Source organism: Sphingopyxis sp. GC21, assembly GCF_025727575.1.
GTDB lineage: Bacteria > Pseudomonadota > Alphaproteobacteria > Sphingomonadales > Sphingomonadaceae > Sphingopyxis > Sphingopyxis terrae_A.
Window position 1 is genome coordinate 1,420,576 of sequence record NZ_CP095845.1, and the last position, 115,109, is coordinate 1,535,684.

Annotated in this window: 107 protein-coding genes, 1 tRNA gene and 2 pseudogenes (2 of these 110 only partly in view); 60 read left to right on the forward strand and 50 right to left on the reverse strand. The window is 62.3% G+C overall.

The window, feature by feature from the left end; genetic code table 11:
* The 4 genes in view from leuB to uvrC are tightly spaced (at most 50 nt apart) and all read right to left on the reverse strand, a layout consistent with a single transcriptional unit that may run on beyond the window.
* On the reverse strand, positions 1–894 hold the 5' portion of the coding sequence (gene leuB / locus MU856_RS06775) for a 3-isopropylmalate dehydrogenase (protein WP_062902471.1). Its footprint begins 153 nt before the window's first position; 894 of the gene's 1,047 nt are visible here — the first part of the coding sequence; the start codon lies at positions 892–894; its stop codon lies beyond the left edge, outside the window.
* Positions 895–944: 50 nt separating this feature from the next.
* Positions 945–1,682 (reverse strand): DNA repair protein RecO, encoded by a 738-nt coding sequence (gene recO / locus MU856_RS06780; protein WP_058811392.1) that lies wholly within the window; start codon positions 1,680–1,682, stop codon positions 945–947.
* On the reverse strand, positions 1,670–2,062 hold the full coding sequence (locus MU856_RS06785) for a PaaI family thioesterase (protein ID WP_263588646.1): 393 nt from the start codon (positions 2,060–2,062) through the stop codon (positions 1,670–1,672). The genes recO and MU856_RS06785 overlap by 13 nt, the downstream gene beginning before the upstream one ends.
* A 10-nt stretch (positions 2,063–2,072) precedes the next feature.
* Positions 2,073–4,007 (reverse strand): excinuclease ABC subunit UvrC, encoded by a 1,935-nt coding sequence (gene uvrC, locus MU856_RS06790; RefSeq protein WP_062903207.1) that lies wholly within the window; start codon positions 4,005–4,007, stop codon positions 2,073–2,075.
* A 136-nt stretch (positions 4,008–4,143) separates the two neighbouring features.
* Here uvrC and MU856_RS06795 point away from each other — a divergent pair, with 136 nt between their 5' ends.
* A complete protein-coding gene (locus MU856_RS06795) occupies positions 4,144–4,503 on the forward strand; it encodes an SDR family NAD(P)-dependent oxidoreductase (RefSeq protein WP_412072825.1) in 360 nt (119 codons plus the stop codon).
* 75 nt (positions 4,504–4,578) lie between these two features.
* Positions 4,579–5,016 (forward strand): surface-adhesin E family protein, encoded by a 438-nt coding sequence (locus MU856_RS06800; protein ID WP_062902472.1) that lies wholly within the window; start codon positions 4,579–4,581, stop codon positions 5,014–5,016.
* A 63-nt stretch (positions 5,017–5,079) separates the two neighbouring features.
* On the opposite strand, the gene MU856_RS06805 is transcribed toward MU856_RS06800, so the two are convergent.
* The 8 genes from MU856_RS06805 to MU856_RS06840 form a co-directional block, all read right to left on the reverse strand.
* The gene (locus tag MU856_RS06805; protein ID WP_217373453.1) at positions 5,080–5,631 is read right to left on the reverse strand and encodes a F0F1 ATP synthase subunit B; all 552 of its coding nucleotides are present in this window, start codon (positions 5,629–5,631) and stop codon (positions 5,080–5,082) included.
* Positions 5,624–6,124: an ATPase gene (locus tag MU856_RS06810; protein WP_263588648.1), complete on the reverse strand. Its 501-nt coding sequence runs from the start codon at positions 6,122–6,124 to the stop codon at positions 5,624–5,626. The genes MU856_RS06805 and MU856_RS06810 overlap by 8 nt, the downstream gene beginning before the upstream one ends.
* A gap of 87 nt (positions 6,125–6,211) precedes the next feature.
* Entirely contained in the window at positions 6,212–6,439 is a 228-nt protein-coding gene (locus MU856_RS06815) for a F0F1 ATP synthase subunit C (RefSeq protein ID WP_003044110.1), read from the reverse strand.
* Between the two features lie 40 nt (positions 6,440–6,479).
* Positions 6,480–7,265: a F0F1 ATP synthase subunit A gene (locus MU856_RS06820; RefSeq protein ID WP_263588649.1), complete on the reverse strand. Its 786-nt coding sequence runs from the start codon at positions 7,263–7,265 to the stop codon at positions 6,480–6,482.
* Positions 7,266–7,333: 68 nt separating this feature from the next.
* Positions 7,334–7,654, reverse strand: a complete 321-nt coding sequence (locus MU856_RS06825; protein WP_062902474.1) for an AtpZ/AtpI family protein — start codon at positions 7,652–7,654, stop codon at positions 7,334–7,336.
* A 204-nt stretch (positions 7,655–7,858) separates the two neighbouring features.
* Complete coding sequence (locus tag MU856_RS06830; protein WP_062902475.1) at positions 7,859–8,254, reverse strand: YdbL family protein; 396 nt, start codon at positions 8,252–8,254, stop codon at positions 7,859–7,861.
* A 15-nt stretch (positions 8,255–8,269) separates the two neighbouring features.
* On the reverse strand, positions 8,270–8,431 hold the full coding sequence (locus MU856_RS06835; RefSeq protein ID WP_371830003.1) for a YnbE family lipoprotein: 162 nt from the start codon (positions 8,429–8,431) through the stop codon (positions 8,270–8,272).
* 53 nt (positions 8,432–8,484) lie between these two features.
* A complete protein-coding gene (locus MU856_RS06840; RefSeq protein WP_263588651.1) occupies positions 8,485–11,637 on the reverse strand; it encodes a YdbH domain-containing protein in 3,153 nt (1,050 codons plus the stop codon).
* Between the two features lie 200 nt (positions 11,638–11,837).
* Here MU856_RS06840 and radC point away from each other — a divergent pair, with 200 nt between their 5' ends.
* Positions 11,838–12,530, forward strand: a complete 693-nt coding sequence (gene radC / locus MU856_RS06845) for a RadC family protein (RefSeq protein ID WP_062902477.1) — start codon at positions 11,838–11,840, stop codon at positions 12,528–12,530.
* A gap of 229 nt (positions 12,531–12,759) precedes the next feature.
* Positions 12,760–13,188: a nucleoside diphosphate kinase regulator gene (gene rnk, locus MU856_RS06850; RefSeq protein ID WP_217373457.1), complete on the forward strand. Its 429-nt coding sequence runs from the start codon at positions 12,760–12,762 to the stop codon at positions 13,186–13,188.
* 69 nt (positions 13,189–13,257) lie between these two features.
* Here rnk and MU856_RS06855 read toward each other — a convergent pair whose 3' ends face one another.
* The gene (locus MU856_RS06855) at positions 13,258–13,767 is read right to left on the reverse strand and encodes a calcium-binding protein (protein WP_217373458.1); all 510 of its coding nucleotides are present in this window, start codon (positions 13,765–13,767) and stop codon (positions 13,258–13,260) included.
* 215 nt (positions 13,768–13,982) lie between these two features.
* On the opposite strand from MU856_RS06855, the gene purB reads away from it, so the two are divergent.
* The 8 genes from purB (at position 13,983) to MU856_RS06895 (ending at position 21,477) form a co-directional block, all read left to right on the forward strand.
* A complete protein-coding gene (gene purB, locus MU856_RS06860) occupies positions 13,983–15,296 on the forward strand; it encodes an adenylosuccinate lyase (protein WP_062903210.1) in 1,314 nt (437 codons plus the stop codon).
* 86 nt (positions 15,297–15,382) lie between these two features.
* Complete coding sequence (locus tag MU856_RS06865) at positions 15,383–15,730, forward strand: lipopolysaccharide assembly protein LapA domain-containing protein (RefSeq protein ID WP_058811860.1); 348 nt, start codon at positions 15,383–15,385, stop codon at positions 15,728–15,730.
* Positions 15,727–16,401 (forward strand): orotidine-5'-phosphate decarboxylase, encoded by a 675-nt coding sequence (gene pyrF / locus MU856_RS06870; protein WP_263588652.1) that lies wholly within the window; start codon positions 15,727–15,729, stop codon positions 16,399–16,401. The genes MU856_RS06865 and pyrF overlap by 4 nt, the downstream gene beginning before the upstream one ends.
* 139 nt (positions 16,402–16,540) lie before the next feature.
* On the forward strand, positions 16,541–17,173 hold the full coding sequence (locus MU856_RS06875; protein WP_062902479.1) for a phosphoribosylanthranilate isomerase: 633 nt from the start codon (positions 16,541–16,543) through the stop codon (positions 17,171–17,173).
* Positions 17,174–17,272: 99 nt separating this feature from the next.
* Positions 17,273–18,493: a tryptophan synthase subunit beta gene (gene trpB, locus MU856_RS06880; protein WP_062903211.1), complete on the forward strand. Its 1,221-nt coding sequence runs from the start codon at positions 17,273–17,275 to the stop codon at positions 18,491–18,493.
* Complete coding sequence (gene trpA / locus MU856_RS06885; RefSeq protein WP_186401915.1) at positions 18,490–19,281, forward strand: tryptophan synthase subunit alpha; 792 nt, start codon at positions 18,490–18,492, stop codon at positions 19,279–19,281. Before trpB ends, trpA begins: the two co-directional genes overlap by 4 nt.
* Positions 19,278–20,129, forward strand: a complete 852-nt coding sequence (accD, locus tag MU856_RS06890; RefSeq protein WP_003044151.1) for an acetyl-CoA carboxylase, carboxyltransferase subunit beta — start codon at positions 19,278–19,280, stop codon at positions 20,127–20,129. Before trpA ends, accD begins: the two co-directional genes overlap by 4 nt.
* Positions 20,130–20,160: 31 nt before the next feature.
* Positions 20,161–21,477: a bifunctional folylpolyglutamate synthase/dihydrofolate synthase gene (locus MU856_RS06895; RefSeq protein WP_186401916.1), complete on the forward strand. Its 1,317-nt coding sequence runs from the start codon at positions 20,161–20,163 to the stop codon at positions 21,475–21,477.
* Here the strand turns inward: MU856_RS06895 and MU856_RS06900 are convergent.
* The 3 genes from MU856_RS06900 to MU856_RS06910 form a co-directional block, all read right to left on the reverse strand.
* The gene (locus tag MU856_RS06900; RefSeq protein WP_263588653.1) at positions 21,474–22,871 is read right to left on the reverse strand and encodes an MFS transporter; all 1,398 of its coding nucleotides are present in this window, start codon (positions 22,869–22,871) and stop codon (positions 21,474–21,476) included. The genes MU856_RS06895 and MU856_RS06900 overlap by 4 nt on opposite strands.
* Before the next feature lie 80 nt (positions 22,872–22,951).
* Entirely contained in the window at positions 22,952–23,689 is a 738-nt protein-coding gene (locus MU856_RS06905; RefSeq protein WP_186401917.1) for a DUF1223 domain-containing protein, read from the reverse strand.
* Between the two features lie 58 nt (positions 23,690–23,747).
* Positions 23,748–24,185 carry a response regulator gene (locus MU856_RS06910; protein ID WP_003044165.1) on the reverse strand — a complete coding sequence of 146 codons (438 nt, stop codon included), beginning with the start codon at positions 24,183–24,185 and terminating at the stop codon, positions 23,748–23,750.
* A 157-nt stretch (positions 24,186–24,342) separates the two neighbouring features.
* Here MU856_RS06910 and MU856_RS06915 point away from each other — a divergent pair, with 157 nt between their 5' ends.
* Together MU856_RS06915 and rsmD are read left to right on the forward strand one after the other, a co-directional pair.
* Positions 24,343–25,197 carry a pseudouridine synthase gene (locus MU856_RS06915; protein ID WP_040590028.1) on the forward strand — a complete coding sequence of 285 codons (855 nt, stop codon included), beginning with the start codon at positions 24,343–24,345 and terminating at the stop codon, positions 25,195–25,197.
* Positions 25,197–25,739, forward strand: coding sequence for a 16S rRNA (guanine(966)-N(2))-methyltransferase RsmD (gene rsmD, locus MU856_RS06920; protein WP_186401918.1), 543 nt, complete (start codon positions 25,197–25,199; stop codon positions 25,737–25,739). The genes MU856_RS06915 and rsmD overlap by 1 nt, the downstream gene beginning before the upstream one ends.
* Here rsmD and MU856_RS06925 read toward each other — a convergent pair.
* Both MU856_RS06925 and MU856_RS06930 read right to left on the reverse strand, forming a co-directional pair.
* On the reverse strand, positions 25,736–26,899 hold the full coding sequence (locus MU856_RS06925) for an aspartyl protease family protein (protein WP_263588654.1): 1,164 nt from the start codon (positions 26,897–26,899) through the stop codon (positions 25,736–25,738). The two genes, rsmD and MU856_RS06925, sit on opposite strands and share 4 nt — an antisense overlap.
* A 74-nt stretch (positions 26,900–26,973) precedes the next feature.
* On the reverse strand, positions 26,974–28,242 hold the full coding sequence (locus MU856_RS06930; RefSeq protein ID WP_062903212.1) for an MFS transporter: 1,269 nt from the start codon (positions 28,240–28,242) through the stop codon (positions 26,974–26,976).
* Between the two features lie 205 nt (positions 28,243–28,447).
* On the opposite strand from MU856_RS06930, the gene MU856_RS06935 reads away from it, so the two are divergent.
* Positions 28,448–29,251, forward strand: a complete 804-nt coding sequence (locus tag MU856_RS06935) for an enoyl-CoA hydratase-related protein (RefSeq protein WP_003044180.1) — start codon at positions 28,448–28,450, stop codon at positions 29,249–29,251.
* A gap of 89 nt (positions 29,252–29,340) precedes the next feature.
* Here MU856_RS06935 and MU856_RS06940 read toward each other — a convergent pair whose 3' ends face one another.
* From MU856_RS06940 to MU856_RS06950, 3 genes are all read right to left on the reverse strand, one after another.
* The gene (locus MU856_RS06940; RefSeq protein WP_186401920.1) at positions 29,341–29,943 is read right to left on the reverse strand and encodes an HD domain-containing protein; all 603 of its coding nucleotides are present in this window, start codon (positions 29,941–29,943) and stop codon (positions 29,341–29,343) included.
* Between the two features lie 71 nt (positions 29,944–30,014).
* Entirely contained in the window at positions 30,015–30,728 is a 714-nt protein-coding gene (locus MU856_RS06945) for a hypothetical protein (RefSeq protein ID WP_186401921.1), read from the reverse strand.
* Positions 30,712–31,275 (reverse strand): hypothetical protein, encoded by a 564-nt coding sequence (locus MU856_RS06950; protein ID WP_263588655.1) that lies wholly within the window; start codon positions 31,273–31,275, stop codon positions 30,712–30,714. The genes MU856_RS06945 and MU856_RS06950 overlap by 17 nt, the downstream gene beginning before the upstream one ends.
* Positions 31,276–31,437: 162 nt before the next feature.
* Between MU856_RS06950 and MU856_RS06955 the strand changes: the two genes are divergently transcribed.
* A complete protein-coding gene (locus MU856_RS06955; protein ID WP_058811379.1) occupies positions 31,438–31,884 on the forward strand; it encodes an RrF2 family transcriptional regulator in 447 nt (148 codons plus the stop codon).
* A 74-nt stretch (positions 31,885–31,958) separates the two neighbouring features.
* On the opposite strand, the gene MU856_RS06960 is transcribed toward MU856_RS06955, so the two are convergent.
* Positions 31,959–32,034 (reverse strand) — tRNA-Ala (locus tag MU856_RS06960).
* Between the two features lie 121 nt (positions 32,035–32,155).
* Positions 32,156–32,476, reverse strand: coding sequence for a TIGR02300 family protein (locus MU856_RS06965; RefSeq protein WP_003044196.1), 321 nt, complete (start codon positions 32,474–32,476; stop codon positions 32,156–32,158).
* 124 nt (positions 32,477–32,600) lie between these two features.
* Here MU856_RS06965 and aroA point away from each other — a divergent pair, with 124 nt between their 5' ends.
* From aroA to MU856_RS06995, 6 genes are all read left to right on the forward strand, one after another.
* A complete protein-coding gene (gene aroA / locus MU856_RS06970) occupies positions 32,601–33,929 on the forward strand; it encodes a 3-phosphoshikimate 1-carboxyvinyltransferase (protein ID WP_186401922.1) in 1,329 nt (442 codons plus the stop codon).
* A complete protein-coding gene (locus tag MU856_RS06975) occupies positions 33,926–34,582 on the forward strand; it encodes a hypothetical protein (protein WP_263588656.1) in 657 nt (218 codons plus the stop codon). Before aroA ends, MU856_RS06975 begins: the two co-directional genes overlap by 4 nt.
* A complete protein-coding gene (locus tag MU856_RS06980) occupies positions 34,579–34,854 on the forward strand; it encodes a CBU_0592 family membrane protein (RefSeq protein ID WP_231737183.1) in 276 nt (91 codons plus the stop codon). Before MU856_RS06975 ends, MU856_RS06980 begins: the two co-directional genes overlap by 4 nt.
* Entirely contained in the window at positions 34,851–35,480 is a 630-nt protein-coding gene (locus tag MU856_RS06985; RefSeq protein ID WP_186401923.1) for a (d)CMP kinase, read from the forward strand. Before MU856_RS06980 ends, MU856_RS06985 begins: the two co-directional genes overlap by 4 nt.
* A gap of 293 nt (positions 35,481–35,773) precedes the next feature.
* Complete coding sequence (rpsA, locus tag MU856_RS06990) at positions 35,774–37,486, forward strand: 30S ribosomal protein S1 (protein WP_003044206.1); 1,713 nt, start codon at positions 35,774–35,776, stop codon at positions 37,484–37,486.
* Between the two features lie 199 nt (positions 37,487–37,685).
* The gene (locus tag MU856_RS06995; protein ID WP_003044209.1) at positions 37,686–37,964 is read left to right on the forward strand and encodes an integration host factor subunit beta; all 279 of its coding nucleotides are present in this window, start codon (positions 37,686–37,688) and stop codon (positions 37,962–37,964) included.
* Between the two features lie 87 nt (positions 37,965–38,051).
* On the opposite strand, the gene MU856_RS07000 is transcribed toward MU856_RS06995, so the two are convergent.
* The 3 genes from MU856_RS07000 to MU856_RS07010 are packed head-to-tail and all read right to left on the reverse strand — an operon-like array spanning position 38,052 to position 40,473.
* A complete protein-coding gene (locus MU856_RS07000) occupies positions 38,052–38,717 on the reverse strand; it encodes a hypothetical protein (protein WP_186401924.1) in 666 nt (221 codons plus the stop codon).
* A 44-nt stretch (positions 38,718–38,761) separates the two neighbouring features.
* Positions 38,762–39,529 carry an ABC transporter permease gene (locus MU856_RS07005; protein ID WP_003044212.1) on the reverse strand — a complete coding sequence of 256 codons (768 nt, stop codon included), beginning with the start codon at positions 39,527–39,529 and terminating at the stop codon, positions 38,762–38,764.
* On the reverse strand, positions 39,526–40,473 hold the full coding sequence (locus tag MU856_RS07010) for an ABC transporter ATP-binding protein (RefSeq protein WP_062902493.1): 948 nt from the start codon (positions 40,471–40,473) through the stop codon (positions 39,526–39,528). The genes MU856_RS07005 and MU856_RS07010 overlap by 4 nt, the downstream gene beginning before the upstream one ends.
* A gap of 226 nt (positions 40,474–40,699) precedes the next feature.
* Between MU856_RS07010 and MU856_RS07015 the strand changes: the two genes are divergently transcribed.
* The 3 genes from MU856_RS07015 to MU856_RS07025 all read left to right on the forward strand — a co-directional run bounded on the left by MU856_RS07015 (position 40,700) and on the right by MU856_RS07025 (position 43,463).
* Complete coding sequence (locus MU856_RS07015; protein WP_263588657.1) at positions 40,700–41,878, forward strand: tyrosine-type recombinase/integrase; 1,179 nt, start codon at positions 40,700–40,702, stop codon at positions 41,876–41,878.
* A 394-nt stretch (positions 41,879–42,272) separates the two neighbouring features.
* The gene (locus tag MU856_RS07020) at positions 42,273–42,596 is read left to right on the forward strand and encodes a hypothetical protein (protein WP_263588658.1); all 324 of its coding nucleotides are present in this window, start codon (positions 42,273–42,275) and stop codon (positions 42,594–42,596) included.
* A gap of 111 nt (positions 42,597–42,707) precedes the next feature.
* Positions 42,708–43,463: a hypothetical protein gene (locus MU856_RS07025; protein WP_263588659.1), complete on the forward strand. Its 756-nt coding sequence runs from the start codon at positions 42,708–42,710 to the stop codon at positions 43,461–43,463.
* Here the strand turns inward: MU856_RS07025 and MU856_RS07030 are convergent.
* Complete coding sequence (locus MU856_RS07030) at positions 43,460–43,597, reverse strand: hypothetical protein (protein ID WP_263588660.1); 138 nt, start codon at positions 43,595–43,597, stop codon at positions 43,460–43,462. The genes MU856_RS07025 and MU856_RS07030 overlap by 4 nt on opposite strands.
* 429 nt (positions 43,598–44,026) lie before the next feature.
* Between MU856_RS07030 and MU856_RS07035 the strand changes: the two genes are divergently transcribed.
* Complete coding sequence (locus MU856_RS07035) at positions 44,027–44,734, forward strand: hypothetical protein (RefSeq protein ID WP_263588661.1); 708 nt, start codon at positions 44,027–44,029, stop codon at positions 44,732–44,734.
* 315 nt (positions 44,735–45,049) lie between these two features.
* On the opposite strand, the gene MU856_RS07040 is transcribed toward MU856_RS07035, so the two are convergent.
* Positions 45,050–45,232, reverse strand: a complete 183-nt coding sequence (locus MU856_RS07040; protein WP_263588662.1) for a hypothetical protein — start codon at positions 45,230–45,232, stop codon at positions 45,050–45,052.
* A 235-nt stretch (positions 45,233–45,467) separates the two neighbouring features.
* On the opposite strand from MU856_RS07040, the gene MU856_RS07045 reads away from it, so the two are divergent.
* The 5 genes from MU856_RS07045 (at position 45,468) to MU856_RS07065 (ending at position 52,324) form a co-directional block, all read left to right on the forward strand.
* Positions 45,468–46,043, forward strand: a complete 576-nt coding sequence (locus MU856_RS07045; RefSeq protein ID WP_263588663.1) for a tyrosine-type recombinase/integrase — start codon at positions 45,468–45,470, stop codon at positions 46,041–46,043.
* Between the two features lie 118 nt (positions 46,044–46,161).
* Positions 46,162–46,656, forward strand: coding sequence for a hypothetical protein (locus MU856_RS07050; protein ID WP_263588664.1), 495 nt, complete (start codon positions 46,162–46,164; stop codon positions 46,654–46,656).
* Between the two features lie 319 nt (positions 46,657–46,975).
* Positions 46,976–51,556: a beta strand repeat-containing protein gene (locus tag MU856_RS07055; RefSeq protein ID WP_263588665.1), complete on the forward strand. Its 4,581-nt coding sequence runs from the start codon at positions 46,976–46,978 to the stop codon at positions 51,554–51,556.
* A 274-nt stretch (positions 51,557–51,830) separates the two neighbouring features.
* Positions 51,831–52,040, forward strand: coding sequence for a hypothetical protein (locus MU856_RS07060; RefSeq protein WP_263588666.1), 210 nt, complete (start codon positions 51,831–51,833; stop codon positions 52,038–52,040).
* The gene (locus MU856_RS07065; protein WP_263588667.1) at positions 52,037–52,324 is read left to right on the forward strand and encodes a hypothetical protein; all 288 of its coding nucleotides are present in this window, start codon (positions 52,037–52,039) and stop codon (positions 52,322–52,324) included. Before MU856_RS07060 ends, MU856_RS07065 begins: the two co-directional genes overlap by 4 nt.
* Positions 52,325–52,343: 19 nt before the next feature.
* Here MU856_RS07065 and MU856_RS07070 read toward each other — a convergent pair whose 3' ends face one another.
* From MU856_RS07070 to MU856_RS07115, 10 genes are all read right to left on the reverse strand, one after another.
* A complete protein-coding gene (locus MU856_RS07070) occupies positions 52,344–52,835 on the reverse strand; it encodes a hypothetical protein (RefSeq protein ID WP_263588668.1) in 492 nt (163 codons plus the stop codon).
* Complete coding sequence (mobQ, locus tag MU856_RS07075; protein WP_263588669.1) at positions 52,836–53,804, reverse strand: MobQ family relaxase; 969 nt, start codon at positions 53,802–53,804, stop codon at positions 52,836–52,838.
* Positions 53,805–54,097: 293 nt separating this feature from the next.
* Entirely contained in the window at positions 54,098–54,643 is a 546-nt protein-coding gene (locus tag MU856_RS07080; RefSeq protein ID WP_263588670.1) for a hypothetical protein, read from the reverse strand.
* A complete protein-coding gene (locus MU856_RS07085) occupies positions 54,640–56,208 on the reverse strand; it encodes a type IV secretory system conjugative DNA transfer family protein (RefSeq protein ID WP_263588671.1) in 1,569 nt (522 codons plus the stop codon). Before MU856_RS07085 ends, MU856_RS07080 begins: the two co-directional genes overlap by 4 nt.
* A 189-nt stretch (positions 56,209–56,397) precedes the next feature.
* Positions 56,398–56,694 (reverse strand): hypothetical protein, encoded by a 297-nt coding sequence (locus MU856_RS07090; RefSeq protein ID WP_263588672.1) that lies wholly within the window; start codon positions 56,692–56,694, stop codon positions 56,398–56,400.
* On the reverse strand, positions 56,673–56,888 hold the full coding sequence (locus MU856_RS07095; protein ID WP_263588673.1) for a hypothetical protein: 216 nt from the start codon (positions 56,886–56,888) through the stop codon (positions 56,673–56,675). The genes MU856_RS07090 and MU856_RS07095 overlap by 22 nt, the downstream gene beginning before the upstream one ends.
* Positions 56,889–56,978: 90 nt before the next feature.
* Complete coding sequence (locus MU856_RS07100; protein ID WP_263588674.1) at positions 56,979–57,149, reverse strand: hypothetical protein; 171 nt, start codon at positions 57,147–57,149, stop codon at positions 56,979–56,981.
* Positions 57,150–57,238: 89 nt separating this feature from the next.
* On the reverse strand, positions 57,239–57,361 hold the full coding sequence (locus MU856_RS07105; RefSeq protein WP_263588675.1) for a hypothetical protein: 123 nt from the start codon (positions 57,359–57,361) through the stop codon (positions 57,239–57,241).
* A 159-nt stretch (positions 57,362–57,520) separates the two neighbouring features.
* Positions 57,521–58,855: a hypothetical protein gene (locus MU856_RS07110; protein WP_263588676.1), complete on the reverse strand. Its 1,335-nt coding sequence runs from the start codon at positions 58,853–58,855 to the stop codon at positions 57,521–57,523.
* On the reverse strand, positions 58,830–59,060 hold the full coding sequence (locus MU856_RS07115; RefSeq protein WP_263588677.1) for a hypothetical protein: 231 nt from the start codon (positions 59,058–59,060) through the stop codon (positions 58,830–58,832). The genes MU856_RS07110 and MU856_RS07115 overlap by 26 nt, the downstream gene beginning before the upstream one ends.
* Before the next feature lie 106 nt (positions 59,061–59,166).
* On the opposite strand from MU856_RS07115, the gene MU856_RS07120 reads away from it, so the two are divergent.
* The 13 genes from MU856_RS07120 to MU856_RS07180 all read left to right on the forward strand — a co-directional run bounded on the left by MU856_RS07120 (position 59,167) and on the right by MU856_RS07180 (position 74,576).
* On the forward strand, positions 59,167–60,018 hold the full coding sequence (locus tag MU856_RS07120; RefSeq protein WP_263588678.1) for a hypothetical protein: 852 nt from the start codon (positions 59,167–59,169) through the stop codon (positions 60,016–60,018).
* Between the two features lie 52 nt (positions 60,019–60,070).
* Complete coding sequence (locus tag MU856_RS07125) at positions 60,071–60,610, forward strand: hypothetical protein (RefSeq protein ID WP_263588679.1); 540 nt, start codon at positions 60,071–60,073, stop codon at positions 60,608–60,610.
* Positions 60,611–60,750: 140 nt separating this feature from the next.
* Positions 60,751–62,571 (forward strand): ATP-dependent nuclease, encoded by a 1,821-nt coding sequence (locus MU856_RS07130; protein ID WP_263588680.1) that lies wholly within the window; start codon positions 60,751–60,753, stop codon positions 62,569–62,571.
* The gene (locus MU856_RS07135) at positions 62,564–64,081 is read left to right on the forward strand and encodes an ATP-binding domain-containing protein (protein ID WP_263588681.1); all 1,518 of its coding nucleotides are present in this window, start codon (positions 62,564–62,566) and stop codon (positions 64,079–64,081) included. The genes MU856_RS07130 and MU856_RS07135 overlap by 8 nt, the downstream gene beginning before the upstream one ends.
* The gene (locus tag MU856_RS07140; protein WP_263588682.1) at positions 64,078–65,271 is read left to right on the forward strand and encodes a restriction endonuclease; all 1,194 of its coding nucleotides are present in this window, start codon (positions 64,078–64,080) and stop codon (positions 65,269–65,271) included. The genes MU856_RS07135 and MU856_RS07140 overlap by 4 nt, the downstream gene beginning before the upstream one ends.
* A 417-nt stretch (positions 65,272–65,688) precedes the next feature.
* Positions 65,689–67,203, forward strand: coding sequence for an IS21 family transposase (gene istA, locus MU856_RS07145; protein WP_263588683.1), 1,515 nt, complete (start codon positions 65,689–65,691; stop codon positions 67,201–67,203).
* The gene (istB, locus tag MU856_RS07150) at positions 67,190–67,918 is read left to right on the forward strand and encodes an IS21-like element helper ATPase IstB (protein WP_068878313.1); all 729 of its coding nucleotides are present in this window, start codon (positions 67,190–67,192) and stop codon (positions 67,916–67,918) included. Before istA ends, istB begins: the two co-directional genes overlap by 14 nt.
* Positions 67,919–68,119: 201 nt before the next feature.
* Entirely contained in the window at positions 68,120–68,611 is a 492-nt protein-coding gene (locus MU856_RS07155; RefSeq protein ID WP_263588684.1) for an antirestriction protein ArdA, read from the forward strand.
* A 92-nt stretch (positions 68,612–68,703) separates the two neighbouring features.
* Complete coding sequence (locus tag MU856_RS07160; RefSeq protein ID WP_263588685.1) at positions 68,704–69,666, forward strand: toll/interleukin-1 receptor domain-containing protein; 963 nt, start codon at positions 68,704–68,706, stop codon at positions 69,664–69,666.
* A gap of 9 nt (positions 69,667–69,675) precedes the next feature.
* The gene (locus MU856_RS07165; protein ID WP_263588686.1) at positions 69,676–70,161 is read left to right on the forward strand and encodes a hypothetical protein; all 486 of its coding nucleotides are present in this window, start codon (positions 69,676–69,678) and stop codon (positions 70,159–70,161) included.
* Between the two features lie 267 nt (positions 70,162–70,428).
* Positions 70,429–71,937, forward strand: coding sequence for an ABC transporter substrate-binding protein (locus MU856_RS07170; protein WP_062902494.1), 1,509 nt, complete (start codon positions 70,429–70,431; stop codon positions 71,935–71,937).
* 41 nt (positions 71,938–71,978) lie between these two features.
* Positions 71,979–72,401, forward strand: coding sequence for a DUF4112 domain-containing protein (locus MU856_RS07175; RefSeq protein ID WP_003044221.1), 423 nt, complete (start codon positions 71,979–71,981; stop codon positions 72,399–72,401).
* A gap of 66 nt (positions 72,402–72,467) precedes the next feature.
* Complete coding sequence (locus tag MU856_RS07180) at positions 72,468–74,576, forward strand: prolyl oligopeptidase family serine peptidase (RefSeq protein ID WP_263588687.1); 2,109 nt, start codon at positions 72,468–72,470, stop codon at positions 74,574–74,576.
* Positions 74,577–74,584: 8 nt separating this feature from the next.
* On the opposite strand, the gene MU856_RS07185 is transcribed toward MU856_RS07180, so the two are convergent.
* The gene (locus MU856_RS07185) at positions 74,585–75,352 is read right to left on the reverse strand and encodes a hypothetical protein (RefSeq protein WP_062903216.1); all 768 of its coding nucleotides are present in this window, start codon (positions 75,350–75,352) and stop codon (positions 74,585–74,587) included.
* A gap of 91 nt (positions 75,353–75,443) precedes the next feature.
* Here MU856_RS07185 and MU856_RS07190 point away from each other — a divergent pair, with 91 nt between their 5' ends.
* On the forward strand, positions 75,444–75,986 hold the full coding sequence (locus MU856_RS07190) for a helix-turn-helix transcriptional regulator (RefSeq protein ID WP_186401926.1): 543 nt from the start codon (positions 75,444–75,446) through the stop codon (positions 75,984–75,986).
* Positions 75,987–76,263: 277 nt separating this feature from the next.
* On the opposite strand, the pseudogene MU856_RS07195 reads toward MU856_RS07190, so the two are convergent.
* Positions 76,264–77,073 (reverse strand): annotated as a pseudogene (locus MU856_RS07195) (IS3 family transposase); the annotation flags it as partial.
* A gap of 75 nt (positions 77,074–77,148) precedes the next feature.
* On the opposite strand from MU856_RS07195, the gene MU856_RS07200 reads away from it, so the two are divergent.
* The gene (locus MU856_RS07200; RefSeq protein WP_263588688.1) at positions 77,149–78,255 is read left to right on the forward strand and encodes a 2OG-Fe(II) oxygenase; all 1,107 of its coding nucleotides are present in this window, start codon (positions 77,149–77,151) and stop codon (positions 78,253–78,255) included.
* Positions 78,256–78,270: 15 nt separating this feature from the next.
* On the opposite strand, the gene MU856_RS07205 is transcribed toward MU856_RS07200, so the two are convergent.
* From MU856_RS07205 to MU856_RS07225, 5 genes are all read right to left on the reverse strand, one after another.
* Positions 78,271–78,687 carry a helix-turn-helix domain-containing protein gene (locus tag MU856_RS07205; protein ID WP_186401929.1) on the reverse strand — a complete coding sequence of 139 codons (417 nt, stop codon included), beginning with the start codon at positions 78,685–78,687 and terminating at the stop codon, positions 78,271–78,273.
* Positions 78,688–78,945: 258 nt separating this feature from the next.
* A complete protein-coding gene (locus tag MU856_RS07210; protein ID WP_263588689.1) occupies positions 78,946–81,156 on the reverse strand; it encodes an outer membrane protein assembly factor in 2,211 nt (736 codons plus the stop codon).
* A 103-nt stretch (positions 81,157–81,259) separates the two neighbouring features.
* Complete coding sequence (locus MU856_RS07215; protein WP_263588690.1) at positions 81,260–82,525, reverse strand: HlyD family type I secretion periplasmic adaptor subunit; 1,266 nt, start codon at positions 82,523–82,525, stop codon at positions 81,260–81,262.
* Positions 82,526–82,620: 95 nt separating this feature from the next.
* Positions 82,621–84,417, reverse strand: coding sequence for a type I secretion system permease/ATPase (locus MU856_RS07220; RefSeq protein WP_217373470.1), 1,797 nt, complete (start codon positions 84,415–84,417; stop codon positions 82,621–82,623).
* Between the two features lie 2 nt (positions 84,418–84,419).
* Positions 84,420–85,622: a helix-turn-helix transcriptional regulator gene (locus MU856_RS07225; RefSeq protein WP_263588691.1), complete on the reverse strand. Its 1,203-nt coding sequence runs from the start codon at positions 85,620–85,622 to the stop codon at positions 84,420–84,422.
* 377 nt (positions 85,623–85,999) lie between these two features.
* On the opposite strand from MU856_RS07225, the gene MU856_RS07230 reads away from it, so the two are divergent.
* The 8 genes from MU856_RS07230 to MU856_RS07265 all read left to right on the forward strand — a co-directional run bounded on the left by MU856_RS07230 (position 86,000) and on the right by MU856_RS07265 (position 106,178).
* A complete protein-coding gene (locus MU856_RS07230) occupies positions 86,000–87,571 on the forward strand; it encodes a TolC family protein (protein ID WP_263588692.1) in 1,572 nt (523 codons plus the stop codon).
* A gap of 282 nt (positions 87,572–87,853) precedes the next feature.
* Positions 87,854–90,043, forward strand: coding sequence for a calcium-binding protein (locus MU856_RS07235; protein ID WP_263588693.1), 2,190 nt, complete (start codon positions 87,854–87,856; stop codon positions 90,041–90,043).
* 414 nt (positions 90,044–90,457) lie between these two features.
* Positions 90,458–91,492 (forward strand): M23 family metallopeptidase, encoded by a 1,035-nt coding sequence (locus MU856_RS07240; RefSeq protein ID WP_263588694.1) that lies wholly within the window; start codon positions 90,458–90,460, stop codon positions 91,490–91,492.
* Between the two features lie 460 nt (positions 91,493–91,952).
* A complete protein-coding gene (locus MU856_RS07245; protein WP_263588695.1) occupies positions 91,953–100,166 on the forward strand; it encodes a DUF5801 repeats-in-toxin domain-containing protein in 8,214 nt (2,737 codons plus the stop codon).
* 93 nt (positions 100,167–100,259) lie between these two features.
* Entirely contained in the window at positions 100,260–101,663 is a 1,404-nt protein-coding gene (locus MU856_RS07250) for a TolC family outer membrane protein (RefSeq protein WP_238929676.1), read from the forward strand.
* 53 nt (positions 101,664–101,716) lie between these two features.
* Positions 101,717–103,846 (forward strand): type I secretion system permease/ATPase, encoded by a 2,130-nt coding sequence (locus MU856_RS07255; RefSeq protein WP_062903219.1) that lies wholly within the window; start codon positions 101,717–101,719, stop codon positions 103,844–103,846.
* Entirely contained in the window at positions 103,843–104,904 is a 1,062-nt protein-coding gene (locus MU856_RS07260; RefSeq protein ID WP_263588696.1) for a cell wall hydrolase, read from the forward strand. The genes MU856_RS07255 and MU856_RS07260 overlap by 4 nt, the downstream gene beginning before the upstream one ends.
* Positions 104,901–106,178: an HlyD family type I secretion periplasmic adaptor subunit gene (locus MU856_RS07265; RefSeq protein WP_062902508.1), complete on the forward strand. Its 1,278-nt coding sequence runs from the start codon at positions 104,901–104,903 to the stop codon at positions 106,176–106,178. Before MU856_RS07260 ends, MU856_RS07265 begins: the two co-directional genes overlap by 4 nt.
* A 102-nt stretch (positions 106,179–106,280) precedes the next feature.
* Here the strand turns inward: MU856_RS07265 and MU856_RS07270 are convergent, their stop codons facing one another.
* The 3 genes and pseudogenes from MU856_RS07270 to MU856_RS07280 form a co-directional block, all read right to left on the reverse strand.
* Positions 106,281–107,021, reverse strand: a complete 741-nt coding sequence (locus tag MU856_RS07270; protein WP_062902509.1) for a response regulator transcription factor — start codon at positions 107,019–107,021, stop codon at positions 106,281–106,283.
* A gap of 520 nt (positions 107,022–107,541) precedes the next feature.
* Positions 107,542–108,645 carry a transglutaminase-like cysteine peptidase gene (locus tag MU856_RS07275; protein WP_263588697.1) on the reverse strand — a complete coding sequence of 368 codons (1,104 nt, stop codon included), beginning with the start codon at positions 108,643–108,645 and terminating at the stop codon, positions 107,542–107,544.
* Positions 108,646–108,893: 248 nt separating this feature from the next.
* Positions 108,894–109,133, reverse strand: a pseudogene (locus MU856_RS07280) (SDR family oxidoreductase); the annotation flags it as partial.
* 29 nt (positions 109,134–109,162) lie between these two features.
* On the opposite strand from MU856_RS07280, the gene MU856_RS07285 reads away from it, so the two are divergent.
* The 3 genes from MU856_RS07285 (at position 109,163) to MU856_RS07295 (ending at position 111,239) form a co-directional block, all read left to right on the forward strand.
* Positions 109,163–109,402 carry a GNAT family N-acetyltransferase gene (locus tag MU856_RS07285; protein ID WP_263588698.1) on the forward strand — a complete coding sequence of 80 codons (240 nt, stop codon included), beginning with the start codon at positions 109,163–109,165 and terminating at the stop codon, positions 109,400–109,402.
* A 166-nt stretch (positions 109,403–109,568) separates the two neighbouring features.
* The gene (gene asd, locus MU856_RS07290; protein WP_263588699.1) at positions 109,569–110,432 is read left to right on the forward strand and encodes an archaetidylserine decarboxylase; all 864 of its coding nucleotides are present in this window, start codon (positions 109,569–109,571) and stop codon (positions 110,430–110,432) included.
* A gap of 195 nt (positions 110,433–110,627) precedes the next feature.
* The gene (locus MU856_RS07295) at positions 110,628–111,239 is read left to right on the forward strand and encodes a flavodoxin family protein (protein ID WP_263588700.1); all 612 of its coding nucleotides are present in this window, start codon (positions 110,628–110,630) and stop codon (positions 111,237–111,239) included.
* Positions 111,240–111,346: 107 nt separating this feature from the next.
* On the opposite strand, the gene MU856_RS07300 is transcribed toward MU856_RS07295, so the two are convergent.
* A complete protein-coding gene (locus tag MU856_RS07300) occupies positions 111,347–111,835 on the reverse strand; it encodes a GFA family protein (RefSeq protein WP_217373477.1) in 489 nt (162 codons plus the stop codon).
* A 196-nt stretch (positions 111,836–112,031) separates the two neighbouring features.
* On the opposite strand from MU856_RS07300, the gene MU856_RS07305 reads away from it, so the two are divergent.
* Positions 112,032–112,826, forward strand: a complete 795-nt coding sequence (locus MU856_RS07305; RefSeq protein ID WP_217373478.1) for a class I mannose-6-phosphate isomerase — start codon at positions 112,032–112,034, stop codon at positions 112,824–112,826.
* Positions 112,827–112,859: 33 nt separating this feature from the next.
* Here MU856_RS07305 and MU856_RS07310 read toward each other — a convergent pair whose 3' ends face one another.
* Positions 112,860–113,741, reverse strand: a complete 882-nt coding sequence (locus tag MU856_RS07310) for an ROK family protein (protein ID WP_263588701.1) — start codon at positions 113,739–113,741, stop codon at positions 112,860–112,862.
* A 739-nt stretch (positions 113,742–114,480) separates the two neighbouring features.
* Between MU856_RS07310 and MU856_RS07315 the strand changes: the two genes are divergently transcribed.
* Entirely contained in the window at positions 114,481–114,996 is a 516-nt protein-coding gene (locus MU856_RS07315) for a DUF421 domain-containing protein (RefSeq protein ID WP_263588702.1), read from the forward strand.
* A protein-coding gene (locus MU856_RS07320; protein ID WP_263588703.1) for a DUF202 domain-containing protein crosses the window boundary here: on the forward strand, positions 114,993–115,109 show its 5' portion. 261 nt of this gene lie beyond the right edge of the window; the window shows 117 of its 378 coding nt (coding positions 1–117); the start codon lies at positions 114,993–114,995; its stop codon lies beyond the right edge, outside the window. Before MU856_RS07315 ends, MU856_RS07320 begins: the two co-directional genes overlap by 4 nt.

Below are 115,109 nucleotides of genomic sequence, written 5' to 3' on the forward strand. Positions count from 1 at the left end.
CAGCATCGCAAGCGACAGGATCATCGCGAGCGGGTTGGCTATCCCTTTACCCGCAATATCGGGGGCGCTGCCGTGAATGGGCTCGTACAGTCCCTGGCGGCCTTCGCTCAGCGAGGCCGATGCGAGAAGACCGATCGAGCCGACGCACATCGATGCCTGATCGGACAAAATGTCGCCGAACAGATTGCCCGTGACGACCACGTCGAACTGCCCCGGATTGCGCACCAACTGCATCGCGGCATTGTCGACATACATATGACTGAGCTCGACGTCGGGATAGTCGGCCGCAACCTCGATCACGACGTCCCGCCAGAGCTGCGAGGTTTCAAGGACGTTCGCCTTGTCGACCGAGCACAGCCGCTTCCGGCGCCCTTGCGCGGCGCGGAACGCGACATGCGCGATACGCCGCACTTCGCTCTCGCTATATGCCATGATGTCATAGCCTTCGCGCTCCCCGGTCGCGGTCGTGCGCATGCCCTTTTCGCCGAAATAGACGTCGCCGTTGAGTTCGCGCACGATCAGCAGGTCAATCGCCGAGGCGACTTCGGGCCGTAGCGCAGAGCTGTCTTCCAGTCCCGCGAACAGCTTGGCCGGACGAAGATTGGCGAACAGGCCGAGTTCCGACCGGAGGCCGAGAATAGCCTGCTCGGGCCGCAAATGACGCTCGACAGCATCGAAGCGCGGATCGCCGACCGCACCGAACAGGATCGCATCGGCCGCCTTGGCCTTTGCGAGCGTCTCGGGCGGCAGCGGGTGGCCGCTGGCGGCATAGGCCGCACCGCCGACAAGCGCGCGGTCGATCGTGATGGGCAACGCCAGCGCGGCGAGAGTCTTTTCGGCCTCGACCATGATCTCCGGTCCGATACCGTCGCCAGCCAGCAGCAGGATTTGCACGTGCGTCGCCCTTTCCTATCTTCGCGAGCCGCTTAGACAGCGGCGGCCCCTCACGCAACCGCCCTGCCCAGCCTGCCGAGCAATCTTTCCCTCACCGCCAGCAAGTCGCGGTTTCGGCCATCGAGAATGTCGCGGTCGAGGAAATGGCCGGTGATGGCAAGTCCGGCGATGACGTCGGCAATCGACGGATCGGCATCGCGGCCGCGCAAAAAAGGCGGCAGTGGCATCAGCCGCGCTTCATATCCAGCCGCGGCGGCGCGGCCGACCGCCCCGCCTGACTTGGGGCTGACAAAGGCCAGATCGTCGGCGGTGCCGGTCGCCACGCATTCGTCGAGGCTGAGCCCGAAACCGAGCTCGGCAAGCAACAGCAACTCATAGCGCGCGAGCGCCGCTGCCCATAGCCGCGCCGCCGGCGCCACCGCAATCGCCTCCAGAAGCGCCGACAGCGCGGCGTAGAGCGACGGGTAGGGCTGGCTTTCGGGAAGCGCCGCCGCGGTCAGGCTGGTCGCCCAGTCGATCGCGGCGGCCGCCAGCGGTTCGGCGAGCAGTGGCGCGCGGCTGGCGATCATTTCAACCGTTGCGCCGCCAAGCTGATCCTCGGTCCGCGCCCGCAGGTCGAGCGCGACGAGGTTTCCCGGCATAAGTATCGGGCGCAGGCGCCGCGATCGCCCCCCGCGCACATAGCCGGCGACAAGGCCGGCGCGTTCGGTGAGGGCGCGCAGGATCGCGCCATGTTCGCCATGCGCCCGAACCGCGCAGACGATGGCATCGGCGGTCAGGCCGGCCAAAGCACCATCTGCGTCTGGGTGACGAGCGCGACCTCTTCGCCCCCTTCGGTGCGGATACGCGTCTGCCAGACCGACAGGCGCTTCCCGATCTTGACCGGCGTCGCTTCGCCGACGAGCACCGACCCGACCGGGCCGGCGCCAAGGAAATTGGTCTTGCTTTCGATCGTCGTCGTGCCGCTTGCGCCGTCGGGCAAGGTCAGGAAGGCGCCGACCGCGCCCAGACAGTCGGCAAACGCCATGATGGCGCCGCCGTGGACGATATTGCCCGCGGTGCAGATGTCGGGCCGCACGGGCAACCACCCGGTAACGCGCTCTTTCATCCCTTCCTGTATCGTCACGCCCAGCGTTCCGGCGAGCGGCATGGCGGCTGCGAAATCCACGTTCTTCTCCTCAGCTTCCCGGATTGTAGAAATCATAAACGGCCTGCGCGACCGCCGCGCTGACGCCCGGCGCCTTTTTCAGATCGTCGAGGCTGGCGCTGCGGATCGCGCGCGCGGTGCCGAAATGCATCAACAGCGCCTTCTTGCGAGCCGGTCCGATGCCCGGAACCTCGTCAAGCGGCGAGCTGCCCATCGCCTTCGCGCGCTTCTGCCGATGCGCGCCAATGGCGAAGCGATGTGCCTCGTCGCGCAATCGCTGAATGTAGAAAAGCACGGCATTGTTCGGGGGCAGCGTGAATTCGCGGCCGTCGGGCAAATAGAATGTCTCGCGCCCGGCGTTGCGATCCGGTCCCTTGGCGACGCCCACATAAGGAAGATCGTCGATACCGAGTTCCGCGAGCACGGCGCCCGCTGCGGACACCTGCCCTTTGCCGCCGTCGATCAGCACCAGATCGGGCCATTCGCCCTTGTTGCGTTCGGGATCCTCCTCGAGGGCGCGCGCGAAGCGGCGCTGGAATACTTCGCGCATCATCGCGAAATCGTCGCCCGGCTGCGTTTCCGGGCGCTTGATGTTGAACTTGCGATAGGCGCCCTTGATCCAGCCTTCCGGCCCCGCGACGACCATCGCGCCGAGCGCGTTGGTGCCCTGAATATGGCTGTTGTCGTAGATTTCGATCCGCTGCGGCGGTTCGTCGAGATCGAACAGATCGGCAAGTTCACGCCCCAGTTTCGCCTGACTGCTGCTTTCGGCAAGGCGGCGGTCGAGTTCTTCGCCGGCGTTACGCACCGCCTGTTCGAGCAGTCGCTTGCGATTGCCGCGCTGCGGGACGCTGATCTCGACCTTGCGGCCCGCCGTTTCGCCGAGCGCTTCGGCAAGGACCGCGGCGTCCTCGGGCTCGCGATCGACGAGGATCAGCTTGGGGGGCGGCACGCCCTCGTAAAATTGCATGAGGAAGCTCGCCATCACCTCAGGTTCGGGCACCCCCGCGACATGCGCGGGAAAGAAGCTGCGATGCCCCCAATTCTGCCCGCCGCGAATGAAGAAACCCGCAATGCAGAGCTGCCCGCCCTTTGCGGCCAGCGCAAAGACATCGGCATCGCCCAGCCCGTCGGCATGCACCGACTGGCTACCCTGGATGAAGGTGAGCGCCTTCAACCGGTCGCGGAGCACCGCGGCGAGCTCGAAATCCATGGCTTCGGCCGCGCGCGTCATCGCATCGCCCAGTCGCTTCTGCACCGCGGTCGAGCGGCCTTCCAGAAAATCCTGCGCATCGCCGACGAGTTCGGCATAATCGGCCTTGTCGATACGATCGACACACGGCGCCGAACAGCGCCGGATCTGATAGAGCAGGCACGGCCGCGAACGATTGGCGAAGAAGCTGTCGGTGCAACTGCGCAACAGAAAGGTCTTCTGGAGCGCGTTGAGGGTGCGGTTCACCGACCCCGCGCTGGCGAACGGGCCGTAATAGCGTCCCTTGGCACGGCGGGCGCCGCGATGCTTTTGTACCCGCGGGAAGTCATGATCCATGCGGAGCAGGATGAAGGGGAAGCTTTTGTCGTCGCGCAGCAGGACATTGTAGGGTGGACGATAGCGTTTTATGAGCTGTGCCTCGAGCAGCAGCGCCTCGGCCTCGCTTGTGGTCGTCACGATCTCCATAGCGCGCGTCTGCGCGACCATGCGCTGCAACCGCTGCGGCAGCCGCGCGACCTGGGTGTAGTTGGTGACGCGGTTCTTCAGCGCGCGGGCCTTGCCGACGTACAGAACGTCGCCGCGCGCATCGAGCATCCGATAGACACCGGGGCGCACCGGCAGCTTGCGCACGACGCCGCGAATGACCTGGGCACCGCGCTCCAGATCGGGCTTGTCGGCCCCCTCACCCTCGCCGCGGACGACATAGGTGGCCTTCTCTTCGTTGAATCGTTCGGGAGCGTTGGGACGGACCATCATTTCCATGTAGGCGATGGCCGCACGGCCCGCCATAGTGTGGCAGGTAAAAGCATGGAGGGGGCGATGGAATTACACGGCAAACTGGCGCTGGTGACGGGCGGAAGCGACGGAATCGGGCGCGAAATCGCGCTGCCTGCGCGCCCAGCCCGCCGCCGCGATCGTCAATGTGACCTCGGGGCTCGCGATCGCACCGCGCGCCGGCGGTTCGATCTATTGCGCCACCAAGGCCGGGCTGCGCGCCTATACGCAGGCGATCCGCCACCTGCTGCGCGACAGCAATGTGGCGGTGATCGAGGCGCTGCCGCCGGTGGTGGAAACCAATATGACCGCGGGTCGCGCCGGGAAGAAGATGAGCGCGCACGATTGCGCCGCCGAAATCGTGCGCGGCATCCGCACCGGCAAGCGCGAGGTGAATGCGGGGGCGGTGAAGCTGTTGCAACTCGTCAACAGCGTCTCACCCGCCCTCGCCCGCCGGATCATGATCAAATATTGAGGCCGCCAATTTCGGCTTTGCGCGCCTGAACGGCTGTGGCAGGCCGTGCACGGGGCGCACCATCAGGGGGATATTATGCGCATGATTTTTGTGGCGGCCACGCTGTTGCCGCTCGCCACGCCGGCTGCCGCCGCCGAATGGTATCTGGTCGGCGGCAATGATTCGACCCGCACCTATGTCGACCTTGCGAGCTTGCGCGCGCTGAGCGGCAAGATCGTCGGCGACGTGCTGAGCGTCTATGCCAAACCGCTCAACGGCGGACCGATCGTGGGTGCAAAAATTCGCGAGGAGCTCGATTGCGGTGGCAATTCCTTCCGCACGCTCGAATATAGCTATTACCGCGCCGACGGCAGCTTCATCGAGAGCGAACCGTCCGAGACGATCACCGAACACAAGACGCCCGCCGCCAACAGCATCAACGAGGCGATCATGGATTTCGCCTGTTACCGCAAAGGCGGGACCGCTGTCAGCGATCCGTTCAGCGATGCGGCCGACAATTTCGACGAGTATTGACACGAAAAAGCGGGCGTCTCGCTTAGACGATACGCCCGCTTTTCATGGCCCGATCGGGAAAGATCAGCTCTTGGCGACGGCCGCGATCGCCTGATCGATCAGCGCCTTGTCGGCGCCCGCGTCATGCTTGGCCGCGATCAGCGCTGCGGCCGCATCGGTCGCCGCCTTGGCCGCCGCGGCACGAACCTCGGCAACCGCGTTGGCTTCGGCCGCCGCGATGCGGTCTTCGGCCATCTGCTTGCGGCGAGCGATCAGCGCGGTCGCATCGCCCTTCGCCTTGGCGACGAGCGCTTCGGCCTCGGATTCGGCACGGGCGCGGAGCTCGTCGGCTTCTTTCGCCGCATCGGCAAGCTTGGCCTCATATTCGGCCTTGAGCGATTCGGCATCGAGGCGAAGCTGTTCGGCTTCGCCGAGCTGCTTCGAAATCTCTGCGATCTTCTTGTCGAGCGACGCGCCGATCATCGCCGGCACCTTCTTCCAGACAAGAATGCCGAGGAAGGCGAGCATCGCGATCGACACCCACACGGTAGCGTTAAGCCCGAAAGCCGTCGGATCGGCATGCGCCTCTCCGGCAGCGCCGGCAGCTTCGGACAGGATCACCAGGAAATCAGCCATGCAGCACCGCCTTCACCGCAGCCTTTGCGTCGGTTGCGGCAACTTTCACGCCCGACAGCTTGGCCACTAGGTCGGTCGCCGCTTCGGCAGCGACCGATTCGATTTCCGCCATTGCCGAGGTACGCGCAGCGCCCACATCGGCTTCGGCCGCTGCCAGCTTATCCGAAAGCTCGGCATCGACCTTTGCCAGACGCTTTTCGGCGTCGCGAGCGGCCTTGTCCTTGGCGTCCGAAACCGCCTTCTGCGCCGCAGCGCGGCTCGCCTCGCTCTGCTGGCGATAGCTCTCCTCGAGGCCGTCGGCGGCCGCGTGTGCGGCCTTGGCCGCCGCCAGATCGTCGGCGACCTTGCGATCGCGCGCGTCAACCGTCGCCTCGATCTTGGGCAGCATGCCGCGGCCGATGACGATGTAGATGCCGGCAAAAACGACCAGCAGCCAGAAAAGCTGCGAGGCGAGATACCAGTTATCAGCGGTTAGCTGGGCTATCTGGGGCATGAAAGGCGAACCTTAAACTTATGAAAAACCTGCAAATCGGTGCAGCCGGTCCCCATCCGAGAACCGGCCACGCCGGATCGTCCGAAATCAGACGACGAAGAGCAGGATCATCGCGACGACGAACGCGAGCAGGCCGAGAAGTTCGGCAGCCGCGAAGCCGATGAACAGGCGACCCTGCTGGCCATCGGCGGCCGCGGGGTTGCGCAGCGCGCTTTCGAGGAAGCTGCCGAAGACGTTACCCACGCCGATGGCGGCCATGCCGGCACCGATAGCGGCGAGACCAGCACCGATCAGCTTTGCTGCTTCTGCGTCCATTGTAATACTCCTTGGGTGTAAGCGTTTGGTATAAACGGGATTAGTGAAGGTTGACCGCGTCGTTGATGTAAAGCGAGGTCAACAGGGCGAAAACATAAGCCTGGATGCCGGCGACGAGCAGTTCGAGCGCGCTGATGCCGATCATCAGGATGAAGCTGAGGACCGAGACGATCGAGCCGAGCCAGACGGTTTCGGCGTTGAAGCCGTTGATGACGAAACCCGACAGCACCTTAAGCAGAACGTGACCCGCCGTCATTGCGACGAAGAGACGCAGGCCGAGGCTGAAAGGGCGGACCATGAAGGACACGAACTCGATGGGCGCGATGATCGGAATCATCGGCAGCGGCGTGCCGTGCGGCACAAAGAGCGAGAAGAAGTGCAGGCCATGGCGCCAGAAACCGACGACGAGCACGATCGCAAAGCTGACCAGCGCAAGAACCCCGGTGATCGCGATATGGCTGGTCACGGTGAAGGGATGGATGCCGAAAACACCAAGCGGCAACATGCCGAGCAGGTTGCAGAACAGGATGAACATGAACAGCGAGAAGACATAGGGCGTGAACTTGCGCCCTTCGCTACCGATATTCTGCGTCATCATGCTGGAGATGAAACCCGCGAAGCCCTCGACGGCGGCTTGCCAACGGCCGGGAACGAGCTGACGGCGCATACCGCCCCACATGAAGATGCCGAGCGTGATGGCCGCGACAACCATCCACAGCGCGCTGTTGGTGAACAGGATTTCGTGCCCGCCCAGATGGAAACCGCCGCCGAGCGGGGTCACCTCGAACTGGTGCATCGGGTCGATCTTGCCGGATTCCGCCGCCACTCTTCACTCCACGCGCATTGCGGGGCGGCTCATCGGGCCGTCCCGCCAGAAATTCCCTTTGATCCGCGCTACTTGCGTGGACCCGAAGCGATGCGAATGATGTTCCGGAACGCCACGACGATCCCCATGAACAACATTCCCAACAACCCCCAGGGCGACGTGCCCGCGATGCGGTCGATCAGCCAGCCGAACAAGGCGCCACCGATCAATCCACCCAGCAGTTCCGCCAGCACCCGGTTCCCGAGCCGGTAATTGGCATCGGATTCGGGACTGGCGGCGCCTGCGGTCCGTTTCGCTTCTGCGGCTTCGGCCCGGTCCAATCGCTCTTCGAGCGAGACCAGGCGCGAATCCTCCGAAGTTTGATCCGGATCGCTGCCCTTCCCCGTCATCTTCCGCCATCCTCCTGAAACAGAACCGAAAAGAATCGGTGCCGCCCGCGAAAAAGGCCCGGAAAAAGCCGGGGGACCCCTAAGGCGCGGCCCGTTTAGGAACGCCGCCCGATTAAGTCAATGCCCGTGCGCGGGCGCACAAAAATGCCGCCGCGTTTAGGGGCGCGGCGGCATAATGAGGCACGAAGGCCTGCTGCTAATTCGTCAGTTGGCGGCGCAACGCGGATCGCGCACCGGCGGGCTGCTGTCGCGCGTCAGCCATTTGCCGTCGGGCGTGCGGTATTTCTCGCCCGGCGCGGTCTTCAGGATCAGATTGCAACCCGTCACAAAGGCGAACTGTTCGATCGTGCTGCCCGCCGGCGCGTTGCGCGTATAGGCGTCCTTGCGCTTGATATTGATGTCGCTGACCAGCTTGCGCACTGCATCGGTCGGCGTGGTCACAAAGCCGAGGTAGCCGTCGGGCTGTTCGCCGATCAGGCCCGCAGCACGCGCATTTTCATAGGCGGGGTCGCGCTGTGCCAGCGCCGGCGTGACCAGCGCGGCGACCGCTCCGGCGGCGGCCAGCGCGGCGATTGCGGGTTTGAACATCTGCTTCATCATCTTGTTTCGTCCCTGTCAGAAGATAGAGCCATTTTGTTCGATCAGCTTTTTCGCGTCGCCGTCGATCCTGTACACCACTTCCTGCTGGATGCGGATATTCAGGTTGATCTCGATCGGCTTGTCGGGCGCTGACACCTGAACGCAGCCGCCGAGGCCCATCGTTCCGATCGTCAGCAACAGACACCGATCGCCTATGGCCGCTCTCCTCATCTTTCCTATCTTCCTTACCGTCATTGCACGGGCTCGCTTGCTGGAGGCTGAACGGGCGCCGCCTTCGCCGCTGCGGCGGCTTCGGCATCGCGCTGGGCTTGCAAGAGCTGCGACAAATTCTGCTCCACCAGGACCGATGGATCGTAAAAGCTCTTTGCAGAGAATATCAGGCCGCGGAAAGGCCCTTCGACACGAATGTTGAAGATCAGCGGGATTTTGGCGACCTGATCGACCAGGAAATTGCGCTTTGCGCCGATACCCTGCCCGATCCCGCCGAAGCGGATTTCGGTCACCATTTCGCCGTCGAGGTTGCCGTTGAGGACAATCGTCAGATCGTCATATTTCAGCGATCGCAGCGCCCCGAACGCAAAATTGGCCATCGTGCCGAGGTTGTGATTGGAAAGTTCGCCAACATAGGCGAGCGTGCCGCCGCCGTCGCGCGCGTCGATCCGTCCGTTGACCACGCGCCCGCCGAGCCCGTCGAACTCGACCGGCAGCGTCCCGTCGAACTTGCCCGTCGCGTTGATATTCTCGAACCCGAACTGCTGAAGGAAAACCGCGGCATCGACGCCGACGACATCGAACATCAGGCGGCGCGGCTGGGTGGCGCTGAAATCGAGCGTAGCGGGGTGCAGCAGAAGCTCGCCGCCAGCGAACGGCCAGCGCCCACCCTCGATCCGCACCCGATTGCCGCCGAGGAGCTGATAGTCGATCTTGCCGTCCACGACAGGAATGCCCGGATTGACTTCCTTCAGCGCGACGGTCTGCCCCGGCGCCGAATGGAGCCCCAGCAGATCGTCGAACGTCAGCGTCGACGTCAGTCCGGTCACCGGGCCGAAAGCCGCGGCGAGGTCGGTATTGGCGGTCGCAAAGGTGCCCCCGCTCGTGACGCCCTCGGCATTCCACTCGATCCGCCCGTCGCCGACGACCGAACCCTGGACATTGGCCACGACGCCTTGCGCAAGCGTCGTGAGCTGTTCGGGCTGGAAATTATCGTCAAAGCGCAATTCCTTGACGATCAGATCGGCGGCGCCGCTGCTGTCGGCAAAGCGATGGCGGATCACCGTATCGAGAATCTTCTTGCCGCTTTCACGTTCGTCGAAACCCGCCCTTGCGTCGATCACGCCGTCGGCGAAACGGAGATGCGCGTCGCGGCTGATCAGCGGCGCAAAGCGCTTGTCCGCCGCCGCATCGGTCAGCACCAGCCCGCCGTCGAGCGTCAGCGCGCCGTCGGCCCAGCGCCAGTTGCCGGCAATCTCGCTCATGCCGAGCGGGACGGCACCGATCTTGCCCTGCGCATCGGCAAGCGTTCCGGCCATCCCCTGTCCGCCCGCCGCGCCCGAAAGGCGTCCGGCGGCGAAATGCGTCATGCTGTCCCCGGCCCCGATCCGGACATCGGCGTTGGCAAGCGACCAGCGCCACCGCGCCAGATCGACCTCGCCGGGACCGCTGTCAAAAGCAAAGGGTGACGCCCCGCTGGTGCCGCGCAGCTTGAGGCCCGGAAGCCGGACGGCACCGCGCACCCCCGCGGATCCCACGCTGAACAGCGGCGCACCGGGGGTGCTGCACAGGTCGATACCGTTATTGACAAGGCGCAGCCCCGACACGTCGATCTTGTTCGCGGTGACACGGTGGCAGCCGCCGTTGAACGCCATCCCGCCGGTCGCGGCGATGGCACCGGCAATCGGCACGCGCAGCCTCTCTACGCGCCCGCCCGCAAGCGGCCCCGACAGGGTGGCGCTAGTCGAAAAGCGCATCGCGGCGCCCGGCGCGCTCGAAAAACGCACCGGATCGAGCGCCAGACGCGCGCCGCCCGCGTGATAGGCGTCGATTTGCGCCAGCCCGGTCATGTGGCCGTCGGCACGGCGGTCGAGTTCCATCGCGCCGACCGGAAGGCCACCGCCGCCGAAGGTCCAGCGCCCCGTTGCGATGACCTCGGGCCGCGGCGCGGCGAAGAGATAGCCGATGCGGCTGTCGGCGCTGCTCGCGAAGCGTGCGCCGCTGCGGCTCGACAGGCTGGGCGCGGCAAGCTCGAAACGGAGCGCCTCGCCCTGCCCGGTCAGCGCGATCGCCGCTTCGCCGCTTGCACCCGCGAGCGCTGCGGCGAAGGCGGTCGCCGCGCGGTCGCCGATCGGGCCGAGCGGGGTACCGCCCAGCGCCGCGGCGCTGTCCGCGACCGACCGGCGCAGACGCGCGCTCGCGCTTGCATCGGCGAAGCGCAGCCGGCCGTCGAAATTGGGGGTGACGTTGCCGACCGCGCCCTTGCCCTCCAGATGCACGCCGCTCGCCGCAAAATCCGGCCCGGCCAGCTTGGCAACATCCGCCACCAAGGTCAGCCCGGTGCGATCGGCGGTGCCGGTGAAGCGGCCCTTCACGCCGACCCGCTCGGCGGCGAGCGCGGGCATCGTCAGGCGCTGGACCAGCGCGTCGGCGGTGCCGTCCCATTGCTGCAGATTTTCGGCAAGCGAGACGTCCAGCGCGATCTGCGGCGCGGCGACCGCGACCGGCTGCGCGCCGCCGCAAGTCACGGCCGCGCCGCGCAACGGCCCAGTCAGCCGCGGGCGCACATCGCGCACCGCGAGTTTGCCGTAGAAAGTGATTCCCGTGCCGCGGCAATCGGCAGCGGCGATATGCGGGGCCACGAGCGCGAGGGTTCCCGCAAAATCGCGGCGCAAATTGCCGCCGCCGTTCAGCGCCGCGCCGACATTGCCCCACGGCGTTTCGAGCCGCGCCCGCGCGTCGCTCAGCCGGACCGCCATGTCGGGCAATGCGAACGGACTCTTGTCGGTTGGGTCGCGAAATTTGTCGAGCGCGCCGAGCGACAATTGCCCATCGACGAAGCGGCCGTAGAGCCGCAGGCCGTCGGCGCGCACCGATGCGACATAGGGCCCGGACAAGCCGAGCCCGACCGACACCTCAAGCACCCGCGCGGTCAGGTCGGGATGCGCCGGATTACCGATAACGACATTGCTGAGCCGCTGGGTCGACAGGCCGATGCGTTCGATCGTGTAGCGTGCCGGCACGCCCTTCTTCGCAAGCTGGTCCTGAATGAAACGGTCGGCGATCGGGGCGCGGGCAACCCAAAGTCCGAGCGCCAGCGCACCGAGCGCGCCCCCGACGATCCACGGCGCCTTGCGCCGTCGCCGCGCGCGGACTGTCTCTGCCTCGCTCACCCGCGGCCGAACCCATCGACCGCCTGTGACGTCACGCCGTCATCATATGCCCGGCCAAAGCTCACTGCGCCTACCATTGCTGTCCCATGCCCATCGGCAACGCAGGGCAAGGCCATTCGATGCAGGAAAAAGCGCCGCGACATAGGCGCTTGTGTCTATGAGCGTTGAGTGGTGCCCACAAGGCGGTTATTGCCTTGACGATGGCCGACGCGCCCGCCCCCCTTCCCGATCATGCGGGCCACCGGTCGCGGCTTCGCGCGCGCCTGCTCGGCGGCGATGCCGACGGTATGGCCGATTACGAACTGGTCGAATATCTCCTCGCGCTTGCGATCCCGCGGCGCGATACTAAGCCGCTCGCCAAGACATTGCTGCGCGAATTCGGTTCGTTCGCACAGCTCGTCAGCGCCGATCCCGAATCGCTGCGCCGAATCGACGGCATGGGCGACGGCACGATCGCCGCGCTCAAGATCGTCCAGCAGGCCAGCCTCCGGATGCTGAAAGGCGAGTTCCGCGAAAAGCCCCTATTGTCGAGTTGGGATGCGCTGCTCGACTGGCTGCGCGCCGACATGGGACCGATCGAGGTCGAGCGGGTGCGGGTGCTGTACCTCAACTCGCGCAACATGCTGATCCGCGACGAGGTCGCGAGCGAGGGGTCGATCGACCAATCGGCGATCTATGTGCGCGAAGTCGTCAAGCGCGCACTCGAACTCGGCGCCGCGGCGATCATCATCGTCCACAATCACCCCAGCGGAAATCCCGAACCGAGCCGCCAGGATATCGCGATCACGCGCGACCTGGCCGATGCCGCAGGGCGGCTGGGTATCGCGCTGCACGATCATATCATCATCGGCGGCAGCGGCCACCGCAGCCTCCGCGCGCTCGGGCTGCTCTGAATCAGGAGGCCGGAAAAGCCGGGCTTTACTTGCCCGGCCTCAGGCGACATCATCGCGTCATGCAGATTCGGCAGCGCCATCTTCGCTTCCGCCTTCACGCGGGTCAGCTTCTCGCGGGCTTCTAGCCCCGGGCTGTGGCGTGCCATGCCCCGGACCGGGGCAAGATTTCCGAACCATCCCGACAGGAGCGCGGCCGCGCCCTGCCCTTTCCATGCGGAAAGCCAATAGAATGACAGTAGCCAAGACCACCTCGACCAAGGCGAGCAAACGCCCGCCCATTCACATGATCGATTCGGAGGCCGATGCGCTTACCGATCTTGCCCTCGGCATCGAAAAGCGCATGCCGCAGGTCAGCGTACTGCTGATGCGCGAGATCGGCCGTGCGACCGTTCACAAAGAACGCCACGTCCCGCGCGACGTCGTGACGATGAACAGCGAGGTCGATTTCGTCGACGAAGCGAGCGGCGCGGTGCGCAGCGTCCGGCTGGTCTATCCGTCGGATGCCGACATCGCGTCGGGACGAATTTCGATCCTGACGCCCATTGGCGCCGGATTGATCGGGATGCGCGCCGGCAGCGCGATCCTGTGGCCCGATCGCGACGGCCACGAACGGGCGTTGACGATCCGGGCGGTCATGCAGCCGCCGCGCGCGGCTTGACGGCCATGGCGATGCAGCCGCCGGATCGCTCCGACGGCTGCATCGCCCCAAGCGGGGAGGACTGCGAAATCAGGCGCCGCGCGAAAGGAACGCGACCAGTTCTTCCTTGGTAACGCTGCCCGACTTGTCGGCGTCGGCCGCGCCATAAGCCTGATCGATCCAGCTCTTCACATCGGCCGATTCGGGATCAACGGCGGGGTCCTGCGCGGTGCGCAGCTTCTTCATCCATGCGCCGAATTCAGCGGCGCTAAGGTCGCCCGACTTGTCGCCATCATAGGTCGGAAATTCGGTTTCGACGATTTGGGCGATCTGCGCGGGGGTCGCGGCCGCGCTGCTCGACGGCGCAGGGCTGGCGGGCGCGGTCTGCGCAGGCGCCTCGCCGGCCGGGGCCATCGTATCGGTGGCCGGCTCGATGGGGGCGGGAGCTGTCGTGTCGGTCGGTGCCGGCGCACTATCGGGCATCGGCGCAGCCTCGGGCTGCTCGGTCGGCGGCGTGGTCCCCGGCGACGGCGGTGCTTCCTGGGCCAGCGCGGGGAAACTGATCGCGGCGGCGCCGATCAAAAGAACTTGCTTCAACATTATCTATCTCCTGTATCGACGGCGGACCCGCATCTGTTTGCGATCCGCCGCCTTTTCTGAAGGGGCATGGGGGCAACCGTCCGCGTTCGCTGGAAGTTGCGGCGCGCGGGTGATTGGCGAAGCGGTCGACCCCTGCTAGGGGGCGCCCCATCGTGATTCCGCCGCGGTTTTGCGACAAGGCGCCGAACAGCGGCGCACAAAAGGAAGGTATATCAATGGTTCCGCGCTACGCCCGCCCGGACATGACCGCCATCTGGTCGCCGGAAAATCGCTTTCGCATCTGGTTCGAGATCGAGGCGCATGCGACCGACGCGCTCGCGGAACTGGGGACGGTTCCCCAATCCGCCGCGAAGGCGCTGTGGGACTGGTGGGCGACGAACCCCGTCATCGACGTCGACGCGATCGACGCCATCGAGGCGGTCACCAAGCATGACGTCATCGCCTTCCTGACCTGGGTCGCCGAAAATGTCGGCGAAGAAGCGCGCTTCATGCATCAGGGCATGACGTCGAGCGACGTGCTCGACACCTGCCTCGCGGTGCAACTCGCGCAGGCCGCCGACATCTTGCTCGCAGACCTCGACGCGCTGCTCGAGGCGATCAAGCGACGCGCATACGAACATAAGCTGACCCCGACGATCGGGCGCAGCCACGGCATCCATGCCGAGCCGGTCACCTTCGGCCTCAAGATGGCCGAAGCCTATGCCGAGTTCGCGCGCTGCAAGGCGCGGCTGGTCGCAGCGCGCGCGGAAATTGCGACCTGCGCGATTTCGGGCGCGGTTGGCACCTTTGCCAATATCGACCCGCGCGTCGAAGCGCATGTCGCGGCGAAGCTGGGCCTCGCGATCGAACCCGTGTCGACGCAGGTCATTCCGCGCGACCGCCATGCCATGTTCTTCGCAACGCTCGGCGTGATCGCCTCGTCGATCGAACGCCTGTCGGTCGAGGTCCGCCACCTTCAGCGCACAGAGGTGCTCGAAGCGGAGGAATATTTTTCGCCGGGGCAGAAGGGCTCGTCGGCCATGCCGCACAAGCGCAACCCGGTGCTCACCGAAAATCTGACCGGGCTCGCGCGCATGGTGCGCAGCGCCGCCATCCCGGCGATGGAAAATGTCGCACTGTGGCACGAGCGCGATATCAGCCATTCGTCGGTCGAACGCTTCATCGGTCCCGACGCGACGATCACGCTCGACTTCGCGCTCGCGCGACTGACCGGCGTGGTCGACAAGCTGCTCGTCTATCCCGAGCGCATGCAGAAGAATCTCGATCGCATGGGCGGCCTCGTCCATTCGCAGCGCGTCCTGCTCGCGCTGACCCAGGCAGGGGCGAGCCGCGAGGACAGCTATGCGCTCGTCCAGCGCAATGCGATGAAGGTTTGGGAAAGCGACGGCCAGCTTTCGTTGCTCGAACTGCTGAAGGCCGACGCTGACGTGACTGCGCGTCTGTCGGCCGAGCAACTGACCGCGCTGTTCGACCTCGACTATCATATGAAGCATGTCGATACGATCTTTGCGCGGGTGTTCGGCGGCTGAACGCGCCGGGCCTCGCCCAGAGACTCGCATCATGCGCCAAAGTCGCTTAGGGTTCGATGCAGAGGCCGGTAAAGGAGCGCAATAACGTGGGAATCGTGCGAACCGTCATCTGGGTGTTGCTGACCATCATCCTCGTCGTCTTTTCGATGGCCAACTGGAATCCTGTCACCGTGACCATATGGCCGGGACAGGTGCTCGACACCAAATTGCCGGTGCTGATCTTTGCCGCCTTCCTGATCGGCAGCCTGCCGCTGTGGATCGCGCTGCGTACCTCGCGCTGGTCGCTGAAGCGCCGTATCGAAACGAGCGAACGGCAACTTGCCGATTTGCGCGCCATGGCCAACCGCCCGGCCGAGACGCCGCTCACCCCCGAACCGGCGCCGCAGTCGAAGCCCGTCAACGACATCCCACCCTCGCCGCTGGATCCGCAATGAGTTCGCCTGTCTATCTTGCCATCGACACCCCCCACCTCGATGCCGCGCTGACGCTGGCGCAGCGGGTGCGCCACCATGTCGGCGGGTTGAAGCTCGGCCTCGAATTCTTCTGCGCCAACGGCCATCACGGGGTGCACGAAATGGCGAAGCTCGGCCTGCCGATCTTCCTCGACCTCAAGCTGCACGACATCCCGAACACCGTTGCCAAGGCGATCCAGGCGCTGCGTCCGCTCGAACCCGCGATCCTGACCGTCCACGCCGCGGGCGGCCGCGCGATGATGGAAGAGGCCAAGGCAGTCGCGGGAAGCGCGACCAAGGTGGTCGGCGTTACCGTGCTCACCAGCCTCGACTCGCCCGATCTCGATGATATCGGCGTCGGCGGCACCCCGCACGACCAGGTCGTCCGCCTTGCCGCGCTGGCCCGCGAATCGGGTCTCGACGGCATCGTCTGCTCGGGCCAGGAAGTGAAGGCCGCGCGCAAGGCATGGCCCGGCGGCTTCTTCGTCGTACCGGGGGTGCGCCCTGCTGACGGCCGTGCCGGCGATCAGAAGCGTATCGTTACCCCGGCGCAGGCGATGGCTGACGGCGCCTCGATCCTCGTCGTCGGCCGACCGATCAGCCAGTCGCAGGACCCCGACCTCGCGGCGCGCGCGATCGAAGCGACGCTGTAAACACACTTTCATTCAACCATCGTAATTGCGAGGAGCCGAAGGCGACGAAGCAATCTCCAGCTATCGGGATTGTGTTACGCCGATGGCTGGAGATTGCTTCACTTCGCTCGCAATGACCTAAATGATCGAACCCTGATATATGCCCCCACTTGTCAAAATCTGCGGCCTCTCTACGCCCGAAACGGTTGACGCCGCTATCCGGCTCGGCGCGACGCACATCGGCCTCGTTCACTATGAACCGAGTCCGCGCCACGTCGATCTGAAGACCGCTGCCGCGCTTCGCCAGCGCGCCGGGGGGAAAGTGAAGGTTGCGCTTCTTCTCGTGAATGCCTCGCGACAGGTGACCGGCGAGGCGCTCAGCGCGGTGCGCCCCGACATCGTCCAGTTTCATGGCAATGAAACACCCCAATGGCTCGCCGCGGTCAAACGGCTCGTTCCCGCCGAAGTCTGGAAGGCGGTCGGCCTGAAGGATGCCGGAACGCTGGAACGCGTCCGGCAGTTTGAAGGTGCGGCCGACCGCATCTTGTTCGATGCGCCGGCAGCGGCGTTGCCCGGCGGCACCGGCGCCCGCTTCGACTGGTCGCTGCTCAAGGGCCATCGCCACTCGATCGATTGGGGCGTCGCAGGCGGACTGACCCCGGCCAATGTCGCACAGGCGATCGCCGAAACCGGCGCGCCGCTCGTCGATGTGTCGTCGGGGGTCGAAAGCGCACCGGGCGTCAAGGATATGGACAAGATCGCCGCTTTCCTTAAAGCGGTCGGCAGATGCTGACACCGCAGTTCCTCATGATGCGCATCGGAAAACGATGGCGCTGACCGCTTGAGACCCGATCTTCAAGTGCGCGCCCACCCGTAACCGATGGAAATGACCATGACCGAAGCACCGACCCTGCCCAACAGCCTCCGCACCCAGCCCGACGCGCGCGGCCATTTCGGCGCCTTCGGCGGCCGCTATGTCGCCGAAACGCTGATGCCGCTCATCCTCGACCTCGAACGCCATTATCGCGCTGCGCAGGCCGACCCTGCCTTCAAGGCCGAGTTCGACTATCTGCTCAAAAATTATGTCGGCCGCCCGAGCCCGCTGTGGTTTGCCGAGCGGCTGACGAACGATCTGGGTGGCGCGAAGATCTATTTGAAGCGCGAGGATCTGAACCACACCGGCGCGCACAAGATCAACAATTGCATCGGTCAGATCCTGCTCGCCAAGCAGATGGGCAAGACCAAGATCATCGCCGAAACCGGCGCCGGCCAGCACGGCGTCGCGACCGCGACCGTGGCAGCGCTCTTTGGCCTGCCCTGCACCATTTTCATGGGCGCGGTCGACGTCGCGCGGCAGCAGCCGAACGTCTTCCGCATGAAGCTGCTCGGCGCCGAAGTCGTCGCGGTCGAAAGCGGCGCGAAGACGCTGAAAGATGCGATGAACGAGGCGCTCCGCCACTGGGTCGCGAACGTCGAGGACACCTTCTACATCATCGGCACCGTCGCGGGGCCGCATCCCTATCCCGAACTGGTGCGTGATTTCCAGTCGGTGATCGGCGAGGAAGCGAAGGCGCAAATTCTCGAAGCCGAAGGGCGCCTGCCCGACATGCTGATCGCCCCCGTCGGCGGCGGGTCGAACGCCATCGGGCTGTTCCATCCCTTCCTCGATGACACAGACGTCGAGATCGTCGGCGTCGAAGCCGCGGGCGAAGGATTGGGCGGCAAGCACGCCGCCAGCCTCGCCGGCGGCAAACCCGGCATCCTCCACGGCAACAAGACCTATCTGCTGCAGGATGAGGACGGCCAGATCACCGAGGCGCACAGCATCTCGGCGGGGCTCGACTATCCGGGCATCGGCCCCGAGCATAGTTGGCTGCATGACATCGGCCGCGCGCGTTACGAACCGGTCACCGACGAAGAGGCGCTCGCAAGTTTCCAGAAACTGACCAAGCTCGAAGGCATCATCCCCGCGCTCGAAAGCGCGCACGCGATCGCCGCTGCCGAACGCATCGCGCCGACGCTGGGCAAGGACAAGATCATCATCGTCAATTGCTCGGGTCGCGGCGACAAGGACATCTTCACCGTGGCGGAAGCATTGGGGGTAAAGCTGTGACCCGCTTCGCCGCCGCCTTCGCCAAGCCGCGCCCTGCGCTCGTCGCCTTCATCACCGGCGGCGATGGCGACACCGCCGCGAACCTTGACGCGCTCGTCGCGGGGGGTGCCGATGTGATCGAACTGGGCATGCCCTTCACCGATCCGATGGCCGACGGCCCCGCGATCCAGGCCGCAAACCTGCGAAGCCTCGCCAAGGGGACGACCACCGCCGACCTGTTCGGTATCGCCGCCGCCTTCCGCCAGCGCCATCCCGACACGCCGCTCGTGCTGATGGGCTATGCCAATCCGATGACGATCCGTGGCGCCGACTGGTTCGCCGCAGAGTGCGCGAAAGCAGGGGTCGACGGCGTCATCTGCGTCGATATTCCCTCGGAGGAAGATCCGGAACTCGGCCCCGCGCTCCGCGCTGCCGGGGTCGACCTGATCCGCCTCGCAACGCCGACGACCGACGCGGCGCGCCTGCCAGACGTGCTGAACGGCGCGGGCGGCTTTCTCTATTATGTTTCGGTTGCCGGGATCACCGGGATGCAGCAGGCCGCTCAGGCGAGCATCGAGGATGCGGTTGCGCGCCTGAAAGCCGCGACCGACCTGCCGGTCGCGGTCGGATTCGGCGTTCGCACCCCCGCGCAGGCGGCCGACATCGCCAAGGTTGCCGACGGCGTCGTCGTCGGATCGGCCTTCATCGACATCATTGCCGAGCATGGCGACGCCGCGGCGGCGCATGTCGAGGCCTTCACCCGTTCGCTCGCCGATGCTATCCACAGCGCAAAGGAGATCGCCGCATGAGCTGGCTCGACCGCGTTCGCAACGCCCTGCCCTTCACCGCCAAGCGCGACACCGCCGACAACCTCTGGCACAAATGCCGCCAGTGTCAGCAGATGGTGTTCGTCAAGGAGTGGGAAGACAATCTGAACGTCTGCCCGCGCTGCGACCATCACGACCGCATCGGCGCCAAAGAGCGCTTCGCGCAGCTTTTCGACGGCGGCCTGCACGAGTTGATCGCCGCCCCCGCGGCACCCGAAGATCCGCTGAAGTTCCGCGACACCAAGAAATATGTCGACCGCATCAAGGCCGCACGCGCGCAGACCGGCGACCGCGACGCTTACCAGAACGCCTTCGGCCGCATTTCGGGCCAGGGCGCCGTGATCGGGGTGCAGGATTTCGCCTTCATGGGCGGATCGATGGGCGTCGCGGTCGGCGAAGCCTTCGTCGCCGGGGTCGAGGCCGCGATCAAGCGCGGCGTCCCCTACATCGCGATCACCGCCGCGGGCGGCGCGCGGATGCAGGAAGGCACGCTGTCGCTGATGCAGATGCCGCGCGCTACGGTTGCGCTCCAGCGGCTGCGCCGCGCGGGCCTGCCTTATGTGGTGCTGCTCACCGACCCGACGACGGGCGGCGTGACCGCGAGCTATGCGATGCTGGGCGATGTGCAGATCAGCGAGCCCAATGCGCTGATCGGCTTTGCGGGCCAGCGCGTGATCGAAAATACGATCCGCGAAAAGCTGCCCGAAGGATTCCAGCGCGCCGAATATCTGCTCGATCACGGGATGATCGACATGGTGGTGCATCGCAAGGAGCTGCCCGCGACGCTCGGCCGCCTGATCGGCTATCTCGCGCCCGAAAAGGCGGCTTGATCCCTCCTCCTGACGGACGGAGGGAGAATCCATGCCCGACCACGCGCACAGTTCCGATCCCGCCGTTCAGGCGCAGCTCGACCGCCTCGCGGCGCTGTCGCCGGGTCGCGACATATTGGGGCTGGAACGCATCGGCGAACTGTGCGCGCGCCTCGGCGATCCCCAAGACCGGCTGCCGCGGACCTTCCATGTCGCAGGGACCAACGGCAAGGGATCGACCTGCGCCTATCTGCGCGCAATACTGGAGGCGCAGGGGCGCAGGGTCCACGCTTATACCAGCCCGCACCTCGTCCGGTTTAACGAGCGCATCCGACTGGCGGGCACCCTGATCGATGATGCGGCGCTCGCGGCCTTGCTTGGCGAAGCCCTCGACGTCGCGGAAGGGCTGCACGCAAGCTTTTTCGAGGTGACGACGGCGGCGGCTTTCCTTGCCTTTTCGCGCATCCCCGCCGACGATTGCATCATCGAGGTCGGGCTGGGCGGACGACTCGATGCGACCAATATCATCCCGGCGCCGGCGGTGTGCGGCATCGCCTCGCTCGGCATCGACCATGAGGCCTTTCTGCTCGCGCCCGAAGACGGCACCCCGACGCGCCCTGCCGAACGGATCGCGTGGGAAAAGGCCGGCATAATCAAGCGCGGCGCCGCGCTGGCGACGCTCGCCTATCCGCCGCCGCTGGCGCGGGTAATCGCGGACCGGGCCGAGGCGGCGGGCGTGGTCCCGTTCGTCGAGGGCGAAACCTGGTCGGTCGAAGCCGTCGGCGACGCCTTTCGCTGGCGGTCGATGGACGGGGAACTCCCCGCCTTGCTGCGCCCGCGCATGGCGGGCGGGCATCAGATGCGCAACGCGGGCCTTGCGATTGCGATGCTCCATCTCGCGCCGGGACCGAAACCCGATGCGGGCGCGATCGAGCGCGGCATCGCCGCGGCTTACTGGCCGGCGCGGTTGCAACGACTGGAGAGCGGACCGCTCGCAAAGCTGCTCCCGCCCGCCACGACGGTGTGGCTCGACGGCGCCCACAATGCCGATGCAGGGCATCAACTCGCGCAGCATTTTGCGGGCGATGCGCGCCGCATCCATCTGGTCACCGGGATGCTCGCCAACAAGCATCCCTCGGCGTTGATCGATCCCCTCGCCGGCAAGCTCGCCTCGATCACCGTCGTGCCGGTGCCCGGGCACGAGCATCATGGCGCCTCAGCCTTCGGGCCGGAAGCGCTCGCGGCCGATACCGTCGAGGCTGCGCTGGCCGGATTGGCCGTAGACCCTGTGACCGAGATCGTCCTGATCGCCGGCTCGCTTTACCTTGCGGGCGAGGTGCTGCGCGCGAACGGCGAATTGCCCGATTAGGCCGACGCCTCGCGCGCATGCCGGGTACCCGCCGTGCCGACCGATTGGTCAACGAGCCCGCTGCGCATCATCAGCCAGAATAGGACAATACCCGGCAGGGCCGCGGCGACGGTGAACAGATAGAAGTTCACATTGCCCATATTGTCCATCATCGCGCCCGCCGTGGTGCCGGTCAGGAAACGACCGACAATGCTCGCTGCGGAGGAGATCAGCGCATAATGCGCCGCAGTGAAGCGCAAGTCGCAGAGTGCCGAGAAATAGGCGACGACAACGACGCCGCCGATGCCGCTCGCAATATTTTCGAACCCGATCGCGCCGGCGAGGCCCCAATTGCTGTGGCCCGCCGCCGCGAGCAGCGCGAAGCTGAAATTGCTCACCGCCATCAGGATCAGGCTGAGCAGTACCGACTTTTTCATGCCCATCCGCGCGTAGAGAATCCCGCCCATGAAAATGCCGATCAGATAAGCCCAGAAGCCGATACCGACGTCGTAGATCGCAATCTCGTCATTGCTGAAGCCAAGATCGTTGAGCAGCAGGCGCAGCGTCAGATTCGCGAGCGTATCGCCGATCTTGTGGAGCAGGATGAACAGCAGCACCAGCCAGGCGCCATGGCGACTGAAAAACTCGCGGAAGGGACCGATGATACCCGCGACAAGTCCTGGTTTGCCTTCGCGCGAGAGTGCCGCGCGGTGCCGCTCGGGCTCGCCGACCCAAAAGCCCGCAATGACCGCCGGCAATGCAAAAAGCGCACATGCCAGATAGGCCGCCTCCCATCCTTGCCGCGCGGCAAGATAGAGCGCGAGCGCACCGGCGCCCGCCGATCCGATCCGCCAGCCATATTGCGACATGCCCGATCCGACACCGAGTTGTTCGGGCTTCAATATCTCGATCCGGTAGGCGTCGATCACAATGTCGAACGTCGCGCCCGCTGCACCCACGAGAACCGCACCGACCGCCATTTCGAACAGCGCGGCGAATTCGCCTTCATGGCCAAGCCCGAACCGCTGCATGAGGTGCCCCACGGGGGACTGGCCGACCTGCTGCGGATCGACCAGCGCGAGATTGCCGACCGCCAGCATGACGAGCATGGCCGTCAGGATCAGCCAACTGATCCGTTGGCCGACCACCCCGGCCCCCGGAAGGCGGATCGTATCGACGATCCAGGCCCACAGCGGTTTGAAATTATAGACGAGAAAGGCGAGCGAAAAGGCGGTGATCGATGATTTTTCGAAACCGTCCTGCGACAGTCGCGTCGTCAAGGTGGCACCGATCATCGCATAGGGAAATCCCGACGAAATGCCGAGCAGCAGCGCCGCCAGCGGCGCGCGTTCCAGATAGGGCCGGATGCTGTCCCACCAGCTTTGCGGTGGCGGCGGCGCCATATCTGCCTGCATAGATCCTCCCTGTCGCGCTCGGCTGACCGGCGACGCATCGAACCGTTCGGCCTAAAGCAACAGGACCAAATTGGAAGCATCTATTTGGCGGGGCGCCCGATCCAGCGGACGGCGTGCACGCGCCCGCCGGCGCGGTCCTGCAACAGCACCGCCCAGCGGTCGGCGCCGCGCTGGCCCGCGATCGCTGCGGGTATTGCAGCCGCGCAGGCGCCGCTTGCGGGGCAAGGAACCGCCGCCTCGGCCAGCACCACATTGGTATAGCCCAGCGTCCGGTTGCCATTCTCGCCGCGGGCGACGTCGACCGAGGCGCGGTGCGCGATCGCCACGAAGCGCAATTCGGCACCCGCTGCGGACCGCGAAGCGACCACACGGCCGCCGTCGAGGCGAAGCGCCGCGTCGCTTGGCGCGGCGCCGAGCATCCGGCGCAGCGCCCGCTCGTCCGATCCGACGGCGGCCGCGCTCCCCTGCACGACGGTTTCGGGGGTATAAACGCCCGCCCCCGGCAGCCCGCGCCGCGCATAGCGGTCCTGAAGCGCATCGTTCGCGGCGCGCGCGAGCGTATCCTTCCATCCCAGCCGGTCCCAATAGGTAACGGGGCGGCTGACCGCGACCACGGAGCCTTCGGCATCCAGTCTTTCGAGCAACCGGTCGGCGGGCGGACAGGAGGAACAACCCTGGCTGGTGAACAACTCGACCAGCACGGGCGCCGCGGGCGGCGTCGAAGCCGCGATGGCGGCGGACGGTCGATCGGATGGCCCGAACAGGAGCGCGGCGGCCGCCCCCAAAGCCAAGCTGAACAGCGGAAGCAATATCTTCAACGGGATCCTCCTCGCGCATCGGCACTCAACCGCCGGTTCGGTGGAGGCAGCGGGCCGGTTACGCGGCCTCGGGACGCCAATAGGTTTGCATCCCGCTCACCTTGCGCGGCATCTTGTGCTTGCACACCATCGTCTCGACGGCGCGAACCGCGTGGAGAAGCGCCGCCGCCCCGTGCGGCTTGGTCAGGCAGGCGAGCGCGATGTCGCCCGCATCTTCGGGACATTGCCCCGTTACCAGCAGTACGGCAACGCCGCGGTCGCGCGCGAGCCGCGCAACCTCGCGTCCCGTCATGTGCCCCGCGAGCTTGAGGTCGAGGATCAGCGCATCGATCGTCTTGTCTGCCAGCATCGCGACAGCCGCTTCGCCCGAATCGACCGTCGCAACGACGTCATAGCCACCATGCTTCAGGGTCCGCTCATTGTCGAAAGCGACCAGCGGATCATCCTCGACGATCAGCAGCCGTTTGAAGCAGGACGGGCGGGACGCGAAGAGCATTTTACCTACCTTCCGTCCGCCGCATGACTCTGCGTGCGCGTCCTCGCAAGATTGCTTTTGCTTGCCATCGACGAAGCGACACTTTTCCGGCTATGAGCGTGGCCATATTACAACATCCCTTTTCCCGAATAACGATATGAAAGCCGCATCCGTTCCGATGACGACACGCCGCCCACCCCGTTCGCCGTCCCGCCCGCCCGCTTCCCCGCAGGGCGACGCTCCGCGTGGCCGCCGCAGCGCGCGCGCTGCACAACCGCCGCGTAAGGCTCCGCCGAAGGAAGAGGAGCGCGAGGACGGGCCGCAGCGCATCACCAAGCTCCTGGCGCGCGCTGGCGTCGGGTCACGGCGCGATGTCGAACGAATGATCGAGGAAGGCCGCATTGCACTGAACGGCGCGGTGATCGTGCAACCGGCGCCGCTGCTCTCATCGCTCGAGGGCTTGACCGTCGACGGCAATCCGGTCGCAAAGCCCGTATCGACGCGCCTCTATCGCTTCTACAAGCCGGTCGGCTGCCTGACCGCGGCGCGCGACCCCAAGGGACGCAAGACGATTTATGACGTGCTGCCCAAGGGGCTGCCGCGGCTGATGCCCGTCGGGCGGCTCGACTATAATACCGAGGGCTTGCTGTTGCTGACCAATGACGGCGAATTCAAGCGCCAGCTCGAACTGCCCGCCAGCGGGGTCGAGCGCACCTATCGCGCCCGCGCGTTTGGCGACATCAGCCAAGCGCAGCTCGAGGAACTGGTCGAGGGGGTCGAGATCGACGGGGTCCGCTATGGCAAGATCGACGCCAATCTCGAACGGCGGACGGGGCGCAACCAGTGGATCGAGCTGACGCTGACCGAGGGCAAGAATCGCGAGGTTCGCCGCGTGCTCGAACATCTGGGGCTGCAGGTGAGCCGCCTGATCCGGACGCGATATGGCGCTTTCGAGCTCGACGGCCTCGATGTCGGCGCGGTCGAGGTCGTACCACGCGATGCCTTGTTCCAGTTCCGGCGGCGGATGAGCTGATGCGCGTCATTTCCGGCAAATGGCGCGGTCGCAAGTTGATCGCGCCCAAGAATGATGCCACTCGCCCGACCGCCGACCGCACGCGCGAGACACTCTTCTCCATGCTTGCAAGCCGGCTCGGTAGTTTCGAGGGCTTGTATGTCGCCGACCTGTTCGCGGGGTCGGGCGCGCTGGGGATCGAGGCCTTGTCGCGCGGCGCCGTGCAGTGCCTGTTCGGTGAGCAGGATCGCGAGGCGATCGACGCCCTGCGCAAGAATCTGGCGGCGCTCGGTGCGGCCGGACGCGCCGAGGTGCGGGCCGGTTCGGTCCTCGCACTTGGGCCAGCGCCACGCAGTTTCGATCTGCTGCTGCTCGATGCGCCCTATGCAACCGGCGCGGGCAGTGTCGCACTCGACAAGCTGGCGCGGCTCGGCTGGGTCGATACCGATAGCTGGATCTCGATCGAAACAGGCGAGAAAGAAAGCGTCGACGTCGCGGGCTTCGCGATCGAAGCGGAGCGAAAGGTCGGAAAAGCTAAGCTGACGCTGCTCCGTGCCGACTAAAGATAGGGCTTCAGATTGAACTGCGCGTGACCGCGCTTCCCGTCGCGTTCATAATCGAACGCGACTTGATCCCCGGGCTTGCCGCCCAGCCGGCGCAACATCGCGTTCCATTCGACCCCCACAAGCGTATCGCCCGGTTGCAGCCCGGCGTCCTTGGCCGGGCTGCCGTTGCCAACATCCTCGATCACGATACGCGTACCTTTGCGGTCAAGCCACAGCCCCGACATCGGATAGCGCTCGGTTCCTGCAAAATCGAGTCCGTTGGGCGCCATCCATAGCTGTTTGCGCTTGGGATCCGTCGACAGGTGGAAATGGCGGATCATGTCCAACCCGACCAACCCCTCGACATTATCGAAATTGCCGTTCCGCGGGCCGGGCTCAGCAAGTGTGACCAGCGCGCGCGGAAAGGCGAATTTGTGAAGAAGGACCTTGTCCGCCCGGAACATACGGGTCCGCAGACTTCCTTTGCCGAAGCCGCTTGCACGCACGGGAACATAGGGTCGTTCGCTATCCCACCAACCGATGTCGCGCGCCGCCTTGCCATCGAACAGGATGTTGCGGGGTGCGCCTGTGTCGATCAGGAAGCGCCCGGAAAAATCGCCGATCTGCACGGGCGTGGTCAAACCGTAGCTCGCCCGGCGGGGCATATAGCTTTCGGGTATCAGATACATGCCAGGCCGCTCGCTACGGCCATCGGGATAGATGCGCCACTGGTTCGCCACGAAATCAAGATCGCTGTCCATATCGGTAAACAGCGGCGCGCCGATCAATCCCCGGGTGCTCGAGTCGACGACTGACTTGGTGCCGTGAAATTCCATATAGGGGATGCGAAAGGTGCCGCCGATCACCACATCCTCGACGCGCAGGACCGACGTCCGCTCTACTCCGCCCAGGCCGCCGATAATGCTCGCGCCGCGTTCGCGCAGCTTGACGGAGTTCGCCCAGCTATCCGAAATCAGGCTTTCGGTGGTACCGGTGTCGAGAATGAACGGTTCGGGAGGCAAGCCTTCCACCGACACATCAAGCCAGACGCGATTGCCCTTCAGCCTGATCGGTGCGGCGAAGACCATTGGCGCCAAAGCGGCCGCGGAACCCGGCAGCATGAGGCTGGCGATGACCGGCCATGAGGCGATGAAAGAACGGCGTGCGATCAAGGACATGGGCAGATCTCGCGGTGGTGGGAGACTATCCGTTTGTTAGAGATTCAATGATGACGCCGCAATGACATTGCGCCTCACGCGTCACCGCGTTCAATTTTTGTCACCAAGGCCAGGCCGCAAAAGCTGACCAGTCCGGCGAGCGCCAGATAGAGGCCGACGACCTCGGTTCCGCGCCAGTCACCGAGCGCCTGCGCCGCGATCGGCGCGGCTGCGCCGCCCAATATGCCGCCGACATTGAAGGCGACCGACGCGCCGGTGTAGCGGACGCGCACGGGGAACAGGCCGGTCAGCCAGCTCCCGAGCGGGCCGTAGACGAGGCCCATGACGAACAGCGATGTGGCGAGACCTGCGAAGATCGTCAGCCAGCTCCCCGAGGCCAGCGCCGGACCGAACAGCAAGCCGACGAGCATCGTCGCGCCGCAGCCCCAGCGCAGCACGCGCTGCGCACTCGACGCATCGCTGGCATAGCCCGCAAAGATAATGCCGCCCGCCATGAACAATATCGCACCGAGCTGGATGAGCAGAAACTCCTCCTTCGGATAGCCGAGCGTGGTGGTGCCGTGCGCAAGGGCGAAGCTGGTCGCGAGATAGAAGATCGCGAAACAGGCGACGACCGCGAAGGTGCCGGCAAGCGTCGCGACGAAGTGGCCGCGCAGCAACTCGCCGATCGGCACGCCGACAGGCGCGTCGCGCTCCAACGCCTCCGAAAAGGCCGGCGTCTCACCGATCTTGAGCCGCACCCACAGGCCAAGGCCGACGAGCACGGCGGAAACAAGAAAGGGGATACGCCAGCCCCACGCCGCAAAATCGGCATCGCTCAGCCAAAGGCCGAGGAGCAGGAACAGTCCGTTGGCGGCGATGAACCCGACCGGCGCGCCAAGCTGCGGGAACATGCCGAAGCGCGACTGCCATCCCGGCGGCGCATTTTCGACCGCGAGCAGCGCCGCACCGCCCCATTCCCCGCCCAGCCCGAAGCCCTGCCCGAACCGCAAGATGCACAGCAGCAACGGTGCGACCCAGCCGACCATCGCATAGGTCGGCAGAAAGGCGATAAGCAGCGTCGAGGCCCCCATCAGCATCAGCGAGGCAACGAGCGTCGACTTCCGCCCGATCCGGTCGCCGAAATGGCCGAACACGACGGCGCCGACCGGCCGCGCGAAAAAAGCGAGCCCGAAGCTCATGAAGCTGAGCATCAGCTGCGCCGACGGCGATTCCGAAGGAAAGAAAAGCGGCCCGAAGACCAGCGCAGCCGCGGTGCCGTAGATATAAAAATCATAAAATTCGACTGCGGTGCCGACCAGACTTGCGGTCAAAATTCGGCGATGTCTGCGATATGGCTCCAGATTCACAGTCGCCCTCCCCCCCGGTCAAATCACCCCAGTTATCATCTGTTCCGGTGTGCGATTGCCGACGCGATGTCAAACCGGCGCGGGGCATCGGGGCCCGAGCGCACTGTCGCTACCGTGCAACGCCCCTTGCACTCATCCTCCGAATCGGTCACACCTTTACGTGAACGTAAAGGTAAAGACCGCGAGAGGATTCTTCCCCATGACCGACATACCGACCTTCGACACGATCAAGCTCGCGTGCAGCGACAATGTCGCGAAGATCACGCTCAACCGTCCCGAACGGCTCAATTCGATGCCGCCCGCGATGGCCGACGATATCCGCGCCGCGCTCGACTGGATGGGCGTCCTTGGCGCGCGTGCGCTGCTGATTACCGGTGAGGGTCGCGGTTTCTGTTCGGGCGCGGATCTGGCGGGCGATCGCAGCGCAACCGCTGTCGGCGGCGGCGCGAACAGTCGCAAGGCGCTGCGCAACCATTATAACCCGATGCTGCTCGCGCTCGCCAATCTCGACATTCCGGTCGTGACCGCGGTCAACGGCCCCGCCGCAGGGGTCGGATGCAGCTTTGCGCTGTCGGGCGATTTCGCGATTGCTGGCAAAAGCGCCTATTTCCTCCAGGCTTTCGTCAATATCGGCCTCGTCCCCGACGGGGGATCGTCGTGGCTGCTGCCACGGCTCGTCGGCCTGCCGCGCGCGACGCAGATGATGATGCTCGGCGAGAAAATCTCGGCCGAACAGGCCGCCGATTGGGGACTGATTTACAAGGCGGTCGAGGATGACGCGCTGATGGCTGAAGCCGAAGCGCTCGCAAAGCGGCTGGCCAGCGGACCGACGGTTGCGCTCGGCACGATGCGCAAGGTGCTGCGCGGCGGGTTGACGCAAAGCTATGCCGACACGCTCGACGCCGAGGCGATGGGCCAGTATCTGGCCGGCAACAGCGCCGATGCCGCCGAGGGCATCGCGGCCTTCCTTCAGAAGCGCAAGACCGAGTTCAAGGGCAAGTGAACTACTAGTGCTCCCCGGCGAAAGCCGGGGTCCTTTTGCGCGCCTTCTGACCCCGGCTTTCGCCGGGTATTACCCATGAACGCTGGGGCTTACTCCGCCGCTTCTTCGACCATAATCTTCTTGTAGATGCTCGTGCGCGGATAGGAGCAGAGACGCATCACCATCGGCTCGAAGAATTCCAGCGGCTCGCTTTCATAGTCGGGGTCGAACGCTGGCGCGTCATATTTTTCGCAGAATTCGGCGCACGCCGCGTAATAGGGATGGTCCTTGAACTGGTCGCGCATGTCGCGGTCGAGCCCGAGATAGTGGAAGAAATAATGGCCCTGGAAGATGCCGTGGTGCTGGACGATCCAAAGATTTTCTTCCGACAGGAAGGGCTTGAGGATCGCCGCCGCGACATCGGGATGGTTGAATGCGCCCAGCGTGTCGCCGATGTCGTGGAGCAGCGCCATCACCACATATTCCTCGTCGCGCCCATCGCGATGCGCGCGCGTCGCGGTCTGCAAGCAATGCTCGAGCCGATCAACGGGAAAGCCGCCATAATCGCCGCCAAGCAGTTTCAGATGATCGAGGATGCGCTTGCCGTTCTGCGGCGCGAATTCCTTCTGCTCGCGCGCGATGATATCCCAATCTTCCTGTGTGCCGTCGATCATCGAACGGAAGGACGCGTGATCGTGCGTCATGTCGGTCATGGCTGGCTCTCCCATATATCGGCGGCCAGTCTATGCGTTTCGTTGCGATATGCAACGCTGTTCAGCCGTCGCTATTCTACCGCGTAGGTCACGCCATATTTCAGCGCTTCGTCGAGCGTCAGGCAGCGGCGCGTCGATTTGTCCGGGCCGCTGCCCTTCACCGCCTTCTGCCGATACATGATGTCGGTCAGCAATTTGCGCGACACGCCCATCTTGATCAGGAAATCATTGTCCTCGCTCGCCAGCAGCGCGCTGTCCTGTTCGACGTCGCCGATCAGCTCGGTCGTCGCATCGGTGCCCATCGCCACGCTTTCGTCGATCAGCGAGCGGTCGCCGGTGCTGGTGAACATATGGACGATGAACTCGCCGCCCGGCTCGATCAGCCGCGGCGCGCCGCCCATGAAGACGAAATTGCAGGCGCTGAAACAGGCCCAGCCGCTCGGTATGCGCGTCGCAAGGCCGGGGTTCGACCGGATGATGCGCCCCGCGGCGTTGCCGGCGCGCGCATCGCCGCCGGGCGAACGCAGCCATATCTCGGATACGTCCGGATTGGCCTTCAGCGCGGCGCTCAGCCGGTCGGGCAGTCCCGAATCAACGCGGCCTTCGGCGAGCATCACCTTCATCGCGCCGCGCTTTTCGACCGTCAGCTTCATCGTCGGATTGGCCGACCAATTGGGGTTGAGCGGACAGGTCGGATTGATCGGGTCCATCTCGGTCGCCGCGGTCAGGCTGACGACCGCAAGCGCCGTGAGGGCGAGCTTCGGCAATTCAGGCCGCAAGAACATAGCGCGTATCACCCGGCCCCTTGCACATGCGTTTCGACACACGGGTTTCCTCGCCATCGACGATCACGAAGTCGTTGACGGTCATGCACTTCCTGCCGCCGTCCTCTGTGTTGATCGAAGCCACGGTCGACGACCCGCTGACATTGTCGCGCGTTTCGCTGGTCCAGTTCGACGTCGTGCCGACCGCTTCGCCGCGTGTCACCTCTTCGGTGGCCTTGGCGGCCTGCACCTGTTCGGCGGGGTCGAGGCGGCAAGCGATGGCGTCGGTCAGCGTTCCGCTGACCTCGGCGATCGGGACATAGGAATAGACGCCCGCCTTGCTGGCCGCGTCGCCCACCGCATCGCGGATCACACCGCCCAATATGCCGCGGCCGACGCTGCTGCCCTTCTTGCCCTTGGGACAACCGCCGTTGTCGCTTTCGCTCGACGTCGGGGCGGGGGGCGGCGTCGTGACCTTGCGCAGCAGCCCGCCGAACTGTGCCTGCGCGGGCGCCACCGCCAGCAGGGTGACGGCGGCCCAGGCGGGGACCAACATGATTCGCTTCATATGCGGCTCCAAAAAACCCGTGCCAAAACCTGTGATCGCGACCCCGCTTATCGCCGCGAAACTACGCCGCGCTGTGATTTCAATCAATGGGGCTGGCGCTGAGGCGATAATTGTCATGTCGGGAGGTTGAAATTATCGGCAAAGTGGATCAGACAGCGCGCCATGCTCTCGCAGAAGACCCGCTACACGATACGTGCCTTTCAGCATCTTGCCGATCATTGGGGCAAGGGTCAGGTCCAACTCGCGGACATTGCCGAGGCGCAGAATATCCCGCCCAAATTCCTGACCGTCATCCTGTCGGAAATGGCGCGCGAAGGGTTGCTCATCTCGCAGCGCGGACGCGATGGCGGCTATCAGCTTGCGCTGCCGCCGGTCGACATCAGCTATGGCGATCTTGTCCGGCTGACGCGCGGGTCGCTCGCGCTGGTCCCGTGTGCCAGCCGCAATGCCCACGAAACCTGCAAGAATTGCCTGCCCGAAGCCGAATGCCGGATGCGCACGCTGATGCTGAAGGTGCGCGACGATACCGCCGCGATCCTCGACCGGATCAGCCTGGCCGACCCGATCGGCTTCGAACCCTTGTTCGAAAAGGAAGAAATGGCGCTCTGACGCGCCACGCCAACCGGCACGGCAAAGAAAAAGGCCCGAACGCCGGTGCGTCGGACCTCTTGTTTTCGAGGAAATGGTGGAGCCTAGCGGGATCGAACCGCTGACCTCTACAATGCCATTGTAGCGCTCTCCCAGCTGAGCTAAGGCCCCGTGCCATTTCGTCTGGCCGCCCTGGGTGGTGCGACCGGGACGCCGCCTTTAGCAGCGCCTGCGTTCGATGCAAGGGGCCAAATGCATCTCCGCGATGCTTTTTTGGCCCCTCGCCGAAAAATCAGCTTTCGTCGTCTTCGTCGTCGCCGGTGGCGACGCCCAGATCGTCATCGCCGCCCAGATCGACATCGTTATCCGGCGAATCGCTGTCTTCATCGACATCGACGTCCAGATCCAGATCCTCGTCGATGGCCTCTTCCTTGACCTTGGTCGGCTTCTCGACTTCCTCGAAGGGCATCGGCTGCTTCGATTTCAGCACCGATTCCGGAATCCAGGAATAGCCGCAATTGATGCAGCTGACCGGATCATCCTTGGTCAAATCGTAGAATCGGGTGGCACATTTCGGGCAGCTACGCTTCGTGCCCCATTCAGCCTTTACCATATAAGCCTCGTAACCTTTTGGAAATCGGTTGATATTTCGGAAAAAGATGGGCGCCGGGCCGGCGATCCGTCAAATCGGCGTGCGCCTTGCCAGATTGTCGGGCCGCTGTCAAAAGCCGCACGCCATGACTGACCAGAATGCCCGCCCCCGCAGCTTCGCCGCGTCCGCTCCGCTTAAAGGTAGGATCGCGATTCCCGGCGACAAGAGCATTTCGCATCGCGCCCTGATGTTGTCGGCGCTCGCGGTCGGCACCAGCCACGTGAGCGGGCTGCTTGAGGGGCATGATGTCCTCGCCACCGCCGCGGCCATGCGCGCGATGGGCGCGAATATCGACCGCACCGGCGACGGCGAATGGGTCATTGAAGGCGTCGGTGTCGGTGGCCTGCTCCAGCCGCGCGAAGCGCTCGACATGGGCAACAGCGGCACCTCGACGCGCCTGCTGATGGGCCTTGTTTCCAGCCATCCGATCACGACCACTTTCGTCGGCGATGCCAGCCTGTCGGGACGCCCGATGGGGCGCGTCATCGATCCGTTGTCGCAGATGGGCGCTGACATCTCGGCCTCGCCGGGTGGCCGCCTTCCCTTGATGGTGCGCGGCCTCGCGCCCGCGGTGCCGATCGAATATCGGCTTCCGGTCGCCTCGGCGCAGGTCAAGTCGGCGATCCTGCTCGCCGGCCTCAATACGCCGGGAATCACCACCGTGATCGAACCCGTGCCGACGCGCGACCATAGCGAACGGATGCTCAAGGGCTTCGGCGCCACGCTGGACGTCGAAGTAGAATCCGACGGCACCCGCTGGATTTCGGTGATGGGCGAAGCCGAATTGCGGCCGCAAACGATCGTCGTTCCGGGCGACCCCTCGTCGGCCGCTTTCTTCATCGTTGCGGCGCTGCTCGTCCCCGGATCGGACGTCACTATTGCCAATGTCGGCCTCAACCCGACCCGCGCCGGCCTGGTCGAGGTATTGAAGGCGATGGGCGGGGATATCGAACTGCTCGATGCGCGCGAAGTCGGCGGCGAGCCCGTCGCCGACCTGCGCGTCCGCCACAGCCTGCTCCGCGGCATCGCGGTCGATCCGGCAGTCGCGCCGAGCATGATCGACGAATATCCGATTCTCTTCGTCGCCGCCGCGCTTGCCGAGGGGACGACCGTGACGACCGGCCTCGACGAGCTGCGCGTCAAGGAAAGCGACCGGCTGTCGGTCATGGCCGCGGGCCTCGCGGCGATCGGCGTGCGGGTCGAGGAGAGCGAGGACGGCCTCGTCATCCACGGCACCGGCGGCGACCCGCTGCCCGGCGGCGCGACCATCGCCGGCCACCTCGACCACCGCATCTGCATGAGCTTCGCCATCGCGGGCCTCGTCAGCAAGGCCCCCGTGACGATCGACGATATGGCACCGGTCGCAACGAGCTTTCCCAATTTCGAGGCGTTGCTGGAGGGCCTGCAGCGATGAACCGTCGTCCCATCCTGTCCATCGCGGCCCCGATCGCGCTCCTCGGCCTAAGTGCCGGCGCGGCCGGCGCGCAACAGGGCGCCACCCTTCCGACAACCGCCGACACGGCGGGCGCCTTTGCCGATACAGCGCGCGCGCCGGACCCGACGGCATCGGTCACCAGCGCGACGTGCGACGGCGACGTCGAATATTGTCCGAGCGGTGCGCAGCTTCGGGTCGACCGGAGCTTTTCCGATTATCCGATCGATAGCCGTGCGGCAGACGCCGGCAGCGGACTTCGGCCGATCGACGACGAGCCCTGCATCCCCGACGAGGGCTGCGAACGGCGCGACGCCGCCGGTGTGCGTCATTTTCTGTACGGAGACGGCGCCGACGACCTCCGTGTCATGATCAAGACGGTGGAGGCAAGCGAGTTCGAAGGGCGACCGATCGGCGCGCTCGATATCGGGGCGGCGCGCGACCAGTCCGAGGTGAGGGCCCGGGTTCGCCGCTTTCTGCCCGATGTGGCGGTCGACTGCGACCCGTCGCTCGTGTCGGGAAACGTCGGCCCCGTCGAATGCGGCGCGACGCTCAACCCCGGCTGGGTCGAAATCGGCTTCGACCACGATGGCCGGCTGCTCCGCGTGCGATTTGACGGCTATCAATTCGTATGAGCGCCTATATCTCCTCCTTTGCCGCGAACGCGATCGGCATCATCGGCAGCATCCTGTTCATCGCTGCGTTCGCCTATGCAAACATGGCCAAGACGCTGGATCAGTTGCTGTTCAATGCGGTGAACCTTGTCGGCGCGATTTTGCTGCTGATCTCGCTGTCGGTTCATTTCAACTTGGCGGCGTTTCTGCTCGAAGCGGCTTGGGCGCTGATCGCTTCCTGGGGCTTGCTGCGCGCCCTTCGCGCGCGCCGTACCCGCGGTGATTCGGCATGATTATCGCGGTCGACGGCCCTACTGCGTCGGGCAAGGGCACTATCGCCAAGGCGCTTGCCGAGCATTTCGGCCTCCCCGTGCTCGATACCGGGCTGCTCTATCGCGCTGTGGGCTATCAGACGCAGCTCAATCATGGCGATCCGGACAAGGCGGCCGACGCCCTCGTCGCCTGCGATTTTCCGGACGCCTTGCTCGACGATCCCGCGCTTCGCTACGAAAGCACGGGCAGCCTCGCCAGCCGCGCGTCGGTGCATCCTGCGGTGCGCAAGGCGCTGTTCCAGCGGCAGGTCGATTTCGCCAACCAGCCTGGCGGCGCCGTGCTCGACGGGCGCGATATCGGCACCGTGATCGCGCCGCACGCCGACGCCAAACTGTTCGTGACGGCAAGTGCCGAAGAACGCGCCCGCCGCCGCCATGCCGAGATGCTGGGGCGCGGGGTCGAAATCGGCTATGACGCCGTGCTCGCCGACATCCACGCCCGCGACGCCCGCGATATGGGCCGTGCCGACGCCCCCCTGCTCCGCGCCGACGATGCGATGCTGCTCGACACCTCGGCGATGGACCGCGATGCCGCGATCGCCGCCGCCATCGCCTTCGTCACCGAACGGACAAAGGCGCGCGGCTGACGGGAGTCCGCGGCCGACAGGGCTTTTCGCCTTGCCGAAAGCCGCGTTCGCGACTATACGCGCGCCGTCCGACGGGCCTTGTGGCCGGTCGAGGCACGGACGAACCGTCGCTCTCTATCGAGCGTCGGGCGTGATGGGCTATCCCCGTCGCGCCCTTTTTGCTTTGCCCGTGCTTCTGCCGCCAACCGGTCTTGAGGATGTTCTGCTTCGCATTCGGCGGGCAGGACGGATCGGCCACAAGACCAGCGGAACCAACCGCTTGGCCGGAACAAATGAAGTAAGGAAGAACCCATATGGCCTCTACGGCTTTTCCGTCGCGCGACGATTTCGCCGCGATGCTCGACGAATCGCTGGGTGGTGCTGATGGCGGCTTTGAAGGCCGCGTCGTCAAGGGCACCGTGACCGCGATCGAAAATGACCTGGCAGTGATCGACATCGGCCTGAAGAGCGAAGGCCGCGTGCCGCTTCGCGAATTCGCGATGCCCGGCCAGAAGGCCGACCTCAACGTCGGCGACGAAGTCGAAGTCTATGTCGACCGCGTCGAAAACGCCAATGGCGAAACCATGCTGTCGCGCGACCGCGCTCGCCGCGAAGCCGCCTGGGACCGCCTGGAAGAAGAATTCAACAAGGAAGCCCGCGTCGAAGGCGTTATCTTCGGCCGCGTCAAGGGCGGCTTCACCGTCGACCTTGGCGGCGCCGTGGCGTTCCTTCCCGGCAGCCAGGTCGACATCCGCCCCGTGCGCGACGTCGGCCCGCTCATGGATCTGCCGCAGCCGTTCCAGATCCTCAAGATGGATCGCCGCCGCGGCAATATCGTCGTGTCGCGCCGCGCCATCCTTGAAGAAACGCGCGCCGAACAGCGTTCGGGCCTGATCCAGAACCTGGAAGAAGGTCAGATCATCGAAGGCGCGGTCAAGAACATCACCGATTATGGTGCGTTCGTTGACCTCGGCGGCATCGACGGCCTGCTCCATGTCACCGACATGAGCTACAAGCGCGTCAACCACCCGAGCGAAGTCATCAACATCGGTGACACGGTTAAGGTGCAGATCATCCGCATCAATCGCGATACGCAGCGCATCAGCCTCGGCATGAAGCAGCTCGAAAGCGATCCGTGGGAAGGCGTCGCCGCCAAGTATCCGGTCGGTGCGAAGCTCACCGGCACGGTCACGAACATCACCGACTATGGTGCGTTCGTCGAACTCGAACCCGGCATCGAAGGCCTGGTCCACGTCAGCGAAATGTCGTGGGTCAAGAAGAACGTCCACCCCGGCAAGATCGTTTCGACGAGCCAGGAAGTCGACGTCATCGTCCTCGAAGTCGACAGCGACAAGCGCCGCATCTCGCTTGGCCTCAAGCAGGCCCAGTCGAACCCCTGGGGTGCCTTCGCAGAAGCGCATCCGGTTGGCTCGGTTGTCGAAGGCGAAGTCAAGAACGCGACCGAATTCGGTCTGTTCGTCGGCCTTCCGGGCGACGTCGACGGCATGGTTCACATGTCGGACATCGCGTGGGGCATCTCGGGCGAAGAAGCGCTGCACCTCCACCGCAAGGGCGAGAATGTGCAGGTCGTCGTTCTCGACGTCGACGTCGAGAAGGAACGCATCAGCCTCGGCATCAAGCAGCTTGAAAAGGGTGCTCCGGCCGTCGGCGGCGGTGTCGCCGCTTCGGGCTCGCTGAAGAAGAACGATGTCGTCACCGTCTCGGTCCTCGAAGTCCGCGACAACGGCCTCGAAGTCCAGGCCGGCGAAGATGGCGCCACCGGCTTCATCAAGCGCGCCGACCTCGGCCGCGACCGCGACGAACAGCGTCCCGAACGCTATCAGGTCGGTCAGAAGTTCGACGCGATGGTCACCGGCTTCGACCGTTCGAAGAAGCCCAGCTTCTCTGTCAAGGCGATGCAGATCGCCGAAGAAAAGGAAGCCGTCGCACAATATGGTTCGTCGGATTCGGGTGCGTCGCTCGGCGACATCCTCGGCGAAGCGCTGAAGGCCGGCAAGAAGGATTAATCCTTCCCCGCTTTTGCGGTGAAACAAAAGGCCCGCAGAGTGTCCCTCTGCGGGCCTTTTTCTTTCAGCGATATGTTTTGAAAGAACCCTGAATCATGATAGGTTCGATGCCGCGTTGGGAGGGGTCCTCACGCTGTGGAACCGGCAAAGACCGGATGGCCTGCGCCCGTGGGGCGCGCGTGATAACTAGGGGAAGCTGATGATCCGGTCGGAACTGGTTCAAATGATCGCGAGTGAAAACAGCGATTTGCGCCTCGAAGAGGTGGAACGCATCATCGATGAATTCTTCGACGCCATCGTCGAGCAGCTTGCGGCGGGGGGCCGCGTCGAGCTGCGCGGCTTCGGCGCCTTCTCAACCCGCGAACGCGAGTCGCGCACCGGGCGCAATCCGCGCACCGGCGCGCCGGTCGCGGTAAGCGCCAAGAGCGTGCCCTATTTCAAGCCGGGCAAGGAAATGCGCGAGCGGCTGAACGGCTGAACGGCCAAGCCAAAGCCAGCCGCAGAAAAGACCGGTTTCGCGGGATTTTTTTTGCGGCCTTCCTGTCAATCAACGGAGCGCGGGGGCTCAATGCTTGCGCCGCGCTTCCTGCTTGCCGACATCCCGACAATGCGCACTCCCATATGCTTCCTGATATGGTTGCCCAATGCAGGCGATCAATCCATCGACCACATCGAGATTCTGCGGCCAAGACGGCGGGACACTGACCTGCGATCGATCAAGTGTATCGAAACCCGGCGGCATGGGCGAGTTGGCAAGACGGTCCCGCGCCTCCTTCAGCGCATCCATGTCTCCCTCCAGAAAGGCGATCGTTGCCAAGACATATTGGTTCCAAGGCAGCGCGTAGTCGGTCCAGCCTTCAAAGCCCTCGGGGCCCTTCTCCGGCTTGATCGACTGGCGCATCAGGCGAGTGGCCTGCGAAACCTGTCCCGCCATAGCGCGGAGCTGCGCCTCGTGCCATTTGAAGGAAGGCAGCTGCCACTGTCGCACCAATGTTTCTCGGTGACTTTCGATATATAATGCGATCGCATCAGCGGCGGCAGCTTGGCATCCGTCTCGATTGGCGAGCTCTCGCCAACCGGCCTTGTCATCCTGATCGAACATATTCGGATCAAGTTGCAGTATGGCGTTTCGGTCATAGGCACACGCCGCGCGTTCTTCGGCCTCTACGTCGGCTGTTGTAGGAACGAGGAAGAACGCCAAACCTGCCAACAGAATCTTTGGAGTTTTCATCTCCGCTTACTCCTTAGCGATCTTGACGCTCGCCATGCACGCCCTCAGTTCTTGAGCCGGTAGCCCGTGCGGAACATCCAGAAGATCAGGCCGAGGCACAGCGCCAGAAAGAGCGCCACCGCGCCCATGCTGACCTCGATCGCCACGTCGCCCTGTCCGAAAAAGGTCCAGCGAAAGCCGCTGATCAGATAGACGACGGGATTGAACAGCGTCACCGCGCGCCACGCGGCGGGCAGCATGTCGAGCGAATAGAAGGCGCCGCCCAGGAAGGTCAGCGGATAGACGACGAGCAACGGGATCACCTGCAGCTGTTCAAAGCTCTGCGCCCAGATGCCAATGATGAAGCCGAAGAGGCAGAAGGTCACCGCCATCAGCACCATGAAGCCGACCATCAGCAACGGATGCGCGACCTGAATGTCGACGAACAGATGCGCGGTCGCGAAAATGATCGCGCCGATGATTACCGATTTGGTTGCCGCCGCGCCGACATAGGCGATCAGCAATTCGAGCGGCGACATCGGTGAGGACAGCATCTCGTAGATCGTCCCTGTCCATTTGGGCATGTAGATGCCGAAGCTCGCGTTGCTGATGCTTTCGGTGAACATTGTCAGCATCATCAGCCCCGGCACGATGAACGCGCCATAGGGCACCGAGCTGACGTCGCTCATCCGGCTACCGATCGCCGATCCGAAGACGACGAAATAGAGCGTCGTGGTGATGACGGGCAACATCAGGCTGGTCCACACCGTGCGCCCGAAGCGCGCCATCTCGAACATGTAGATCGCGCGGATACCGCGGACGTTGCCGATCATGTCGCCGCTCCTTCGCCATCCCTGGGTTCGTGTACCAGCCCGACGAAAATATCCTCGAGCGAGCTTTGCCGTGTGTGCAGATCCTTGAAGGCGATGCCGATATCGGTCATCCGACGTAGCAGTGACGGCACGCCGGTCGCCTCGGCCTGGCTGTCGAATTCATAGACAAGCTCATGCCCCTCCTCCGCCAGTTCGAGCGTCCAGTCGCCGAGTTCGGCCGGAATGGCATCGAGCGGTTCGGCAAGATTGAGCGTCAGCGTCTTGCGCCCCAGCTTCTTGATCAGCGCGTTCTTCTCTTCGACGAGGATCAGCTTGCCGCGCGTGATGACGCCAACGCGGTCGGCCATTTCTTCGGCCTCTTCGATATAATGGGTGGTCAGAATGATCGTCACCCCGCGCTCGCGCAGGCCCCGCACCATATTCCACATGTCGCGGCGCAGTTCGACGTCGACCCCCGCGGTCGGTTCGTCTAGGAAGAGGATTTCGGGTTCGTGGCTCAGCGCCTTGGCGATCATCACGCGGCGTTTCATTCCACCCGACAATTCCATGATCTTGCTGCCGCGCTTGTCCCACAGCGACAGATCCTTCAGCAATTGCTCGATGAACGCCGGATCGCGCGGTTTGCCGAACAGACCGCGCGAAAAAGTCACGGTGGCCATCACCGTTTCGAACGAATCCGTATGCAGTTCCTGCGGCACCAGCCCGATCATCGATCGCGCCGCGCGATAGTCGCGGGCATGATCGTGACCACCGACCGTCACCCTGCCCTCGCTCGGCGTCACGATACCGCAGACGATGCTGATAAGCGTCGTCTTGCCTGCCCCATTGGGGCCGAGCAACGCAAATATCTCGCCCTTCTCGATGCTGAGGTCGACACCCGCCAAAGCGCGATGCCCGCTCTTGTAAGTCTTTCCCAGACCGGAAATTTCCAGAACCGCTGTCATGCGCGTAGGTCTAGCCGAGGAGCGCGCCGGGACAAAGCGGCAAAGATGACTTGACCTCCCCTCACCCATCGGCATGACAGGCCGCGGTGCGCGGACGTGGCGGAATCGGTAGACGCAGCAGACTTAAAACGCAGAAATAACCTTGAAAAACCGCATAAATAAGCCATAATTGACCTATATTCCGGTAACGCACAGATAACGCATTTTAGCGCATTCGAGGTCGAGCATGGCACAGGCGGTTCACACAATATTGGGCGGGAATGTTCAACTCTTCCGCAGACCCAACAGCAGCCGCTGGCAGTGCCGTGCCAGCGTCGGCGGCAAGCAGCTTCAACATTCAACGAAGCAGTCGAGTTTAGCAGCTGCTAAGGATGTGGCGGAGGACTGGTATCTGACCCTCAAGGGGAAGGTAGCGCGCGGTGAGAAGATCGCAGGCAAATCGTTTGAAGATGTCGCCACTCACTTCATCGACGAATTTGAGGTGCTGACGCTCGGGCAGCGCAGCCCGCAATATGTCAGCAACCATCGCGGTCGTATAACCAAGCATCTTATTCCCTTCTTCGGGAACAAGCGGATCACCGAGGTGAACGCTGGCCTCATTCAGCAATATCGCATCCACCGTATGCGGCAGCCGGGTCCGAACGGCCAGCCGCCCGCGCGCACGACGCTGCATCAGGAGATGGTGTGCTTACGCCAAATCCTGAAAACTGCTAACCGGCATGGATGGATCGAGTACATGCCGGACATGTCCTCGCCCTACAAGGCGTCGGGCAAGGTCTCCCATCGGGCCTGGTTCTCGCCGGACGAGTATAAGCGCCTCTTTAAGGCGACTGGTGAACGCGCGAAGAACCCCAAGAAAGAACGATGGCGCAACGCATGCGAGGACCTTCACGACTACGTCCTGTTCATGGTCAATTCCGGCCTTCGCCCCGACGAGGCGCTACGCATCGAAAAGCGGGACATCGAGGTCGTGCAGGACGGTGCGAACAACGAGCGCATCCTTCACATTGCGGTGCGTGGCAAGCGCGGCGTCGGCTACTGCAAGACCATGCCTGGGGCGGTCCTTCCTTTCCAGCGGATGGTGAAACGCCACTCGCTTGGCCCAAGCAACTTGGTGTTCCCCAACATCCAGCGGCAACTGTTCAATGCCATTCTTAACGAGCTGGACATGAAGAAGGACCGCGAAGGCAACGCCCGAACGACTTACAGCCTACGGCATACCTATATCTGCTTCCGCCTGATGGAAGGCGCGGACATCTACCAGATCGCCAAGAACTGCCGGACCAGCGTCGAGATGATAGAGAAATACTATGCTGCCCACATCAAGAACATGCTCGACGCCACAGCCATCAACGTCCGCAAGCCGAAACCGGCGCGCAAAGCGCGGCCCAAATCAGAAGAATAAGGGCAGTTAGCACATCGTGCTTGGCTATGAATCCGCGCCCGACTATACCCGCGTTGGTAGTGCGGACGTGGCGGAATCGGTAGACGCAACGGACTTAGACCAATCTTGAGTGCTCGCGGGGAAACCTGCGATGCAGAACTGCTCAAATTCGGGGAAACCTCTCAACTGGCAATCCCGAGCCAAGCCGCAGCGCGAAAGCACTGCGGAAGGTGTAGAGACTAGACGGGCAGCACCTAACCCTCGCTAGCGGGGCATGGTGAAGGGATAGTCCAGACCACAAACGTCCGGCGCGCCGGACGGCGGCGAAAGCCGTAGCTGGTAAGAAAATCCGTCGGGCTCTGCCCGTGGGGGTTCGAGTCCCCCCGTCCGCACCAACATTTTCCGAGGCAAAGCCATGCAGTTTTTCGTTCCCCACGCGACGGATTCAGATGAAGCCGAAAGCGTCTACAGTGCCTTCGCCAAGTTTGTTGGCGCGGCAGTGCCTGCCAAAAAATCGGCGCGCATCCGCGCGCTTTCTTGGCAACATAATGGGAAAGATTTTGCTGGCGAAGTCGGCAAGCCCATGCCGTCATACTACGAAGTCGGCAGCGAGCCGATTTTAGCAATCTTCGATTGCGGCGATCACTTCAAGATTTGCACTCCGTCGCGCGGTGGCGTGCGCGGCGACCCTATCTTGGCGGGCGGACGCAATAGCCAAGTTACTTATTTTGAGGGCTGAGACGGAACCGGAAAGCCCACCGCAAAGGGCACATCGAACGGATTTGCCCGTTGGCGATCAGCGCACCGGACGGGGCGCAGCCATTGCACTAACGTAGTACCAAGTCACCGCATGAACATGACTATCGAAGAGATACGCGAAGCGTCTGCCGATCAGCTTGCCATGGAACGGCAGGAGTCGAAGGGCGTAAAAGAAACCACGCCCACTACCATTACGCCCGCCGTTGGCGCCTTCGCGCACTCGCTGAATGCAGATGCCGCGCAGTTCCTTCCCGTTATCAACGACCCTTATGGCCTCTATGGGTGGTGCAGCGATGGCGTGCGTGACAAGATCACGCACGACGGCGGACGGCCTGTGTTTGGCTGGACCATTTGGGAATGGCCCAATGTCCTGCTTACCGCTGAGTTCCACTGCATATGGGAGGACGCCAACGGCGACCGCTTCGACATAACGCCCAAGCCTAGATACGAGAGCCAAATTCTCTTCGTGGCCGACCCCGCCTATCCGGACGATTTCGATTTTGACTTGCGACCGCGTAACCGCCGAACGCGCCTGTATGTTGCACCTGACCGTGTTGCCGAGGCCGCTGCGTTAAGCGCACGACTGACCGAGGGGCAGCGGCGCTATGAAGAAAAGCGCGCGCAAAAAGCAGGCTTGAGCCTAGACGACTGGTTGGTTTCAAAGATGCCTACGGATACCACAGGCCCTTTGATTGATGACCTAATCACGGCGTGCAATGAGTTTGAAGAGCACTTCGATAGCCTTGGAACTGCAGGCACCGTAAAGGTGGACGAGAAGTTCGCAGAGCTAGCCATGCGACGCCTCCAATTGCAGCGACAATTGAAGCGCCAACTTCCAGGCAGCTAACCTCGCCGACGCTGATTGAGCGATTTTAAGGTGCGGCGACGCCACCGGACAATTTCAATTTGCGCAGACACGCGAAGAATGCAGGCGCCAAAAATCCGGCCAATAAGGTCCAAAACGGTCTTGATTACGGTCATCTTTTCCTCCCTTCGCGCCGCACGGTATGCGCGACGGTCAGGGGGCCAAGAGGCTGACCGGCCACGCAAAATGGTCACAGGCCACCCCGTTGCCCGGAGGGGATGAAGCTGCACGAAGGAAGCAAATCGCCTTGATTATGTTGCGCGGTCAGCCAGTGCTACCGCCCACCGTTCACGCCATTCTGGCCGCCAAGGGACGGAAGGCCGATGGCCGGGTCATTAGGATAAAATTAACCAATTTTTAGCGGATTTCGGGGTATCATTAGCGAGGTTCACCTGCACCAAAGGCTATCTATAGTCGCCCACCCTACAGTTTCAGGCTCCGGTCATCCGGCTTCTGCGGATGACCCGCTGGCTAGCCAGCGCACGGAGCTATTGGGCAACCTTGTCGCTGCCCAATTCGACCTAGAGCGCGCTATCGCGGAGTTGATGCGCAACGGCGCGGGCACTGGCGTGGCCCAATCGCAATTATTGAAGGTCGGCCAGCTGATGCGCGCGATCGGCAGCGCCGATGCCTCCACACTGGTTGCCATGCAAGCCAGCGTCGCTGGGCTGGTCGGCGAAGCCCAAGCCATTGCGCAAGAGGGCCGCGATGCGGCCAATCGCGCAGACGGCGGCGACACCCTTACCGCTATTGATGCTCGCACCCGTGCGACCGTGCAGCGCATCGGCAACGACGTGTTCGCGCGTAAGGTTTTCGATCCTTACCTGCGTTTCGACAGCGCCGAGGACGAAGAAGCCTATCGCAAGCGCGAGGCCGAGCGCGAAGCCACGATCAAGCGCGAGCTTGCCAAAGGCACGCCTGAGGGCAATCGCAACGCGGCGGCGCTATTGGAAGAACAGATACTCGACGCCGGAGCACATGGTGCCAACGCGAGCCCCGACTATACGCCCATGCTCAATGACGCGCAAAAGGCACGAGCCGAACTGGGGGCGGCGCTTGAGCGTGAAGCTTCAAAGTCGTTGCCCACGCCTGCGAAGCCAGCCCAATCGAACGATCCGATGGATGACATCATGGCATCGTTGCAGGCCGCAGGCGTCGTCAGTGGCGAGGAGCGTCAAACGTCCGGTCATGGTTTGACCGACGGTGCGCGTGTCGCTGGCCTGGATTCAGGCACAGGGCGGGGCGCTAGCTAACCAGTTTCATCCGCTGGCATAGTGCCCGGTCCCGGGCTGCTGCGTTAGGGTCACTCCGCCGTTCAACCCCGAGTGCGCCGGCCATCTTCGTCAGATCCGACGAAACACGCGCGGTATCAAACCCCTGCACACGCCCCATCTTACGCGCAGCCTCCATGGTGCGCTGAATGTCAGCGTCATTCTTTGACTCGCTGGCTACAACCGCGCAAATCAGCGTAATCGTATAGGCGCTCTTATTGGAGTTCGGTGTCTGGGCCGTGCTGGCGTTCGTCGATGCGAGCGCGGCCAATGCCATAAATGCGGCGGTCCACCGCATTATCGACGCCCCCGATAGACGTAGCGCGTGATCGTCGCCGAAAGGAAGCCACCGGCCGCACCTTTGATGACATCGAACAGATGCGACACGAACGTGCGCTCATCATGGTGGTCGTGGTGATGATCGGTCTCGACGTGATGAACCTGACCGTCGCTGGTATGCACCTCGTAAACGTGGCTCATGGCAAAAATCCCTCACCTCGAAACATTCTGGTTGGGATCGCGCTACATTATTCGGTATTTTGTTGCGGACGGACTCCGCTTGAATCAGCGTTTTCTGCATGATTACGACCTCCTTATCGCTGCGGGCTACGCAACTCAGAAAATCGGCTGTCAGCGGCTCTGACACTCGATTTTTTGAGGTCGGCCCTTGCAACGAAATACCGAATAATGGTGCATCGGCCTTCGAGAGGTGCGCATGAGCGCCTACCCGCATGCCGATACAGCAAGCCTGTTCACGCCGTTCGGGCAGCGCAAATACCTGTGCCAGACAGAGCGCGCGCGATTTGCGGATGCCGCTAACCACGCCGACCGGCCCACGCGCCTGTTCGCACTGGTCCTGCTCTTCACCGGCTGCCGTATCAGTGAGGCACTGGAAACAACGCCGCTCCGGCTGGATTCAGGTGCTGGATGCCTCATCATTCGCACGCTGAAACGGCGGCGCACCGTCTATCGCGCCGTCCCCATTCCCAAATGGCTGCTCGAAGAGCTGATTAATTTTGGCCGGATGACTGAACCGGACATGCGACTGTGGTCGTGGTGTCGGCAGACGGCGTGGCGACACATCCACGCGTTGATGGAGCAAGCGCATGTCGAGGGACCAATGGCATGCCCGCGCGGTCTGCGACACGGGTTCGGTATTCGGGCAGCCGACAAGGCAGTGACGCTAAATCTCGTGCAAAAATGGATGGGTCACGCCTCACCAGACACCACCGCGATCTACCTCAACGCTGTCGGCATCGAAGAACGCCAATTTGCGAGAAGGATGTGGTGAGAACGTCCCCGTGCGATACGTACCGCATATTTTCTGTGTGTAATGTAAGCGGGAAGTTTGACTTCTTGCCCAATGCAGGGCCGTTCAAACGTTTAGTACAGCTATGGGTCGAAGACCAATGGACGGTGATATGAAAAAAAAGAGAGAGATCGCATTAGGTGTCATTGGGCTTATTTTACTTTGTTGTCTGGCATTTAGTTATATAAAAAAATCGAATATTAGTCGACAAGTCCCGACAAAAATTGGAATTCAGCGAACAATTCATTCAGAACATCATCAGGCTTGTGTTTTTGGATTGTACGAGATGGGCGATGCTACCGCGCGTGCCATTAAGCAGCAAGGTTTAGAGTTCTTCAAGGATGCCACTATGGCTGAAGGATTCAGCAAACCCGTCTATTATCAGGCTTGGAAGAAAACCCCGATTCCACCAGATGAATTAGACGAAGGTAGAATTCCTTCGGGTTTTCAATGCATACGTGGAATAGATGATAAAACTTATGCGTACATACATCGAGCTGCCATTGAGGCAGGGGCGTATTACGTTAGCAGAGGTAATAATACAATCCTCGTTATCCCAGAAAACAAGATGATCGTTTATTCCAAATTTGATTAGGAGACTTTATGGTCACTTCCATAGAAATGACACAACGCTTTTTGTACGGAGCGAATAATACTCCAATCGATAAATCTAATCCCGACATAATTAGGCCAGAAGGCCATATAACTAACTTTTCGATGACTCAAACTGCCTACATGGCAGAAGCGGGCAAATTTGCGAAAGGTGCACAGTTTGAGATCATTCAAGAGTTTTTTTTGATGCTAGTAACTTTTTACCAACCGGAACCTACACTTTAAACGGAGTCGGGGGCTCTAATATTTTTACCGCCTTAGGGATTACTGGTGGCGACGTAGAAGAGAGCCGAAAATTTAATATGCAGCAATATGATTACCAGGCGACTGGCGAGTCGGATGCTGCATACGCAGAGCGGGTCTATGTTTATGGGACAACACAGTTTCGTATTAGAGACGGCGCGACCTTTACTGTCGATAGCGACGGAACTCGTCATATTACTGGCTTAAAAATAGCATCTTTTGATGACGATTTTGATTTTGATAGTGGTAATTGGCTTACAAATCTTGGAAATTCTTTACTGGAACCTCAAATTGATCCTTCTGGAATCGGGCGGATTGTTAAAATTTCTCTAAGTGGCGACGTGGTTGCAGTAGATTATCATGTAGGTAACTACAATCTCGATCAAATAGAGCTTTCTAATGCCCAAGATAATGCGCCTAGCTTGGCGGGCTTGGCGCTCTTAATGGATGATTTGTCAGACAATCTTTTTTCAGCTGGAGTCACTAAATTTCTTGATAGCAGCAGTCGGCCTATTGTTTACGGGAATCATGGAAATAACTCTCTAACTGCAACTGATACTGGACCAAAACTGGAAGATTATGAGGGTAACGGAGTTGTTTTAATTGGAGCTGGAGGCGCCGACTATCTTATCGGAGGAGCCGCGTCTGACCGATTTGTATTTGGGGAAGGTAGTGGTCAGGATGCTGTTTCTGGTGCTGATACTTCGGATCGACTGATCTACGCTGTTAATGGCAGCAAAGTTACGTTATCGGGACAGGCAGAATATGAGGACGGTGGCCATTGGACTTTGCACGCCTCAGGCCAGACGTTTGAACTAGTTAAGATTGGTGACGATTTAATTGTTGCCCATACCGCTTCAAACGCAACGATGCATGTCATCGGATTTGGAGAAAATGACTCAGGGATCGTTGGCATCACGCTGGAAGATAAAGAAGACGACACTGATGGAAGTGCGGATGCCCCAAATGATGGAGATGGGGGACGAGGTGTATCCGATCCTGCACGCGGAGCGGGCGCTGGAAAGGGAATCGGAGAATCAAGTCCAATCGTATTAGACCTTGATGGCGACGGGCTTGAATATGTTGCGCGTGCCAGCAGTGACGTATTCTTCGATATCGACAATGACGGTTTTGCGGAGCATGTCCAATGGATGAAGGGAGACGACGGGTTCCTTGTCCGCGATATCAATGGGAATGGCCAGATCGACTCCGTCGCTGAAATGTTTGGCGATAATGGTGGCACCACCGCGTATGCGAAGCTCGATGCGCTCGATACAAGCAGCCCTAGCGGCAATGTGCTCAACTCGTCCGATGCTGCGTGGTCGACCCTGCGCGTGTGGCAAGACGCCAACGAAAACGGTCGCGTGGATAGCGGCGAGCTTAAAACCCTCTCCAGCTTAAACATCACCAGCATCAACACCAATCCGACGAACGATACGATTCTCGGCGGCCAGCCGATCGCGGGTCAATCGACCTTCACGATGAATGGCAATCCAAATCGCGTCGCGGCTGACGTATTGTTCGAGACCGACCAGTTAAATAGCTGGTATGTGGGCAATGGCACCCCGGGCGATACCGATATCGACCTCGATACATTAATTCTGCCGCTATCGCGCGGTTATGGCTCCCTGCCGAGCTTGCATTACGCCATGACCGATGACGCAGCGCTGAAAACCATGGTCGAAGATTTTGCGACCCTGGATATTGCCGACATCGACGAGATATATGATCGCATCGATGCCATCGTGCTGAGATGGGCAGATGCCGACGGCGTTGCCGCTAACAGCCGTGGCATTTACGCTGATGGGGCGAACCTTGCCGTGCTGGAAACCATCACGGATGATGATTTCTACTCGGTCTATGCTGGTGCGAACCCCAACGATATTTCGGCGGGCGTCGTGGGCCATGCCTATGCGCTACTGGTGAATGAGATGCTAGAGCGTTTCCTTGTCCAAGGACCGCTTAGCAACGTCTTTACAAAAGCAACCTACAGCTTCGCCGATGATAAATTGGAGTTGAATGACACGCTGAGCAACATCATTGCGAATGCGACCGCAAGCCAACCAAGCCCCGGCGCGGCGCACACCATCTATTGGAATGAGATCAGCAAGATCATCAACCATTATCACGACGATCTCGGTGTCACTGCACCTGTCGCCAAGAACGCCGTTGATGCTGCGGCTGGATTCAATACTGCACCCGTCACGGTGTTCGGCACTTCGGGCAATGATTTGCTGGGAAGCGATGGCACCAGCGATGTCATCCGCGGTGGCGCAGGCAACGACACCATCTACGCCGATGGCGGCGACGACATTTACGTGTTCGGCTCGGAAGGCGGCAACGATGTCATCGCGCATCGTTCGCTCAGCTTTGCCAACGGCTCTGATGCCATTCGTTTCGAAACGATCAATGCGGCCAATGTGTCGCTCAACAAATCTGGCAATGACCTGATTATCACCGCTTCAGGCATCGGCGAGACTATCACCGTGAAAGACCATTACGACCAAGATGCCTTTGCCATCCGCGAGATCCAATTCGCCAATGGCGAGATATGGAATCAGTCGACCATCGAGGCCGTTGCGAATGGTGGTTCGGCAGTAGCGACTCTAGCTGGAACATCCGGCAACGATACGCTCACCGCGACTTCAACGACCATCAATATGAAGGGCGGCGCTGGGGCTGACACATTCGTGATCAACCAAAGCTCCAGTAAGTTCATCACTATCACCGACTTCAACGCGGCTGAAGGCGATGTCATCGACATCACGGCGTTCACCGGCACCACCGGCTATAATTCGCACATGAACCCGCTCCAAAAAGCAGGGCATGGCAGCTTCAGCCTCTACACGCCGACCGGCGATATCAAGCTGAACATTTCCGGCCATGATATTGACGACATGGCACCCCACAATTTCCGCAGCGATAACCTCTATTACGGGCGTGGGCAAAGCATCGGCGGGACTTCGGGCGCAGACACGATCAGCGCGACGGTCGCCAACGACACCATCTACGGCAACGAAGGCAACGATAGCATCTATGCGAATGTCGGCCACGATGTCGTCTATGGCTGGACCGGCAACGACACGATCAACGGGTATCAGGGCAACGACCTCATCGGCGGCGATGATGGCGATGACCTCATCGACGGCGGTGACGATGAGGACACCCTGTACGGCGGCAATGGCCTTGATACGATCCGGGGAGGTTACGGCCACGATGTGATCGTCGGCGATGCTGGCAATGACAGCCTCATGGGCGAAGATGGCAATGATACGCTGGATGGCGGCGCCGGAAATGACACCATGAAAGGCGGTGTCGGCAATGACGTCTACTACGTTGATGCTGCCAGCGACGTTGTCACTGAAAATGGCAGTGAGGGCAATGACACGGTCGTCTCAAGTTTAGCTAGTTACACGCTGGGCAGCAATGTCGAGAACCTCACGGTCGATACGCTGGGCGGTAACGCCATCGGCAATGGCCTGAGCAACGTTCTGAGAGGGAACGCCGTTGGTAACTCAATGCACGGCCTTGTCGGAGCCGATACGCTTTATGGTCTTGCTGGCGATGACACTCTTGCGGGCAACGAAGACGGCGACCTCATCGACGGCGGCGACGGCATTGACCGTCTGTTCTACGAATACTCGAATGGTGGAGTGACGGTGAATCTTGGCACCGGATCAGTCAGCGGTGGTCATGCGACAGGCGATACGATTCTGGGAATCGAATATGTGAGCGGCAGCCTAAGCTACGCCGATAATATCACCGGCGATGCGGGAGCCAATGCACTTTGGGGGCATGGTGGAAACGATACCCTTAACGGTGGCGATGGCAATGACACTTTAGAAGGCGGGGATGGTAACGATAGCCTAATCGGCGGCAGCGGCCAGGATATGGCTTTCTACGGAAACTCAAACGCTGGTATCAACATTAATCTTGGATCGGGGACTGCCAGTGGCGGCCATGCGGCAGGTGACACGCTGAGCGGAATTGAAATCATTGGGGGGTCGTCTTATGCCGATGCGATTGCAGGAGACGGCCTTGCGAATTACCTGAACGGCAGCGGCGGAAACGACACGCTTTACGGCGCCGATGGCAACGATACGATGGTGGGGGGCGCAGGCGCTGATAACCTAAATGGGGGCAACGGCACAGACATGCTGGATTACTCCGCGTCCTCGATGGCGGTGTATGTGAACCTGCAAGGCGGCAACGGTAATCTGAGTGCTGTGGGCAGCGACGCGTATGGTGACGTCTATGTTAGCATTGAGGACGTCTACGGGAGCAATTTGGCGGACACTTTCGCTGGCGGCAGTGGAAACAACCTAATCTATGGAAATGGCGGAAATGATTTCATCAACGGCTTCACTGGGAATGATACCCTCCATGGTGGTGCGGGCGATGACACCTTCTTCTTTTGGAACAATCATGGCGCGGATGTGATCCTTGATTTCCAAGGTGCAGGCGTTGCCGGTGGTGACACGATTTCGCTTTATCAAACCGGCTATGCAAACTTCGCCGCCCTCCAATCGATCATTTCCTACTCGGGCGGTAATGCGACGATCACCTTCAGCGCTGGCAATGCCATCACGGTAGTTGGCGTCACTTCGTTCATCAGTTCGGACTTTGTGTTCACCCCATAGTCGCTCAGTCAAGCGGCGAACGGTCGTTTGATCGGCAAGTTTGGATCGAAGCTAGCCATCCAGCACGCGGCATCATAGCGCGCTTTTCGTGGTTCGTTCTGGCGTGCCCGGTCGTCGGGTAAAGCCTGCTCGCTTCCGCGCGCTTCGCGCTTGTGCAGCAGCGCACCCTTGCGGGCGCATGGCCATGCGTCCTGTGACCCGTCGCCCTGAGGTCACGCCCATTCCTTCCCACGAAGCGCGGCATGGTGTCGCGACAAACTGGAAGGAGACCATCATGCCCAAACAATCGAACACGACCGCTCGTCCCACCCACCGGCTTTATCGCGTCGAAGGCGAAGGCGCATCGGCGAGCTGGACCGAGATCGGTGCCGCCTGGCCGAATAAGGACGGCGCAGGTTTTTCGATCATCTGCGGTGCCATGCCGCTGCATGGCCGCATCGTCATGCGAAAGATCACGCCGCGCGCCGAAGGAGCCGCAGCATGAGCACGCAGATCGAAACCATCGACTGGCAGGGCATCACCCTGTCAGTCGCGTACACGGCGCAAAAATTTGGTCGCGACGTCCATCACCTTGAGATCCATGTGCTGGAACCGAAAGGCGCGAAATTGCCGATCACGGATACCGGCTACAAATCGCACTTCTTCAGCGACGATGTGCAAGGCTACGGTGGACCCGTTGCTTACGTCAAAGCTTGGCTCGACGGGGCCGCCGGTGAACCCGATTGGATGCGGCACGTCGAGCATGAACGTCAGTTGAGATTATTCTAGCGGCAAGCGCCGCCGCGCATCAGCGCGGCGGCGGGCCTTCCATGGCCGCCCCCAATCTTTTAATGCGGTTGATGATCGCCCCTACCGGCCTTCGCGGCCAGATGGCAGCGGCATATTCCTGAATGCGAATGACGCTGCCATCCTGAATGCGTCGGACGAGCTCGCCGAGGCCGTCGCCTTCGAGCACGAACTGCCGCTTGCCGAAATCCAAGCTCACCATCCCGTCTCCGATATATTCGGCGGCGGCGAGCTGGGGGTAGGCGATGGCGCAGCCGAGCCAGAGGCCCGCCCGCGCGTCGTACCATCGCAGATCGAGCAGTGCCGCCGGCCGCGACCGGCCGCGTTGCAGAACCCATGGCCGATACTCAGCCAAGTCGAGCTCTAACGCTTCATCGCGCTCCGGCTCGATGGCCGCGAGAGTGGGTGTCGGCGTTGGCGCTTCGCCGCCGAGCTGGCGCCCGCCATGACCTTGTTGCGAGAGCATGTCCCGCCAATGTGTTCCGTTCGGCATCTATCGCTCCAAATCATGCTCTTGGTTTTGGGAGCGCTCCGGCTCCGGTCTCGGTGCAGGTTCCAGCCGTGCGAGCTGCCGTTCGAACCAACCGAAGAACCGCTCGTGGGTACTTGCTGCATCAGCTGGGGCCGTTGCGGGAAGCTCCGCCCAGGCGAAGGCGTCGTTGGCGCGTTCCTCGACTTCGCGGTGGTGCCGCGCCACTAGGAACTGCCCGAACCGATCCTTCATCACGCCCCACAGATCATCGAGGTAATGCGCCAGCCGCAGGGCCGGTTCGGGCAGCCGCGCCAGCCCACGCGCCAACAGGCTACGGCGGTCGATGCGTGCATCACTGCCCGCATCCGCCAATGCTTGATTGGCGATGTTCTCCCAATCCTCCCGGCACCGTTCAAAATAGACCGCGCTGTTCCAGCTATCGGGGTTGCTCTCGACAAGGACGGGCCGACCATCGGCATGGGTGCGGCCTGTGGGGTCCGGCACCATGTCGTGTCGTGCCTTCGGCCCGAAGCCCGCATCGGTCAGCGGGCGCATCGTAATCAGGGCATGGCAGTGTGGGTGTTCCAACCCGTCGCTCGCCGTCTTGTTATGCCACGCGAGATCGACGATCGCGCCCTTGGCGACGAAGGACTGGCGCATATAATCCCGCGCCAGCGTGATGCGCTGCTCCGGCGGCACTTCGCGCGGCAGCATGAATTCTAGCTCCCGCGCCGTCTGCGCGTCTTTGCGTTTCTCGCCCGCCTCGACCCTGTTCCACAGCGTCTCGCGGTCGATGCCCCGGACCCAGATCGGCGCGTCATCGGGAAAGAGTATTTCGGTGTGCTCCACGCCCCGCCGATTGCGGTAGTCATGGGTCAGGCCAGACCGTGAATCGTGCAACCGCTCACCCGCCCTATAAGCAGCGGCCGCGACGACCGAGCGCCCCTTGCTCCTGCCTATGATCTTCATCGACCAATGGAATTGTGCCATCTAAAGACCTCCCGACATCCGGTCGGTGGCCGTCTTCTCTCCCTCTGTCCTCACCCCCAAGATTAGGCCAAGTGTGCACTTATACGTTGCAAGCAACGTGCACCCCTGCCGGAGGCATACTTGGCTCCAATCTAGGAGCGTTATGGTTAATAAATCACTAATATGCGATTGAACCATAACGTGTTTCGGACACGTGGTCGGACATCTGCGGCGCGGCACGAGCGTCGTGCCGGTATCGGTTCGACCGCGCTCCCGCATCGCTGGCATGTGAAAATAGGCAACCATCAGTTGCATCAATCCGCGCCCGAATTGAGCACATGCCAGCAATGAGCGGGGAGCGCCGAATAGGCGTCCGTCATCGACGGCACCGCGATGACCGGACGCGCGCAAACCGATACAACATCCGACCGAGAAGCGGCGGGTGCGCGGTGACCGCTACGCCGCCACCGCCGCACCATCATCCTTCCGGCGAAGAATGCGAGACCGAGCAGCCCGAGGCTTACCAGCGGTCCCGCCACGCCATCGAGCTTGCCGCTCTCATAGGCGAGCAGGCCTGCCGGAAGGATGAGCGCGATGGCCGCGTTGGCAAACTTCGGCCCACGCGCGGTCGCTGGTTCGGCGTCGGCCATGGAATCCCATGCGCGACGCCAGCGAACATATGCCATGCGGCGTGCGTTCGCTTTACCGACCACCGCCATCGCAGCGAGAGCACCGATGGCGATCACGCCGAGGTCGGGATGCTGCGTCCATTGCCAGAGGATGAAAAGCCCCATCCCCGTGACCGGCATCGCGACGATGGGATGGCCGAGTATCCGTATCTGGATTGGCGGGGGCCTCACTGGACGAACTCCGCCATGAGGGCATTGCCGCCCGAGGCGAACCGGCGCCCGGCCTGATACCATACGGCCGAGACGCGGTTGCCATGCGCTGGGCCGCCCGTCTTGAGCATCCGGCCGAACTGGCCAGGCTCAATGATATGGTCCATTTGCTCGGACGTGCCCCAGCTCTCGGTCGCGCTGGTCCCGTGGCCACGATTTTTTCCCCAGTTGTCCCCGCCTCCCTCAGAGCCATGGCGATCCCACAAGAAGGGGTCGCCGGAACCGAACCCACTCTTCAGCCCGAAAAAGTCCGTACCCTCGACATTGCGGTTCCAGCTTGAGCCTTCGCCCATGTTCATGCCGAAATTCTTGTTGGTGCCTTCGCTGGTCGAACGGTTTGCCCGCTGGTGCAGCGTGCGCCCGATTGTGCGCGCTGCCCAATCGTTGGTCTCGGGGCAGCTGTTGTTATGCCATATCTTGGTGGCAAAATTGCCGAGCAGATGTTGCACCTTGTCGCGTGCGCCTTCGCCCGATGCCATTTTGGCATAGAAGGTCGGCAGGCTCTGCGACAGGAACACGACGCAGGCGCGCGAGCCGCGGCATGTCGAGAGAAATTCGGCGTCGTAGCTGTTGACGAAATATTGCGCTTCGTCCGCCCACAGGAACACGAACCGTTCCTGTTGCGCCGGCGGCAGCGCATTGCGGGCCAGCACCGCACGCTGCCACATATATTTGAAGAGCTGCTGCCCGACGATGCCGTCCTCGTTCAAGGTCAGCGCGGGCAAATTGAGCAGTATGATCTGCCCATGAAATGTCAGCTCCGGCACGACGGACGTGCCCGAGCAGAACATTTTTTCAAGCCATCCGTGGGTAAACCTATCGAGCGCCGTGGTCAGCGAGATGACCACATTGCCGCGCGTCTTCTGATCGAGCGCGGCAAAATCATTGCGCCAATAGGCGGTCGACCGTTCGCCAGTTGCATCGTCCAGCCGGTCGGCCGCCGCAAGATAGCAGCGGAAAAAGAAGGATTGCTGCTGCCAACTAGGATCGCCCATCTCGTCCGGCGAGCGCGGGGCGCTGCGGACGAACGACAGCAAATCGCTGATACGCACCGTGCCGGTTGCGGCATAAATAATGGGAATAGCGTTGCGCAGGATTTGCCGCGAGGTCGATTCCCAAAAATCATCGCCCGTGCGGCCAGGGTTTGGGCTTGCAGCCTTCGCCATCTCGAGCAGTCGCATCAAGCATTCAACGACCGCATTGATGCCCGCCGGTCCCTGCCGGACCAGCTCATAGGCGATGACATTCAGCCCACCGTTCCAGCCATCCAGTTCGATGAGATGTTTCGAGCGGCCATGCTGGGCGCAGTAGCGCCGCCACAATTCCGCTTCTTCCGGCTTGGCGCAAAGCACCAGCCCGCCCATGCCGGATTTGAGATAGGCGGCGGCGAGCGCCGCGCCGCTGCCACTTGTCTTGCCGCTGCCGATCCCACCAAAAATTCCGACCCCTTGCACGGCGTCGCGCAAGGTGAATCGGTCATGTTTGGTGATCGACAGCAGCGGCGTATCGAGAACGTCACGCATCATGCGTCTCCTTATCGGTCGATGCCATGCTCATTGCCGTGGATGTCGCGCTCGGCGGCATCTCGTGGCTGTTCTTGCGATCTGGGTTGTTGGGGGTGCGGCTCGAAATGCCGTCCGAACCATCCGCCCATAATTTCGTGGCGGACTTCCGCCACCGCCTGTCCGGCGGTGGCGAACGCGCGATCGAACCACCTACTCATCGAATTGCGCCGCGCAGGCGTTACAAACATAACGGCAGCGCAGGAAATTCTGGATGCGAACCGCCGCCAACCGCGTCAGCACATCGGCGGCTGCACCCAGATGGCCGAGCCTGCGGAGCATTTTAGCGCCCCGTGCCGCCTCGCGGAAAGGCCGCTCCGCTATCAGGTTGGAACGAAAATCGTCACTCCCGCAGTTCGGACACATGACGATAGGCCCGTCGGTGCTGGCGCGGAGCTGTTCCAGCTCGCGCGGCAATGCACCGCCGCTCACGAGAACTTCGTCCCGCAATGGGTGCAGCGATAATCATGCGTGAAGCGATCCGTCAGCTTCATGACCCCGGCCAGCGTCATCGCGCCGAAGGCGACGACCGGATAACCGGCATGCTGTCCCGCCTTCGCGGCGTGCAGCACCTTGTGATACGACTCTTCTGCGAACTTGTTGGGCACGACCGTATCGGCCCGATGGCAATGTGAGCATTGCATGGCTTGTCTCCTGAAAAATGGGCGCGCGCCTGCCTTCGCGGGCACACGCGCGCCGCGTTGAAGTTCGTTCAATTGTGGGGTTGGTCGCGCTTAGCGCGCGTGGTTATGGTACTTGCAATGGCTGTACACGCCGCGCCCGCAGATCACGGACATGGCGATGGCACCGGGCGGGCCGAGCAGCACAGTGCCCATCGCCATACCGGCGATGGTCGCCGCCACCACGACCACCCATCCACTAGCGGAAATTTCGTTCTCTTCCATCGTACTTCTCCCGAAAAATGGGCGCACGGCACCCTTCGCGGAATCCCGCGCGCCCAACTTACATCCAGTTATTGGTAGCTAGACCTGGCCTAGCCGAGACCGAGGATAGTGATCCCCAGCGCGTTCCCGGCAATCGCGAGGATAACAACCCCCACGACCGCTCCGACGATGGTCGCCGACGAACTTGACGCGACCCTTTCCCAAAAATCCATGACATCGCTCCTTTCTTCGCCGCTCAGGCAAAGCTCGGCCGATCACGCCGAACGGCGTGCTGGGAAGCTCCAGCCTGAAGGTTGGTTGCGGACGGCACTATAACCGCCGCGATTATAGAAATCGCACGGTCTTCCGAGTCGTGTCAACAAACTAATTTACTAAATTTGTCGTTTTCCCTGCCGCTCTTTTGTAGCAAGCAGATTACGAGCAGCCTTCAAGGCATCTTCGGACAGTTCACCGGCCCCGATCATTTCCACCCAGCGCTTCCCCTTCTCGGGACGGGTCGGCAAGTCTACGTCGGCGGGCCATTCGTTGCGGCGCGACCAGTTCACGATGGCTTGATATAGCGTAGGGTCAAGCTGGCGGACGTGACCTCTGTCCAATCCGTGGCCCAGCCACGGACCATAAACACGCTGCACGAATTGAGGAGGCGTCTCCGGCCCGCGCAGGCCTTGGTATATCTCTGGCGCTAACTCAGGGAGGCGCGGAGCGTCCAAACCAACGTCATTTTCTAACGGTCTGAGGCCAAAGCCGTCTCGCGCAAGGTTGGCGCTGATGAGCTCGGAGAGTTGCTGAGCATCCACGTCGGTGATGCCCGCTTCGTCCAAGGCAGCACGAATCGACGGCGCGAGCAGCGTGGCCGTGTGGGCAGGCGGTGAACTGTCGCGGCCCTTGGCGATAATGTCCGGCGGGGTTGGTGAACTTTGCTTAGAATCGCCGAATCGCCGGACAATATCAAGCTTCATGTCGTCGTTTAGATCGCTCCGAGACCCTCCTTTCGAGGCCGAGTCTTCAATGACGCGAACAATCGGAATCACCGATATGGTAATGGAGATTGAATGTTGGTGAGTCGTACTGAACTCGGGGAGGCCCGCTCTTACCTTCCGGTGGCGCCCTAGGAAGTCATCGAACTTTTCCAGCGCATTGGCGAATAAAATCGGATCAAAAAGCTGTCGGGCACAAATCCCTTCGTTCAGGAAAAAATCGCGTACTTCGGGAGTCGCGAGACCTTTGACGGTAACAGCGTCAACCATTGGCTGCTCGCGAACAATGAAACGGATTTTTCCTTCATTTTCGATGCAGGCAGCGGTTTCAATTCCAGCCATTTTTGCGATGTTCGCTCGTGCCTGTTCCAGCATTTCGGCAGTGTAGGGTGCCCCAACGACGAGCTTCGCCGCTTTAATAAGACTATGCGCTTCCAAACGGACGAGACCGCCCACCGTTACGGACTGTACGACACCCCCCAACGATTTGCCGAGAACACGCTGCATAGTCCGGCGCCACAACAGCTCGCCAGCCTTTGCTAGCGGCTCGCCATCGCGGTAGATATCGAGGGAGTTTATATCGTCCTCCGCGCCCACGTTGACTGATTTGGAGCCTAGACTGCCGGTGGACGGCGTTTCATCGGGGGAGAGGCGTTTTTTGGGCACCTCATGAACATAGGTGATTTCTCGATAGAATCGAGACTCAATGCTGTTGTGCGCTGCCGGCACCCAGAGCGGCGGCGCGGACCATATGCGCCCAGCTTCCGATATACCTCGCGCGGTCGGCATATTCGTCTCCGGCTTCTGCCGTCATCACCGCGACGCCGCCGATGGTCTCGGCCAGTTCGTGCGTCGTACACACGCCCTTGCGTTCCAAGATGCCACCCAGCGCGGCAAGCACCGAGCCCACCGCGAATAATGCGTCTTCGTCCATTGGACACTCCCGCTTTTTACTCCGCTTGACCTAGCTGAGTCGTTGATGCAGCATAGTGGAACGGACAGCGGTTCCAAACCTGACGCCAAGTTAAACACCGCATCAAATGAGTGATAGCGCCGAATCTTCATCCATCGGCCGCTGCTTAATTGGCGCTCCAGTGGTCTATGTGATGGAGGTTTCCATGCGTATCGCTATCTGTGCGTCCGACTTGGACGCGATCAAAACTGATCTTCGTCTTGCCCATCCCGAAATAAAGCCCAGCCTCCGCATTGAAGCGGCAGCAAGGGCGTTGGGTTACAATACCTATGGCGGGCTTCGCGCCGCCCTTGAAAAGGGCACCATCGAGGCCGAAGCGGACGACGCCCGCTACCGTGAAATCCTCGGCCTGTCCGCCGAAACGAACAAGCGCTGCGCGGTGCGCCCCGTTGGTCGCGCGCTCGCACGCATCGAGCTACGCAAAGTGCTCGACCATCATCCTAACCTCACATGCCGGGGTTTTGATTCGATATGGTTCAATGTCAGCGGTGAGCGCTCGTTGCCTATCAACGAGCGGAAGGAACTGCTCGCGACGCGTCGGCGCGAGGCATACGACGATGACTGGTCGGCAGATCAATTTGAACTCGCATGGATCTATCTGTCACGGCAGGAGCGCACCGCGACCATCAATCGCCGGGTCGGCAGTTATGGTCTCAAACACCGGGCCGAAGGGCTATCGCGGAACTTTGACCTGTTCGAACATCTCGGGAACTATGTTTCAAACGGCATGCTCATTGCGGCTGCGTATGCCCATGGCTTCATGGTCAAGCCGGTGGGCCACGACGACTACAATGCCTATTTCAATATCTCCATGCGCACTGTGAAGGTGACATACGGTCGCGATGGTGAGCAGCTTCGCGAGAACCGGCAGCATATCGACAGGATGTACGGGGATATTGCGGACCGCATGGCCGCGTGATTCAAAGAGGACCGGGCGCGTTCAATGCGCGTCCGGTCATTCGGGGGTTCGAATGGAAGTAACTGGTTCTACGGTCGCGGGTGCCATGCGCGTCGGTTTGCAGATCGTTTCGGCCCATAAGCAGCCGAAGCTCGAAATCTATGCCGAGGTGTTGAACCGTTTTGGCCCAGAACACGACATCCCGTCTCCCTTGGACAAAACGACGCAGCGCTACCGTTTTCAGGACATCAATTTCCAGCTCCGATTGGTGAATATTGGCGGCCAGCGGGCCGAGCGGGTTCGATTGCTTCGCAGCGGCACGTTCGAGAGAAGGGATCCTCGCGATTTTGGCGGGCTCTTCGATACCGAAATCCCTCAGCTCGCACCCGGCCAGGTGCTCCAGCTTTGCCTTTTCGACCAGCACGAACTCATGTCGGATAACGAGCCCGACGCGGAACTGGTGATTGAGATCAGCTACTATTCGCCTGCCGGATTCATGAACTTTCTTCGTACGCTTTGGAGCAGGATATTGCGGCGCCCGCATCATCGCGAGACGTTCCGGATCACCCCGCGTATGTTCTGGGGCGACCTGCCGCCCCCGACCTATAGCTAAACGCGGGTCGCGTAATCCGCCGAGGCGCGATCTAACAACGATTTTTGGGCGATTGCAAAACCGTTCCCTTTCTAAACCTCAGTGCTAGAGTGCCTTCACAACGAGGGGATATGGTAGACAACGAGAGAGCAGCAGCGCCAATGGCAAAGACGGCGCCCGAGCCGATGGCTGCACCCGCCGCCGCAGCTGCGGCGAAGCCTGCCCCCGCTCCTAAAGCGGAAGCGCCAACCATCCTACGTCTCAAGATTGAGCGATTTCGGGGTATCGAAACCCTGACTTGGCTGCCCGACCCGCATGTGAATGTCATTCTCGGTGGCGGTGATAACGGCAAGACGACCATTCTCGATGCGATCGGCCTGCTTCTCAGCCCGACCAATACGATGGTAATTTCTGACTCGGACTATTGGAAGCGTGCGCCGGAGCATGAGTTTGTCATTGAAGCAGTTTTGAAATTGCCGCCCGTCACCGGCATCAACGAACAACGAAAACCAGCGTGGCCTTGGGAATGGAACGGGACGGAGCCCGCCGTACCCAATCCCGATGACGAAGAAGGCGGAAAAGAGGAAGTCTACGTGGTCCGCGTCCGCGGGACAGCTGACTGCGATCTTTCCTATGAAATTTGCCAACCCAATGGCGATTTTGATCATTTCTCCGTCGGCCTGCGCCGCAAAATTGGTCTCGTGAAGTTGGCAGGAGATGACCGCAACGACCGCGATTTGCGGCTAATTCAGGGTTCCGCGCTGGATCGCCTTTTGGCCGACAAATCGCTGCGCGCCAAACTCGCCAAGGAGATTGGCGAGAAAAACGTTGAGGAAAATCTGGCCCAAGCGTCGAAGGAAAAACTCGAGAACCTCGAAAAGCTATTTGGAACGCAGGCACTACCGACAAAGCTTGGTCTAGGCTTGGTTGGCGGACAGGGGTTTTCGCTCAACGCGTTGATCGGCCTGACCGCCGAGAAGCATGATATTCGGCTTCCGCTGAGCAGTTGGGGTTCGGGCACCCGCCGCCTTGCCGCATTGGAGATCGCCGCTGCGAACCAAAGCGAACTTCCGATAACGATAGTTGACGAAGTTGAGCGCGGATTGGAGCCCTACCGCCAGCGTGTATTGATGAAAGAACTGATCGAAGCTTCGACGCAGGCGTTCGTGACGACACACAGCGCGGCAGCAATCAACGCCGCGCGCAAAGCGAGCCTTTGGTATTTGAGCGGTGAGCGTAAAATTGGCAAACTTGCCGATGCGACGACACCCCACCTAGCGAAAGACCCCGAGGCCTTTTTGTCGCGAATTGCCATCGTCGCCGAAGGTGCGACCGAGGTGGGGTTTGTGCGCTTCCTCATTTTGAGAGCCGTGACGAAAATCCCCACGGATTACGGAATTTGTGTGACCGACGGTGGCGGTAATGATTCTACCCTGACACTGCTCGAAAGCCTTTCCAAAAGCGGGCTGAAATTCTCCGGCTTCGCCGACGACGAGGGCCGCGATCCGCAACGTTGGGCAGCATTGAAAGCGTCGTTGAACGACCTGCTGCTTCGCTGGCCCGCCGGATGTTTAGAAGAAAATGTCATCGCGCATGTCGCCGATGGCGACCTTGAAGCTTTCATCGCCGATACCGAGGGCGAGTCAGGTGCGCGTTTGCGAACGTTGGCGGATCGTCTTGGCATCAACGACAAATCGTTCGCCGCCATCCTGGCGGCGGCCGGCGACGCGGCCGGTGTTCGCAAACTCATCATTGAAGCGGCAACCGGCTCGGTTCCGGCAGGCACAGTTGACGATAAGAAAAAGGCATTCAAAAGCCACGGCAGGACATGGTTCAAAACGATAGCAGGTGGCTATGAGTTAGGGTCCAAGATGCTGCAATTCGGTGGTTGGCCAAAACTGGAAGATCAGCTTCTTCCGTTCCTCAACGCGATCCGGCAAGCGGTCGATTTGCCGGTGATCACCGAATTGCCCAATGAGTGACAATACTGTCGCAGCTGCTCTGAGGTCCGCCGCGTCGCTTGTGGTTATCGAGGCGCCGGGCGGTTGTGGAAAGACTCACCAAGGGTCGCATTACGCATCCGACGCCGCCGCCGCATCTGAGCGCCGCGTCCTTATTCTCACCCATACCCACGCTGCGTGCGACGTATTCGCCGATCGAACGCGCGGCTCGCACAGCACAGTCGAAATCCGCACCATCGACAGTTTGATAGGGCAGATCGCGACGGCCTATCATCCCGCTCTCGGGCTTCCAGCCGATGTGGCTCTTTGGTCGCGAACAAATAGGGATGGCTATCAGAAGGTCGCGGCGAAGGTGGCGCATCTTCTCAACAAGAAGCCAATGATCGCGGCATCGCTCGCGCGTCGCTATCCCTTAATCATTTGCGACGAGCATCAGGATGCGACCGTTCCCCAAGAGCAAATTATTCTCGCACTTTACAAAGCGGGCGCGCATCTTCGTATCTTTGCCGATCCTATGCAGCGGATTTTTGGCAATCGCCAAGCGGTGATCGATGCCGAGATTAAACGCTGGAATGACCTAAAAGAGCAGGCCGAAGCATTTGAGGAATTGGACACCCCACATCGATGGGCAAACACCAATCCTGCTCTCGGCAATTGGATTCTTGCAGCCCGCGCCACTCTTCGTGATGGCGGGCAGATAGATTTGCGCGGAGGGCTGCCTAACGGTCTACACATTCTTCGCGCAGATAATGTTGCCCGCGCGCGCGGTCAGTATCAGCTCACCAACCAGCAAAGAGCGCCCCTTACTCAGCGCATGCAGCCCTTGAACTCCGTGCTGGTCGTCGCGGCGCACAACAGCACCGTTTCTTCTCTCCGTGCATTCTTCAATCGGTCGATACCGATCTGGGAAGGGCATACTCGCGATGCGCTGGACGGGCTATGCAATGGCGTGCGCGCGCACAACGGAAACGCCGTTGAAATGGGCAAGCTCGCGGTAGGCTTTGTGAGCGAGGTCGCGATCGGGTTCACCGCCAGCGGCTACAGTCGCCAATTGCTTGAGGACATCGCGCAGGGATGCACGAAGGCGCGCACTAGGAAGCCTGCGACAATTCAGGCGCTCGGTCGGATCATCTTGGATGAACCCAATCATCGCGGCATTAGCAGATTCTTGACCGCATTGCGGAAGCTCACAAAGGAAGATGCAGCATTTGCGTCCATTAAGATCGACCACAGCCGCGAGTTTAATGATGCAGTGCATCTTGGCCGGTTCGACGACGCGGATGAGGGGCTAGCTGAAATTGCCCGACGTCGCGCGCATGCCCGTGCGCCAATGCCTACGAAAGCGGTCAGCACTATCCACAAGGCAAAGGGGTTGGAATTTCCCCACGTCGTTATGGCTGCCTGCGATCAACTGCATTTCAACGATAGCCAAGCTGCACGCGCAAAACTCTATGTCGGCCTGAGCCGCGCTACCGAAAGCCTGACGCTGCTTGTGTCGCACACAAACCCGACGCCGCTATTGCTCGTATGAACTTACCCGCCGCACCGACGCTCACTGATCAGCAGCTTCTCGGCATCGTGCAGAAATTGCAGTTGGCGATTGAGCAATGGGCCAAGCAGCACGATCTTTGGTATGATTGCGGTTTCAAATCCTATGCCGATCACGTTGACGGTGAACCGCTCGCCCCTGTCGCTACCATCATGCACTTTGAAGGCCCGTTCGGGAATATGCTCGATGGTTACTACGACGACCTTGAGTCAGATTTCAGGGAACTGCTGGAACAGCAAGGGTTTTGGTACGAGCGCGAAAACGGCGTTAGCATCCATATATATCCGCTCGACGAGAGCCCGTTGTTCACGTCGTTTACCGATTTCGTGCGCTGGCAATGGATTTGCGGGCTTTTGCAGCCCGACGTCGCCGACGTGTTTGAAGAGATATATGCTCATTTTGCCAATCGGCCCGATGATCTGCATCGGCTTCATTGGCGCGAATTTGAGATCCTGCTCTATCGGATATTTCAGAACCAGGGGTTTCAGGCCCAGCTAGGACCCGGCAGCGGCGATGGCGGTATCGACATTCGGCTTCTACAACGCGATCCCCTCGGCGACATGATGACGCTGGTCCAAGCTAAGAAATACGCTCCAAACCGCAAGATTGGCCTTGAAGCGGTCGCGGCGTTGCATGGCATCGCCGGTGTCGAAGGAGCGCAGCAGAGCCTGTTCGTGACGACTTCATCCTACTTGCCGGTCGCCAATCGCTTCGCGGGACGAACGTCTGGGCAGCTTTCGCTGGCCACCTCCACGGATGTCACGAGCTGGTGCGAGCAGGCGACTCAGGGCATCATTCAGGACAAATCGACTCTCATATCGCTGGATCATCTGTCCAAGCTGGTGCGCGGCCTCGGTCCACGCGACCCGCGCATCGTCCATGCGCATACGGGCGTCACCATGATACTCAACGAGTTTGCGATCGTGCTCAAGGAAACAAAATACGCGGCATTGTTGATGACCCTGCCGAGTAAGAGCGTCGCAGATGATGGGTACGGTCAAACCGGCTTTGAAATCCCACTGCTCGATCAGAGCAGCTTAGGCATGTTGAAAGCAGACACGGTGTTTCGCACGAAACGGTCTGTGGACAATGGGCGAGTGAGCTACTGGAGCGGTCAGCATCTGTATACCCCGTGGAACGGCGAGCCTCAGCATTTCAGCTTCCTCGACTGACCAGATTGTAAACATTCGGCGTTGCCTTCGGCCCGCGCTCTAGGCGCTTCGCACCCGGAGTCTATGGTCTCCGCCCCTTGGGTGACGATCGGCTAACGCAATAGCTGGGGCGCTGCCCCCAGCGCGCTGCGAAGCGCCTTCCGCCCAGCTTCCTCTACGCTGCGCGTTCCGTGCAGCCGGTTCCCCGCGAAGCCGCTTACTCCGCTTGCCCCCCGATGCTCGCCGCATGGGCAGGATTTCAGAACGCAACCTGAAACCCAAACCCACGGAGAAAGTCATGGGAAACAGCCTAAAATCAAGCCTGAGGATCAGCGTGCAATAGGCACCCCCTTCGTGGGGTGATCGGCGTGCAAAAAGGACCCCTTCATCCCGGGGATTTAGTCGGCCGACTGGTTTTGATCAGTTGGCGAGAACGGGATGTTGATCGTGGAGACAGTGGTTCGGATTCGGCGTGAGCATGCAGCGGGGAAGGCGATCAAGGCGATCGCGCGCGACCTTCGTTTGTCGCGGAAGGTCGTCCGCAAGGCGATCCGGTCGCCGGAGGCGGCGTTCAACTATCAGCGCAAAGTCCAGCCGCTGCCGCGGATCGGTCCTTATCAGGATCGTCTCGATGCGCTGCTTGAGGAGAACGAAGGCAGCGGCCGCCGTGATCGGCTACGGATGACGCGTATCCATGATCTGTTGGTGCGCGAGGGGTTCGATGGATCCTATGATGCGGTGCGCCGCTATGCGGCGCGCTGGCGTGCTGCGCGGCGGAAGGATGCTGGCGAAGGCGCACCGGCGTTCATCCCGATGACCTTCCAGCCGGGTGAGGCCTACCAGTTCGACTGGAGCCACGAGGATGTGGAGATCGCCGGCAAGCCGATGCGGGTGAAGGTGGCGCATATGCGTCTCTGCGACTCGCGCGCACCCTATGTCCGGGCCTATCCGCGCGAGGGCCAGGAGATGCTGTTCGATGCCCATGCCCGGGCGTTCGCGTTCTTCGGCGGTGTGCCGCGACGCGGTATCTACGATAATATGAAGACGGCGGTGACGGCCGTGTTCACCGGCAAGGAGCGTGTGTTCAACCGCCGCTTCCTGATCATGACCGATCATTACATGGTCGAGCCGACCGCCTGCTCGCCGGCGGCGGGATGGGAGAAGGGCCAGGTCGAGCAGCAGGTCCAGACGATCCGAGGCCGCTTCTTCCAGCCGCGACTCCGGTTCGCCAGCCTGGCCGAGCTCAACGGGTGGCTGGAGGCCGAGTGCCGGCGCTGGGCCGAGCATCATGCCCATCCCGAACGCGGGGATATTACCGTCGCCGAGGCGCTGGATATGGAGCGACCGGCCCTGCAGCCGATCCTGGCACCGTTCGACGGCTTCCATGAGAGCGAGCATGCCGTCACCGGCACCTGCCTCATCAGCTTCGATCGCAACCGCTACTCGGTCATGTCGACGGCCGCACGCCGGACCGTTCAGGTGCGCTCCTATGCCGATCGCATCGTCATACGCTGCGGGGATGCGATCGTCGGGGAGCATGAGCGCCACTTCGGTCGGAACCGCACGATATACGATCCCTGGCATTATCTGCCGGTCCTCGCGCACAAGCCCGGCGCGCTGCGTAACGGCGCACCGTTCCAGGACTGGGATCTGCCGCCCGCCCTGCACCGATTACGGCGAAGGCTCGGCACCGGGGACGAGGCCGATCGCAGGTTCGTGCGGGTCCTCTCGGCGGTGCTCACCGATGGCCTGGAGCCGGTAGAGGCTGCCGTGCGCGAAGCGTTGGCGAACGGAACGGCCAGCGACGAGCTGATCCTCAACATCCTCTCCCGGCGCCGCGAGCCGGCGACACCCCACAGCATCGTCACTTCGGAAGACCGGATGCTGCAGCATCCTCCGCTCGCCGACTGTGCCCGCTATGATCTGCTGCGAGGCTATGATGCAGCGGCATGATATGATCGGCACGATGCGCGGCCTCGGACTCAAGGGCATGGCGGCGGCGTTCGACGAGGCGGTCACCACCGGCCTCCAGCGCAAGCGCACCACCATGGAGATACTGACCGACCTGCTCCGTGCTGAGGCGACCCACCGGGATGCAGCCTCCATCCGCTATCGGATGACGGCTGCGAGGCTGCCCGTGGTGAAGGACCTGGAGCGGTTCAGCTTCGAGGGCACACCGATCAATGAGGAGATGATCCGCTCCCTTCACGATGGCTCCTTCCTCCCGCCTCGCCGCAATATCGTGCTGGTCGGCGGCACGGGGACAGGCAAGACCCACCTCGCCATCGCGATCACCGCCAATGTCGTGCGAAGGGGCGCTCGCGCCCGCTACTTCAACACCGTCGATCTGGTGACACGCCTCGAAGAGGAGACCCGGATCGGCAAAGGCGGGACCCTGGCGGCGCAGCTGTCGCGGCTCGACCTGATCGTGCTCGACGAGCTCGGTTATCTGCCGTTCGCCCGCTCGGGAGGGCAGTTGCTGTTCCACCTCATCAGCAAGCTTTATGAGCGGACCAGCGTCATCATCACCACGAACCTCGCCTTCGGCGAATGGCCGACCGTGTTCGGCGATCCCAAGATGACCACGGCGCTGCTCGACCGCGTCACCCACCACTGCGATATCGTCGAGACGGGCAACGACAGCTGGCGCTTCAAAAACCGCAGCTGACCGCTACCTTCGGCGCCTTCAAAAATCTATCTTGCGCTGCGCGCGCCTCCGGTCGGGCTACGCCCGCCCTCCGCCGCACGCAGCGCAAGGCCATCTTCAACAAACCAACATCATATCCGAAAAAGGGGGTCCCTCTTCGACGCCGATCGGGGGTCCCTTTTGAACGCCGTTTGACAATCAAGCCTTCAGCCCCGTATCTATGTGGCCTGTCTTGCTGCATACAATAATGGTTATCTGCATGGCGCATGGATTGATGCGGCACAGGAGCCTTGGAGCATCTATGATGAGGTGAAGGCCATGCTGACCGCGTCGCCCATCGCGGGCGCGGAAGAATGGGCCATCCATGATTACGAAGGTTTTGGCAAAATCCGTATCGAGGAATTTGCAAACTTTGACCATGTAAGCGCGCTGGCTATGTTCAGCGCAGTACATGGCGAGGTGGGTGCAGCATTGCTCGACCATTGCAATGGCGATCTGGGCGAGGCACAGGAAGCGATGGCCGACCGCTACATGGGCGAACACACTAGCCTAGCTGATTACCTCCAAGAACTGACCGAGGAAAGCACCTTTATCCCCCAAGCGCTGCGCTACTACATCGATTGGCAGGCGATGGCGCGCGACGCCGAATTGAACGGCGACCTTTTCGCGGTCGAAACGGCATACAACGAAGTGCATGTTTTCGTGGGAGGATAACAGGCACGGGGCGCGTCTATCCCGCTGGACACTGGCGTGCGCGCCTGTCAAATTGGCGACCATTTTCGGATATTCCAATCGAACGGGTTCGTGTGCTTTCGCTTTTCTTTTCTTATTCCCACGCCGATGAAGAGCTGCGCGACCAGCTGGAGCAGCAGCTTGCCATCCTGAAACGCCAGAAGGTCATTTCCGTCTGGCACGACCGCCGCATCCTTGCGGGCAGCGAGATCGACCACAGTATCGACGCGCAGTTGGAGGCCGCCGACATCATCCTGTTGCTGGTCAGCCCCGCTTTTCTTGCCTCCGACTACTGCTACGACCGGGAAATGACTCGCGCGATGGAACGCCACCACGCGGGCGGAGCCCGCGTCATTCCCGTCATCCTGCGCCCTTGTGCGTGGCATGACGCGCCCTTCGGCAAGTTGATGGCCACTCCTACCGACGGAAAGCCCGTTACCCTATGGCCCGACAGGGATCAGGCCTTCTTGGAGGTCACCAACGCCATCAAGGCTGCCGCGAAGACCCTTGGCGACATCCCGGGCGCGCCGCCCGCGCCGACGGGACTGTCAAACCATGCCGCGCTGGACGCGACGACTCCGGCGCCGCGCTCCAGCAATCTGCGGCTCGCCAAAACATTCACCGAGCGCGACAAGGACGCCTTCAAGCTCGAAAGCTTCGAGTACATGGCCAAGTTCTTCGAGAACTCCCTAAACGAGCTCCAATCGCGCAACGACGGCATTGAGGGCACCTTCCGGCGGATCGATGCCAATCGTTTCTCCGCCGTCATTTACCGCAGCGGTAAAACCGTCGCGCGGTGCACGGTGTTCATGGGCAGCCATTCCTTCATCGACGGAATCGCTTATTCCGCCAACGACACGCCCGACAGCAACTCTTTCAACGAATGTCTTTCCGTCCATTCCGATGACCAAATGCTTTACCTGAAAGGCATGGGAATGGGCAGCTACATGCGCCAGCAGGCCGATACGAAGCTTTCCCAAGAAGGCGCTTCGGAACTATATTGGGGCATGTTCATCGAACCCCTGCAGCGACGCTAGAGGCCTACCATGCTCCGACCTTCAGAATGCTTCCCTGGCTTTGTCGAACACGCTGAACCCCTCACGCTGGTCCTCCCTCGCGCCAAGTATGAGCAAAGGGCACTGACCTTCACCACCGAGGGCAAAAGATTCGCCATGTTCCTCAGCGGCAGTGACGATCAGATTTTCCGCTTCATGGAGTGTAACGGCGACCATGACTGGCGCGGCGTACTCATTCCCGGCATCGAGATCGAGATCGACGAACAGAGCCTTGTCGATACAAACGGCCAGCACCCGCCGCTTGGATCGCTGGTCCGGCACGCCGACACACTTTCGGTTCAGACCATATTTCTCGGGAACCGCCTTTCCCCATACGGCCGACTTTTCCCTTTAATAGCGGACCTGCCTTCCAGCAAATCAGCTGAACAAGCATGCTTTACGCGCTGGCACATCGTGCTGGGCGGGGGCCAGGACAAGCGGGTGCTCCATACCGTCGATGTCACACTTCACAGCTAAATCGCCAGCCGCAGCTCGTTCGGCACGGGATTGCTGGACTTTCAACAGGGCCGATGGCACAGCAAATGAAGTGACCAAATCAGCAGGTTTGAGGGTAAAAAATAACGCACTTCACTAACGCACTTTTTCTAAACATCGATTTTTAATTAATAAAATCAATTATTTAAGTCGTTATAATTTTACACTTAAAATCTGCTATCCGAACGGGTGTGCGGGTTCGAGTCCCGCCGTCCGCACCAACCGCTGGCACAGGGGAGGCACAGGGATATGACGCGCCGCAGCCTCCGTTCGCGCCGCGGCGCGCGGTTCGCGGGCACCGCGCTGCTGGTCGCCGCGCTCGCCGGATGCGGCCTTTTCGGCGGTGGCGGGGGTCCGGTGCGGATCGCCGCGATGGGGCCGCTCAACGCCGCGGCGAGCCCGCTCAACGGCGAACTGTCCTCGCCCAATGCAGCGCTGCTCGAAATGACGGCGCAGGGGCTTGTCGGCTATGACGCCGACGGCCAGATCGACACCGGTCTTGCCGAACGCTGGACGGTGACCGGCGACGGGCGCAGCTATATTTTCCGGCTGCGCGAGGCAAAATGGTCGAACGGTCGCGAAGTCACGGCCGACGACGTGGTTTCGGTGCTGCGCGGCTATCTTGGCACGAACAGCCGCAACCTGCTGAAGGACGATTTCCCGGAGATCGAGACGATCCGTGCGATGACCGATCAGGTCATCGAAATCCGGCTCGCAGTGCCGCAGCCCAATATGCTCGAACTGCTCGCGCAGCCTTCGTTGACGATCGTCTACAAGGGCATGGGCTGGGGGCCGATGCGATCGCGCAAGGCCGGACGCGCGCTGCTGCTGACGCCCGCGCCCGACCCGCTCGCCGACGATCCCGAGGCCGCCGAAGCCGCCGCAAACGATCCCGCCGCGTCGGTCGAACTCGTCGGCACGACGCCCGCCGGGGCGCTGGCCCGCTACAATAATGGCTATGCCGACGGGGTGATCGGCGGCCGCTTTTCGACCCTCCCCTATTTCCTCGTGTCCAGCATCGGCCGCTCGCGCCTCATCGTCGATCCGGTGCCGGGGCTTTTCGGCCTTTCTTTCACCAGCGCCGAAGGGTTCCTCGCCTCCGACATCAACCGCGATGCCCTGTCGCGCGTCGTGCGGCGGCAGCGCCTGATCGACGCCTTCGGCCTTGCCGAATGGCAGCCGCAGCGCGCGCTTCGGCCGGCAGTCTACCGCCGCGACGGCGGCCCTGAACCCTTGCAACCCGCCTGGGCCGACTTCGACAATGATTCGCGCTTCGCCCAGTCGAAGCGCGTGGTCGACAGTTGGCGCGCCGCCGGGCGAGAGATTGCGCCGCTCCGCATCGCGGTCCCCCAGACGCCGGGCGGCCGCATTCTCTTTGCCTATGTCGCCGCCGACTTTGCCCGCATCGGTATCGAAAGCCGCCGCGTCGCTATGGATGCGGCATCGGACCTGCGCCTGATCGACGAGGTGGCGCCGAATGACGACGCCCTCTGGGCGCTCCGCCGGCTGTCGTGCCAGCGCGACACGCTGTGCAACCGCGAGGCACAGGCGAAGATCGATCAGGCCGTGCTCAATATCGACAGTGGCCAGCGCGCGCGCCAGATCGGCGAGATCGAAACGATGCTGGGGCGCTACACCCCGTTCATTCCGATCGCCACGCCGCTGCGCTGGTCGGTCGCGTCGCAGCGGCTTACAGGGTTCAAGCCGAATGCGCGGGCGGCCCACCCATTGAATCGCTTGCTCGCCAAACCCAACTAATAATAGGCGCACATCGTCGTGCGCGGTTGGAAAGGACGCCGATGCCCCCCTCGACGCCCAATACGGACGCGATTTTCGAAGCCTTGGTTGCCGATCGCAACAATCCTGCGGCGCTGCGCAAGCGCATCGAAACGCTGGAGCTTCTCCTCGAACGCAGCTTCACCATTCCCGGCATCAACCGGCCGGTCGGGCTCGACGCGATCGTCGGGCTGGTGCCCGTCGTCGGCGATGTCGTGACCGCCGTCATGGGGGCCTATATCATCTGGGAAGCGCGCAATCTGGGCATGCCCAAATGGAAGCTGTGGCGGATGATGGGCAATCTCGGCGTCGACACTGCGCTTGGGGCCATCCCGCTCGTCGGCGATGCCTTCGACTTTCTGTTCCGGTCGAACACGCGCAATCTGCGCATCATCCGGAAACATCTCGACAAGCATCACCCCGGAACGATCGTCATCGACCAGTAGGCGGTTCCCATCGGGTGTCTGATAGTGCTAGCACAGCAGCTTCAGACCCTGCTCATGGAGACCGAGATGATCCGCGCCCGCCTTGCCGCGCTCGCCCTTGCCTGTTCGCTGTCCGCGGCGGCCTTCGCCGCGACCGAGACCGACCCTTGGTTGTGGCTGGAGGATATCGACGGGGCAAAGGCGCTGGCGTGGGTGAAGGCGGAAAATGCCGCGGCCGACAAGCTGATCCTAAATCGCCCCGGTTTCGAACAGGATCGGGCGCGCGCGAAAGCGATCCTCGACGACGACCGCCAGATTGCCGACCCCGGTCAGGTGATGGGCGATACCATCACCAACTTCTGGCGCGATGCGGACCATCCGCGCGGCATCTGGCGGCAAAGTCCGCTGAGTGCCTATCTCGCCGGAACGCCCGAATGGACAACGCTGATCGACGTCGACGCGCTCGGCAAGGCGGAGGGGCAAAGCTGGGTCTGGCACGGCGCCGACTGTCTTGCCCCCACGTACACGCGCTGCCTCGTCTCGCTCAGTCCCGGCGGCACCGATTCGGACATCGTGCGCGAATGGGACCGCACCACCGGCCGCTTCGTGACCGACGGCTTTGCGCTGCCGCAGGCGAAGAGCGCGGTCGTTTGGGAGGACGCAAACACGCTGCTCGTGGCCACCGACTATGGCGAAGGCAGCATGACCGCGTCGGGCTATCCGCGCATCGTCAAACGCTGGAGGCGTGGCACGCTGCTTGCCAGCGCAGCGGTCGTCGCCGAAGGCGAAGCGAGCGACGTCGGGATCAACCCGATCGCGATCGACGACGGCAAGACGCGCTGGATCCTCATCGCCCGCAACAAGAGCTTCTATACCAGCGACTACAGCATCCGAGCCGCCCACGGCGCGGACTTCGTCCCGGCGCCGATTCCCGACACCGCCGACCTACGCGATGTCATCGGCGGTCAGGCAATCATCTTCCTCAACAAGCCCGCCGACGGCTTCGGCGAAGGCTCGCTCGTCGCGCTGTCGCTCGCCGACGCGGCGGCCGGACGCCCCGCGAAAATGGCGGCGGTGATGGCGCCGACCAAGGCGCAGGCGATTGAGGAGGTCAGCGCGACCGACAATATTCTCTGGGTCAAGGCGCTCGACGATGTCGAAGGCAAGCTGTTCGCGCTGCGCCGCGATCCCGCGAGCGGCACCTGGACCCAGCGCGAGGTGCCGCTGGCGGCCAACGCTACGGTGCATCTGGCCGGCGCGATCGCCAAGCGCGACACGATCTTCGCGACTGCCGAAACGATGCTCGACCCGCCGACGCTTTATGCCGTCACCGACAACGCCGCGCCGTGTGTCGTGCAAAGCCTGCCCGCAGCCTTCGACGCCAAGGGCATGACGGTGGAAAAGCGCTTCGCGACGTCGAAGGACGGCACCAAGATCCCCTATTTCCTCGTCCGCAAAGCCGGCGCTAAAGGCCCCGTGTCCGCGCTGATCCACGCCTATGGCGGCTTCCTCGCCGCGCAGACGCCGGGCTATCTGACCGGTCAGCCCTATCGCGCCGGTCCGCTCGGCCTGTTCTGGGTCGAGGACGGCAACGCTTATGTCCTCGCCAATATTCGCGGCGGCGGCGAATATGGCCCCGCCTGGCACCAGGCGGCGCTGCGCGAAAAACGCCAGAACAGTTTCGACGACCTCCACGCCGTCGCGGAGGATCTGGTCAAGACCGGCATCAGCAGCAAGGGCAGGATTGCCATTTCGGGTCGCTCGAATGGCGGCGTGCTGGTCGGCGCCGCGATGACGCAGCGCCCGGATCTCTATGGCGCGGTCATTGCGGGCTCGCCGCTCGAGGATATGAAGCGCTATAACAAGCTGCTCGCGGGCGCCTCGTGGGTCGCTGAATATGGCAATCCCGACGATCCCGCCGACTGGGCCTTCCTGTCGAAATATTCGCCCTATCAGAATGTCCGCAAGGGCGTGAAATATCCGCCGATCTTCCTGTACCTTTCGACGAAGGATGACCGCGTCCATCCCGGCCACGCCCGCAAATTGGCCGCAAAGCTGCAGGATTATGGCAACCGCGTCTATTATCACGAATATCTGGAAGGCGGCCACTCGGTCGGCGCCGACCATGCCGAGGACGCCGTGCGCGCGGCCATGCTCCACGCCTTCTTGCTGCGCGAACTGGTCGAGCGGAAATAGCCGGTCGCTCAGCCGCCGCGATCGTCATGCGCCGCGGCGGCGCGCTGCGGCAGCGCGAGGATCAGCGTGACGATCGCGATGGCAAGCACCGCCGATGCACCGGCGCGGCTCAGCGCCAGCCCGCCATGATCGACCGGCTTGTCCAGAAAATCGCCGACCACGGCGCCGAGCGGACGGGTCAGGATGAAGGCCGCCCAGAACAGTGCGACATGGCTGATCGCGGTGCGATAATAAGCGATGGCGAGCAGCGCGAGCAGCGCACCGAAGATGATCGCCGACCCGAGGTAGCCGAGCGGGCCGTCGGCAATCCAGTCGCCGAGCGCGGTGCCCAGCGTCTGCGAAAAGGTGATCGTCAGCCAGTAATAGAGCTCGGCCCGCGGTTCGTGCACCGACTGGATCGAGATGCTGCCCAGCGCGCGGTGCCAGACCGCGAGCGAGGCCAGTACCGCACCGAGCAACAGCAGCGAACCGCCGGGGTAACCGATGCCGAGCGAGCGCGTCGCAAAGTCGGCCATCGTCGTTCCCGCCGTCGTCGAGGCGATGATCGTCGCCCAATAGAGGAAGGGATGAAAGGCGCGGGCGCGAATCTGCCAGACGATCAGGATCGCCAGCACCGCCGCAAAAATCGCGGTGCCGACCAGATAGCCCAGATTCATCGACATGCTCACCGTGTCGCCCGCGGTCTCGCCAAAGGTGGTCGCCAATATCTTGATGATCCAGAAACCCAGCGTCACCGCCGGCACCTTGGTCAGCACCTGCTTTTCCCTATCGGTCATTTGCATCTCCTTGTGTGGCGCACGATTAGCGCGGCGGAGCGTTTCGCCCTATAAGCAGGCGCTTATTCCCGTCCCGATAAGCGGAAGTGCCATGCCATCTATCCAGTCTGCGCCCGGTAAAAGCCGCTTTTCGTCCCGTCTGATCGGCCCGATCGCCGTGGTGGCGCTTCAAGCCGTCGCCGCGAGCTATTTCGTCGTCGACGGGATCGACGATCTGATCGAACAGGCCGGACGCGGCTTCAGCGTCGAGGTGATGATGGAATGCCTCGTCGCCCTCGCACTGCTCGCCGGCGTCGTACTCGGCGCGCGCCACCTGCGCCGGATCGCAGCCGATCTCGCACGCGCCGACGATGCGCTCGCCCGCGCTCGCGGCGCACTCGCCGACCATATTGCCCATCGCTTCGATGCCTGGTCACTGACGCGCGGAGAGAGCGACGTCGCGCTGTTCGCGCTCAAGGGCTGCGACGTCGCCGAAATCGCTCGACTCCGCGGCGCTGCGTCAGGCACCGTGCGCGCGCAGCTCAGCCAAGTCTATGCCAAGGCAGGCGTCGGCAGCCAGGCCATGCTGATGTCGCTGTTTCTGGAAGACCTGCTCGACACTGATCCCGCCGCGGGGCCGCGACGCGGCAAGTGAGGATCGTCGTCAAAAGCGGTGGTGGCAGGGCTTGTATCGAACCGCACGCTTAGCCATTGATATTTAATTCTTTATTCTTCGATGTCCGCGTCCTACCCCCACATATTTCCCCACATGTTTGGGGCCATAACTGTAGTTCGACTAACAAAATGGTCCAATTTGATATCGATGGAGAGGGCATTTTGACCGCGTTTCGATCGCACAGTTTGGGCCAGGTCATCAAGAGCTACACCCCGTTTCTGGACCACCCTGCTGGCGGCTTTCCAGCGTGCGGGCATCAGGGCGGGCCATGTGCCGCTGACGCCAACATGAGCGATATCGGTGGTTTGTTGCCGATCGCGCTGTGCGGTCGTATCTCGTTGTAGTCTCTACGCCAAGCCTCGCATTTTTGGACCGCATCATCCAGGCTCATGAACCAGTGGGCGTTCAGGCATTCCGCCCGGAACTTCCCGTTGAACGCGTTGTCGGTGGGCTTGCCAAGCCGCAAGAAGCCGAGCGTCGCGCCTTTCATGTAGGCCCACAGATCGAGCTCGCAGGAGATAAATTCGATGCCACTGTCAGCCCATATCGAGGCGGGATAACCCACCTGCCCGCAGACCCGTTCCAGCATTTCGACCACGTCCGGTGCCCGGAACCGGAACCGCGGAACCACTGCCGGCGAGAACCGGCGGAAGGTGTCGACCACTGTGAGGATCCGCAGCTTCGGTCCTGTCGCCAACTGGTCCTGGACGAAGCCCTTGGCCCATACATCATTAACGCGGGAGGCCGCACAGCGGCCTTCCCTCAGCTTCGCCTTCACCCGCCGTTTGGACGGCTTATTGCGCAGCCCAAGGCCCATCTCCTTGTAAAGCCGATAAACCTGCTTGCCGTTGATCGCCCAGCCTTCGCGTTGAAGCAGCATATGAATACGGCGACAGCCGTACCGAACCCGCGTCTCCGCGAGCTCCTTGATCCGCTGCTTGAGGTCGGCCTGATCGGCACCCTTGCCACGATAGTGGTAGCTGGATCGTTCTGACCGGAGCACGCTGCAGGCCCGCCGGATGCTGACCTGCCATGTGCTGCGAATATCATCGACGAGTTGGCGCCGCGCCCGGCGCGCTTGTGCCCATTTCTCCCAAATGCTACAAGGTTCGAGCAGCACGCGGGGGCGGGGGGCGGTATCATGGCACGATCTGCGACGCGGGAAGATTCCATACCGAAACCGATCGTCGGATCGGCAGCGCCATGGTTCAAGACGCATGTACTGGACGTAAACCCGCAATATACGTTCCATACGGTTGCCGGACGTGCAGTCTTGCTGTTTTTCATGGGCTCAGCGACCGTCGATCGGGTCCGCGCCGCCCATGCCAGGCTGATGGCCGATCCCGATCGTTTCGACGACAGTCGCTGTTCGTTTTTCGGAGTCATTCTGGATGTCGCGGACCATGCGGCCGGGCGGATCACTACGCGGATTCCCGGGATCCGCTACATCCTCGACAGTGATCGTGCGGTCAGCAACGCATATGGCGCCTCTTCGGCAGACAGCAACCATTACGAACCCTATATCATCGTGCTGGATCGCCAGTTACGCGTTGCCGGTCGCTATCATCTGGCCGACGCCGACAAGGCGCTGGCGCTGACCGATCGCCTGACCCAAGAGGGCAAGCCCGAAGACTGGGCGCCGGTACTGTCCGTGCCGCGTGTCTTCGACCGCGCGACCTGTCGGCGGCTGATTGAGCTTTATGACGCCGAAGGCGGGCAGGATTCCGGCTTCATGCGAGAGGTTGGCGGCAAGACGATATCGGTCATCGATCATGGCCACAAACGCCGGTCGGACGTCACGATCAAGGATCCGGCCTTTTGCCGCGCGCTCAGTGCCCGGGTGAACCATTGCCTTCGTCCGGTGATCCAGCGCGCCTTCAACTTCGACGCGACCCGCATGGAGCGCTACATTGTCGCGTGCTACGACGCATCGGTCGCCGGTCACTTTCGGGCCCATCGCGACAATACGACAATGGGCACCGCGCACCGCCGCTTTGCGGTGACGATCAACCTCAATGATGATTTCGAGGGCGGCGAACTGCGTTTTCCCGAGTTCGGTGCGCGCACATACCGCCCCGCCCCCGGCGGCGCGATCGTGTTTGGCTGCGGCCTGCTGCACGAGGCCACGCCGGTCACGCAAGGGCGGCGCTACGCGTTTCTACCCTTTCTATACGATGACGAGGCGGCCGCGCAGCGTGAGGCGAACAATCAGTACCTCGGCGAAGGGGTAGGCTCTTACCGGCAATAGCCGTGGCGGCGCATTTCAGAGCTCGATCGAAATTTTCACATTCTGCGCCTTGATCCCGGCAAGCGCCGCAATGCTGAGCTTGGCGGCATAGATCATGATGCTGAGCCGCTGCGGATTGGCGATCCCTGCGGGCATGTCGCCATGTTCCCACCCCGTCGCCAACATCGCCTCGACTTCGTTGTCAGGAACCGCTGCCTCGAGCCCGCCGACAAGCTCGAGCTGCGAGATACCGAGGACGTTCGCCAAAACGCGCAGGTTTCTAAGCCGCGGCCGGGTTTTGCCCGATTCCCACGCCCATATCGTCGGCCGACTGAGACCCGTCCGCAGCGCGAGCTCCGAGCGGCTGATGCCGCACAGTTCGCGAAAACGACGAAGCCGCGTCGGAAGAGGTTCGGTCGTGCCATAATAGACGGGGCCGGCCGAGGCACTCATGAACGGCGCAGCTTCCAACCGGTGCGGCCGAGAACGCGGAGCCGCGCGCATCGGCCAAGAGCCGGTTCGATGCGGATCGACAGACGGTCGTTCGTGCCGGTGACGTTGCAATTCATTATCGCCCCCAAAGTCCGCCATCATAATCGACCTCACTTGCCAGAAGCGCCGGTTTTCCATCATTCCCAGATGGGGACATCCGAAAATCCGCCGGTCCCGCGATTGTACAGATATGGAGGCTGCGCGCCTTGCGCTCGACCGCTAGAAGGCCGTTCCCAAGGAGATGGAGAATTTCCTTGAACGATCGCCTTCCTGGCGCACGACAGGCTGGGCGAGACTGAACCGCAATTGCCCTGGCCCAGCGTTGAATGCCAGCCCCAAGCCGACCGCCACGCGTGGCTTCGCTGAGTTTCCGATCAGTCGCTCGCCGGTAATCAGCTCGTTCTTCGACGCGCCGAACACGGACCCGGCATCAACGAAAACGCTGGGGATGACACCGAATTTTTGCATCGCGCCTTCCACCCGAAATGCCACTTCCAACCGCCCGGCATAATAGGCACGGCCGCCGATCGCCGTCGGCGGGGCAACGGGCGCCTTCAGCGGAACGACCTTGGGTCCGATCCCGCGCAGGTCGAAACCGCGCATGCTGTTGCCACCAATATAGAAACGGTCGAACAGCGGGATTGTCCGCCCCCCGATCGGTTCCATTATCCCCCCCTCCAGTCCCAAGGACACATCAAGCATGTCGCCGATACGGCGGTGGAAGTTACCGGCTGCGCGAAACCGGAAAAAGCGCGAAGTGCCCCCCGGTCCGGCAATTTCCGGCGTGAGGCGAAGCTGAAATCCGCGCGTCGGACCGACCGCGCGGTCGCGCCGGTCGAGCGTGAGTCCAACGCTCAATACCGAACTGGTCGACCGGCCCAGCGCATTGCAGAACGGGCTGCCATGCAGGCCGACGTCACATTGCGCATTCTGCTGGCGAATCAGGAAATCCTCGTCCGAATAGCGGTAATTTGCGGCGACCCGCAGGCCCCGGCCGATGGGTTTCGCGGCATAGAAATTAACGCCGCGTGCGGTCTGCCGAAACACAGACGATTTGCTTTGAGCGTCGAAGCCTACCGCGGTGGATCGGGAATAGAAAAATGTCGGCGCCAGCAACAATTTTCTGCCCATGAAATTAGCATCAGCGAGACCAAATTCGAACAGGCGCTGAATTTTCGAGTAGCGCACCGATGCGTTGATGTCGCGGCCCGGCGCGCCGATGTTGGTGCGCGCGATCTTGACGGTACCGATCGGCCCTTCGAGCGACGAATAGCCACCTGAAAAAGCGATCCCTCCCCGCGGCAGCGTCTTGATCGCCAAAAGATCGGTCTCGCTGGCTTGGCCGTCAGCGCCATCAATGCCGGTAACGGCCTCGGACGGCAGGACAGCGCCATCGTCCTCGACGTTGCCGGTCGGCTGCGACGCCATACCCAGCTTCGAAGCTTCGGGCCGCGCGAGGAGCGCGGCCCGGCGCCGCCCCCCGTCGCCGAGCCAGGGGGCGGCAGAGACATCGGCCTCGAAGGCGGGGAATCGGCCCATGCTTGCCGTCGCATCAAGGCCAACGCGATTGGCGCTGCCGACGGAAAAGCACGGCGGCCCCGCCCGGTTCTGGGCAGCCACCACGCACGCCAGATTTATCATGTCGGAAGGCAGCGCTGGCGGATCGAAAGTGGTAACGGGAGCGGACGGACCGAAGCGAATAGCAATGCCCGGCCTCAAGCTGTTCGGAATTGCGTTCACCGCGCCGCGTGGAGCCCGGCCGCGCTCCGCCCCTGTCGGGCCGCGCGCGATAGCGGCCGTCTGCCGCACCGCGCGCCCCCGCATATCCGCGAACTTGCCGTCCCAATGATCGAGGCAGTCGCCACAAATGGCCCGATCCGTGACAGACGTCTCTGCGCGCGCGATCACCGCTCGTCGGCGAAGCCCGGCATTACCCAGCCAATCCGCGCCGCCGACGTCAACATCGACATCGACATTGAGATAGGCCGATGTTTCGCCGATCGCCCCCTTCGAGGCGGTGTCGAAGCCGACATCGTCAGCCTTTCGCGCGCTGGCCAACGACGAAGGCGAGGCAGCGGCAGTCCTTGGTGCGATCGGCGCGTCCCAGTCGATAGCCAAGGGCGTGGCCTGTGCACTTTTCCGATGCGCATCCGACGCTTCGGGCGGCGGTCCGGCTGCGGCCAAACCTGGCGCAATCGGCGCCGACAAGAAAAGGGTGCCCGAAGCGTCCGCCCGCGCCACGTTGGAGGAATCGGCATCCGCGGGCTCGGGCGGCCAACCTTCCTGGACCGCCAGAACACGCGCCATCGCCGTCGAGTGGCGAAAGGGAGCATAAGGTGGCGCCTGAACGATCGCGCGCTCACGTGCATAGAGCGGCGCGGATTCGCCGACGCAGAATATCGCCGCGACGCCCAGCGCGGCGCCTTGCACCGTCTGACGAAGGCTGCGGAACGATATTCCAGATTCCACCAAGCTCTTCCCCCCATTATGCTGGCCGACCCCGGCGTTCGCAGTGGACCAAGCCGCGTCGGGGTCATCCCTCGCGGAAGGACCGATTGAAACTGTCGATCATCGGCTGGAACAGATATTGCACCAGCGAACTGGACCCGAGGTCGATATAGACCTCGGCGGGCATTCCCGACATCAACTGGACATCGGGGTATTTCCTGAGCTGCGCTGCCGATACCTCGACAATCACCTTGTAGTAGATTTGCTGCGCGTCCTTGTCGTAGATCGCATCGGGACTTACTTCCTTGACAGTCCCGAGGAGGTTGGGGATCACCCGTGCCTTGTACGGCGTCAGCTTGATCTCTGCCTTCAACCCCTTGTGTACCACGTCGATGTCGATCGGACGTAACCGTGCCGACACTACGATCTTTTCAGACGTGGGTACAATGTCGAGGATCGGCTGGCCGGCTCCGATCACGCCCCCGGGCGTAATCAGCCGCAGATTGGCAACGCGACCGGCGATCGGCGCGACCACCTGCTGACGCGCGCGAATATCGCTGCTGACCGTCAGCTTCTCGCGTACCTCGGCTATCTGCAATTGCACTTGGCGCTGCTGTCCGGCTGCTTCGAGCACGGCCTGCCCGCGCAGCGACACCATCTGGGCACGCGTCTCGCCAATTGTGTCGCGTAGCCGATCGAGGTTGTTAGCGAGCTTGCCCCGCTCACCGTCAACCAATGCCCTCTGGCGTTGCAGCGCGAGCAGCCGCGATTTTCGCTCCAACCCCTCATCGACAAGCATGTCGACGCTGATCTGTTCATCGTCGAGCAGTTTTGCCTGATCGGTCAGCGCCGCGATTTGCGCTTCTGAGCTGCGGATATCGGCATTCGACTGACCAACCCGCTGTGAGAGGATCTGCGTCTGTTCGGCAAGACCACGCCGCCGCGAGGCAAATTCCGCATTGGAGGCGGCAATGATCTCCCTCACCTGGGGATCGTCCGCCGCCTCCAGCAATTCGGCCGGGTAGCGGACCACCGGCAGGCCCAACCGCTCGGCGGTGAGCCGCGCGTCTTGTGCGAGCAGGCCGTACAAGCTGGTCCGCATGGCCACGTCCGATGCCTCGCTCTGCGTCGCGTCGAACAGCACGAGCGGTTGGCCGGCGCGCACCTCCTGCCCTTCCTTCACCAGGAATTTGCGCACGATGCCGCCTTCCAGATGCTGGACCGTCCGGCGCCCTCCGCCTTCGGCCTCCAGAAATCCACTGGCGATCGCCGCGCTGTTCAGTGGCGCAGCCCAGCTCCAAGCCGCGAAAACGACCACGAACAGACCGATCGACACCAGCGCGAGACGCATCGATCCTCTCACCCGCGGACCAGCGACATCATGAGCGGGGGGCGGCAGCGCCAGGCGCACCCGATCTCCGTCCTCGCGGAAGCGAAAAGGGATGTTCATGCCTCCATTCCCCCGTGTTTGAACATCGCTGGCTTGGCGTTGCCGGGATCGGCTGGAGGCGCGGCCTCGCCGGGCGCGATGGACCGCCGCTTACCGGCCATCTCTTCGACCACCGTCCGGGCATCGCCGAATTTCGCAACCTGACCGTCCATCATCAGTAATATCTTGTCCGCCAGTTCGAGCAGATTGGCGCGATGCGAGACGATGATCGTCGTCATGTTGAGCGCCTTCAGCTTCTTGATCGTTGCCAGCAGCGCCGCGTCGCCGCGCGCATCAAGGCTGGCGTTTGGTTCGTCGAGCACGACTAGCGGCGGCAGCCCGAACAGCGCACGTGCCAGCCCGATGCGCTGACGCTGACCACCTGACAGCTGATGCCCGCCATCGGTGAGGACGCAGTCATAGCCGCCATCGAGGTGCAAGATCATATCGTGGCAATCTGCCAGCTTTGCCGCCGCGATCACGTCAGCATCACGTGCATCGGGACGAAAGCGCCCGATATTCTCGCGGATCGATCCGGGCAGCAGTTCGACGTCCTGCGGCAGATAGCCGATGTTCGGGCCAAAATCGCTGCGCATCCAGTCGAAGGTATCGGCGCCGTCGAGCCGCACATGCCCTGACAAAGGCTTGAGTACTCCGACGAGCAACCGCGACAAGGTAGTCTTGCCCGACGCTGACGGACCAACGATCGCCAGCGACGTTCCTGGCGCGATCGCAAAGCTGACGTTTTTCAGGATCGCGCCCTTCATGCCGGGCGCCGAGTAGGTCAGCTTTTCAACGGCCATCGCGCCCGACGGCTTGGGCAACGCCATCTGCGACGGGCGCGGCGTGGGCAGGTCACAAAAACGTGACAGGCGTTTTAGACTTTCACGCGCCAGCACGAACTGTTTCCAATAGCTCATCGCCGCCTCGATTGGTGCGAGCAGACGCGCAATCAGGATCGATCCGGCAATCATCGCGCCCCCGGTGAGCTGCTGGTCGAGCACGAGCAACGCGCCGATGCCGAGGACGGCGATCTGAACGAGGTTGCGGACAAACTTCATCCACGCCAGGATCTTGCTAGACTGAAACTGGGTGCGGTCGACCGCGTCGGTTTCGGCGATGTAGCGCTCGCGCCAATGTGCGATGGTATCCGGGCCCATCCCCATGGCGTCAATGACTTCGCTGTTGCGGACCAGCGATTCGGCATATTGCATGTTGCTGCTGGCGAGTGACTGGGCCCTACTGATCGCCGCGCGCGTGATCCTTTCATTGTACCAGGTGAGGCCGAACAACGTTGCTGCGCCGACCGCGGACAGCAGGCCGAAGACCGGGTGCAGCAAAAAGACGACCAGCAGGTAAAGCGGCACCCACAACATGTCGACGACGCTGAATACCGTCGGGGTCGAGATGAAATTCTTGACCTGCATCATTTCGCGGAGCGCTTCGAGCCGGACGTTCGGCGCGACCAGCCTTTGTTCAAGCGAGCGCAGCAGCAGCGTCGGGCCCAATTGCTGCGCCATCCAGGTGCCAACCCGGTTCGCAACCTGTTGCCGAATGCCGTCGAGCGTCGAACCCAACGCAACGACGAGAGTGATTGCCAGTGCGAGGAAGAACAGCGTGTCTTTGCTCTGGCTGGTCAGGACGCGGTCAAAGACCTGCATCATGAATAGTGACATGGCCAGCGCCGCCATGTTGGCGATCGCAGAGAACAGGATGAGCCGAACCGCAATCGGCTTTTGCGGGATCAAAAGCTTTTTGAGCAGATTGTCCGGATTGGCAGACGCCCGCCCAGCGGCGAGAGGGTTCCAAGACATGTCTATTGTCCCAGTCGCGCAGAGCCATCCGCAGCGTTCAGCGGCAGCACCAGACCCGAGATCAATCCGGCCAACTCCATCTGGCGATGAACACCCAACTTTGCGCGCACGCGCTTCAGATACGTCCGCGCCGTCTCCTCCGACAGCCCGCACCCTTCCGCCGCAGTGCACAGGCTGCTCGATTTCAGGAAGTGGCCCAAGAACCGCTGTTCGGACGGCAGCAAGCCGAGCGCTTCGAGCAGCGATGTCGGTGCATCGACCTTGCCCGGACCCATTATGATCACCATGGCACAGCGCGTCATGTTCTCCCCGGTGCGCGATTTGGCCGAGATGACGTAGGCGAGTCGCCATTCACCATCGCGGCAATCGAGCCGGAAGACATCTTCGACCGGCGCATCGGGCGATGCGGTGGCGGCGCGGCGTATGCTTTCGCGCAATTGCTTGGCTTGCCTCGGATCTGCGGCGAAAATCGCGCCGTCAGCGGCGCGGATCAGCCATTTTCGCTGTTCGACCAAAATGGTGGCCGCACTGTTTAAAAACAGGGGCTGTGCGTCGGCCGACAACAGCGCCATCGCCATCGAAACCCGGTCAAACATACCCTCCAGCATGGCAGAGCGTTGCGACTGCTGTGCCAGCTGCGCCACCCCGGTGGCCGACTCTGCCAGTAGCGGCGTGATCAGCTGCAGTGATGCCGCATCACGATCGCTGAAATGCGCCTCGCCATCCTGGCGAAAAAACAGCGCGCGAATGTCCTTGCCATCACGCTTCATCTGGATCGCAATGCCGTTGTGGAGCGGACTGTCGACGTGAGCGTCAATCGGTCCAGCTGCCGCGCGGAACAGGGCGCCGGAAAACTGGAAATGATGCACCGGCTGCGCGCCGATCCGCTCCCAGATATCCTGCATCATTACCAGCAGATGCCGAGTAGCGGTGGGGTCGCCGCGCATCTGGTCGAAGCCGATCAAAAAGGAGTGACGTTGACGCCTCGTTCCCGGCAGTGTGACGGTCAAAATCGCCGACCTCACATCAAATTGCAGCAAGTAATCGTGCCAGAGCCGCCGGGTGTTGGCGGCGGCATCGTCCGACAGGCAATGGTCCGCCAAGACGTCATGATCTTCGCCCCCTGCCAACGCCTCAAACAGGTGGACATCGCCGCGGATCGCTTTGTCGCGCGTCGCCTCGTGATATTGGGTTGGAAATTCCATGGTCGCAGACATTAGGGCCCCCAAAAAACATCGTCCCCGAAGCGAGGCCGAGGCTCGCAACAGGCGTTTCACGCGCGACCATGATGTCTGGCGCAATGCTCTGGTTACGGGCCAGAACCTATGCGCCCACCGGGATTGCCCGAAGCAATTGTCACCCGGCGTTGGCTTTCGATTGACGCGAATCTCTCGATAGCGTCGCCGGCCGTGACGGATGCTGGCGACGCACTTTGTCTATTTCGATTCGGCCGATCGAGTCTATTATCCCCTCGGACATATCCGTTAGAGTAGTTTCCCGTTCCGCCGCCGCACATTACTCTTTGATAGCTACGAAAAGAGGGGGTCGGCACTCGAATCTGGAATGATTCAGGAGGGGTGACGTGCGGAAATCAAGGACGTTTTGGGCGAGCACGCTCGGCGCACCCGCTGCCGCCGCGGCGTTCGCCATAGCTCCGACTCCACTGCTCGCGCAGTCGGCGTCGTCCGCGGTCGCGCCATCGAGCACGATGGCCGCGCTCGCGCGTCAAGTCGTCATCTCCAACCCCGAAATCGCGGCACAGCGCCATCAGGTTCGCGTCGCGGCCGCACGGCTACAAGCGGCCGAGGCAAGCTATTTGCCGACGATCGAAGCGAACGGCGTATTGCAGCGGCGTGAGATCGACATCAAAAACGGTAGCAGTACGAACGACGCGCGCTACACCGCCGGACAGGCCGGGATCGAGGCGCGGTTGCGCTTCTATGACGGCGACCGCACTTACAATGGGGTCAAAATCGCCAAGGCCGAACTGGAAGCGACCAGCGCGGGGCTGGACGCTATTATTTCGGACGTACTGCTCGAACTGCTGACCAGCGCCGCGGACGTCCAGCTCAATCGCAAGATCCTGCGATTCACCGAGGCACAGACTGAGGCAATCGGAGAGCAGCTACGCGCGACGTCGCGTCGGCTCGAATTTGGTGAGGCCACCCGTACCGATGAAGAACTGGCGCGCGCGCGGTTCGCGACCTCGCAAGCCGGGGTCCTTTCCGCGACCGAAGAACTGGGCGTCAACGGACATCGGTTTCGCAATATCAGCGGGCAGTCTGGAACGATGGTGCCGCCTCTGCCGCCGCTCGCGGAGGTTCCCTTATCGCTTGCCGCGGCTCAAAGAATTGCCCAGGATGCGGCGCCGCGGCTCCGAGCAGCGCGGCTCAACGCCCAGGCGGGCAAGTCGGGGGTGCAATTTGCCACTGGCGCATTGCTCCCGCAACTCGATGCGGTTACCGGCTATGATTATCTGACCGGCGGCGCGACCAATACATTTACGGGCAAATATCCTGACGATCGCTCGTCGCTCTATTACGGGCTTGAACTGCGCGTGCCAATTTTCCTGCCGCGCGATCATGCCGAGGTTCGCCGCGCTCGCGCGGTCCGCGATCAACGCCTTTCGCAAGTTGATATGGCGGTACGAACGGTAGCGGAGGAGGTCGCGAACGCTTGGGCGCGCTGGCAGTCGGCAAAGAGCACGATCGTCGCAGCTGAGGCGGCGGTCGCGGCCACGCAAGAAGCGGCAGAGGGCATCAAGAAGGAAGCGGTCGGTGGCAACCGGACCCTCACCGACGTTCTGAATGCGCAGAATGAATTGCTGAACGCGCGCGTCACCCTGGAGCGCGCCCATCGCAACGAATTTGTCGCGCGCGCGAGCTTGCTGGCAGCGACAGGGCAGCTCGACACCAAGGCCATTCTCGACGGCCGCTGCTGCAGTTCCGACACGAGCGAGCGCCCGACGATGTCGGCGCTCGGCCGACCTCGCGTGGCCGACGTTAACAAGGCCGTTGCCGATCCCGCAACAGCGCCTCGCCCGCAGACGTCAACGCTGGGTCAGACGCCCGATCGCGACCCCTCCGACGCTGCTGCGCCTGCGGGAAGCTCGGGACGCCCGGCAAGCTCGACGCTCGGTCAAAAACTTAACTAACAAGCACGTTTTCTTTTCGGATTGTGCTGTTTCGGCAAGTGCAGAAAGTGGTGAAAGCCGCGCAGCTCGGGAAAAATCGCGGCATGCGTGCGGCGCCGATCTGCCCCAAAATGAACCACCTCATAAATATATCCCCCATGTCCCCAAGCAGGAATGTCCGGTCCCCCTGCCCCGCCATATCCCATTGTCATGGCCTCGAGTTTTCGGGGTCATTTGGGGGGATGGCAAAGCCGAGTCGGCGAAACCGCATCCCTGCGACCCACCAATGAAGAGGATAGCGAAATGCCTACAGTTGGATCATCTAACGCACCGACCAATCCCAAAAATCCCACGGCTCGTGGCCAGGTATTGGGAACCAATGCGGTCGACTTCATCGATCTGAACACCCTCGTCCACACCGCGAACCTGCCTTATAACGCGCGCGGCAACGGCGGGGCGGACACCGTTTTCGGCAATAATTTCGACAACGATCTTTACGGCGATGCGGGTGACGACAATGTCATCGGCCGCAGCGGCAATGATCGCATCGACGGCGGAAACGGCAACGACACGCTGATCGGCGACCAGGCGAGCATCTCGGTCCCCGCGCCGGGCCAAGTCCTTTACACCGGCGACGACAACGGTGTTGCGGATGGCAACGACACGCTGCTCGGCGGCGCTGGTGCCGACACCGCATGGGGCGGCGGCGGGAACGACTTCCTCCGCGGCGATGCCGGAGACGACGTGCTTTATGGCCAATCGGGCGATGACCGCGCCGACGGCGGAGCTGGCAACGATATCGTCGATGGCGGCACCGGCAACGACAATCTCTACGGCGGGACCGAAACCGACGTGGTGACCGGCGGCGACGGCGACGACTATATCGATGGCGGCACCAACACCAATGGCGTCGACCTGCTTTCGGGCGGCGACGGCAACGATGTGATCTTCGGTGACAAGGGCGTCAATCGCAAAGCCGACGAAGATTATGCCTATAATCAGAGCAACTATAACCGCGGCATCGGCCAAGCCGACGAAATTTCCGGCGGCGCGGGCGACGACCAGATCTTCGGCCAAGGCGGCAACGATCTGATCGACGGCGATGCCGGCGATGACCTGTTGTGGGGCGATGATGGCGACGACACCATCTTCGGCGGCAACGGTTATGACCAGCTCGACGGCGGCGAAGGCGACGACTCGCTTTCCGGCGAAAATGGCGATGACGAACTTAACGGCGATGCGGGCAACGACGTCATCCGCGGCGGCGCGGGGTTCGACTTCGTCCAGGGCGGTGCCGACGATGACGACATCGGCGGCGGCGACGACGACGATACGCTGAACGGCAATGACGGCAACGACCTTGTCCACGGCGACGACGGCAACGACGTGATCGCTGGCCAGGGCGGTAACGACACCCTCTATGGCGATGACGGCGACGACGTGATCCGCGGCAACGGGGATCCCTTCTTCGACCCGCTTGATCCGGAGAATACCGATGCCGATTTCATCTCGGGCGGCAACGGCAACGACATCGTCAACGGTGACGAAGGCGATGACGTTATCGAAGGGAATGACGGCGACGACCTGCTCGCGGGTGATGACGGCAACGACAGCATCGCCGGCGGCGATGGCAACGACAGCATCACCGGCAACGACGGCAACGACGTTGTTTCAGGCGGCGACGGCGACGACGTCATTCAGGGCAACAACGGCAACGACAACCTCGCCGGCAACGAAGGTGACGACCTGATCTATGGCGGAGCCGGCAACGACCTGGTCGATGGCGGAGACGGCAATGACCAACTCGCCGGCGACATGGGCGCCGATACCATGTTCGGTGGCGACGGCGATGACGTCATGTATGGTGACACGCTGTACGAAAACCTGGGCAACACCCCGGGCGGCAACGACACCATGTCGGGCGGTGACGGCAACGACTATATGTCGGGCGGCATGGGCAACGACAAGATGAACGGCGATGACGGTGACGACACCATCCGGGGCGACACCGGCAACGACACCATCGACGGTGGTCTTGGCGATGACAATCTGGAAGGCGAAAGCGGCAACGACAAGATCACTGGCGGCGAAGGCGATGATCATATGTCGGGTGGCGCGGGCAAGGATCTGTTCCTGTTCGACGCGACCGATTCGTCGCCCGGCTTTGGCGACGACGTCATCGGCGCACCGTTCAGCCTCGGATCGGGCCGCGACTTCAACCTCGCGAACCGTGACACGCTGGTATTCGATGTCGATGCCGGCTTCGATCCCGCTGCCGACATGTTCGTCATCACCGGCGACTGGGACGGCCAGGGTGACGCGCTCGACGTGTACATCTTTACCGCGGTCGGCTCGGTGCTGATCGAGGACTTCTGGGAAGGCGCCTCGGCCCCGATCGCGGCGATCGCTGCGCTGGGTGGTTATGACACGGTTGATGCGCTCAACGCGTACAGCCAAGGCAATGCGTCCTACGACATGATCACGTTCGTCTGAGGACAAGGCTTCGTACGGGGAGCCACTCCTCGACGGACCTCTGCAAACTGGAGGGCAGGCCGCGGCCTGCCCTCCTTTTTATGTTCGGAAAAATCCGCATATCGCCAATGCCACAACGAATTCGGATCGTCACCGAGCGGCAATTTTTTGCAATGTCCCCATCAGGGAATGGCAAGAAACCGCGCCTTCCGCCAATTTTGACGCAAGGATGATAAGCAAGAATCATCCGGACGACGCCTGCTTCGATCGAGCAGGTCTGCAGAGATTGGGTATAAGAAGAATAGGTTTCTGTCGATATTCGGGCGGCAGTTTCGTCCCTCGGCATTCGGCGGAATTTAGTTCGGTCAGCTCCCGCTGGCTAGCCGTGTCCGCCGCCATGCCCCCTGGCGGCGGCCGGCATCGATTTTCCACCCATTGTCACGTTTGCGCCGCGAACGGCCTGCCCGAAACCTGAGCCCAACCATGATGCACATGTTCATCCTGCCTTTGTCGATGGCGTTCGCGGCATTGCAGCCGCTGCCGCCGGACGGCGCCCCTGCACTCAACCTTCCCGTTGACTGCATTGTCGGCCGTTCCTGCCTTATCCAGAAACTGTTTGATCACGACCCGGGGCCGGGCCGCCGCGACTATCGTTGCGGCCAGTTGACGACGAACGGGCATGACGGGATCGACATTCGCCTGCGCACCATGGCCGACATGCGGGCTGGATTTGCAGTCCTGGCCGCGGCACCCGGCACGGTGCTCCGCACGCGCAACGGCGAACCGGACGTCAGCGTCAACAACCGAGGGGCACTCGATGGCAGGGACGCCGGAAATGCGGTCGTAATCGACCATGGCGGCGGCTGGCAGACCCAATATAGCCATCTTCGCCAAGCCAGCATCGCTGTGCGCCCGGGCCAGCGCGTCAGCGGCGGGGAGCGGATCGGGTTGATCGGTTTGTCGGGAAATAGCGAGTTTCCGCATCTGCATTTCACCGTCCGGCATCTCGGTAGGGCCGTCGATCCGTTTGTCGGCACCGCCCCCCTTCCGCCCTGCAATTCCGAAGTCCGCACGACGGGGCTGTGGACAGCGGTGGCGGCGCATTCGCTGGGGTACGAGCCCAGCGCAGTGATCACGGGCGGCCTCGCCTCGGCAGTACCGCCCAAGGCAGTCACCGATCGCGACCCGCCCCCTATGCCGAACGGACGACACGCGCCGCTGATCCTGTGGGTCGATGCGATCGGCGCGCGCGCCGGTGACTATCAGGCATTTTCGATCGCCGGGCCCGACGGACAGATCGTGCATGAACAGCAATCGGTTGTCGAAGGCGGCGGGCTCAGCTGGTTCGCCTATAGCGGCAAACGCGCACCGGCGGCAGGCTGGCCCGCGGGCCGGTACACCGGCCGATATGTGCTAAAGCGCGAAAATGCAATTGTTGCCAGGATCGAAACGACCGCCATGATAAAATGAGATTTTCCATTGAGATCAAAGTATCCAATTCTAGAACTAAATAATATAATCATATTTGCAATTACATATTCAATCATCAAATATTGTTACTCGAAGAGATTGAATTAAAACATCTTTCAGGATAATATTCAACATGAGACAAATCATGGGGACATATTTGATATTTTTAATAATATAAATGGAAAATTAATCCATAAGATATTGTTTTAATACAAAAGTATATGTGCCCTTACCGGAAATTGCCATTGCAGAATCGCCCCCCGGGGTTTGTATTTCCCGGTGAGTGACAAGACGTGGGCACAGGTCGCCAAAGAGAACCCAGCACGATCACAAGAGCTTGCATTGTGGCTCCGCCCTATATCCGGCGCGGAAATGCGGTGCAGTTCGCCGGTGTGCGCAGCGGCCCCGTACTGGCTGCTGACCCGTGACCGGCGAACAAAGGTGCAGGGGGCTTTAGGCGATGGGGTTGAAGCGGAACGAACAGGCCGGCGAAATCGCCACCCCCGCGCGCGCCACCCCGCCCGGCGCGGCCTCGATCCTGCCTGTCGATGGCGTGATCCAGCTTCCACCCGGAACACGCCTCGATGCAATCAAGCTTTCGGGAAACGACCTCGTCGTCACGCTGCCCGACGGGCAAGTCCTGGTCATCGTCGACGGCGCGCTGCGAATCCCGCACATCAAGGTCGGCCCGATCAACATCCCGGCGCCCACCGTTGCCGCCCTGATCGCAGATCAGGAGCCCGAACCCGCCGCCGGGCGGCCGCAAAGCTCGGGCGGCAATTTCGCTCAAACCCCAGGCGACATTGGCGATCCGTTCGCGCTCGGCAACCTGCTGCCGCCGACGGAGTTCGGCTTTCCGAAAATTCCTGCTCTCGAAGTCATTCCCGACGCGCTCGACGACAAACCCCGGGTTGTTATCACGACCCCGGACCAGACGGTCGGGGTCACCGCCGCGACCGCCGTGGTTTCTGAAGCGGCGCTGCCCGCGCGCGACGCCGAACCGGCCGGCAGCAATCCAGACTCGCCGGGCGAAACGACCAGCGGGACGATCCAGATAGCCGCACTTGACCAGCCGGTCGTCGTCACGGTCAATGGCACGGCCGTCACCGCGGTCGGCCAGCTTATCCCGACCCCGCTGGGTCAGTTGACCATCACCAGCATCGCCCCGGGGCTGATCGGGTACACCTACACGTTGACCGACAACAGCACCGACCCCGCCGCGACCGATACGGTAACGATCACCGTTACTGACAACGACGGCGACGTCGGGAGCGCGACGCTGACCCTGATGCTCGAGGACGATGCTCCCATCGCTCGCGCTGACATCGACGATACCGAAGCCGGAAGCCGCCTGCCCGAGTCGGGCAATGTCATCACCGGCGCGGGAACCGCAAGCGGTGCGGACGGCGCCGATACGCCCGGCGCCGACGGGGCAATCGTCACGGGTGTCCGGGGAGGATCGGCGACCGAGTTCGGCCCGACAGGAACGCCGGTGCAGGGCCAATATGGCCGTCTGGCAATCGCGGCCGACGGCACCTACGCCTATGTCCGGTCCGCCGGTACGCCCGGCGGAGTCAGTGATGTCTTTACCTACCAGCTCACCGACGGCGACGGCGATGTATCGACGGCGACACTGACGATCCGCATCGGCGACAGCGCGCCCGCGCTGATCCTGCCCGCAGCGGGCGACGACGGCACCCTCGTCGACGAAGCCGGCCTGCCTGAACGCGATGGCGAAAGCCCCGGTTCGCGTTCGGGCGACGATTCCAACTTCACGTCCGGAACGATCCAATTTTCTGCCGGCGACGGTCCCGCCGCGCTGACGATCAACGGGGTCGCGATCACCGAAGAGGGCCAGGAAATCGCGCTCACCACCGGGACTTTCTATATCGTCTCGATCAACCCCGATTCGATCGAATATTTATTTGCGCTTGCCGACAACACGCTCGGCGCCGCGACGTCGCAGCCGATCACCGTCGGCATCACCGACCTGGACGGCGACACCATCTCCGCCAGCTTCGACATCGATATCCTCGACGACGCGCCCGAAGCGGTCGCCGATTACGACAGCGTCGCTGCGGGCAGTTTTGCCCCGGCCACCGGCAACGTAATCACCGATGCCGAGAATGACGGCGGGCGGGACATCCCCGGGGCCGATGGCGCCAGCGTCTCGTCGGTGTCGGGCGGGGGCGCCGCCGTGGCGGCGGGTGACCCGGTTGCCGGCCTGTATGGCGTGCTGACGCTGAACAGCAATGGCAGCTACAGCTATGTCCGAAATCCCGACACGCCGGGCGGCGTGTCCGAAACCTTCACCTATACGCTGACCGACAGCGACGGCACCTTCGCCACGGCCACCCTCAACATCGCGATCGCCGACGACAGGCCAGACGCTGTGGCCGACGAAGGAGAGGTCGGCGAAGGCCAGACGCTCGAGGTCGATGCCGCGGGCGGGTTGCTCGCCAACGATGACCTGGGCGCGGACGGCACCAAAATCCTGGGCGTGCGCGCCGCTGGCGCAGACCCGTCGGCGGCGGCAACAGGCGGCGTCGGCGCGGTCATCATCGGCCTGTACGGTGAGCTGACAGTCGCCGCCGACGGGAGCTATATCTATGTCGCCAATCCGAATATTGTCCCACCCGGCACCGCCGAAGATGTTTTCGTCTATACGCTTGTCGATGGAGACGGCGATCAGTCGACAACCACCCTGACGATCCGTCTGAGCGACTCGGGATTGTATGCGGACGTCGTTCAGTTGCAGGTCGACGAGGCAGCGCTCGCCGCCGGCAGCGATCCCGAGAGTGACGCGGAAACAGCGTCGGGCGACCTCAATGACAATGTCGTCGGCGGCACGGGACCATTCGAATTTGGCTTGGTCGGCAACGGCGTAGGCACTCATGGGGTATTCACGCTCAATTCCGACGGAAGCTATTCCTACACGCTGACCGGCGCGATCGACGGGCCGACGGATGACGATGGCACCAACCTTGTGCCCACGGTCGAAAGCTTCACCTACACTATAACCGACGCGTTCGGGAATGTGACGCAGAGCGAAATCGTCATCGACGTGCTGGACGATGTGCCGGTCGCACGGCCGGCACCGTCGATCACCGTCGCTGAAGACGCCGCTGCAATTTCGGGCGATTTGCTGGGGAACGATACGCTGGGCACGGACGGGGCCATGGTCACTTCGGTCACGATCGGCAGCGCGATCGTAGCGGTCGCCGCAACCGGCATCACCAGTTACAACACCGCCAACGGCACTTACACATTTCAGGCAAACGGCGCTTGGAGCTTTGATCCGGCGCCGCAGGTCAGCGTGTTTCCGATCCACGCCGACTTCACTTACACGATCACCGACGGTGACGGCGACCAGTCTTCGGCAGTACAGCAAATCCGTCTCGCCGACGGAAGCCTGCCGACCGCAAGCGGTCCGATCCAGCTGACCATCGATGACCAGCATCTCGAAACCGGATCGAGGCCGTCGCCAGCGCAACCCGTCTCGGCCAGCGGCACCATCCTTTTCACACCCGGTTCCGATGCGATCGCGTCGATAGGCTTTGGCGACATTTCGGCGCTGGACGGCGGGCTCAGCTGGACTCTGGGATCGGATAACCAGATCATCGGCTGGGACGCCGACGAAAACCCCGTCGTCGTGATCGGCCTCAGCGTTTCGGGCAATGTGGCGACGGTGACCGCCACCCTGCAATATAATTACGCGCTGCACCCCGATACGACGATCGACGATCTGGTCGATCTGGGGGCGATCGAGGTTGTCGCGATCGACGCCGATGGCGATATAGTCGCAGGAACGGTCAGTATCTCAGTTTCCGACGACGTTCCGTCGATCACTGCCCTGTCGCCCACGACGGGTTTGCTCACGGTTGACGAAACCGACCTGGGCTTCGATGCAACCGCCGATTTCACCAAGCTTTTCAAAATCGTGATGGGCGCGGACGAAGGCACTGTCGGCTATAGTTTCGAAGTGACCACCGCGAGCGGGCTGGTCGATGTCGCGACGGGGTCGAAGATCATTCTGCAGGCGTTCGGCAATGTCGTCGAGGGACGATTGCAGGATTCGCCAACGACCGTCGCGTTCCGCTTGACCGTAGCCTCCGATGGGCAGGCAACGCTCAACCAGATCCGCGCCGTCCGGCATCCCGATGATATGAATCCGGACGATGCGATCACGCTGTCGCCGACGATCATCCGGCTGACCGCGACGGTCACCGACGCCGACGGCGACCATGCATCGGCGCTGGTCGCGATCGGCAACGCGCTGGTGTTCAAGGACGATGGGCCGTCGATCGACGCCACCAACGTCGACACGAATGCGATCACGCTCACCACGCAGGACGCCAACACACGCGGCGACGCGTTCGACGTGGCGACCGCCAATTTTTCGGCGGCCTTTTCGACGTCTCTGGTTAATTTTGGCGCCGATGGCTCCGCGGATGCGGGCACGGTGACCTGGACCTATTCCCTCGCGCTGGGCTCGGCGGCCGCGACCTCCGCCCTGACCAGCCACGGCGTGCCGGTCACGCTGGCCATTATCTCCGGCGAGATCGTCGGCAGCGCGGCCGGTACGCCCATTTTTTCCATCGCCGTGAACGCAGCGACCGGCGTCGTCACGCTGACCCAATTTGCCGAGATCGACCATCCGTTACCGGGTTCGCCCGGCGATTATGCCGCGCAGCTCGTCGAACTGGCGGCCAATCTGGTCGAACTGCGCGGCACCGCGACGATCGTCGATCGAGACGGCGACAGCATTTCGGATACGGTGGCGGTGGATCTGGGCGGCAATATCCGCTTTGCCGACGATGGCCCGTCGATCGCCGCCGGCGGGACCGCGTCGCCCTTGACGGTCGATGAAAGCAATTTTGCCGCCGATGCGACCGTCGATCTGTCGGGCCTTTTTGCCGGAACGACCGACGCCGGCGCCGATGGCCCGGGCGCCGTGACCTATGAGCTTGGCGTTGCCGCCGGGGCCAGCGGCCTCATCGATTCGCTGACGGGCGAAGCGGTGATCCTGTCGATCGAGGGCGGCGTCGTTTTCGGGCGCACCTCGACGCACGAAGTCTTCCGCATTTCGGTGGTGCCCGGCGGCCTCGTCACTTTCGACCAGTCGCGCGCGATCCTGCACACGCCCGACAGCGGCCCCGACCAGGCGCTTTTCCTGGCGGGTAGCAATCTGATCACGCTGACCGCGATCGCAACGGACGGCGATGGCGACACCGCGCGAACGACGACCGACATCACCGGGCAATTTGCGATCCGCGACGATGCTCCGAATGCGGTGGATGACCAGGACAATGTATCGCGCGACGGAGAGGTTTTTGCCGACGGCAATGTGCTGACCGGACTTGGCGGGACCGACGCCAATGGCATGGACGGATCGTCCGACAATGCAGGCGCTGATGGCGGGCTGATGGTTGTCGGCGTGGCATTCGGAGCATCCACGGGAACGCCGGGGGCCGTCCTTTCGGGCAACTATGGCTCGATCGTCATCGCCGCGGACGGCAGCTACCGCTACGACCTCGATCCCAGCGATCCAGCGGTTGTCGCGCTCAATCCCGACACGACGCTGACCGAAAGCTTTGAATATACGGTGCGCGACGCCGACGGCGACACGTCGGTCGCGACGCTCACCATCTCTATCACCGGGATCAATGATTTCCCTGTTGCGCGCGGCGATACCAACTGGGTGCTTGACGGCGTCAGCGGTTCGGACCCATTCGCTGCCGGTAATGTGTTGCAGGACATCGCGCATTCCGGTGCGCCCTTTGGCAGCTTTGCCGATGTCGCGGATAATGATCCCGACCTGGAGGTGATCACCGTCACGTCGGCAGGAACATATGTGGGCCTCTACGGCACGCTCGTGATCGATGCTGGCGGCAGCTACACATACACGCTCGACGAGGACAAGCCCGTCGTCAACGCGCTCGACAGCGGACAGACACTGACCGAAAGCTTCGCCTATACGATCAGCGACGGATCGCTGTCGGTCGGCTCCACCCTGACCATCACGGTGTTCGGAAACAACGATGTACCAACGATCGGCACCGCGATCGCGCGGGTGTCGGAAGAAGGCCTGCCGAGCGGGCTGCCAGACACGGCACCGAATGCGACGCTCGACACCACCAACAGCGCCGTAATCAGCGGTACGCTCGCCATAGCCGACGCCGACGCCGGTGAAACACTGACCGCAACCCTCGGCGATCCCGGTGCGGTGCTGACTGCGGGTGGCAGCGCGGTCGCCTGGACCGGCGTCGGCACCGGAACCTTGATCGGTTCGGTCGGCGGATCGGAGGTTATTCGCGTCACGCTGGCATCGAACGGCGCCTATACGGTCACCCTGTTGCGCGCCGTCGACCATCCCAATGTCACGCTCGAGGACCTTAAGGGTTTCTCCGTGCCCGTGTCGGTGTTCGACGGCACGACGACGACGACCAGCGCATCGGCAATCCAGATTGTGATCGAGGATGACGCCCCGACCGCCACCGGCGAAACCGGATCGTCGTCGCAGCCGATGCAGGATGTGAACACGCTCTTCATCCTCGATTTCAGCGCCAGCATCGACGATGGCGAACTCAACACGATGCTCGATGCCGTTCAGGGCGCGCTGACGCAGCTTGATAGCGCCGCGTCGGGCGCATTAGCGATCAAATTCGTGATCTTCTCCTCGGGCTCGTTCGCATCGGAATCCTTTTCGACCGCGGCCGACGCGAATGCGTATCTCGACTCGCTCAATCCGGCAGCGGGCGGCCAGCGGCCGTCGGAGGACGATATCGGGCTCAATACCAATTACTCTGGCGCCATCCAGACGGCGCTGGCCAATTTCGCCGCGATCCCCGGCGCCAGTAACCAGGTCTTTTTCCTTAGCGACGGCAACCCGAACCAGCAGATCCAGTTCGGCGGCATTCCGCCATCGGTTATCAATTCGCTGACGGCAGCCACGGCGACAGCCTGGGACGACTTTGTCGACGGCAATGGCGTTAATGTTACCGCGATCGGTATCGACAACAATCCATTGCAACCACTCAACATACAGCGGTTACAAGACATCGACCTGAACGCGGCACCGGGCAATGCCCCTATCCTGGTCGACGATTTCGAAGATCTGGTCCCGACCTTGCTGTCGGTCATCGTCCCGTCGGCGGTGTCGGGCGATCTCGACGCGAACGATTTCTTGGGTGCCGACGGCGGCCGCCTGCTTTCGATCACCGTCGGCTCGACCACCTATAACTGGGACGGCGCTTCGAGCATCGCCGTATCGAGCGGCGGCAGCATTGCTGGGACGACCCTGAACGCGATAGCGACCCCGATGGGCGGCACACTCACCCTGAACTTCGCGACGGGCCAGTATAACTACCAGCCGCCCAGCCCGATCACGGTGACCGCGACCGAAGTGTTCACCTATGTGCTCACCGACCGCGACGGCGACACCGCAACCGCCAACCTGTCGGTCACCATCACCGCACTCGCGCCGCCGATCGCCGTCGACCTCGACGGTGACGGGGTGGAATTTGTTTCGAACGCGGCCGGGGCCAGCTTTGACTATGATGGCGACGGCATCGCCGAAACCACTGCATGGGTCGGCGCCGATGACGGGCTGTTGGCGATTGACAAAAATGGCGACGGCAAAGTCAACAACGGATCCGAGCTGGTCTTCGGCAGCGGCGTGCTGTCCGACTTGCAGGGGCTAGCCGCCGCCTATGACAGCAACGGCGACGGCAAGCTGGACGCCGCCGATGCCGAGTTTTCAAAATTCGGGATCTGGCAGGATGCCAACGGCAACGGCATGACCGACGCGGGCGAATTCCGCTCGTTGGTCAGCGAAGGCATCATCGCTATATCGCTGACGCCAGATGGACGCGCCTATGTCGCCGCTAACGGACAGGTGGAGGTCCGGGGCGAAGCGCTTTATACGCGCGCCGACGGCATCACCGGCAAGCTGGCGGATGCAGCTTTCGCGACCAACTTCGCCGATCAGCAGCGGATTGCCGCAATCAATGGTACGGCGGGGGTTTCGACTGCAATGCTGGTCGCAGGGCTTGCCGCAACGGCCCCGCTGGCCGCTTACCCACCGGGAGCACCCGACGGCGAAATCTCGGTTTCCGGCCCGCAGGTCCCGGTGCCGAGCGAAGCGGCGGAACAATCACTGACCCTGCCCGAAGCAAAAGCCGACGGCTTGGTCCACGAATTCTATTCTGGCCCCGAGATCGCCCGGATCGAGCGCGAGGATACCTCGTGTCGGATAAGCGACGACGACCGCGATGCGGTGCATGACGACACAGCCGATACGGCGCCGCCCGATCCGGACTACGTCGGGTTGCTAGCGGCAACCGAAATCGACCTTCCACCCGAACCGGCGAGTTCTTCCGCATCGGGCGATCAGATACAGTTGACGACGACGCCGCAACCAGTGACCGCTACCGCTGCGGCGCAGATCGGCACAATCGTCACCGCTGCCCTGGAGGGGCCGGCGGTCGAACTCGACGCCTTGCTGGGACCCGTGGAGCCTGCCGAACCGGTACTCGCCCGCATCATGCTGGGCGTCGGCGGGATCGGCGACGGGATCGGCGGCGGCGCATCGGGCCACTCGTTCATCGCCGATCTCACACAGCAACATGTCGTGGTTCAGCTCGAGCAGATAGCGTCGGCCGGGCACGCCTGAACCACAGGCGGCGATGTCGGTCAGGACGAACCACGGGCGCAGACCAGAGATCACGCAGAAGGATATTCGACTTCGACCGGACAATGCAGGGGAATGATGATGTCGAAATTTCGCACCGCAGCCTTGTCGCTCACCGCCGTGGCGCTTGCCACGACGCACGACGTGGGCTGGGCCCAGCGGATCGAGCTGAAGACTGCAGTCGAGACTGCGGTCCAGACCAATCCCGAAATCAACCAGGCGATCGAGAACAAGACCGCGATCGAATTTGAACGCGAGCAGGCGCAGCGCCTGTTTGCCCCGCGCATCTCGGTCGAGGGATCGGTCGGCATCCGCCGCCTTGAAAATGGCACGCGCCGCGCGCTCGGCATCGCCGATGACGTGCTTTATCCGATGGAAGGCAGCCTCAACGTCGAACAAACCTTGTTCGACGGCGGCGTGCGCCGCAACGAGGTGCGGCGCCAAGCCGCGCGTACCGACGGCGCCGCGTTCCGTGTCGAGGAACGCTCGCAGTTCATTGCGCTCCAAGTTACGCGCCAGTATCTCGACTATCTGTTGCAACAACGGATTGTCGCGGCATCCGAAGACAATATTGATTTCCACAGCAAGCTGGTGACCGACCTGCGCGAAGGCGTCGCGAAAGGCTCGCTCAGCATCGCCGACCAGCAACAGGCCGAGGAACGCCAGCAGGCCGCCCGCGCGCGGGTGACCGAAGCAAATCTTGACCTTGTCAATACCTCGGCCTCATTCCGCACCCTGACCGGCCTCGACCTTGTTGACGGTGCGGCCTTGCCGCCGTCTCTGGCAGACAGCATTCCAGCCACGCTCGAAGACGCGCTTGCCCGTGCCCGCGAACGCAACCCGCGCGTGCTTGAAGCGCAGGCGGACCTTGATGCCGCGCATTTGCTGCTGCGCAAGGCAAAGGCCGAATTATCGCCGACACTGGCGCTTGAAGGCAATGCGCGGATCGGCGACGACATCGACGGTTTCCGCGGCGAAACCAACGACCTGCGCGCCGGGGTGGTGCTGCGTTGGGATGTCTTCAACGGCGGCCTCAAGCGATCGAAGGTGCAGGAAATGCATCGGCGCGAAAAGGAAGCGCGCTATCGGGTGGATCAGATGATCCGCGAAGCCGAAGAGGATGTGCGCGTCGCGTGGAACACCTGGGATGCACAAGGCAAGCTGGTTAAAGAGCTGGAAGAGCAGAGCCGGGTTTCGGACGAATTGCTGCGCTCGTACCGCGCACAGTTCAATGTCGGTCGCCGCTCGTTGCTCGATGTTCTCGACGCGCAGAATACGCGCTACAACGTCCAGGTACGTGCCGAGACCGCGAAGTTCGCGCAATTCTATTCGGAGTTCAAACTGCTTGCGGCGCTCAACGACCTGCTTGCGGCGATGGATGTCCAGCCGCCCGCGGCGGCCGCCGCGACCGCACGCGAGCGCTTCAAGGTTCAGCCAACCCCGGAAATGAACCCCGAAGCGATGCGGGATCCCACATGAACTATCCGGCCGACGCCCGTGGGGCGCGACAGTCGCGCCGAACGTCCCCCGCAATGGGTTTCGAAGCGTGGCGCAGTACCCCGGCGCAAGGCGACGAACTGCTTGCGTCGGTGGCGGCGATTGCCGCGCTGTTCGAGCGCCCTTTTTCTGACCTGAGGGCAAAGAAGGGGCTGGCGCTCGACGACGACGGTCTACTTCCGCTCGATCAGATCGATCATGCGCTCGACGCCGTCGGCCTCCGCTGCCACTTGGTACGCCGACCGCTGTCTGCATGGAATTCGCACGACGTCCCGGCCATTCTGTTGCTAGCCGACGACCGCCCGGTGGTCCTGACCGCGATGGAGGGCAATGACTGTTGGATCCGCCTGCCAGGCGACCCAAGCGACCTTCAGATCGAATGCAGGCTGCTTAAGGCCGACTATTCGGGACGAGGGGTCATTGTGCGCCACAATCCCGCCAGCGAAGCCGTGCGCGAACGCCCGTGGGACGAGGTTACGAGACAGCACTGGTTCTGGAGCGAGGTGTGGAAAGAGCGGAGCCAATTTGGCTATGTGATGTTCGCGTCGCTGCTCATCAATCTGCTCGCTTTCGCGATGCCATTGTTCACAATGAACGTGTACGATCGCGTTATTCCAAACAAGGCGGCGGCCAGCCTGTGGACGCTGGCACTCGGCGCGTTGTTTGCCATCGCGGTCGAATATGGGCTGCGGCTGGCGCGCACCGGACTGATCGACGAGGTCGGGCGCGGGATCGATGCGCGGCTGTCGCAGCGCCTGCTCGACAAGGTTCTCAACCTGCCGATGGCGACCCAGCGCGGCAGCACCGGCGCGCTCGCGCGGCGGGTGACCGATTACGAACAGGTCCGCGATTTCTTTGCCTCGACGACCATTGTGCTGGTGACCGACATCCTGTTCCTGGTCGTGTTCGTTGCGCTCATCGCGGTGCTCGGCGGCTGGCTGGCAGTCATTCCGATGGTGGCGATGGTCGTCATGCTCGCGATGGGCTGGGTGTTGCAGCGTCGGATGAGCGCCGCCGTTGCGGACGCACAGGTCGATTCCAGCATGCTGCAGACAACGCTGGTCGAAACGATTGGAAGCCTGGAAACCGTCAAAGCCTGCCGCGCCGAGGGCCGGATGCTCGGCAAATGGCGGCGCTTGTCGGCATCGAACGCCTATACGCAGGAGGAAATGCGCAAGCTGACTGCAACCGCGGTCAACTTGGCGACACTGTGCCAGCAGGCGACTAGCGTCGCCCTGATCATTGGCGGCTTCTATCTGTTCAACGCGGGAATCATTTCGATGGGCGCGATCATCGCGATCGTAATGCTAGCCAGCCGCTCGCTCGCCCCGGTCGGCCAACTCGCCTTCCTTATGACCCGCGGACGGCAGGCGTTTGTTACGCTGAAAAGCCTGCAACAGTTGATGGATCAAGAGGACGAGCGCGACAAGGGCAGCCGATCGATCACCCCCGAAGTACGCGAGGGACGGTTGCAGCTCGACCATGTCAGCTTTCGCTACCCCGACACCGAACGGGAATCGCTGGCCGACATCAACCTGGTCATCGAGCCCGGCGAACGCGTCGGGCTGATCGGCCGCGTCGCCTCGGGTAAATCCACGCTCGGGCGCGTGCTGTGCGGCCTCTATGATCCCACCAGCGGTAGTTACCGCATCGACGGGCTGGAAAGCCGCCAATATGATCCGCACGACCTGCGTTCGACTTTGCGCTTCGTCGGCCAGGATGCCGAGCTGTTCAGCGGCACTGTGCGCGAAAACCTCTTGGTCGGCGCCAGCGAGGCCGACGACGCCAGCATCATCGATGCCGTTCGCCGGTCGGGCGCCGATGAATTTCTAGGCCGAGACACGGCGGGTTTCGATTTTCATATCGGCGAACGCGGAGCGCGCCTGTCAGGCGGTCAACGCAGCTTTCTCGTCCTTGCGCGCGCGCTGATGGGCCCGGCAAATTTGATGTTCCTCGACGAGCCGACCGGCGCGATGGACAGCCAGACCGAAAAGCATTTCGTCGACCGGCTGAAGGCGGCTATACCTGCCGACCAGACGATGATCATCGCAACCCACCGGATGACCGTGCTGGGTCTGGTCGACCGTCTCATCGTCATGGACCACGGCCGCATCGTCGCGGATGGACCGCGCGACGTAATCCTGGCGCAGCGAGCGGTATCATGACCGCTGCAACTGCCCGGCGATATGGGACCGTTGCCCGCGACGACAGCCGGCGCACCATATTGTGGCTCGTGGTCATGGCGGTGGTGGTGACCCTGCTGACCTCGCGGACGATGTGGAACCAGCTTTTCGACTTCGCAGGCAGCGATACGCCCGAGGCCGAGTACGACAGCGCCGACACCCCCGTGATCACCGACCGGGAAATTGCGCGGCTCATCAAGCTGACCGAAGAACCCGCGACGACACCGATTCTGGCACCCGATACGGCGATGACGCGCAATCAGGCAATCCCCTTTTACACCGGGCCGGTTGCATCGGCGCGACCCTTTCATGCGATAACAGTCGATCGACAGGCGGCGTTGACCGCGCTGCGCTGTCTGACCCAGGCCGTCTATTTCGAGGCGGCGTATGAGCCTATCGCGGGACGACGCGCGGTCGCGCAGGTCGTGATCAATCGTGCTCGGCACCCCGCTTTCCCCAAATCGATCTGCGGTGTGGTCTATCAGGGGGTCAACCGCCCCGTGTGCCAGTTCAGCTTCACCTGCGACGGCTCACTGAGCCGGCGGCCCGATCCAGCCAAGTGGCGAGAGGCTGAAGATGTGGCACGCGCCGCGCTAGCGGGCTATGTCGAGCGTTCGGTCGGTCATGCGACCCATTATCATGCCAATTACGTGTCGCCCTATTGGGCACCGAAGCTGGTCAAGATCGCGCAGCTGGGCGCGCATATCTTTTATCGATGGCCCGGAAAATGGGGTGCCCCTGGGGCGTTTTCGGGCCGCTACAGCGGCGTCGAAGTCATCCCGACGATATTGGCGCGCAGCGCGGTCAAACGACCGCCCGAAGCCGGCGAAGGCGGCGGGAAGATCGAGGGATCATCGGCCAGCGCGCGCGAAGCCATGCAGGACCGCCGCGCAGACAACGACGCCGGCGGCCGGCTCGACCCCGCGCTGGGCTGGCAACTAGCGATTCCCGAAGCCGAGCAGATCAGCCGCGCTTCGCGGATGATGGCGCGGCAACAGGCCGGCGAATTCGATGTCGCCATTAAGGAGAGCGGACCATGATCAGATCACGGCCCTATGTGGGCACGCGCCGGGTCATTCTGGCGTCAGGCGTCGGCATGTTCGTCTTCGTCAGCTGGGCCAGCTTTGCGCAGGTCGATGAAGTCACTCGCGGCCAAGGCCGTGTCATACCGTCGAGCAAGGCGCAGATCGTCCAGTCAGCCGAGCCGGCGACGATATTGGACATCGTGGTGCGGTCGGGGCAGCCGGTTCGCAAAGGCCAGTTGCTGGTGCGGCTCGACGATACTGAATCTTCATCACAGCGGGGCCAGATCGAGGCTGAAAATCGCTCGCTCGCCGCGCGCGCTGCACGGCTGGACCGGGAGGGCAATGGTGGCGCGGCAGCCGATTGCGCCCCGGACCGCCGCGGCATCCGCCCTGCCGAGTGCAGTCAGGAAGCCGATCTGCAATCGGTGCGCGCCGCGACCCAGCGTAGCCGCCGGATGGCATTGTCCGCAGCGGTCGAGCAGCGTCGCCGGGACTATGGCGAGGCGCAGGCGACGATTGCCTCGCTGCGGTCGAGCCTGTCGCTGGCACAAGACCAGGTCGATCTGCTCGCGCCCCTCGCAGCCAAATCGATCGTGCCGCAAACCGAATTGCTCAACGCCCAGCGCGAGGTGACCGAGGTACGCGGCAAGCTTGCTGCCGCCGAGCAAGCGGCTTCGCGCGCCGCCGCCGCGATCAGTGAGGCACAGGCACAGGTTGCTGCGGCTGGGCTGGAGTTTCGTCAGGAGGCGCTCGACGAACGCAGCCAGATCGTCGCCAAGTTGGCAGTCAATTCGGAGTCGCTTCGCGGCGCCGCGGGACGCCAGCAACGCAGCGAAATCCGCTCGCCCGCCAATGGCATCGTCAACGACGTCCAGGTAACAACGGTAGGCGGGTTCGTGCAAGCCGGGCAAAAAATCATGCAGGTCGTGCCGGTCGGCGATAAACTTCTCGTCGAGGCACGCGTCGCGCCGCGCGACATCGCCTTCATCAAGGTCAACGACCGCGCCAACGTCAAGGTCACCGCCTATGATTTTGCGATCTATGGTGGTCTGTCGGGACGCGTCGTCCAGATTTCGCCCGACAGCTTGTATGACGAGACAATGAAGGAAGCCTATTTCACAGTCGTCGTCGAAACCGACGTTGCCTATCTGAAAAGTGGCCGTCGCAAGTTACCGATCACGCCAGGGATGGTTTGCGATGTCGAGGTGCTGACGGGCAAGAAGAGTGTGCTCAGCTATTTGTTCAAGCCGTTCCTGCGTGCGCGCTCGGAGGCGTTTACCGAACGCTGACGAATGCCCGAGACAATTGCGAATGGCGGAGACAGTTGCGACAAGGGAGCTGCGGTAGCTGGCGCAATCCCCTTTTTGATATCACCGCCGAGCTCGATCGCCTCAGGCGGCGCGTCCGGGCAGCGGCGGTGGCCTAAACGGCGCGCGAACGGGTCTTACCTCGCGGAGGTTTAACTGAACCGGCTCCCCCAGGCCATTCTTGACCCCCCAGGTTGCCGCTTGGGTACGATTCTCCACCCCCAGCTTGCGCAGGATCGCCTTGACATGAACCTTGACCGTGGCCTCGCAAATGCCGAGCTGCCGAGCGATGACCTTGTTCGCCATCCCGGCCATGATGCTTTCGAGGATTTCGATCTCGCGGCCGGACAGCCCCACCGAGGCAGCGCTGCTTTTCCAGTCTCCGCCGAGCGCTGCCGGAACCCAGCTGGTCAAATTGTTGACCAGCTGTGATGGGAAAACCTTCTCGCCCAGCGCCGCCAGCTTGATCGATCCGACCAGCGGCGCGCACAGGATTTCCTTGATGATAACGGCATCGACACCAATCTGAAACGCCTCGACTACGTCCTCAAAGACATAATGGTCGAACAGTAACGCCAGGCGTGCATGGTCTTTTTTCGTGGCCAGCCGCCGACAGGCGTCGAGGCCAAAGCCGGTATCGCCGCCATCGACGACGATCACGTGAATATCGACATCATCCGCTACTCGCCCCAACGGGTCGAACAGCGCCGAAGCATCGGACACCGATGCCTGGATCTGAAAGCTTTCGCCGGAAAGGATGTTGCGTAACCCCTCCCTCGCGATCTCATATCTCGCCAATAAAGAAATCTTGATCAACTGCGACATTTCCGCCTCCGCTGAATTACCAGTCAAGGCGACCCCACCGGTCTGGGCCTCGGTCTAAACTCCAGATCCGCTTCGATATTCGTCGCGGTGGATTCCCCGCGTTAAAAAGTTAACTTTTCCATTCTGTTGCCCAAAGATTAACCGAAAGGTTATACAACTAAATGACAGAATCTACGACAATTTTGACAACTACCCACAAAGAGTGATGGTTGATTTCGCGGCAAGGTTGCTCGCGACTGAACCAGATGGCCCGAAGCGACAGTAAGTGCAGGAAACACAAAGGTTTAGGGTTCACTCGCAATGCGGCCATGTCACTAGCCTTTCGAGTGATCGGGATGGCATCACACGGCCGGGTCGCGACTACAAACCCTAACGATTCTGGTTAATGCAAAGCCCTCGGACGATCAATGTTTGGATTCTAACCCATCATAGGCGCGAATCGGCTTTGTTGCGGACTGATTGGGGCGTTTATCTTCTGGCACCCGGCGATCAAGGCGCGAACATTCTTGGGTCAAGACCATTAATTCCCGATCGAAGCGTCGAAATTGCGAAGATATCGGGGTTGGGAAGGTGCCGCGGGTTGCATCGCAACCCGCAAGGCCGCGAGGGAGAAGGCCTTCGCCGACGCCTTTGGCGCCGCTGCGGCGGTCCTCACTACGCCCGCCCCAGTGTCCCGGTAGCCGTGAACCCAGCGCCGATCGCCGCTGAACGACATCATGGGGCGCATAGCGATGGCCTGTCGCCCATCCAAGATGCGGTCAGTCATGTTATCGAGCACCACCCAGCCCGCCGCCGATCGCACGAGTAATAATGCATGGTCGGAGCTGACCGCCATGTCGCGCAGCAGGACAAGCTTCATCCGGTCATCGTCGATACCGGCTGCCCGTAACATCTGCATTTTCAAGATCGCGAAATCTTCGCAATCGCCTCTGCCCCGCGCCACCGTCTCTTCAGCGGTCGCCCAAAAGTCTCGTTGCCGATAGTTACTCTCGTCGTCGGCATAGGCGATCTGGCGATTCACCCATTGATTGACACGCTCGAGCGTCGCCTCCTCGCTCAAATCTTGTGTTACCGCAGCGCGATCGAGTTGCGCCCGCATCACGCGCACGGAAGGCGCCCGGCGAACACGCAACCAGCGATCGTCAAAACGCGTTGTTTCAACAGGGATTGCGATGGTCCCAAGCTCGCTGCTGTCGTCCGCCAGCCCCCTTTCCATCGCTGCTAGCGGCGTTGTGCACTCGACGCGAATAGATACAGCATCCGCTCGATCCGCCCCGAACACAGGGTCGGCGCCCCGCGTGAGCGCGCGAACGGCGATCGAATTGCCGGGGGCAGGAACAGCGCCGAGCGTCGCCGCGGGTCGCTCCTGACTCATCCGAACGCGGCTGAGCGCGCTGGGAGCGCCGGCCTCCGACGCACGCTCGCCACCGAAATCCGGACCCGCCGGTGCCAGCAGGGCGCTCCTGCGGCAAGTGTCGGCGATCGCAAAAGCTTTGGCATTGCCAATCTTTGTCGCGGACGATTCAATTGCGGCATGCGCCGTGGCCGGCGCCATCGCCGCACCTGCGGTCAACGCCAGTGCGGTTACGCTGGCGATGGTGGAAGAGCGAGACCATCCGAACATGCCGACAGCAATGCCGCAACACCGTGAGAATTCGCTTCATCATCATGGTTAACGTGGCACTTCTTTCCTAACCGGTTCCAGCGATGCACGGCTGGGAAACCGCCGGAATTAACTTGGCGCACTCCTCAACGCATTCCCGTCCCCAACATGGAAATCCGCAAAATGTTTGACGAGGCACCAAAGGGGCCCCGTCATTGCCGTCATCCCCTCCACCTCAAAAGATGAGAAAAATTTAAGCCGCCATCATCCTATGGGTCTTGTACCGCCGTGCGGCCGTGCGGATGGAGAACCTGGCCTGGCATGCAGCTGCTGTCATCGCAGGCGAGAAAGAGGAAGCTTGGCGCCACTGCATTCGGCTCGCCGGGCCGCTTCATCGGTCTGGACTCGCCAAAGCTCGCCATCTTGTCGGCTGGCGGACCGCCGCGCGGGTTGAGCGGAGTCCAGATCTGGACGGGGGCGATCGCATTTATCCTAATGCCGTTTCGGACAGATTTTCGTTCCGACGCTGCAGCACGGCTTGGTCGGCCGAGTGACCCTGCTGGTGGTCGACGGCGACTATCGCCGCCGGTGGATTGGAACGGCGCTTCTTCCCGCGGCCGAGACGGCGCTCGCCAAGGCCGGATGCGCCCTGATCGAGGTCATGAGCGACATTATGATCGACAACGCCACCAACTTCTTTCGCGCGTTGAAGTTCGAGCAGAAGAGTTTCCGGCTCGTGCGCGCGGCAGGATCGCCGCAAAAGCCCCGGCGCGGCTGAGCGCGCGCCAGCCGCCAAGTCTCAAGGCTTTCTGGGACCTTCAATCGCTCAATTCTTGCCTTACGACATCACGACACGGCATCATCGCGGGAACGAAGCGCCGAGCGCCACGTCCTTTTTCCATGCGGTCTACCGGGTCTTCGCATGATCGACCAATGGATGAGATATGTTCGAGCGCCTGAGAATCCTTGCCCAGCACGCGCTACCGAAGCGGCGCCTTACCGAATTGGCCGGCCGCGTCGCCGCCTCGTCCGGCCGCCACACTCCCAGGCTTATCCAGTGGTTCGTTGCGAGATATGGCGTCGACATGAGCGAGGCCGAAAATCCGGATCTTCGCAGCTATGCAAGCTTCAACGACTTCTTCACGCGCCCGCTGAAGGCCGGCGCCCGGCCGCTCGCCGACGCCGATTTCATCTGCCCGGTCGATGGCGCCATGAGCCAGTTCGGGTCGATCGACGATCATCACATCGTCCAGGCCAAGGGCCACCGCTTCACTACCGCTGACCTGTTGGGCGGCGACAGCGCGCTCGCCGCGACCTTTCGCGACGGCAGTTTCGCAAACCTCTATCTCTCGCCGAAGGATTATCACCGACTGCACATGCCCTGCGATGGCGAGCTTACACGCATGGTCTACGTCCCCGGGGCGTTATTCTCGGTCAACCCGACCACGGCGCGCGGGGTGCCCGGTCTCTTCGCGCGCAACGAGCGCGTCATATGCCTGTTCAAGTCCCCCTCCCACGGGCGCTTCGCGATGATCCTCGTGGGAGCGACCATCGTCGGCAGCATCGCGACGGTTTGGCACGGCGCGGTAAATGCGAAGCGATCCGGCGAGATATCCGAATGGCCCTACGCCAGCTCTGAAGTCGTCCTGCGCAGAGGCGAAGAGATGGGACGCTTCCTCCTCGGCTCCACCATCGTGATGCTGTTCGAGAAGGACGCCATCGCTTTCAACCCCGAGTGGTATCCCGAGCGACCGGTGCGGCTCGGCGAACCCATGGGCAGCGCTTCTCCGGGCAACCGTAGCCTATAGCCGGCTCTTTGTCGCAAACGGCCTGCATGTGAGCAAACGGCGGCGTGCCTCTTCGATGCCGGACGAGACCGGACGAGACCCGAAGATCGCCGACGATCCGTTCCCGGCACCGAAGCGTTTCGAACCCGCCGACACGACAGGTCGGAACCTCGCCGCCGTCCCGATCATTTCGCCTCGGGAGCCCGAGGAGATGTCATGCCCGATCCGCTCACTGCCACCGCCATCAATTGCACCTTGTCGGCGAAAGGCCGCAAAAGCTCGACCGACGCCATGATCGCGGCGCTCGCCGAGCATTTCGCGAAGCAGGATGTCGTCGTGGGAAAGCCGATCCGTATCGCGGCGCATGACGTCAAATGGGGTGTCTCCTCCGACGAAGGGGACGGCGATGCGTGGCCGCAAATTCGTGAGCAGATCCTCTCGGCCGATATTCTCATCTTCGGGACGCCGATCTGGATGGGCCAGCCTTCCAGTGTTGCGAAGCTCGTCCTCGAACGTATGGACGCGTTCTTCGACGAGACGGACGAGGCGGGCCGCATGCCAAGCTATTCCAAGGTAGCGGTTGCCGCGGTCGTCGGAAATGAAGACGGCGCGCACCATGTGTGCGCAGAGCTTTTCCAGTCGCTCAACGACACCGGCTGGACAATCCCCGCGGTAGCCGGCTGCTATTGGGTCGGCGAGGCGATGGGTTCCACCGACTTCAAGGACCTCGAACATCGCCCACGGATGATCACCAAGACAGCGAGCATGGTCGCGAGCAACGCCGCCCATCTCGCCCGGCTGCTGAGGCGCTCGCCCTATCCCGGCTGAACGATCAGGAAAACACCTATGGGCCGACGCGTGCGCTGCGCCTGATGCAATCGACCGATCGCACGGCCAGCTCGGCCGCCCGGACCCGCAACCGCTCCAATCCCGCGTTAGTCGACCCAAAGGCCTCGCGCCCGGTGCCATTCCTCCAATGCCTCGTCCGGATAGTCTTCGAAGCACTGGTCTTGCGGGCGGATCAGGGGCTCGACCCACGGGGCTTTCGACCCCAGCATCATGTGCACGCTCGACGGAGCCTTAGGGAGGTCGCTGTCGATCGCCGAGGCGAAGGGATGAAAAACGTCCGGGTACTCGGGGCTGAACACCCATAGCGCGCTGGCGCAGAGGGCGCAGAAATGGCGTTCGGCCGAACTCAGCTCGCAGCCGCCGCGCCCGTCGCCGAGGCCGGCATGAAAAACCGCCGTCTCGCCATCGACGGTCAGCGTATTCCTGTCGGCGTGGAGATTGATCGCATATCCCCCGCCGCCGGCGGTCTTCCTGCAGATCGAGCAATAGCAGCGCATGAACGGGACCGGCGCATGACTGTCGGTGGAAAAACGAACCGCTCCACAGCGGCACGAGCCTTCGATCTTCAGGGGCATATCGATATCCTCTCGCCTCGAGAACTTGCGAAACGGGACGGGGTTGCGTTCGATTCGCGCCAACACCAGCGACCGGCGGGTTCAAGTCGATCGCGGTCCGGGTCGCGCGCGAGGGAAGCAGCGGCCCAATGTCGTTGCCCTCAGGCAAATTGCCATGGGCGGCGCAACTGGGCCTCGTTCCGTTCGTTTACATCGAATGACCAGACTGACGCCAATTGCAGTCGAGAAGCCTTGGGGCCGAACAAGCCTGCCGGCACCATTCGACAGGATGCGAGGCCGCCGCATCGGGGAGATATGGTTTCCGGGTCCCGAGGGACAGCGGCTGCCGCTGCTAATCAAATATCTGTTCACGTCGGAGAAGCTCTCGGTTCAGGTGCATCCCTCGGATGCACAGGCCATCGCCCTCGGCCTCCCTGCCGGCAAGGAGGAATGTTGGTACATCCTCGACGCGAAACCCGGGGCGCGGCTCGGCATCGGCGTTCGGACGCGGCTATCGAAGGCGCGCTTGCGCGAGGCCGCGCTTTCGGGTGAGATCGAGACGCTGATGCAATGGCACCTCGCGGAGCCCGGGATGTTGTTCCATATTCCGCCGGGTACTATCCATGCCATCGGGGCGGATATCTCACTCATCGAGATCCAGCAGAACATCGACGTTACTTATCGCCTCTACGACTACGGCCGCCCGCGCGAGCTCCATCTCGCCGAGGGCGTCGATGTCGCCGACCCTTCACCCTACCCGCCGTCGCGTCAAACCTCTGTAGATCCGTCGCGCAGCGATATCCTGCTCCACGCCGAGCACTTTACGCTCGCCCACATTACCGGTGACGACATGTCCTTCATACCGCGTGATGCTTGTCTATACATCGCTCCGATCGAGGGTCGCATTCGCATTGGCGGACAGACAATCAGTGCGGGCGAATGCGCGCTGGCTGCTTCAAACGCAGAAATTGACTTGCGCGATTGCGCGCGCGCACTCGTAGCGTGGTCATGACACCCAAAGCCGGTGGTCGTTCGCTTCCGCCGGTCAACTTTCAGCCCAGGAAGCAGTCCTGCTAATTGCCAGTGCGCCAAGCAGGCCAGAGTCGTTTCCGAGCATGGGGGGAACAATGACCTTTTGCGCATCGCCAGCGAAATAGCCGTTTGATCCGGCGGACGCCTCGTCGCGAATACGCTCGATCAATCCTGGGGTCTCCATCACGCCTCCCCCGAATATGATGCGTGCAGGCTCAAGGATCGCTTGAAAAGTTGTCACCGCTTGCGCGAGGTACCAGGCGATCATCTCGTGACCGACATGATCGGACGGCAAGTGGGACAGAGATCTCCCCCAACGCGCCTTGATCGATGGACCCGCAGCCAGTCCCTCAAGACAGTCGCCGTGAAATGGGCAGTGTCCGGTAAAATCCCTGTCGGCCGGGTGGCGCGGCATGCGAATGTGCCCCATTTCGGGGTGGCTGACGCCGCGGATTAATTGCCCGCCGACTATCGCTCCGCCGCCGATACCGGTTCCGACCGTAAGGTAGAGCGAGGATTGTGTCCCTGCGCCGGCGCCCCACATCCATTCGCTGAGCGCGGCGCCGTTGACGTCCGTATCGATCGCGACGGCACAGCCAAGCGCGCGGCCGAACGGTCCTGCCATATCGGTATTGCTCCAGCCGGACTTGGTGGTCCCGGTGATATGTCCCCATTTCGGCGATGCGGGATCGAGATCAAGCGGGCCGAAGCTCGCAATCCCCGCCGCGCGATAATTACCGCTCTGCTGCCGAAGCCACTCAATCGCCGCCGGGATCACTTCCTGCGGACAGGTGGTTTCGATGCGCGTCCGCGCCAAGATCCGACGTGAGCCATCCGCGACCCCGACGACAAATTTGGTACCTCCCGCCTCGATGAGTGCAAATTTGCCGTCCATGACCTCGGTAATCCCTCTCCCATTCTCTCGTGACCGAAACCGCGACATCGGCCCCGCCCCTCGCCAGCGCCCCGGCCGCTATCGCGGCGGCCCCTTCGGGGCAAACTACGCAGCAGCGCACGTCTCCGGCGCGCAGCACGTCCAGCATATCGCATTTTGCGTCGATCGGATAAGGCGTAAAGCAGCATTAGAAACGCGGACTCGGCGCGACCTCCGCGGCGCCAAGCGCCGCCAGCTGTCCGACGGTGCAGCTTTCGGCCGTGACGGAGCGGTTGCGAGCGACATCTGTTCCGACAGCACCGTGACCTTGGCTTCGGAAAACGCGTCGTCGGGCCCGGAGGCAAGGATATCGTTGATGAGCTGTTTCGCGCCGTCATGCTCGACATAGGCCTCCTTCAAGAGATCGTCGTCGATCTTGCCCTTGGGCGCCGATAAAAGACCTCCTCCTCGATCTGGGCGTGGATCATGAGCTCGGTGCAGATTGTGTCGGCGATTTTGCCTTGCGGTCGGCCCCTTGCGCCTTCTCGAATTCCTCGAACAACGCTTCGACTGCGAGATGATCTGCTGCGAGGATATGGGTGGCGTGGTCGCCCCCTGCACCACGGAGCCAAGTCCAAGGCCTCGACGCGCAAAAATGTGAAACACTGCCAACACCTCGGGGCGCATCCTGGTTTTGTGGCCGACGCGAAACTCTGCCTGCCCCGGGGCATTGGGATAAAGGGGAATTGAGAGGTTTATCATGATCTTTGACACATGGGACGAGGTGTTGCGCGTCTTATTCCTGGGCGCCTCGGCTTATATCGCGCTGATTGCGATATTGCGGTTCAGCGGCAAGCGCACCTTGGCGAAGATGAGCGCGTTTGATCTTGTGGTGACCGTTGCGCTCGGTTCGACCCTCGCCACCATATTGCTAAGCCGCGACGTTGCTCTGGTGGAAGGCGTAACCGCCTTGATGACGCTGGTCGTGCTGCAATATGCGATAGCGGCTCTTGCGGTCCGCTGGCGCTTTGCCGAGCGATTGGCAAAATCGGATCCTGGGACGCTGCTCAAGGACGGCGTGATCGACACCGAAGCCTTAAAGCGCGAACGGGTCACCCGGGATGAAGTCCTTTGCGCTATACGAAGCCAAGGTTTTGGTGACATCGCGGACATTGCGTCCGTGGTACTCGAGACGGATGGTAGCTTCAGCGTCGTGTCCCGCGCGCGCGCTGGCACGCGATCCGCGCTACCAACGGCCGGAAGCCGTTCGAAATGAGCGCGCAAGAGCGAACCGACCTTGCCCAAAATCGCACCGAGCTGGCGGAAGACCGCACGGTGTTGGCGCATGAGCGGAGCTTCGCGGGATGGGTACGCACCGGGATGGCAGCG

What these genes read in the sequence shown, in the direction of transcription:
- uvrC (WP_062903207.1), bottom strand. Translation starts at nt 4,007, where the DNA reads ATGGTCCGTCCCAACGCTCCCGAACGATTCAACGAAGAGAAGGCCACC.
- MU856_RS06800 (WP_062902472.1), top strand. Translation starts at nt 4,579, where the DNA reads ATGCGCATGATTTTTGTGGCGGCCACGCTGTTGCCGCTCGCCACGCCG.
- MU856_RS06805 (WP_217373453.1), bottom strand. Translation starts at nt 5,631, where the DNA reads ATGGCTGATTTCCTGGTGATCCTGTCCGAAGCTGCCGGCGCTGCCGGA.
- MU856_RS06810 (WP_263588648.1), bottom strand. Translation starts at nt 6,124, where the DNA reads ATGCCCCAGATAGCCCAGCTAACCGCTGATAACTGGTATCTCGCCTCG.
- MU856_RS06815 (WP_003044110.1), bottom strand. Translation starts at nt 6,439, where the DNA reads ATGGACGCAGAAGCAGCAAAGCTGATCGGTGCTGGTCTCGCCGCTATC.
- MU856_RS06825 (WP_062902474.1), bottom strand. Translation starts at nt 7,654, where the DNA reads ATGACGGGGAAGGGCAGCGATCCGGATCAAACTTCGGAGGATTCGCGC.
- MU856_RS06830 (WP_062902475.1), bottom strand. Translation starts at nt 8,254, where the DNA reads ATGATGAAGCAGATGTTCAAACCCGCAATCGCCGCGCTGGCCGCCGCC.
- radC (WP_062902477.1), top strand. Translation starts at nt 11,838, where the DNA reads ATGGCCGACGCGCCCGCCCCCCTTCCCGATCATGCGGGCCACCGGTCG.
- rnk (WP_217373457.1), top strand. Translation starts at nt 12,760, where the DNA reads ATGACAGTAGCCAAGACCACCTCGACCAAGGCGAGCAAACGCCCGCCC.
- MU856_RS06855 (WP_217373458.1), bottom strand. Translation starts at nt 13,767, where the DNA reads ATGTTGAAGCAAGTTCTTTTGATCGGCGCCGCCGCGATCAGTTTCCCC.
- purB (WP_062903210.1), top strand. Translation starts at nt 13,983, where the DNA reads ATGGTTCCGCGCTACGCCCGCCCGGACATGACCGCCATCTGGTCGCCG.
- pyrF (WP_263588652.1), top strand. Translation starts at nt 15,727, where the DNA reads ATGAGTTCGCCTGTCTATCTTGCCATCGACACCCCCCACCTCGATGCC.
- MU856_RS06875 (WP_062902479.1), top strand. Translation starts at nt 16,541, where the DNA reads ATGCCCCCACTTGTCAAAATCTGCGGCCTCTCTACGCCCGAAACGGTT.
- trpB (WP_062903211.1), top strand. Translation starts at nt 17,273, where the DNA reads ATGACCGAAGCACCGACCCTGCCCAACAGCCTCCGCACCCAGCCCGAC.
- accD (WP_003044151.1), top strand. Translation starts at nt 19,278, where the DNA reads ATGAGCTGGCTCGACCGCGTTCGCAACGCCCTGCCCTTCACCGCCAAG.
- MU856_RS06895 (WP_186401916.1), top strand. Translation starts at nt 20,161, where the DNA reads ATGCCCGACCACGCGCACAGTTCCGATCCCGCCGTTCAGGCGCAGCTC.
- MU856_RS06900 (WP_263588653.1), bottom strand. Translation starts at nt 22,871, where the DNA reads ATGCAGGCAGATATGGCGCCGCCGCCACCGCAAAGCTGGTGGGACAGC.
- MU856_RS06910 (WP_003044165.1), bottom strand. Translation starts at nt 24,185, where the DNA reads ATGCTCTTCGCGTCCCGCCCGTCCTGCTTCAAACGGCTGCTGATCGTC.
- MU856_RS06915 (WP_040590028.1), top strand. Translation starts at nt 24,343, where the DNA reads ATGACGACACGCCGCCCACCCCGTTCGCCGTCCCGCCCGCCCGCTTCC.
- rsmD (WP_186401918.1), top strand. Translation starts at nt 25,197, where the DNA reads ATGCGCGTCATTTCCGGCAAATGGCGCGGTCGCAAGTTGATCGCGCCC.
- MU856_RS06925 (WP_263588654.1), bottom strand. Translation starts at nt 26,899, where the DNA reads ATGTCCTTGATCGCACGCCGTTCTTTCATCGCCTCATGGCCGGTCATC.
- MU856_RS06935 (WP_003044180.1), top strand. Translation starts at nt 28,448, where the DNA reads ATGACCGACATACCGACCTTCGACACGATCAAGCTCGCGTGCAGCGAC.
- MU856_RS06940 (WP_186401920.1), bottom strand. Translation starts at nt 29,943, where the DNA reads ATGACCGACATGACGCACGATCACGCGTCCTTCCGTTCGATGATCGAC.
- MU856_RS06945 (WP_186401921.1), bottom strand. Translation starts at nt 30,728, where the DNA reads ATGTTCTTGCGGCCTGAATTGCCGAAGCTCGCCCTCACGGCGCTTGCG.
- MU856_RS06950 (WP_263588655.1), bottom strand. Translation starts at nt 31,275, where the DNA reads ATGAAGCGAATCATGTTGGTCCCCGCCTGGGCCGCCGTCACCCTGCTG.
- MU856_RS06955 (WP_058811379.1), top strand. Translation starts at nt 31,438, where the DNA reads ATGCTCTCGCAGAAGACCCGCTACACGATACGTGCCTTTCAGCATCTT.
- MU856_RS06965 (WP_003044196.1), bottom strand. Translation starts at nt 32,476, where the DNA reads ATGGTAAAGGCTGAATGGGGCACGAAGCGTAGCTGCCCGAAATGTGCC.
- aroA (WP_186401922.1), top strand. Translation starts at nt 32,601, where the DNA reads ATGACTGACCAGAATGCCCGCCCCCGCAGCTTCGCCGCGTCCGCTCCG.
- MU856_RS06975 (WP_263588656.1), top strand. Translation starts at nt 33,926, where the DNA reads ATGAACCGTCGTCCCATCCTGTCCATCGCGGCCCCGATCGCGCTCCTC.
- MU856_RS06980 (WP_231737183.1), top strand. Translation starts at nt 34,579, where the DNA reads ATGAGCGCCTATATCTCCTCCTTTGCCGCGAACGCGATCGGCATCATC.
- MU856_RS06985 (WP_186401923.1), top strand. Translation starts at nt 34,851, where the DNA reads ATGATTATCGCGGTCGACGGCCCTACTGCGTCGGGCAAGGGCACTATC.
- rpsA (WP_003044206.1), top strand. Translation starts at nt 35,774, where the DNA reads ATGGCCTCTACGGCTTTTCCGTCGCGCGACGATTTCGCCGCGATGCTC.
- MU856_RS06995 (WP_003044209.1), top strand. Translation starts at nt 37,686, where the DNA reads ATGATCCGGTCGGAACTGGTTCAAATGATCGCGAGTGAAAACAGCGAT.
- MU856_RS07000 (WP_186401924.1), bottom strand. Translation starts at nt 38,717, where the DNA reads ATGAAAACTCCAAAGATTCTGTTGGCAGGTTTGGCGTTCTTCCTCGTT.
- MU856_RS07005 (WP_003044212.1), bottom strand. Translation starts at nt 39,529, where the DNA reads ATGATCGGCAACGTCCGCGGTATCCGCGCGATCTACATGTTCGAGATG.
- MU856_RS07010 (WP_062902493.1), bottom strand. Translation starts at nt 40,473, where the DNA reads ATGACAGCGGTTCTGGAAATTTCCGGTCTGGGAAAGACTTACAAGAGC.
- MU856_RS07015 (WP_263588657.1), top strand. Translation starts at nt 40,700, where the DNA reads ATGGCACAGGCGGTTCACACAATATTGGGCGGGAATGTTCAACTCTTC.
- MU856_RS07020 (WP_263588658.1), top strand. Translation starts at nt 42,273, where the DNA reads ATGCAGTTTTTCGTTCCCCACGCGACGGATTCAGATGAAGCCGAAAGC.
- MU856_RS07025 (WP_263588659.1), top strand. Translation starts at nt 42,708, where the DNA reads ATGAACATGACTATCGAAGAGATACGCGAAGCGTCTGCCGATCAGCTT.
- MU856_RS07030 (WP_263588660.1), bottom strand. Translation starts at nt 43,597, where the DNA reads ATGACCGTAATCAAGACCGTTTTGGACCTTATTGGCCGGATTTTTGGC.
- MU856_RS07035 (WP_263588661.1), top strand. Translation starts at nt 44,027, where the DNA reads ATGCGCAACGGCGCGGGCACTGGCGTGGCCCAATCGCAATTATTGAAG.
- MU856_RS07040 (WP_263588662.1), bottom strand. Translation starts at nt 45,232, where the DNA reads ATGAGCCACGTTTACGAGGTGCATACCAGCGACGGTCAGGTTCATCAC.
- MU856_RS07045 (WP_263588663.1), top strand. Translation starts at nt 45,468, where the DNA reads ATGAGCGCCTACCCGCATGCCGATACAGCAAGCCTGTTCACGCCGTTC.
- MU856_RS07050 (WP_263588664.1), top strand. Translation starts at nt 46,162, where the DNA reads ATGGACGGTGATATGAAAAAAAAGAGAGAGATCGCATTAGGTGTCATT.
- MU856_RS07055 (WP_263588665.1), top strand. Translation starts at nt 46,976, where the DNA reads ATGCAGCAATATGATTACCAGGCGACTGGCGAGTCGGATGCTGCATAC.
- MU856_RS07060 (WP_263588666.1), top strand. Translation starts at nt 51,831, where the DNA reads ATGCCCAAACAATCGAACACGACCGCTCGTCCCACCCACCGGCTTTAT.
- MU856_RS07065 (WP_263588667.1), top strand. Translation starts at nt 52,037, where the DNA reads ATGAGCACGCAGATCGAAACCATCGACTGGCAGGGCATCACCCTGTCA.
- MU856_RS07070 (WP_263588668.1), bottom strand. Translation starts at nt 52,835, where the DNA reads ATGCCGAACGGAACACATTGGCGGGACATGCTCTCGCAACAAGGTCAT.
- mobQ (WP_263588669.1), bottom strand. Translation starts at nt 53,804, where the DNA reads ATGGCACAATTCCATTGGTCGATGAAGATCATAGGCAGGAGCAAGGGG.
- MU856_RS07085 (WP_263588671.1), bottom strand. Translation starts at nt 56,208, where the DNA reads ATGATGCGTGACGTTCTCGATACGCCGCTGCTGTCGATCACCAAACAT.
- MU856_RS07095 (WP_263588673.1), bottom strand. Translation starts at nt 56,888, where the DNA reads ATGCAATGCTCACATTGCCATCGGGCCGATACGGTCGTGCCCAACAAG.
- MU856_RS07100 (WP_263588674.1), bottom strand. Translation starts at nt 57,149, where the DNA reads ATGGAAGAGAACGAAATTTCCGCTAGTGGATGGGTGGTCGTGGTGGCG.
- MU856_RS07105 (WP_263588675.1), bottom strand. Translation starts at nt 57,361, where the DNA reads ATGGATTTTTGGGAAAGGGTCGCGTCAAGTTCGTCGGCGACCATCGTC.
- MU856_RS07115 (WP_263588677.1), bottom strand. Translation starts at nt 59,060, where the DNA reads ATGGACGAAGACGCATTATTCGCGGTGGGCTCGGTGCTTGCCGCGCTG.
- MU856_RS07120 (WP_263588678.1), top strand. Translation starts at nt 59,167, where the DNA reads ATGAGTGATAGCGCCGAATCTTCATCCATCGGCCGCTGCTTAATTGGC.
- MU856_RS07125 (WP_263588679.1), top strand. Translation starts at nt 60,071, where the DNA reads ATGGAAGTAACTGGTTCTACGGTCGCGGGTGCCATGCGCGTCGGTTTG.
- MU856_RS07130 (WP_263588680.1), top strand. Translation starts at nt 60,751, where the DNA reads ATGGCAAAGACGGCGCCCGAGCCGATGGCTGCACCCGCCGCCGCAGCT.
- MU856_RS07135 (WP_263588681.1), top strand. Translation starts at nt 62,564, where the DNA reads ATGAGTGACAATACTGTCGCAGCTGCTCTGAGGTCCGCCGCGTCGCTT.
- MU856_RS07140 (WP_263588682.1), top strand. Translation starts at nt 64,078, where the DNA reads ATGAACTTACCCGCCGCACCGACGCTCACTGATCAGCAGCTTCTCGGC.
- istA (WP_263588683.1), top strand. Translation starts at nt 65,689, where the DNA reads ATGTTGATCGTGGAGACAGTGGTTCGGATTCGGCGTGAGCATGCAGCG.
- istB (WP_068878313.1), top strand. Translation starts at nt 67,190, where the DNA reads ATGCAGCGGCATGATATGATCGGCACGATGCGCGGCCTCGGACTCAAG.
- MU856_RS07165 (WP_263588686.1), top strand. Translation starts at nt 69,676, where the DNA reads ATGCTCCGACCTTCAGAATGCTTCCCTGGCTTTGTCGAACACGCTGAA.
- MU856_RS07170 (WP_062902494.1), top strand. Translation starts at nt 70,429, where the DNA reads ATGACGCGCCGCAGCCTCCGTTCGCGCCGCGGCGCGCGGTTCGCGGGC.
- MU856_RS07175 (WP_003044221.1), top strand. Translation starts at nt 71,979, where the DNA reads ATGCCCCCCTCGACGCCCAATACGGACGCGATTTTCGAAGCCTTGGTT.
- MU856_RS07180 (WP_263588687.1), top strand. Translation starts at nt 72,468, where the DNA reads ATGATCCGCGCCCGCCTTGCCGCGCTCGCCCTTGCCTGTTCGCTGTCC.
- MU856_RS07185 (WP_062903216.1), bottom strand. Translation starts at nt 75,352, where the DNA reads ATGACCGATAGGGAAAAGCAGGTGCTGACCAAGGTGCCGGCGGTGACG.
- MU856_RS07190 (WP_186401926.1), top strand. Translation starts at nt 75,444, where the DNA reads ATGCCATCTATCCAGTCTGCGCCCGGTAAAAGCCGCTTTTCGTCCCGT.
- MU856_RS07200 (WP_263588688.1), top strand. Translation starts at nt 77,149, where the DNA reads ATGGCACGATCTGCGACGCGGGAAGATTCCATACCGAAACCGATCGTC.
- MU856_RS07205 (WP_186401929.1), bottom strand. Translation starts at nt 78,687, where the DNA reads ATGAGTGCCTCGGCCGGCCCCGTCTATTATGGCACGACCGAACCTCTT.
- MU856_RS07215 (WP_263588690.1), bottom strand. Translation starts at nt 82,525, where the DNA reads ATGCGTCTCGCGCTGGTGTCGATCGGTCTGTTCGTGGTCGTTTTCGCG.
- MU856_RS07220 (WP_217373470.1), bottom strand. Translation starts at nt 84,417, where the DNA reads ATGTCTTGGAACCCTCTCGCCGCTGGGCGGGCGTCTGCCAATCCGGAC.
- MU856_RS07225 (WP_263588691.1), bottom strand. Translation starts at nt 85,622, where the DNA reads ATGGAATTTCCAACCCAATATCACGAGGCGACGCGCGACAAAGCGATC.
- MU856_RS07235 (WP_263588693.1), top strand. Translation starts at nt 87,854, where the DNA reads ATGCCTACAGTTGGATCATCTAACGCACCGACCAATCCCAAAAATCCC.
- MU856_RS07245 (WP_263588695.1), top strand. Translation starts at nt 91,953, where the DNA reads ATGGGGTTGAAGCGGAACGAACAGGCCGGCGAAATCGCCACCCCCGCG.
- MU856_RS07250 (WP_238929676.1), top strand. Translation starts at nt 100,260, where the DNA reads ATGATGATGTCGAAATTTCGCACCGCAGCCTTGTCGCTCACCGCCGTG.
- MU856_RS07255 (WP_062903219.1), top strand. Translation starts at nt 101,717, where the DNA reads ATGGGTTTCGAAGCGTGGCGCAGTACCCCGGCGCAAGGCGACGAACTG.
- MU856_RS07260 (WP_263588696.1), top strand. Translation starts at nt 103,843, where the DNA reads ATGACCGCTGCAACTGCCCGGCGATATGGGACCGTTGCCCGCGACGAC.
- MU856_RS07265 (WP_062902508.1), top strand. Translation starts at nt 104,901, where the DNA reads ATGATCAGATCACGGCCCTATGTGGGCACGCGCCGGGTCATTCTGGCG.
- MU856_RS07270 (WP_062902509.1), bottom strand. Translation starts at nt 107,021, where the DNA reads ATGTCGCAGTTGATCAAGATTTCTTTATTGGCGAGATATGAGATCGCG.
- MU856_RS07275 (WP_263588697.1), bottom strand. Translation starts at nt 108,645, where the DNA reads ATGTTCGGATGGTCTCGCTCTTCCACCATCGCCAGCGTAACCGCACTG.
- asd (WP_263588699.1), top strand. Translation starts at nt 109,569, where the DNA reads ATGTTCGAGCGCCTGAGAATCCTTGCCCAGCACGCGCTACCGAAGCGG.
- MU856_RS07295 (WP_263588700.1), top strand. Translation starts at nt 110,628, where the DNA reads ATGCCCGATCCGCTCACTGCCACCGCCATCAATTGCACCTTGTCGGCG.
- MU856_RS07300 (WP_217373477.1), bottom strand. Translation starts at nt 111,835, where the DNA reads ATGCCCCTGAAGATCGAAGGCTCGTGCCGCTGTGGAGCGGTTCGTTTT.
- MU856_RS07305 (WP_217373478.1), top strand. Translation starts at nt 112,032, where the DNA reads ATGACCAGACTGACGCCAATTGCAGTCGAGAAGCCTTGGGGCCGAACA.
- MU856_RS07310 (WP_263588701.1), bottom strand. Translation starts at nt 113,741, where the DNA reads ATGGACGGCAAATTTGCACTCATCGAGGCGGGAGGTACCAAATTTGTC.
- MU856_RS07315 (WP_263588702.1), top strand. Translation starts at nt 114,481, where the DNA reads ATGATCTTTGACACATGGGACGAGGTGTTGCGCGTCTTATTCCTGGGC.